Origin of the sequence: Erythrobacter oryzae (assembly GCF_030271515.1) — a bacterium.
GTDB lineage: Bacteria > Pseudomonadota > Alphaproteobacteria > Sphingomonadales > Sphingomonadaceae > Erythrobacter > Erythrobacter oryzae.
Genome location: NZ_JASCXI010000001.1, coordinates 332,258 through 443,770, shown reverse-complemented (window position 1 = coordinate 443,770; position 111,513 = coordinate 332,258). Strand labels below are relative to the sequence as shown.

111 protein-coding genes and 2 tRNA genes (1 of these 113 running past the window's edge) are annotated in these 111,513 nt (G+C 67.3%); 58 read left to right on the top strand and 55 right to left on the bottom strand.

Going from position 1 to position 111,513, the window contains the following annotated elements:
- Positions 1-438, bottom strand: partial view of a class I SAM-dependent methyltransferase gene (locus PFX90_RS02220; RefSeq protein WP_285710053.1) — the 5' portion only. The gene continues 330 nt to the left of window position 1, outside the view; 438 of the gene's 768 nt are visible here — the first part of the coding sequence; it begins with the start codon at positions 436-438; its stop codon lies beyond the left edge, outside the window.
- 57 nt (positions 439-495) lie between these two features.
- Between PFX90_RS02220 and PFX90_RS02215 the strand changes: the two genes are divergently transcribed.
- From PFX90_RS02215 to PFX90_RS02200, 4 genes are all read left to right on the top strand, one after another.
- Positions 496-1,191: a ComF family protein gene (locus tag PFX90_RS02215; RefSeq protein ID WP_285710051.1), complete on the top strand. Its 696-nt coding sequence runs from the start codon at positions 496-498 to the stop codon at positions 1,189-1,191.
- Between the two features lie 379 nt (positions 1,192-1,570).
- Entirely contained in the window at positions 1,571-1,966 is a 396-nt protein-coding gene (gene hisI, locus PFX90_RS02210) for a phosphoribosyl-AMP cyclohydrolase (RefSeq protein ID WP_285710049.1), read from the top strand.
- A gap of 31 nt (positions 1,967-1,997) precedes the next feature.
- Entirely contained in the window at positions 1,998-2,459 is a 462-nt protein-coding gene (locus PFX90_RS02205) for a MerR family transcriptional regulator (RefSeq protein WP_285710046.1), read from the top strand.
- 53 nt (positions 2,460-2,512) lie between these two features.
- On the top strand, positions 2,513-4,318 hold the full coding sequence (locus PFX90_RS02200; protein WP_285710044.1) for an acyl-CoA dehydrogenase C-terminal domain-containing protein: 1,806 nt from the start codon (positions 2,513-2,515) through the stop codon (positions 4,316-4,318).
- A 72-nt stretch (positions 4,319-4,390) separates the two neighbouring features.
- On the opposite strand, the gene PFX90_RS02195 is transcribed toward PFX90_RS02200, so the two are convergent.
- The 7 genes from PFX90_RS02195 to tyrS form a co-directional block, all read right to left on the bottom strand.
- Complete coding sequence (locus PFX90_RS02195; protein WP_285710041.1) at positions 4,391-5,896, bottom strand: M20/M25/M40 family metallo-hydrolase; 1,506 nt, start codon at positions 5,894-5,896, stop codon at positions 4,391-4,393.
- 90 nt (positions 5,897-5,986) lie between these two features.
- Positions 5,987-6,604, bottom strand: a complete 618-nt coding sequence (locus PFX90_RS02190) for a hypothetical protein (protein ID WP_285710038.1) — start codon at positions 6,602-6,604, stop codon at positions 5,987-5,989.
- A gap of 80 nt (positions 6,605-6,684) precedes the next feature.
- The gene (locus tag PFX90_RS02185) at positions 6,685-7,386 is read right to left on the bottom strand and encodes a dienelactone hydrolase family protein (protein ID WP_285710035.1); all 702 of its coding nucleotides are present in this window, start codon (positions 7,384-7,386) and stop codon (positions 6,685-6,687) included.
- A 2-nt stretch (positions 7,387-7,388) separates the two neighbouring features.
- Positions 7,389-8,309 (bottom strand): cysteine synthase A, encoded by a 921-nt coding sequence (cysK, locus tag PFX90_RS02180; RefSeq protein WP_285710033.1) that lies wholly within the window; start codon positions 8,307-8,309, stop codon positions 7,389-7,391.
- Positions 8,306-9,598, bottom strand: a complete 1,293-nt coding sequence (locus PFX90_RS02175) for an MFS transporter (protein WP_285710030.1) — start codon at positions 9,596-9,598, stop codon at positions 8,306-8,308. The genes cysK and PFX90_RS02175 overlap by 4 nt, the downstream gene beginning before the upstream one ends.
- Positions 9,599-9,659: 61 nt before the next feature.
- Positions 9,660-9,998, bottom strand: coding sequence for a PilZ domain-containing protein (locus PFX90_RS02170; protein ID WP_285710026.1), 339 nt, complete (start codon positions 9,996-9,998; stop codon positions 9,660-9,662).
- 83 nt (positions 9,999-10,081) lie between these two features.
- Positions 10,082-11,311, bottom strand: coding sequence for a tyrosine--tRNA ligase (tyrS, locus tag PFX90_RS02165; RefSeq protein ID WP_285710024.1), 1,230 nt, complete (start codon positions 11,309-11,311; stop codon positions 10,082-10,084).
- An 89-nt stretch (positions 11,312-11,400) separates the two neighbouring features.
- Here tyrS and PFX90_RS02160 point away from each other — a divergent pair, with 89 nt between their 5' ends.
- Entirely contained in the window at positions 11,401-11,904 is a 504-nt protein-coding gene (locus PFX90_RS02160) for a DOMON domain-containing protein (protein WP_285710022.1), read from the top strand.
- Here the strand turns inward: PFX90_RS02160 and PFX90_RS02155 are convergent.
- The gene (locus PFX90_RS02155) at positions 11,891-12,394 is read right to left on the bottom strand and encodes a TspO/MBR family protein (RefSeq protein WP_285710021.1); all 504 of its coding nucleotides are present in this window, start codon (positions 12,392-12,394) and stop codon (positions 11,891-11,893) included. The two genes, PFX90_RS02160 and PFX90_RS02155, sit on opposite strands and share 14 nt — an antisense overlap.
- Before the next feature lie 101 nt (positions 12,395-12,495).
- On the opposite strand from PFX90_RS02155, the gene PFX90_RS02150 reads away from it, so the two are divergent.
- On the top strand, positions 12,496-13,692 hold the full coding sequence (locus PFX90_RS02150; RefSeq protein WP_285710018.1) for an exo-beta-N-acetylmuramidase NamZ family protein: 1,197 nt from the start codon (positions 12,496-12,498) through the stop codon (positions 13,690-13,692).
- Between the two features lie 77 nt (positions 13,693-13,769).
- On the top strand, positions 13,770-15,062 hold the full coding sequence (locus PFX90_RS02145; protein WP_285710015.1) for a spinster family MFS transporter: 1,293 nt from the start codon (positions 13,770-13,772) through the stop codon (positions 15,060-15,062).
- Here PFX90_RS02145 and PFX90_RS02140 read toward each other — a convergent pair.
- From PFX90_RS02140 to PFX90_RS02130, 3 genes are read right to left on the bottom strand one after another with little or no spacing between them, the layout of a single operon-like run.
- On the bottom strand, positions 15,059-15,892 hold the full coding sequence (locus tag PFX90_RS02140) for a DUF817 domain-containing protein (RefSeq protein WP_285710012.1): 834 nt from the start codon (positions 15,890-15,892) through the stop codon (positions 15,059-15,061). The two genes, PFX90_RS02145 and PFX90_RS02140, sit on opposite strands and share 4 nt — an antisense overlap.
- Positions 15,889-16,266 carry a hypothetical protein gene (locus PFX90_RS02135; RefSeq protein ID WP_285710009.1) on the bottom strand — a complete coding sequence of 126 codons (378 nt, stop codon included), beginning with the start codon at positions 16,264-16,266 and terminating at the stop codon, positions 15,889-15,891. The genes PFX90_RS02140 and PFX90_RS02135 overlap by 4 nt, the downstream gene beginning before the upstream one ends.
- Positions 16,266-17,450: a vWA domain-containing protein gene (locus tag PFX90_RS02130; protein WP_285710006.1), complete on the bottom strand. Its 1,185-nt coding sequence runs from the start codon at positions 17,448-17,450 to the stop codon at positions 16,266-16,268. The genes PFX90_RS02135 and PFX90_RS02130 overlap by 1 nt, the downstream gene beginning before the upstream one ends.
- Positions 17,451-17,586: 136 nt before the next feature.
- Between PFX90_RS02130 and PFX90_RS02125 the strand changes: the two genes are divergently transcribed.
- On the top strand, positions 17,587-18,987 hold the full coding sequence (locus PFX90_RS02125; protein ID WP_285710003.1) for a methyl-accepting chemotaxis protein: 1,401 nt from the start codon (positions 17,587-17,589) through the stop codon (positions 18,985-18,987).
- 16 nt (positions 18,988-19,003) lie between these two features.
- Here the strand turns inward: PFX90_RS02125 and PFX90_RS02120 are convergent, their stop codons facing one another.
- Entirely contained in the window at positions 19,004-20,089 is a 1,086-nt protein-coding gene (locus tag PFX90_RS02120) for a hypothetical protein (protein WP_285710001.1), read from the bottom strand.
- Between the two features lie 183 nt (positions 20,090-20,272).
- Here PFX90_RS02120 and PFX90_RS02115 point away from each other — a divergent pair, with 183 nt between their 5' ends.
- Positions 20,273-21,187, top strand: a complete 915-nt coding sequence (locus PFX90_RS02115) for a L,D-transpeptidase family protein (RefSeq protein ID WP_285709999.1) — start codon at positions 20,273-20,275, stop codon at positions 21,185-21,187.
- A gap of 13 nt (positions 21,188-21,200) precedes the next feature.
- Here the strand turns inward: PFX90_RS02115 and PFX90_RS02110 are convergent, their stop codons facing one another.
- The 3 genes from PFX90_RS02110 to PFX90_RS02100 form a co-directional block, all read right to left on the bottom strand.
- Positions 21,201-21,623 (bottom strand): GFA family protein, encoded by a 423-nt coding sequence (locus tag PFX90_RS02110; RefSeq protein ID WP_285709996.1) that lies wholly within the window; start codon positions 21,621-21,623, stop codon positions 21,201-21,203.
- Between the two features lie 4 nt (positions 21,624-21,627).
- Positions 21,628-22,491 (bottom strand): AAA family ATPase, encoded by an 864-nt coding sequence (locus PFX90_RS02105; RefSeq protein ID WP_285709993.1) that lies wholly within the window; start codon positions 22,489-22,491, stop codon positions 21,628-21,630.
- A gap of 82 nt (positions 22,492-22,573) precedes the next feature.
- Positions 22,574-23,878 carry a serine hydrolase gene (locus tag PFX90_RS02100; RefSeq protein ID WP_285709991.1) on the bottom strand — a complete coding sequence of 435 codons (1,305 nt, stop codon included), beginning with the start codon at positions 23,876-23,878 and terminating at the stop codon, positions 22,574-22,576.
- A 95-nt stretch (positions 23,879-23,973) separates the two neighbouring features.
- Here PFX90_RS02100 and PFX90_RS02095 point away from each other — a divergent pair, with 95 nt between their 5' ends.
- Positions 23,974-25,188: a bifunctional alpha/beta hydrolase/OsmC family protein gene (locus PFX90_RS02095; RefSeq protein ID WP_285709988.1), complete on the top strand. Its 1,215-nt coding sequence runs from the start codon at positions 23,974-23,976 to the stop codon at positions 25,186-25,188.
- Between the two features lie 67 nt (positions 25,189-25,255).
- Positions 25,256-26,443 carry a glycosyltransferase family 87 protein gene (locus PFX90_RS02090; protein WP_285709986.1) on the top strand — a complete coding sequence of 396 codons (1,188 nt, stop codon included), beginning with the start codon at positions 25,256-25,258 and terminating at the stop codon, positions 26,441-26,443.
- Here the strand turns inward: PFX90_RS02090 and PFX90_RS02085 are convergent.
- From PFX90_RS02085 to PFX90_RS02075, 3 genes are read right to left on the bottom strand one after another with little or no spacing between them, the layout of a single operon-like run.
- The gene (locus PFX90_RS02085) at positions 26,440-26,793 is read right to left on the bottom strand and encodes a hypothetical protein (protein ID WP_285709984.1); all 354 of its coding nucleotides are present in this window, start codon (positions 26,791-26,793) and stop codon (positions 26,440-26,442) included. The two genes, PFX90_RS02090 and PFX90_RS02085, sit on opposite strands and share 4 nt — an antisense overlap.
- On the bottom strand, positions 26,786-28,786 hold the full coding sequence (gene parE, locus PFX90_RS02080) for a DNA topoisomerase IV subunit B (RefSeq protein ID WP_285709982.1): 2,001 nt from the start codon (positions 28,784-28,786) through the stop codon (positions 26,786-26,788). Before parE ends, PFX90_RS02085 begins: the two co-directional genes overlap by 8 nt.
- A gap of 59 nt (positions 28,787-28,845) precedes the next feature.
- Positions 28,846-30,051, bottom strand: coding sequence for a penicillin-binding protein activator (locus tag PFX90_RS02075; RefSeq protein WP_285709979.1), 1,206 nt, complete (start codon positions 30,049-30,051; stop codon positions 28,846-28,848).
- 39 nt (positions 30,052-30,090) lie between these two features.
- Here PFX90_RS02075 and rsmI point away from each other — a divergent pair, with 39 nt between their 5' ends.
- From rsmI to PFX90_RS02050, 5 genes are all read left to right on the top strand, one after another.
- Positions 30,091-30,951 (top strand): 16S rRNA (cytidine(1402)-2'-O)-methyltransferase, encoded by an 861-nt coding sequence (rsmI, locus tag PFX90_RS02070; RefSeq protein ID WP_285709978.1) that lies wholly within the window; start codon positions 30,091-30,093, stop codon positions 30,949-30,951.
- Positions 30,948-31,325 (top strand): YraN family protein, encoded by a 378-nt coding sequence (locus PFX90_RS02065; RefSeq protein WP_285709976.1) that lies wholly within the window; start codon positions 30,948-30,950, stop codon positions 31,323-31,325. Before rsmI ends, PFX90_RS02065 begins: the two co-directional genes overlap by 4 nt.
- Before the next feature lie 17 nt (positions 31,326-31,342).
- Entirely contained in the window at positions 31,343-32,308 is a 966-nt protein-coding gene (gene gshB / locus PFX90_RS02060; RefSeq protein ID WP_285709974.1) for a glutathione synthase, read from the top strand.
- 40 nt (positions 32,309-32,348) lie between these two features.
- The gene (locus tag PFX90_RS02055) at positions 32,349-32,738 is read left to right on the top strand and encodes a limonene-1,2-epoxide hydrolase family protein (RefSeq protein WP_285709972.1); all 390 of its coding nucleotides are present in this window, start codon (positions 32,349-32,351) and stop codon (positions 32,736-32,738) included.
- Between the two features lie 61 nt (positions 32,739-32,799).
- The gene (locus tag PFX90_RS02050) at positions 32,800-33,417 is read left to right on the top strand and encodes a DedA family protein (protein WP_285709969.1); all 618 of its coding nucleotides are present in this window, start codon (positions 32,800-32,802) and stop codon (positions 33,415-33,417) included.
- 1 nt (position 33,418) lies between these two features.
- Here the strand turns inward: PFX90_RS02050 and PFX90_RS02045 are convergent, their stop codons facing one another.
- Both PFX90_RS02045 and hemW read right to left on the bottom strand, forming a co-directional pair.
- Positions 33,419-34,309 (bottom strand): tyrosine recombinase XerC, encoded by an 891-nt coding sequence (locus PFX90_RS02045; protein ID WP_285709966.1) that lies wholly within the window; start codon positions 34,307-34,309, stop codon positions 33,419-33,421.
- Entirely contained in the window at positions 34,306-35,457 is a 1,152-nt protein-coding gene (hemW, locus tag PFX90_RS02040) for a radical SAM family heme chaperone HemW (RefSeq protein WP_285709963.1), read from the bottom strand. The genes PFX90_RS02045 and hemW overlap by 4 nt, the downstream gene beginning before the upstream one ends.
- A 49-nt stretch (positions 35,458-35,506) precedes the next feature.
- Here hemW and PFX90_RS02035 point away from each other — a divergent pair, with 49 nt between their 5' ends.
- A complete protein-coding gene (locus PFX90_RS02035; RefSeq protein ID WP_285709960.1) occupies positions 35,507-36,064 on the top strand; it encodes a CAP domain-containing protein in 558 nt (185 codons plus the stop codon).
- A 4-nt stretch (positions 36,065-36,068) separates the two neighbouring features.
- Here the strand turns inward: PFX90_RS02035 and rdgB are convergent, their stop codons facing one another.
- Positions 36,069-36,695 carry an RdgB/HAM1 family non-canonical purine NTP pyrophosphatase gene (gene rdgB / locus PFX90_RS02030; protein ID WP_285709958.1) on the bottom strand — a complete coding sequence of 209 codons (627 nt, stop codon included), beginning with the start codon at positions 36,693-36,695 and terminating at the stop codon, positions 36,069-36,071.
- On the bottom strand, positions 36,692-37,405 hold the full coding sequence (gene rph, locus PFX90_RS02025) for a ribonuclease PH (protein ID WP_285709955.1): 714 nt from the start codon (positions 37,403-37,405) through the stop codon (positions 36,692-36,694). Before rph ends, rdgB begins: the two co-directional genes overlap by 4 nt.
- A 77-nt stretch (positions 37,406-37,482) precedes the next feature.
- Here rph and hrcA point away from each other — a divergent pair, with 77 nt between their 5' ends.
- Together hrcA and PFX90_RS02015 are read left to right on the top strand one after the other, a co-directional pair.
- Positions 37,483-38,526 carry a heat-inducible transcriptional repressor HrcA gene (hrcA, locus tag PFX90_RS02020; RefSeq protein ID WP_285709953.1) on the top strand — a complete coding sequence of 348 codons (1,044 nt, stop codon included), beginning with the start codon at positions 37,483-37,485 and terminating at the stop codon, positions 38,524-38,526.
- A 17-nt stretch (positions 38,527-38,543) separates the two neighbouring features.
- Complete coding sequence (locus PFX90_RS02015; RefSeq protein ID WP_285709951.1) at positions 38,544-39,113, top strand: nucleotide exchange factor GrpE; 570 nt, start codon at positions 38,544-38,546, stop codon at positions 39,111-39,113.
- On the opposite strand, the gene PFX90_RS02010 is transcribed toward PFX90_RS02015, so the two are convergent.
- On the bottom strand, positions 39,110-39,511 hold the full coding sequence (locus PFX90_RS02010) for a hypothetical protein (RefSeq protein WP_285709949.1): 402 nt from the start codon (positions 39,509-39,511) through the stop codon (positions 39,110-39,112). The genes PFX90_RS02015 and PFX90_RS02010 overlap by 4 nt on opposite strands.
- A 171-nt stretch (positions 39,512-39,682) precedes the next feature.
- Between PFX90_RS02010 and PFX90_RS02005 the strand changes: the two genes are divergently transcribed.
- Positions 39,683-39,955: a glycine zipper family protein gene (locus PFX90_RS02005; RefSeq protein ID WP_285709947.1), complete on the top strand. Its 273-nt coding sequence runs from the start codon at positions 39,683-39,685 to the stop codon at positions 39,953-39,955.
- 12 nt (positions 39,956-39,967) lie between these two features.
- Here the strand turns inward: PFX90_RS02005 and PFX90_RS02000 are convergent, their stop codons facing one another.
- The 3 genes from PFX90_RS02000 to PFX90_RS01990 form a co-directional block, all read right to left on the bottom strand.
- The gene (locus PFX90_RS02000; protein ID WP_285709945.1) at positions 39,968-40,540 is read right to left on the bottom strand and encodes a hypothetical protein; all 573 of its coding nucleotides are present in this window, start codon (positions 40,538-40,540) and stop codon (positions 39,968-39,970) included.
- Entirely contained in the window at positions 40,537-40,992 is a 456-nt protein-coding gene (locus PFX90_RS01995) for a vgr related protein (protein WP_285711228.1), read from the bottom strand. The genes PFX90_RS02000 and PFX90_RS01995 overlap by 4 nt, the downstream gene beginning before the upstream one ends.
- 65 nt (positions 40,993-41,057) lie before the next feature.
- Positions 41,058-41,537 carry a copper chaperone PCu(A)C gene (locus PFX90_RS01990; RefSeq protein WP_285709942.1) on the bottom strand — a complete coding sequence of 160 codons (480 nt, stop codon included), beginning with the start codon at positions 41,535-41,537 and terminating at the stop codon, positions 41,058-41,060.
- 167 nt (positions 41,538-41,704) lie between these two features.
- Here PFX90_RS01990 and dnaK point away from each other — a divergent pair, with 167 nt between their 5' ends.
- The 3 genes from dnaK to PFX90_RS01975 all read left to right on the top strand — a co-directional run bounded on the left by dnaK (position 41,705) and on the right by PFX90_RS01975 (position 45,489).
- Complete coding sequence (gene dnaK / locus PFX90_RS01985) at positions 41,705-43,624, top strand: molecular chaperone DnaK (protein ID WP_285709939.1); 1,920 nt, start codon at positions 41,705-41,707, stop codon at positions 43,622-43,624.
- A 91-nt stretch (positions 43,625-43,715) separates the two neighbouring features.
- Entirely contained in the window at positions 43,716-44,858 is a 1,143-nt protein-coding gene (dnaJ, locus tag PFX90_RS01980) for a molecular chaperone DnaJ (protein WP_285709937.1), read from the top strand.
- A gap of 10 nt (positions 44,859-44,868) precedes the next feature.
- Positions 44,869-45,489 carry a DUF6445 family protein gene (locus PFX90_RS01975; RefSeq protein WP_285709934.1) on the top strand — a complete coding sequence of 207 codons (621 nt, stop codon included), beginning with the start codon at positions 44,869-44,871 and terminating at the stop codon, positions 45,487-45,489.
- On the opposite strand, the gene PFX90_RS01970 is transcribed toward PFX90_RS01975, so the two are convergent.
- Positions 45,486-47,801 (bottom strand): patatin-like protein, encoded by a 2,316-nt coding sequence (locus PFX90_RS01970; protein ID WP_285709933.1) that lies wholly within the window; start codon positions 47,799-47,801, stop codon positions 45,486-45,488. The genes PFX90_RS01975 and PFX90_RS01970 overlap by 4 nt on opposite strands.
- Positions 47,802-47,876: 75 nt before the next feature.
- Between PFX90_RS01970 and radA the strand changes: the two genes are divergently transcribed.
- From radA to rnr, 8 genes are all read left to right on the top strand, one after another.
- Positions 47,877-49,244 (top strand): DNA repair protein RadA, encoded by a 1,368-nt coding sequence (radA, locus tag PFX90_RS01965; RefSeq protein WP_285709932.1) that lies wholly within the window; start codon positions 47,877-47,879, stop codon positions 49,242-49,244.
- A gap of 13 nt (positions 49,245-49,257) precedes the next feature.
- Positions 49,258-49,812 carry a CvpA family protein gene (locus tag PFX90_RS01960; protein ID WP_285709929.1) on the top strand — a complete coding sequence of 185 codons (555 nt, stop codon included), beginning with the start codon at positions 49,258-49,260 and terminating at the stop codon, positions 49,810-49,812.
- Positions 49,809-50,249, top strand: a complete 441-nt coding sequence (locus tag PFX90_RS01955) for an iron-sulfur cluster assembly scaffold protein (RefSeq protein ID WP_285709927.1) — start codon at positions 49,809-49,811, stop codon at positions 50,247-50,249. The genes PFX90_RS01960 and PFX90_RS01955 overlap by 4 nt, the downstream gene beginning before the upstream one ends.
- Before the next feature lie 56 nt (positions 50,250-50,305).
- Positions 50,306-51,919 carry an MFS transporter gene (locus PFX90_RS01950; RefSeq protein WP_285711227.1) on the top strand — a complete coding sequence of 538 codons (1,614 nt, stop codon included), beginning with the start codon at positions 50,306-50,308 and terminating at the stop codon, positions 51,917-51,919.
- On the top strand, positions 51,912-52,964 hold the full coding sequence (gene alr, locus PFX90_RS01945) for an alanine racemase (RefSeq protein ID WP_285709925.1): 1,053 nt from the start codon (positions 51,912-51,914) through the stop codon (positions 52,962-52,964). The genes PFX90_RS01950 and alr overlap by 8 nt, the downstream gene beginning before the upstream one ends.
- 88 nt (positions 52,965-53,052) lie before the next feature.
- Positions 53,053-53,634, top strand: coding sequence for a polyhydroxyalkanoate synthesis repressor PhaR (gene phaR, locus PFX90_RS01940; RefSeq protein ID WP_285709923.1), 582 nt, complete (start codon positions 53,053-53,055; stop codon positions 53,632-53,634).
- Positions 53,635-53,694: 60 nt separating this feature from the next.
- Entirely contained in the window at positions 53,695-55,239 is a 1,545-nt protein-coding gene (gene proS / locus PFX90_RS01935) for a proline--tRNA ligase (protein WP_285709921.1), read from the top strand.
- A gap of 51 nt (positions 55,240-55,290) precedes the next feature.
- Complete coding sequence (rnr, locus tag PFX90_RS01930; RefSeq protein WP_285709919.1) at positions 55,291-57,585, top strand: ribonuclease R; 2,295 nt, start codon at positions 55,291-55,293, stop codon at positions 57,583-57,585.
- A 17-nt stretch (positions 57,586-57,602) separates the two neighbouring features.
- Here rnr and PFX90_RS01925 read toward each other — a convergent pair whose 3' ends face one another.
- On the bottom strand, positions 57,603-58,055 hold the full coding sequence (locus PFX90_RS01925) for a universal stress protein (protein ID WP_285709917.1): 453 nt from the start codon (positions 58,053-58,055) through the stop codon (positions 57,603-57,605).
- 151 nt (positions 58,056-58,206) lie between these two features.
- Here PFX90_RS01925 and PFX90_RS01920 point away from each other — a divergent pair, with 151 nt between their 5' ends.
- The 6 genes from PFX90_RS01920 (at position 58,207) to PFX90_RS01895 (ending at position 63,785) form a co-directional block, all read left to right on the top strand.
- A complete protein-coding gene (locus tag PFX90_RS01920; protein ID WP_285709915.1) occupies positions 58,207-59,652 on the top strand; it encodes a 2-oxo acid dehydrogenase subunit E2 in 1,446 nt (481 codons plus the stop codon).
- A 49-nt stretch (positions 59,653-59,701) separates the two neighbouring features.
- Entirely contained in the window at positions 59,702-60,121 is a 420-nt protein-coding gene (locus PFX90_RS01915) for a hypothetical protein (RefSeq protein WP_285709913.1), read from the top strand.
- Entirely contained in the window at positions 60,114-60,512 is a 399-nt protein-coding gene (locus PFX90_RS01910; RefSeq protein WP_285709911.1) for an acyl-CoA thioesterase, read from the top strand. The genes PFX90_RS01915 and PFX90_RS01910 overlap by 8 nt, the downstream gene beginning before the upstream one ends.
- Positions 60,513-60,864: 352 nt before the next feature.
- Entirely contained in the window at positions 60,865-62,277 is a 1,413-nt protein-coding gene (gene lpdA / locus PFX90_RS01905) for a dihydrolipoyl dehydrogenase (protein ID WP_285709909.1), read from the top strand.
- The gene (locus tag PFX90_RS01900; RefSeq protein ID WP_285709906.1) at positions 62,277-63,131 is read left to right on the top strand and encodes a class I SAM-dependent methyltransferase; all 855 of its coding nucleotides are present in this window, start codon (positions 62,277-62,279) and stop codon (positions 63,129-63,131) included. The genes lpdA and PFX90_RS01900 overlap by 1 nt, the downstream gene beginning before the upstream one ends.
- 27 nt (positions 63,132-63,158) lie before the next feature.
- On the top strand, positions 63,159-63,785 hold the full coding sequence (locus tag PFX90_RS01895) for a carboxypeptidase-like regulatory domain-containing protein (protein ID WP_285709902.1): 627 nt from the start codon (positions 63,159-63,161) through the stop codon (positions 63,783-63,785).
- Positions 63,786-63,794: 9 nt separating this feature from the next.
- Here the strand turns inward: PFX90_RS01895 and PFX90_RS01890 are convergent.
- Positions 63,795-63,884: transfer RNA gene (locus tag PFX90_RS01890), tRNA-Ser, on the bottom strand.
- A gap of 223 nt (positions 63,885-64,107) precedes the next feature.
- Between PFX90_RS01890 and PFX90_RS01885 the strand changes: the two genes are divergently transcribed.
- Genes PFX90_RS01885 through mazG form a run of 9 tightly spaced genes read left to right on the top strand, consistent with a single transcriptional unit; the run spans position 64,108 to position 72,093 of the window.
- The gene (locus tag PFX90_RS01885; RefSeq protein WP_285709900.1) at positions 64,108-65,148 is read left to right on the top strand and encodes a lytic murein transglycosylase; all 1,041 of its coding nucleotides are present in this window, start codon (positions 64,108-64,110) and stop codon (positions 65,146-65,148) included.
- Between the two features lie 53 nt (positions 65,149-65,201).
- Positions 65,202-66,389, top strand: coding sequence for a D-alanyl-D-alanine carboxypeptidase family protein (locus PFX90_RS01880; RefSeq protein WP_285709898.1), 1,188 nt, complete (start codon positions 65,202-65,204; stop codon positions 66,387-66,389).
- Positions 66,386-67,015 carry a dTMP kinase gene (gene tmk, locus PFX90_RS01875; protein ID WP_285709895.1) on the top strand — a complete coding sequence of 210 codons (630 nt, stop codon included), beginning with the start codon at positions 66,386-66,388 and terminating at the stop codon, positions 67,013-67,015. The genes PFX90_RS01880 and tmk overlap by 4 nt, the downstream gene beginning before the upstream one ends.
- Positions 67,012-67,968 (top strand): DNA polymerase III subunit delta', encoded by a 957-nt coding sequence (locus PFX90_RS01870; RefSeq protein WP_285709894.1) that lies wholly within the window; start codon positions 67,012-67,014, stop codon positions 67,966-67,968. The genes tmk and PFX90_RS01870 overlap by 4 nt, the downstream gene beginning before the upstream one ends.
- Positions 67,961-69,514 carry a methionine--tRNA ligase gene (gene metG, locus PFX90_RS01865; RefSeq protein ID WP_285709892.1) on the top strand — a complete coding sequence of 518 codons (1,554 nt, stop codon included), beginning with the start codon at positions 67,961-67,963 and terminating at the stop codon, positions 69,512-69,514. Before PFX90_RS01870 ends, metG begins: the two co-directional genes overlap by 8 nt.
- Positions 69,514-70,290 (top strand): TatD family hydrolase, encoded by a 777-nt coding sequence (locus PFX90_RS01860; protein WP_285709890.1) that lies wholly within the window; start codon positions 69,514-69,516, stop codon positions 70,288-70,290. The genes metG and PFX90_RS01860 overlap by 1 nt, the downstream gene beginning before the upstream one ends.
- On the top strand, positions 70,287-71,069 hold the full coding sequence (locus tag PFX90_RS01855) for an MBL fold metallo-hydrolase (RefSeq protein ID WP_285709888.1): 783 nt from the start codon (positions 70,287-70,289) through the stop codon (positions 71,067-71,069). The genes PFX90_RS01860 and PFX90_RS01855 overlap by 4 nt, the downstream gene beginning before the upstream one ends.
- Complete coding sequence (locus PFX90_RS01850) at positions 71,066-71,263, top strand: hypothetical protein (RefSeq protein ID WP_285709885.1); 198 nt, start codon at positions 71,066-71,068, stop codon at positions 71,261-71,263. The genes PFX90_RS01855 and PFX90_RS01850 overlap by 4 nt, the downstream gene beginning before the upstream one ends.
- 38 nt (positions 71,264-71,301) lie before the next feature.
- On the top strand, positions 71,302-72,093 hold the full coding sequence (mazG, locus tag PFX90_RS01845; protein WP_285709883.1) for a nucleoside triphosphate pyrophosphohydrolase: 792 nt from the start codon (positions 71,302-71,304) through the stop codon (positions 72,091-72,093).
- Here mazG and hflX read toward each other — a convergent pair.
- The 7 genes from hflX to dusB form a co-directional block, all read right to left on the bottom strand.
- On the bottom strand, positions 72,082-73,371 hold the full coding sequence (gene hflX / locus PFX90_RS01840; protein WP_285709881.1) for a GTPase HflX: 1,290 nt from the start codon (positions 73,369-73,371) through the stop codon (positions 72,082-72,084). The genes mazG and hflX overlap by 12 nt on opposite strands.
- A 26-nt stretch (positions 73,372-73,397) precedes the next feature.
- On the bottom strand, positions 73,398-73,982 hold the full coding sequence (gene hfq, locus PFX90_RS01835) for an RNA chaperone Hfq (RefSeq protein ID WP_285709877.1): 585 nt from the start codon (positions 73,980-73,982) through the stop codon (positions 73,398-73,400).
- A 163-nt stretch (positions 73,983-74,145) separates the two neighbouring features.
- On the bottom strand, positions 74,146-75,528 hold the full coding sequence (gene ntrX, locus PFX90_RS01830; RefSeq protein WP_285709875.1) for a nitrogen assimilation response regulator NtrX: 1,383 nt from the start codon (positions 75,526-75,528) through the stop codon (positions 74,146-74,148).
- 46 nt (positions 75,529-75,574) lie between these two features.
- Complete coding sequence (locus PFX90_RS01825) at positions 75,575-77,806, bottom strand: sensor histidine kinase (protein WP_285709872.1); 2,232 nt, start codon at positions 77,804-77,806, stop codon at positions 75,575-75,577.
- A gap of 94 nt (positions 77,807-77,900) precedes the next feature.
- Positions 77,901-79,340: a sigma 54-interacting transcriptional regulator gene (locus PFX90_RS01820; RefSeq protein WP_285709870.1), complete on the bottom strand. Its 1,440-nt coding sequence runs from the start codon at positions 79,338-79,340 to the stop codon at positions 77,901-77,903.
- Positions 79,340-80,440, bottom strand: a complete 1,101-nt coding sequence (locus PFX90_RS01815; RefSeq protein ID WP_285709867.1) for a two-component system sensor histidine kinase NtrB — start codon at positions 80,438-80,440, stop codon at positions 79,340-79,342. The genes PFX90_RS01820 and PFX90_RS01815 overlap by 1 nt, the downstream gene beginning before the upstream one ends.
- 2 nt (positions 80,441-80,442) lie before the next feature.
- Positions 80,443-81,459: a tRNA dihydrouridine synthase DusB gene (gene dusB, locus PFX90_RS01810; protein ID WP_285709865.1), complete on the bottom strand. Its 1,017-nt coding sequence runs from the start codon at positions 81,457-81,459 to the stop codon at positions 80,443-80,445.
- 79 nt (positions 81,460-81,538) lie between these two features.
- Here dusB and PFX90_RS01805 point away from each other — a divergent pair, with 79 nt between their 5' ends.
- The 3 genes from PFX90_RS01805 to PFX90_RS01795 are packed head-to-tail and all read left to right on the top strand — an operon-like array spanning position 81,539 to position 83,795.
- Positions 81,539-82,699: a bifunctional 2-C-methyl-D-erythritol 4-phosphate cytidylyltransferase/2-C-methyl-D-erythritol 2,4-cyclodiphosphate synthase gene (locus PFX90_RS01805; protein ID WP_285709863.1), complete on the top strand. Its 1,161-nt coding sequence runs from the start codon at positions 81,539-81,541 to the stop codon at positions 82,697-82,699.
- A gap of 11 nt (positions 82,700-82,710) precedes the next feature.
- The gene (locus PFX90_RS01800) at positions 82,711-83,274 is read left to right on the top strand and encodes a hypothetical protein (RefSeq protein ID WP_285709861.1); all 564 of its coding nucleotides are present in this window, start codon (positions 82,711-82,713) and stop codon (positions 83,272-83,274) included.
- Between the two features lie 8 nt (positions 83,275-83,282).
- Complete coding sequence (locus PFX90_RS01795) at positions 83,283-83,795, top strand: CinA family protein (protein WP_285709859.1); 513 nt, start codon at positions 83,283-83,285, stop codon at positions 83,793-83,795.
- Here the strand turns inward: PFX90_RS01795 and PFX90_RS01790 are convergent.
- The 3 genes from PFX90_RS01790 to PFX90_RS01780 form a co-directional block, all read right to left on the bottom strand.
- Positions 83,756-84,217 (bottom strand): type II toxin-antitoxin system RatA family toxin, encoded by a 462-nt coding sequence (locus PFX90_RS01790; RefSeq protein WP_285709856.1) that lies wholly within the window; start codon positions 84,215-84,217, stop codon positions 83,756-83,758. The two genes, PFX90_RS01795 and PFX90_RS01790, sit on opposite strands and share 40 nt — an antisense overlap.
- Positions 84,217-85,170: a lipoyl synthase gene (gene lipA, locus PFX90_RS01785; RefSeq protein ID WP_285709854.1), complete on the bottom strand. Its 954-nt coding sequence runs from the start codon at positions 85,168-85,170 to the stop codon at positions 84,217-84,219. The genes PFX90_RS01790 and lipA overlap by 1 nt, the downstream gene beginning before the upstream one ends.
- A 139-nt stretch (positions 85,171-85,309) precedes the next feature.
- On the bottom strand, positions 85,310-86,644 hold the full coding sequence (locus tag PFX90_RS01780; RefSeq protein ID WP_285709851.1) for a hypothetical protein: 1,335 nt from the start codon (positions 86,642-86,644) through the stop codon (positions 85,310-85,312).
- A gap of 323 nt (positions 86,645-86,967) precedes the next feature.
- On the opposite strand from PFX90_RS01780, the gene gyrA reads away from it, so the two are divergent.
- The gene (gene gyrA, locus PFX90_RS01775; protein ID WP_285709848.1) at positions 86,968-89,748 is read left to right on the top strand and encodes a DNA gyrase subunit A; all 2,781 of its coding nucleotides are present in this window, start codon (positions 86,968-86,970) and stop codon (positions 89,746-89,748) included.
- Here the strand turns inward: gyrA and PFX90_RS01770 are convergent.
- Both PFX90_RS01770 and PFX90_RS01765 read right to left on the bottom strand, forming a co-directional pair.
- On the bottom strand, positions 89,737-90,138 hold the full coding sequence (locus PFX90_RS01770; RefSeq protein ID WP_285709845.1) for a VOC family protein: 402 nt from the start codon (positions 90,136-90,138) through the stop codon (positions 89,737-89,739). The two genes, gyrA and PFX90_RS01770, sit on opposite strands and share 12 nt — an antisense overlap.
- A gap of 78 nt (positions 90,139-90,216) precedes the next feature.
- Entirely contained in the window at positions 90,217-90,882 is a 666-nt protein-coding gene (locus PFX90_RS01765; protein WP_285709841.1) for a lysoplasmalogenase family protein, read from the bottom strand.
- Between the two features lie 68 nt (positions 90,883-90,950).
- Here PFX90_RS01765 and trmFO point away from each other — a divergent pair, with 68 nt between their 5' ends.
- On the top strand, positions 90,951-92,336 hold the full coding sequence (gene trmFO / locus PFX90_RS01760; RefSeq protein ID WP_285709839.1) for a methylenetetrahydrofolate--tRNA-(uracil(54)-C(5))-methyltransferase (FADH(2)-oxidizing) TrmFO: 1,386 nt from the start codon (positions 90,951-90,953) through the stop codon (positions 92,334-92,336).
- Between the two features lie 4 nt (positions 92,337-92,340).
- Here the strand turns inward: trmFO and PFX90_RS01755 are convergent, their stop codons facing one another.
- Together PFX90_RS01755 and PFX90_RS01750 are read right to left on the bottom strand one after the other, a co-directional pair.
- Complete coding sequence (locus PFX90_RS01755) at positions 92,341-92,781, bottom strand: EF-hand domain-containing protein (RefSeq protein ID WP_285709838.1); 441 nt, start codon at positions 92,779-92,781, stop codon at positions 92,341-92,343.
- Between the two features lie 70 nt (positions 92,782-92,851).
- Positions 92,852-93,502, bottom strand: coding sequence for a hypothetical protein (locus PFX90_RS01750; RefSeq protein WP_285709836.1), 651 nt, complete (start codon positions 93,500-93,502; stop codon positions 92,852-92,854).
- Between the two features lie 223 nt (positions 93,503-93,725).
- Between PFX90_RS01750 and PFX90_RS01745 the strand changes: the two genes are divergently transcribed.
- Genes PFX90_RS01745 through PFX90_RS01735 form a run of 3 tightly spaced genes read left to right on the top strand, consistent with a single transcriptional unit; the run spans position 93,726 to position 96,966 of the window.
- Positions 93,726-95,675 (top strand): pilus assembly protein TadG-related protein, encoded by a 1,950-nt coding sequence (locus PFX90_RS01745; protein ID WP_285709833.1) that lies wholly within the window; start codon positions 93,726-93,728, stop codon positions 95,673-95,675.
- Positions 95,672-96,289, top strand: coding sequence for a TadE/TadG family type IV pilus assembly protein (locus PFX90_RS01740; RefSeq protein ID WP_285709829.1), 618 nt, complete (start codon positions 95,672-95,674; stop codon positions 96,287-96,289). Before PFX90_RS01745 ends, PFX90_RS01740 begins: the two co-directional genes overlap by 4 nt.
- Positions 96,289-96,966, top strand: a complete 678-nt coding sequence (locus tag PFX90_RS01735; protein WP_285709827.1) for a TadE/TadG family type IV pilus assembly protein — start codon at positions 96,289-96,291, stop codon at positions 96,964-96,966. The genes PFX90_RS01740 and PFX90_RS01735 overlap by 1 nt, the downstream gene beginning before the upstream one ends.
- 27 nt (positions 96,967-96,993) lie before the next feature.
- On the opposite strand, the gene PFX90_RS01730 is transcribed toward PFX90_RS01735, so the two are convergent.
- The 4 genes from PFX90_RS01730 to PFX90_RS01715 all read right to left on the bottom strand — a co-directional run bounded on the left by PFX90_RS01730 (position 96,994) and on the right by PFX90_RS01715 (position 101,190).
- Entirely contained in the window at positions 96,994-98,358 is a 1,365-nt protein-coding gene (locus tag PFX90_RS01730; RefSeq protein WP_285709825.1) for a pyruvate dehydrogenase complex E1 component subunit beta, read from the bottom strand.
- Positions 98,359-98,361: 3 nt separating this feature from the next.
- Complete coding sequence (gene pdhA / locus PFX90_RS01725) at positions 98,362-99,429, bottom strand: pyruvate dehydrogenase (acetyl-transferring) E1 component subunit alpha (RefSeq protein ID WP_285709824.1); 1,068 nt, start codon at positions 99,427-99,429, stop codon at positions 98,362-98,364.
- Positions 99,430-99,585: 156 nt separating this feature from the next.
- The gene (locus tag PFX90_RS01720; RefSeq protein ID WP_285709821.1) at positions 99,586-99,888 is read right to left on the bottom strand and encodes an FtsB family cell division protein; all 303 of its coding nucleotides are present in this window, start codon (positions 99,886-99,888) and stop codon (positions 99,586-99,588) included.
- A gap of 132 nt (positions 99,889-100,020) precedes the next feature.
- Positions 100,021-101,190 carry an acyl-CoA dehydrogenase family protein gene (locus PFX90_RS01715; RefSeq protein WP_285709819.1) on the bottom strand — a complete coding sequence of 390 codons (1,170 nt, stop codon included), beginning with the start codon at positions 101,188-101,190 and terminating at the stop codon, positions 100,021-100,023.
- 144 nt (positions 101,191-101,334) lie between these two features.
- Here PFX90_RS01715 and PFX90_RS01710 point away from each other — a divergent pair, with 144 nt between their 5' ends.
- Positions 101,335-102,252, top strand: a complete 918-nt coding sequence (locus PFX90_RS01710; RefSeq protein WP_285709817.1) for a haloalkane dehalogenase — start codon at positions 101,335-101,337, stop codon at positions 102,250-102,252.
- Positions 102,249-103,460 (top strand): MFS transporter, encoded by a 1,212-nt coding sequence (locus tag PFX90_RS01705; protein ID WP_285709813.1) that lies wholly within the window; start codon positions 102,249-102,251, stop codon positions 103,458-103,460. The genes PFX90_RS01710 and PFX90_RS01705 overlap by 4 nt, the downstream gene beginning before the upstream one ends.
- On the opposite strand, the gene PFX90_RS01700 is transcribed toward PFX90_RS01705, so the two are convergent.
- The 4 genes from PFX90_RS01700 to grxC form a co-directional block, all read right to left on the bottom strand.
- Positions 103,461-103,537 (bottom strand) — tRNA-Arg (locus PFX90_RS01700).
- 33 nt (positions 103,538-103,570) lie between these two features.
- Positions 103,571-104,038, bottom strand: a complete 468-nt coding sequence (locus PFX90_RS01695; RefSeq protein ID WP_285709811.1) for a DUF1178 family protein — start codon at positions 104,036-104,038, stop codon at positions 103,571-103,573.
- 6 nt (positions 104,039-104,044) lie between these two features.
- Positions 104,045-104,869 carry a nitrilase-related carbon-nitrogen hydrolase gene (locus PFX90_RS01690; protein WP_285709808.1) on the bottom strand — a complete coding sequence of 275 codons (825 nt, stop codon included), beginning with the start codon at positions 104,867-104,869 and terminating at the stop codon, positions 104,045-104,047.
- 14 nt (positions 104,870-104,883) lie between these two features.
- Positions 104,884-105,147 carry a glutaredoxin 3 gene (gene grxC / locus PFX90_RS01685; RefSeq protein WP_285711226.1) on the bottom strand — a complete coding sequence of 88 codons (264 nt, stop codon included), beginning with the start codon at positions 105,145-105,147 and terminating at the stop codon, positions 104,884-104,886.
- Between the two features lie 150 nt (positions 105,148-105,297).
- Between grxC and PFX90_RS01680 the strand changes: the two genes are divergently transcribed.
- Entirely contained in the window at positions 105,298-105,780 is a 483-nt protein-coding gene (locus PFX90_RS01680) for an Hsp20 family protein (RefSeq protein WP_285709805.1), read from the top strand.
- A gap of 509 nt (positions 105,781-106,289) precedes the next feature.
- Here the strand turns inward: PFX90_RS01680 and PFX90_RS01675 are convergent.
- From PFX90_RS01675 to tpiA, 3 genes are all read right to left on the bottom strand, one after another.
- Entirely contained in the window at positions 106,290-107,927 is a 1,638-nt protein-coding gene (locus PFX90_RS01675) for a CTP synthase (RefSeq protein ID WP_285709803.1), read from the bottom strand.
- A gap of 142 nt (positions 107,928-108,069) precedes the next feature.
- A complete protein-coding gene (secG, locus tag PFX90_RS01670; RefSeq protein ID WP_285709801.1) occupies positions 108,070-108,459 on the bottom strand; it encodes a preprotein translocase subunit SecG in 390 nt (129 codons plus the stop codon).
- Positions 108,460-108,571: 112 nt separating this feature from the next.
- The gene (gene tpiA, locus PFX90_RS01665; RefSeq protein WP_285709799.1) at positions 108,572-109,345 is read right to left on the bottom strand and encodes a triose-phosphate isomerase; all 774 of its coding nucleotides are present in this window, start codon (positions 109,343-109,345) and stop codon (positions 108,572-108,574) included.
- 218 nt (positions 109,346-109,563) lie between these two features.
- Here tpiA and PFX90_RS01660 point away from each other — a divergent pair, with 218 nt between their 5' ends.
- Positions 109,564-111,504 carry a peptidylprolyl isomerase gene (locus tag PFX90_RS01660; protein WP_285709797.1) on the top strand — a complete coding sequence of 647 codons (1,941 nt, stop codon included), beginning with the start codon at positions 109,564-109,566 and terminating at the stop codon, positions 111,502-111,504.
- Positions 111,505-111,513 lie beyond the last annotated feature (9 nt).

The following is a 111,513-nucleotide window of genomic DNA, read 5'->3' as shown; positions in this document are numbered from 1 at the left end:
CATCATTGCGGCACGCAGGGCGGGGAGGCTCTGGCCGCCGATGAAACTCGCGATCACGAGTCCGCCGGGGGTCAAGGCATTGCGCAGGTGGATCAGCGCACCGGGTAGGTCGTTGACGGCATCGAGCTGGCCGATCACGCCGATGAAGTCGAAGGGGCTGCCTGCGAGGGGCTCGGCCGGATTGGCGGTGATGTCGACGGCAAGCTCGGCGCCACCCTCTCGCAGATGGGCCTCAAGCATGGCCGGTGCCCCGCCGATCAGCAGAGCGTGGGCGGGGGCATGGCGCACGAAGCTCAGGCGCTCGATCATGTCCTCGGCCATCTCGTCGATGAGGAAGCGCGCCGCATCACCTCCGGACCGCAGCCTTGCGACCGATCGCAAGGCGCGCGCCACGCGGCGATGTTCGGCAAAGATGGTGGGGACGGCAGCGGCGTTCATGCCGCGACGCCCTGCCGCGCTTGCCTCGGAAGCGCAAGCCATGCGACACTCGCGCGCATGGCAGTGGCCCGACAGTTTGCCCGGCATCTCGCTCCGGTGGTGGATTTGATCTATCCGCCGCGCTGCCCCTCGTGCGGGGTGGCGGTGGCGGCGCAGGCGGGGCTTTGCACCGATTGCTGGAGCACGCTCGAGGTGCCCGAGCATCCCGAGGTCCCAGGCCAAGCGGTGCCGGTCTATGCGGCGACCTATTACAACGAGACCTCGCGCCAGCTGGTCCTCGCCTACAAGCACGGCGGCCGGATCGCGCTCGCCGCCCTGCTGGCGCGGCTGATCGCAGGCCGGATGCCCGAGCCCGAACCTGGGCGCCCTCCGCCGTTGCTGGTACCGGTGCCGCTCCACCGCTGGCGGTTGTGGAGCCGGGGGTTCAACCAGGCGGCGCTGCTCTCACAGCAGTTGCAGAAGCAGGGCAAGGGCGAGGCGGCGGTAGCGTCGCTGGTGCGGTTCAGGCGCACGCCCAACCTCGGCGGGCTGGGGCGCGAGGCGCGCGAGCGGGTGCTGACCGGGGCGATCCGCCTCGCACCAGGGGCGGCGGCGCGGATCAAGGGGCGCGATGTGGTGCTGGTCGACGACGTGCTCACCAGCGGGGCGACAAGCCGTGCCTGCCTTGCCGCGATTGCGGCAGCGGGACCATCCTCGATTGCGGTCGCGTGCTTCGCCCGGGTCGAAGAAGACCACAAGCTCGCGCATCCGTAATCCGGGTCGGCCCGTAGAAAACATAACGCCCGAGGTCTTTCGACCCCGGGCGCCACGTGACGAAACGGCGAGGATCCGCCCTCTCGGGCGAAGGCAGCGACCCCCTAACTTCGCTGCCGGGATCCAGTCCCTATCGTTCAACCGGTCGCGCTGGCACCCCGCTGCCAAGTCTGCGGTCCGGTCACCCCCTGAACCCGGCACCGGGCGGTGCCGCTTGTTCGGTGGAGAACCCCTTGCGAAGGCTCCGGAGGCTTTCTTCCACCGAGTTGCCTAACGCGGAAGATGAAACCTCGCGGGGTGCAATTTTTTGTGACGTGCTGTTGTCTGCTTGCAACAATCGCTGCATGAGCCGCCTACTCACTTTGCTGGAGTTGCCCCCGTGACCGATCCCGTCCTCACTTCGCAAAAGCGCGAGAAGGGCCTTGTCTTTGCTCCCAAATTCGATTCCGCAGGGCTCTTGACCGCGGTTGTGGTCGATGCGGCCGACGGCACGGTGCTGGTCGTGGCGCACATGAACGCCGAGGCGCTCGCGAGAACGCTCGAGACCGGCAAGGTGCACTTCTGGTCGCGTTCGCGCGGGGCCTTGTGGCTGAAGGGCGAGACTTCGGGGCATTTTCTCGCGGTGGAATCGGTGCTGACCGACTGCGATCAGGACGCGTTGCTGATTCGCGCCACGCCCGCCGGCCCCACCTGCCACACCGGTGCGCGCTCGTGCTTCTACCGCGAGGTCGTCGCGGGAGAGGGCGGGGCGGTGCTGCGGTGGATCGATACTTGACGCTCACGTAAACGTAAGGTAGAGCGCGGGCATGGCTACCGCTCCCGCTTCCACCACCGCCGCAGATCCCGCCGCCGAACCGCGCCGCAACGGTGCGCATCTCGATCGGCCGGATGTCCACGAGCGCGAACATTTCACCATTTCCGACCTCACCTCGGAATTCGGCTGCACCGCCCGCGCGCTGCGCTTCTACGAGGACGAGGGGCTGATCAGCCCGGCGCGCGTGGGGCTGACCCGCGTCTATTCGAAGCGCGACCGCGCGCGGCTCGCCTGGATCATGCGCGCCAAGAACGTCGGCTTCTCGCTCACCGAAATCCGCGAGATGATCGACCTCTACGATCTTGACGACGGCCGCGTCGAACAGCGCCGCGTCACGATCGAAAAGTGCCGCACGCATATCGCCAAATTGAAGGCGCAGCGCGACGACATCGACAGCTCGATCAAGGAACTGACCGACTTCGTGGCCGAAATCGAAAAGCTCGACCTGCGCTGATGCGCTAGGGCCAACCCCGCTTCAACACGTCTGCACACCAGAGGGATCAACCGATGCCGACCTACACCGCGCCCACCCGCGACACGCGTTTCATCATCAACGAGGTGCTCGACCTTGCCAGCTACGGCAACCTGCCGGGATTCGAGAACGCGACGCCCGACATGATCGAGACGGTCGTCAACGAGGCCGGCAAGTTCTGCGCCGAGGTGCTCGCGCCGATCAACCAGGCGGGGGACGAGCATGGCTGCACCCGTCACGAGGACGGCAGCGTCACCACCCCTCCGGGCTTCAAGGAGGCCTATCAGGCCTATGTCGAGAGCGGTTGGGGCACGCTGGCACAGCCCGAGGAGTTCGGCGGGCAGGGCCTGCCGCACGTGCTCGGCTTCGTGCTCGAGGAATATACCGGCACCGCCAACCAGGCCTTCGCCATGTATCCCGGCCTCACCCACGGCGCGGTCTCGGCGATCCTCGCCAAGGGTTCGGACGAGCAGAAGGCGACTTACGTGCCCAAGATGATCTCGGGCGAATGGTCGGGCACGATGAACCTGACCGAGCCGCACTGCGGCACCGATCTCGGCATGATCCGCACCAAGGCCGTGCCCAATGGCGACGGCACCTATGCGATCACCGGCACCAAGATCTTCATCTCGGCCGGCGAGCATGACCTGACCAGCAACATCATCCACCTGGTGCTGGCCAAGACCCCTGGTGCGCCGGACAGCACCAAGGGCATCTCGCTCTTCATCGTGCCCAAGTTCCTGCTCGACGAGAACGGCAATCCGGGGATGCGCAACGGCGTCACCTGCGGTTCGATCGAGAAGAAGATGGGCATTCACGGCAACGCCACGTGCCTCCTCAACTACGATGGGGCGACCGGCTACCTCGTTGGCGAGGAGAACAAGGGGCTCGCCGCGATGTTCATCATGATGAACGCCGCGCGCCTTGGCGTCGGGATTCAGGGCTATGCCCAGGCCGAGGTCGCCTATCAGAACGCCGTTGCCTATGCGCTCGACCGCCGTCAGGGCCGCGCGCTGACGGGTCCGGCCGAGCCGGAAGCCAAGGCCGATCCGATCTTCGTCCACCCCGACGTGCGCCGGATGTTGATGGACGCCAAGGTCTTCACCGAGGCCATGCGCGCCCTTTGCCTGTGGGGCGCGCTCCAGGTCGACCTCACCCACAAGGCGCAGACCCCGGAAGAGCGCGAGGCTGCCGACCTGCTGATCGGGCTTATGACCCCGGTGATCAAGGGCTACGGCACCGACAAGGGCTATGACATCGCCAACAACATGCAGCAGGTGTTCGGCGGCCACGGCTATGTGCGCGAGTGGGGCATGGAGCAGTTCGTGCGCGATAGCCGCATCGCGATGATCTACGAAGGCGCCAACGGCGTGCAGGCGATGGACCTGTGCGGCCGCAAGCTTGCCGCGGGCGGGGGCAAGGCGATCCAGGCCTTCTTCGCGATGATCGACGAGGAAATCGCCGCCGCCAAGCAGGACGAGGCGCTGAAGAGCATCGCCGAACGCCTCGAAAAGGCGCTGGGCGAGCAGAAGGCGGCGACGATGTGGTTCATGCAGAACGCGCTCGGAAACCCCAACCACCTCGGCGCGGGCGCGCACCACTACATGCACATCATGGGCATCGTGACGCTCGGGCACTTCTGGCTGAAGATGGCCAAGGTTGCACAGGCGAAGCTCGCCGAGGGCGCTGACGACAAGGCCTTCTATGAAGCTAAGCTGGTCTCGGCAAACTACTACGCCGAACGCTTCCTCCCCGATGCGGGCGCGCTGCGCCGCAAGCTGGAGGCGGGCAGCGAATACATGATGAAGCTGCCGGCCGAGGCCTTCGCGACCGCCGCGTAAGGCACCTTTGCCAAGGACACGGAAAAGGGCCGCCCCGCATCGCGCAGGGCGGCCCTTTTTGTTGTGTCCGGCCTACTTCTTCGCTTCTTCCGCAATGACGTAGAGGTAGTCGACATAGGCCATCGTGACCTCGTCGAGCCCGTAGACCTTGGGGTCGGTGCTTGTGATCAGGAACCACTCGTTGGGCGCATGCGCGCCGCCGCCGCGGCCGAGGCCGAATTGCGAGGCGGGGAGGTTCAGCGGCGGGCCGTTGAAGATCACCCCCGGCCAGCTCCCGGCATTGCGCGGGCGGATGGTGTAGGGGATGCCCTGCGCCTCGAAGAGCTTCTTCTGCGCGCGGATCAGCGCCGAATCCTCAGCGGTCTCGTTGGGGCCATAGCCGCCCGAGACCGTCACCCGCACATCGTCGAATCCGCGGCGGGCGAGGTGGGCCTGCAGCTTGCTCACCGCCTCGGCCTTGGTCATGTTCGGGACGAGCCGGAATTCGAGCTTCGCCTCGGCGCGGCCCGGCAGCACGGTCTTGCCGCCCTCGCCGGTGTAGCCCGAAACGAGGCCCTGGATGTTGACGGTCGGCTGCGAATAGAACCGCTCGAGGCTGGTGCGATAGTCCTCGTCATTGATCCAGCGCCCCACGCCGAGCAGCGCCTTCTCACCCGCTTCGGCGCCGGGCTTGATGCTTTGCGCGATCAGCTCGCGCTGGCGCGGGGTGAGGGGCTGGACATTCTCGAACCAGCCATCGATCGCGGGGGTGTGCCCGTCATCGGCCACGAGGGTATCGAGCGCCTTGACCAGACGCCACGCCGGGTTCTCGATCCGGGCGTAGTTCGAGGAGTGGATGTCGGTCTTGGGATATTTGTCCGAGGTCTCGCCGCCCACCACCAGCTGGAACTCGACCGCGCCCTTGGCCCCGAGGGTGATCCCCGCACTGCCGTCACGGTTCTGGTTGGCCGAGGGGATGAAAACGCCGATCGCCTTCGCCAGCGCGGCCTGCACTTCGGGCACGGCAACGACCTGATCGAAGTGGGTCGAGGCGACCTCTTCCTCGCCCTCGGCCACCAGCACGAGATTGACGGGGAGCTTCTGCCCGCTCGCCTGAATCGCCTTGATCGCGGCGAGGAAGGCCATTTCGGGGCCCTTCTGGTTGACCACCCCGCGCCCGACGATCGCGGTGCCTTCGCCCGGGCGGTCGACCAGCGTCGCCTCGAGCGGGGCGGTGCTCCACTCGGCCGGGTCGAACTGCTTGACGTCATACATGAAGTAGATGCCGACGGTGGTCTTGGCCCCCGCATCGAGCGTCGCGAAGACGGCGGGGACGCCGTCGGTGGGGATGATCTTCGCCTGCTGGAACCCGGCATCGAGCGCGAGCTTCAGCATGTATTCCGCCCCCTCGGGCGTGCCGCGCTTCTCGGCGGCAATGGTGGGGAGCGCGACCCAGTCCTTGAGCGCTTCGAGAGTGGCGTCATGCCGCGCGGCGACGGTGGCTGCGATCTTTTCCCGCTGCGGTGTCTCGGCGGCCAGCGGCGCGCTCGCCAGCGCGATTACCGCAGCCAAGGTCCATCCCGTCCAAGCTCGCTTCATGTGCTGATCTCCCCTGTAGATGAGGGAAGAGGTATCAGGCGGCGCTCCAATCGCAATGAAATTTGCGACAGGCAGTCGAGGGAGCGGATGCTAGTCCAGCATCCCCATCATGCGCTGCGAGCTGACTTTCATCTTGAGGCTTTTGGGCGCTGCCGAGGCGGGGCGCTCCCACTGGCTTGCCGAACGCGCGGAGGCAACGCGGGGACGCGCCGCGGCGGGGGCTGCGGCAGCGGGTGCCACCTGCGGTGCAGCGCGCGGAGCCGGTTCAGGCTCGGGTTCGGGCGCGGGGAGGATGTCTTCGGATTCGGGCTCGGGTTCCGGCTCAGGCTCGGGGGCGGGTGGCGGAGGCGGCGGCGGTGCGACGGCTTCGGGCTGCGGAGCGACGGCTTCGGGCTGCGGCGCGGGCGCAGGCACGGAAGGAACCGGGGCGGCAACCGGCGGCGCCACCGGAGCGGGGGCGGGGACGGGTGCGGGTGCTGCCACAGAAGCGGGGGCTGGCACTGCGGGCGCAGGCGCTTCGGCGGATGCCTGCGCGAGGCCTGCCTGAATTTTCTCGGCCACCTCCTCGATCGAGCCGACCACCAGCAGCGGCTGCCCGCCGACGATGCCGACGCTGGTCTGCCCGTTCTCGGCGGTGCGCAGCCACGCGACGTTCGACGCCACCACGAGGTAGTTCCCGCCGCGCGATTCGAGCTTGATGAACTTCATGGGCGCGTATTTCCCGAGCAGAGACTTGATTGCACCGGCAACCGGGCCAAAGGCTTACGCGCACAGGGTTAAGAAAAGGGTTATTCGGACCTGCCGGTGGCGGCGTCGATCAGGCCCATCAGGGCGCTCCACGATTGCCGGTCGGCCAGCGGGTCATAGGCCGGATTGGCTTCGCCCGTGGGTGTGAAGGGGTTGGTGAAGCCGTGCTCGACGCGCGCGAAAGACAGGAAGTGCCAGTCCGCACCCACGCGGTCCATCTCCTCCCAGAAGGCGATGACGTCGGACCTGGGGACAAGCGAATCCGCGTCGCCGTGACACACCAGCAGCCGGGGCTTGATCGGGGCGACGGCGGGCAGGGGGGTGGCGAGCAGGCCATGGAAGCTTGCCGCCAGCACGAGGTCGGCGCCGTCGCGTGCCAGTTCGAGCACCGCCATCCCGCCAAGGCAGAAACCGGTCGCGATCTGCGGGAGGCCGGGCGCCAGTCCGGTGAGACAGTCGAGCGTCGCCCGCAAGCGCCGCCGCATCACGTGAGGATCGGCGCGCAGCCGCTCCATCGCCGCAAAGGCGCTCTCGATATCATGCGGCGCATCGGGGCCGTAGAAATCTCCGACCAGCGCCACGCAACCCGCTTCGGCGAGCGCCTCGGCCTTGGCAGCGACGCCCGGGGTGATGTTCATGAAGGTCGGGAACACCGCCACGGCCGCGCGTGGAGGGCCCGAAGGCCGCGCCAGCCATCCGGTCAGCGCGGTTTCGCCATCGGCATAGTCGATGCGTTCGGGCATCCTTACTCCACCGGCAGAAAATCGGGCACCGAGAGGTACCGCTCGCCGGTATCGTAGTTGAAGCCGAGCACCCGCGAACCCGCCGGCAGATCGGCGAGCTTGCTGGCGATGGCGGCGAGCGTCGCGCCGCTCGAGATGCCGACCAGCATCCCTTCCTCGCGCGCCGCGCGGCGGGCCATTTCCTTGGCCTCCTCGGCATCGACCGCAATCGCGCCGTCAATGGCAGCGGTGTGGAGGTTGCCCGGTATGAAGCCTGCGCCGATTCCCTGAATCGGGTGCGGGCCGGGCTGGCCGCCGTTGATGACCGGCGAAAGCGCGGGTTCAACGCCGTAAGCCTTCATCGCGGGCCAGTGCTTCTTCAATTCCTCGGCGCAGCCGGTGAGGTGCCCGCCGGTGCCGACGCCGGTGATCATGACGTCGACCGGGCTATCGGCAAAGTCGGCGAGGATTTCCTGCGCGGTGGTGCGGGCGTGGACTGCGGGGTTGGCGGCGTTATCGAACTGGCTCGGCATCCATGCGCCCGGCGTCTGCGCGACCAGCTCCATCGCCCGCTCGATCGCGCCCTTCATGCCCTTCTCGCGCGGGGTGAGATCGAAGCTGGCGCCATAGGCGAGCATCAACCGGCGGCGCTCGACCGACATCGATTCGGGCATGACCAGCACCAGACGGTAGCCCTTCACGGCAGCGACCATCGCGAGGCCGATCCCGGTGTTGCCCGAGGTCGGCTCGACAATCGTCCCGCCCGGTTTCAGCGCGCCGCGCGCCTCGGCATCCTCGACCATGGCAAGCGCGATGCGGTCCTTGATCGAGCCGCCGGGATTGGCGCGTTCCGACTTCACCCACACCTCGTGATCGGGGAACAGCCGGGCGAGGCGGATATGCGGGGTGCCGCCGATGGTGGCGAGGATGTTGTCGGCCTTCATGATGCTACCTCTCTCTTCAATTCCTGCGGCTCGAAGCTGCGGGCGCGGCGCAGTTCGGGGAAGTACCACGCCCAGACCAATGTCACGACTATCGCACCCGCCCCGCCGAATACAACCGCGCCGACCGCGCCCAGCAAGGCTGCGGCAAGGCCGGACTGCATTTCGCCCAGCTCGTTCGACGCAGAGATGGCAAGCCCGGAGATGGATGAAACCCGCCCGCGCTTTTCATCGGGCGTGAAGAGCTGGACCAGCGACGAGCGGATGAAGACCGACACCATGTCGACCGCGCCCATCGCCGCGAGAATCGCCAGCGACAGGACGAAGTATCGCGAGAAGGCGAAGGCTATCGTCAGCGCCCCGAAGGCCGCGACCGCCCACAGCATCTTGACCCCGACCTCGCGCTGGAGCGGGCGGAAGGACAGCCACAGCGCCACGCTTGCCGCGCCGAATGCGGGGGCGGCGCGCATCAGCCCGAGCCCCTCGGGGCCGACGAACAGGATGTCGCGCGCGAACACCGGCAGCAGCGCGGTCGCCCCCGCCAGCAGCACCGCGAAAAGATCGAGCGTGATGCATCCCAGCAGGAAGCGCTCGCGCCAAACATAGATCATGCCCTCTGTGATCTGCTTCAGGGGTTTGAGGCGCGGCCCGTCTTGCTTGGCGCGCACCGGGCGCACGGTGAGGATCAGCAGCATCGAGCAGCCGAGCAACGCGGAGGAAAGCGCGTGCGGTAGCCACTCGGCCCGCGCGAAGATCAGCCCGCCCACCGCCGGGCCGGCGACGCTCGCGGTCTGCCAGGCGATCGAGGACAGCGCGATGGCGCGCGGCAGCAGGGCAGGGGGGACGATGTTGGGCGCAATGGCGCTCATCGAGGGGCCGAGGAACACCCGCGCTGCGCCGTGCGCGGCGGCGAGGGTGAAGAGGATCGGCAGGTTCAAGGCATCAGCCCAGGTCGCGAGCGCCAGCACCACGGCCACGAGCCCGTCGATCCCGTTCGCGAAGGCCGCGACATGGCGGCGGTCGAAACGGTCGGCGGCGAGGCCTGCGACCGGGGTCAGCAGAAACAGCGGCACGAATTGCGCGAGGCCCAGGAGGCCGAGCTGGAACGAGGCCTCGGCCACGCTCATCCCGTAATCGTCGCGCGCGACGGCATAGAGCTGGTAGCCCAGCAGCACCACCATCGACATGGTGGCAAACACGCCCATGAAGCGCGCCAGCCAATAGCGCCGGTAATCGGGTATCTGAAGCGGGGAGGCAGGTTCGGTCACAGCGTCGGTCACGCCGCGCGCCATGGCAGGCGTTCGCGACTCTGCCAAGCAGGCGAAACTTGTGCGCCCGCGACTTTAGCTTGGGCTAGCGCGGGCGGCGCAGGCGCGGGTTGGGCTGGAGCTGGTCGATGATCGCGACGAAATCGTCGAGCCGGATGATCCGCTCGAACTGGAAACCGGCGCGGCTGTCGCGGGTCCATATCACATAGGCCTCGATCCGGCCGACGACCGGCAAGCGGATGATGATGCGGTCGCCGCGCTGGAGCTGCCCGCCATTGTCGACCATGAAGCCGTGCGCGGAGAGGTTGCAGACGTGAAGATGCAGGTCGCCGTGCACGAAATGCTCGACGATCGCCGGAAAGTCGACCGGATGACGCGCCGCACGGCGCAAGTCGGTTACGCTGAGATTAGCTCCACCTGCCACGTAGCGCGATCCTTCCCTCCGTCTGGGTCACAGACAAAGGGAAATGCCGCAGAAAGCCTGACAATTGGTAAAGGGCGCGGCTTTCAGCGGGTGACGAGCGCGTGGCGCTTCTTGCCGAGGCTGAGGCGCAGGATCTGGCCTTCGCCGGGAAGCACCAACTGGGCTGGATCGGACACGGTTTCGCCTTCGAGCTTGACCGCTCCTTCGGCGAGCTTGCGCTTTGCCTCGCCATTGGAGGCGGTGAGGCCGAGTTCGGTGAGGAGCGCGGCAAGGCGCATGCCCTCGGGGCCGGTGGCGATGCTCGGCAAATCCTCGCCCGCCCCGCTGCCGGCGAAGGTCTCGCGCGCGGTGGCTTCGGCGCGGGTCGCGGCATCCTCGCCACGGACGAGCCTGGTGACCTCGTTGGCGAGCACCACCTTGGCGGCATTAATCTCTGCACCTTCAAGCGCTTCGAGCCGGTTGATCTCGTCGAGCGGCAAGTCGGTGAACAGGCGCAGGAAGCGGCCCACGTCGGCATCGTCGACATTGCGCCAATATTGCCAGAAGTCGTAGGCAGGCAGCTGATCGTCGTTGAGCCACACCGCGCCGGCCGCGGTCTTGCCCATCTTCGCGCCGCTGGCGGTGGTCAGCAGCGGGGTGGTGAGACCGAACAGTTCGGCACCGTCCATGCGCCGGCCAAGCTCGATCCCGTTGACGATATTGCCCCACTGGTCAGAGCCGCCCATTTGCAGACGCACGCCAAGTTCGTGCGACAAGTGCCTGAAATCGTAGCCCTGCAGGATCATGTAGTTGAATTCGAGGAAGGTCATCGGCTGCTCGCGCTCGAGCCGCAGCCGAACCGAATCGAAGGTCAGCATCCGGTTGACCGTGAAGTGCGTGCCGACTTCCTGCAGCAGCTGGATATAGCCCAGCTGCCCGAGCCAGTCGTGGTTGTTGACCATCACCGCATCGGTGGGGCCGTCGCCGAATTTCAAGAGCTTGTCGAACACCGTGAAGATCGATTGGACATTGGCCTCGATCGTCTCGTCGGTGAGCATCTTGCGGCTCTCGTCCCGGCCCGTGGGGTCGCCGATCCGGGTGGTGCCGCCGCCCATCAGCACGATCGGCTTGTGCCCGGTCTGCTGCAAGCGGCGCAGCATCATGATCTGGACGAGGCTGCCGATGTGCAAGCTCGGCGCGGTCGCGTCGAAGCCGATATAGCCCGGCACCACCTGCTTGGCGGCCAGGGCATCGAGGCCCGCCGCGTCGGTCAGCTGGTGGATATAGCCACGCTCGTCGAGCAGGCGCAGGAGATCGGATTCGTAGGTGCTCATGGCGCGCGGCCCTATCAGCGTGAGGCCGCGACGGGAAGTGGCTTGCCCGCGCGGCGAGGAGCGCGCAGACTGGCGCGATGCACCCGCTGATGCTCCATGTCGCCTGTGATCTCGGCCCGGTTCGCGCCGTGACCGCCTCGGTCGCCGCCACGGCGCACGGGTGCGAGGCGGAGTTCCGGCTCGACGGGGCGATGGCCGGCATTGTCCTGCCCCCCGCCGCTCCGTCCGAACGGCGCGACAATCTGTGGCAGACGACCTGCTTCGAGATCTTCTGGCAGCCACTCGGCGAGAAGGCCTATCGCGAGTTCAACCTCTCGCCCTCGGGCCAGTGGGCGGCCTATGACTTCGATTCCTTCCGCGAGGGGATGCGCGATGCGCCGGTTCAGGCCATCGCCATCAGCTGCTCGCATGACGCCGCCGGGCTTGTGCTGCACGCCAGCATCGCCGCCGACCTCCCCGCTCCGGCGCAGGTCGCGCTCAATGCGGTGGTCGAGCACGCCGATGGCGCCAAGCAATACTGGGCGCTCGCCTTTCCCCCCGGCAGGCCCGAGTTCCACTCGGAAGCCAACCGCGCGCTGATTATCGAGCGCTAGCCGCCGTCACGAAGGGACGATTGCGCTTCACGATTTCCCGGTTGAGCACGAAGGCGAAGCTCACCCATATGAAATAGGGCACGTTGAGCCAGCCCGCGAAGGGGTTGTCCACGAGGCGCGGCAGCACCACCATCAGCCCTGTAACCGAAAGCCACAGGAAGACGTTCTCGCCCAGCGCCCAGTCGGGGCGCTTCAGCTTGAAGAACAGCGGCGACCACAGGAAGTGGAGCACGAAATTGGCGATAAACAGCGCCCACACCCCCATCCGCGCTTCGGGCGATGGGGCCTCGGTGAGGCCGATGTAGAAGCTCCACCCAGCAAGGCCGAGGATGATGGTCCAGGCCGGGCCGAACAGCCAGTCGGGCGGCTGCCACGGGGGTTTGCGCAAATCGCGATACCACTGGCCGATCTCGGTCAGCGCGCCGCCCGCGCCGCCGAGGATGATCGCCCAACCGGCGGCGACGGCTACGGGTGTCCAGTCGGTGTCCATATCCCTCTAACTGGCACACTCCCCGCAATGTTCCCAGCACTTCCCGCCAAGCCCCAACCCGGGCATTGCCTTTGCGCGGCGGCTGTTCCATCGCTTGAGGCATGAAGAACGGCATCGACCGGCTGCTCGCCGACCCCGAACTCCTCAAGCAACTCAAGGGCCGCCGCGTGGCGCTGGTGGCGCATCCGGCCAGCGTGACGTCAGACCTCACCCACAGCCTCGACGCGCTGATCGCGGCGGGCGTCAACGTCAGCAGCGCCTTCGGGCCGCAGCACGGGCTCAAGGGCGACAAGCAGGACAACATGGTCGAGACCGCGGACGAGATGGATCCGCGCTACGGCATCCCGATCTTCTCGCTCTATGGCGAGGTGCGCCGTCCGACGGGGCAGATGATGTCGAGCGCGGATGTGTTCCTGTTCGACCTTCAGGACCTCGGCTGCCGGATCTACACCTTCGTCACCACGCTGCTCTATCTGCTCGAGGAAGCGGCCAAGGCGGGCAAGGAAGTCTGGGTGCTCGACCGGCCCAATCCCGCCGGGCGTCCGGTCGAGGGCACGCTGCTGCTGCCGGGGCAGGAGAGCTTCGTCGGCGCCGCCCCGATGCCGATGCGCCACGGCCTCACGATGGGGGAGATGGGCCACTGGTTCATCGAACATTTCGGCCTCGACGTCGCCTACAAGGTTGTGGCGATGGAGGGCTGGGAGCCGGACGGCGAGGGCCATGGCTGGCCGACGTCACGCATCTGGATCAACCCCTCGCCCAATGCCGCCAACCTCAACATGGCGCGCGCCTATGCCGGGACGGTGATGCTCGAGGGCACGACGCTGTCCGAAGGGCGCGGCACCACGCGCCCGCTGGAGGTGCTGTTCGGCGCCCCCGACGTGGACGCAGGGAGCGTGCTCAAGCTGATGCACAAGCTCGCGCCCGACTGGCTGGCGGGCTGCGCGATCCGCGAATGCTGGTTCGAGCCGACTTTCCACAAGCACAAAGGAACGCTCTGCAACGCATTGATGATTCATGCAGAAGGCAGTTTCTACAATCACGACAGCTTCAAGCCCTGGCGCTTGCAGGCGCTCGCCTTCAAGGCGATCCGGCTGCTCTATTCCGATTACCCGCTGTGGCGCGACTTCCCCTATGAATACGAGCTCACCCGCCTCGCGATCGACGTGATCAACGGCGGGCCGGGTTTGCGCGAATGGGTCGAGGACCCGGCCGCGAAGCCTGCCGATCTCGACGCGGTGACGTCACACGACGAAGCCGCATGGATTGCCGAGGTGCGGCATCACCTGCTTTACTGAATGTGACGTCATGACGCCTTAGCGCATGACACAGACGGATGGCGGAGCAACCGCCACCGATGGGAGAGAGACAGAGAATGGCAACCGCGGCAGCGAGCGGCACCGGCGTGCAATCGGCAAGGCTGACCTTGTGGGTCCTGTTGACGGTCTACATCTTCAACTTCATCGACCGCCAGATCGTCAACATCCTCGCCGAGCCGATCGCGCGCGATCTCGATCTTTCCGACACCCAGATCGGACTGATGACGGGGCTGGCCTTCGCGCTGTTCTACACCGTTCTCGGCATCCCCATCGCCCGCCTTGCCGACCGCCAGACGACGAGCCGCCCGAAGCTGATCGCGGTGGCGCTCGCCCTGTGGTCGGGGATGACGGCGCTGTGCGGGGTGGCGCAGAATTTCTGGCAATTGCTGCTCGCCCGGATCGGGGTGGGGGTGGGCGAGGCAGGCTGCACGCCGCCGGCGCATTCGCTGATCAGCGACATGGTGCCGCCCGAAAAACGCGCCTCGGCGCTGGCTTTCTATTCGCTCGGTATTCCGGTCGGCTCGCTGCTAGGCATGGTGATCGGCGGGCTGCTCGCCGACTATCTCGGGTGGCGCGAGGCCTTCGTGGTGGTGGGACTTCCCGGCGTCGTGCTGGCACTGGTGGTGTGGTTCATGCTGAGGGACCCGCGCCGTTCTGACGCCGCGGCGGTATTGCGCGCCAAGAGCCAGCCCGCCGCGCTGCCACTCGGGAAAGCGGTGGGTGAAGTCATGCGCTCGCGGGCCTTCGTGCTGCTGGTTCTGGCGGGGTCGGCCGCAGCGTTCCTGTCCTATGGCAAGACCACCTGGACGACGATCTTCTTCCAGCGCACCCATGACATGACGCCGGGGCAGGTGGGTCTGTGGTTCGGGATCATCGGCGGGGTGGGGGGCATCCTCGGCACATGGCTGGGCGGCTATCTCGCCGACCGCTTCGGCGCCAAGAACCGCCGCCACGTGCTGACCGCGCCCGCCATCGGCATGGCGCTCGCCGTGCCGCTCGCCATCGCCGCCTATCAGGCGCCGAGCTGGCCGCTGGCGCTGGTTCTGATCTTCGTGCCGCAGGTGTGCAACTCGCTTTACTACGGCCCGTGCTATTCGGCCGCGCAGGGCCTCGTACCGCTGCGGGCGAGGGCGATCGCGGCGGCGAGCCTGCTGTTCTTCCAGAACCTGATCGGGCTGGGGTTGGGGCCGCTGTTCTTCGGCGTGCTGTCGGACTGGCTGCAACCCGCTTACGGCGCGGACTCGGTGCGCTACGTGCTCTACGGCGCGGCGGTGCTGGGGCTGGTGCCGGCGTTCTTCTTCTGGCGGTGCAGCCTGCACCTCGATGCCGAGCTCGACCGGAAGGGCTAGTCGGGCGCGCGCACCGGCTGCACCAGCGTCACCAGCACGAAGCTGATCAGCATCAGCAGATACCAGCTGCCATATTTGGCGAGGCTGACCATGTGCCACTCCTTCTCCTGCCCGGGGTAGTTCCAGGCATTGGCGAAGGTGGCGATGTTCTCGGCGAACCAGATGAACAGCGCGACAAGGCCGAAGCCGACCAACAGCGGCATCCAGCGGTGCACCCGCCAGTTCCGGAAGTGAACGCGGGTGCGCCAGAAGATCGCTGCCGTGGCGGCAAACAGTCCCCAGCGGACGTCGATGATGAAGTGGTGGGTGAAGAAATTGGCGTAGATCGCCGCCGCCAAGGCCCATGTTGTCCACGCGGGCGGATAGCCTGAGAAGCGGAAGTCGAAGATCCGCCACACCCGCGCGATATAGCTGCCGACCGCCGCATACATGAACCCCGAGAACAGCGGCACCGCCCCGATGTGGAGCACGCTCGCCTCGGGGTAGGTCCATGACCCGGCCTGCGTCTTGAACAGCTCCATCACCGTGCCGACGACGTGGAAGATGAGGATCACCCGCGCCTCGCGCCAGGTCTCCAATCGGAAGGCGAGCATCCCGGCCTGAATGGAGATGGCGGCGAGCGTCAGGAAGTCATAGCGGTGGAGCGGCGCGGTGTCGGGGTAGAACAGGTGCGTGCCCAGCAGGAGCGCTAGCAGCAGCCCGCCGAACAGGCAGGCCCAGCCCTGCTTGAATCCGAACAGCAGGAATTCGTAGAGCCACAGCCGCCAGCCCGTGCCCGGATCGAAGGCCTCGAGCCGGAGGCGGATCGCCTCGAAGCGGGTGTGGCTCACGCCCTGCGCAGCCGAGCGCCGATGAGCACCGCCGGGACAATCGAGCCGATGAAGGCGATGTGATACCACAGCGGGAAGGATGACCAGATCGGCTCGCTCAGGTGGACGGTGCCGCCCAGCAGCAACAGCACTCCCGCAGCGATGATGGCGGCGAGAGGCTTCGCCTGTGCAATGGCGGCGACGAGATAACCCGACCCGAGCAGAGCCCCGGCGCCCATGCACAGTCGCAGGATCATCATGGCGGCGGTAAAACTGTTCGTGGGGAAGGCCTCGGCATAGGCCGGCCAGACCATCATCGCGCCGCGGTTGATGAGCGAGACAAACAGGGCGAAGAAGATCACCCCGGCGACTACCGCAGCAAGCTGGCGCGCCATCAAGCCCCGTGCTTTCTGCTCAGCTCCCGCATGGCGTCATCCAGCCCTTCGAGCGTCAGCGGATACATCCGGTCGCCGACCAGCTGCTTGATCATCTTGGTCGACTGGGAATAGCCCCACTGCTTCTCCGGCACCGGGTTAAGCCACACGGTGGCAGGGTAGGTGTTGGCGACGCGCTGAAGCCATACCGCGCCCGCTTCCTCGTTCATGTGCTCGACGCTGCCGCCTGGATGGGTGATCTCGTAGGGGCTCATCGCCGCATCGCCGACGAACACGATCTTGTAGTCGTGGCCGTATTTGTGGAGCACGTCCCAGGTCTTGGTCCGCTCCTGCCAGCGGCGCTTGTTGTCCTTCCATACGCCTTCGTAGAGGCAGTTGTGGAAGTAGAAGAATTCGAGGTTCTTGAACTCCGCCGTGGCGGCGCTGAACAGCTCTTCGACCAGCTTGATGAAGGGGTCCATCGAACCGCCGACGTCGAGGAACAGCAGCAGTTTGACGGCATTGCGCCGCTCGGGCCGCATGCGGATGTCGAGCCAGCCCTGCTTGGCGGTGCCCTCGATGGTGCCGGGAATGTCGAGCTCGTCCGCCGCGCCTTCGCGGGCGAAGCGGCGCAGACGGCGCAGCGCCATCTTGATGTTGCGGGTGCCGAGTTCCTTGGTGTTGTCGAGGTTCTTGAACTCGCGCTTTTCCCAGACTTTGATCGCGCGCCCGTGCTTGGCCTCGCCGCCGATGCGCACGCCTTCGGGGTTGTAGCCCGAATTGCCGAAGGGGCTGGTGCCCCCCGTGCCGATCCACTTGTTGCCGCCCTGGTGGCGCTTTTCCTGCTCCTCGAGCCGCTTCTTGAGCGTCTCCATGATCTCGTCCCAATCGCCGAGGGACTTGATCTTCTCCATCTCCTCGGGCGTGAGGAATTTCTCGGCGACCGCCTTCAGCCAGTCTTCCGGGATGTCGACCGGGTTCTGGCCGTAATCGGACATGATCCCCTTGAAGACCTTCTGGAACACCTGATCGAAGCGATCGAGCAGGCCCTCGTCCTTCACGAAGGTCGCGCGGGAGAGGTAGTAGAAGGCTTCCGGGGTCTGCTCGATCACGTCCTTGTCGAGCGCCTCCAGCAGCGTGAGGTGCTCCTTGAACGAGGCACCGATTCCGGCGGCCCGCAGCTCGTCGACGAAATTGAAGAACATGGGAGCCTGATTAACCCGCGCGCCTGCCCCTGACCAGTCCCCAATCTTGCGAGGGGGACAGCGCAAATCTTAACCGCTTGCTTACCATCCTCTGCCTAGTGTCCCGCAACGCACAACACAGGGCCGCGCAACGCACATGAACAGCCTCGCCATCGATACCGCCAACGCCCACGCGCTGGGGATGATCCCCGAGAGCTGCGGGGCAGTGACTGTCGGCTGCACCGACGTCGCCGGCGTGGTGGAGGCGGTGATCGCCTCGTCGAGGACGCTTCGCTCGGAACACGAGGCGCTGGCTGAGACGGTGCGCGCACTCGAAGCCGACCAGACCAAGGTTGCCGAGGCCTCCGACGAGGCCCGCCTGCTGTCCGAACGCGCGATCGAGCGCCTGTCCGAAGGCACGGCGCTGATCCAGTCCTCGCTGGGCCAGATCGCCTCGCTGATCGAGCTGGTCGACACCCTCGGCCAGCACGTCACCAGCTTCTCCGCCGCGATGGAGCAGGTGCGCCGCTCCGCACAGGACATCGGCGAGATTGCCGAGACGACCAACATTCTAGCTCTCAACGCCACGATCGAGGCGATGCGCGCGGGCGACGCAGGCCGCACCTTCGCGGTGGTCGCAAGCGAAGTGAAGAGCCTCGCCAACGACACCCGCAAGGCGACCGAGGAAATCGCTCACACCATCGATGCCCTCGGCGGCGAGGCCGAGGTGGTGATCGGGCGGATCGAAGCAGGCTCCAAGGCCAGCGGCGAAGCCCGTGCGAGCGTCGCACGGATCGAGAGCACCATCGCCAATGTCGGCGCGCTGGTCGAGGAGGTCGACAAGCAGAACGACGTCATCGCCCGCTCGACCGGCACCATCAGCGGCCATGTCGACAAGGTCCAGCGCGTTCTGACCAGCTACGACGTCGCCTCGCGCATGAACGAGGATAAGCTCCACGGCGCCCACCGCAAGATGGAGGAGCTGGAAATCACCGCGAGCGAGATGTTCGACCGGATCGTCAAGGCCGGGCTCTCTCCGCAGGACAGCGTGATGGTGGAACGCGCGATTGCGAAGGCGCGCCGGATCGAGCAGGTCACCGAGGAGGGGCTGAAGAACGGCGAACTCACCACCGCGCAACTGTTCGATCAGGACTACTTGCCGGTCGCCGGCACCAATCCTCAGCTTTACCGGACGGGATTGAGCGACTGGGCGGACCTGACCTGGCGTCCGATGCTCGATGCACTTGTCGCGCGCGAGGCGAATGTGCGGATGTGCTCGGCGTCCGACACCAAGGGCTTTCTCCCCACCCACCTCACCGAACGCTCGCGCAAGCCGACCGGCGATCTGGCGCACGACACGCAATATTGCCGCAATGGCCGCATCCTGCTCGAAGGCGTCGATCTCGTCGCCAAGGCGAGCAACGCGCCCTACACGATGGCGGTCTATCGTCAGGAAGGCGACGGCCGCGCCTATGTGGTGGTGCGCAACGTCTACGTGCCGCTCCATTTCGGCGGGCGGCGCTGGGGCGATTTCGAGCTGGCCTACAGCTTCGACTGATCCGCCCGGAGCGGGGTCACTTCGCGGGCACCCGGATCGTCGTGCCCTTGTTTTCGTCCAGCAGACCGGCGGTGAACACCGGGCCGACATTACCCGGCAGGCCCAGCGCCTGCTGCGGCGTCGGCAGCTTGTCGAAGGGCGGGTAGACCTGCTCGGTCACACCGTCGGACTGCTTGACCAGAAAGCCTTTGGAGGGCTTCATCAGCGGCCCCGCATCATAGCCTGCAACCGCCAGACTGGTCCCCGTATCGCCGAGGGCGATGAGATAACCCTCCGTGCCGTCCTCGCGGCGGTAGATCCCGTATTGCGGCTGCGAGCCGGCGTCGCGGCACCACACGGGCTCCGGCGTTCCCGCGGGTTTGGCAGCGGCGGCATCGCCGATCTTCTCGTCGTTGATGCCCGCCAGAAGCCCGCCGATCATGATCGAGCCCATCATGTCGAGCTTCACCAGCTTGGCCTTCTTCCCCGGCTTCATCGGCGCGGCGCAATCGCGGATCTCGGCGAAGGCGGGGGCAGGGCGGGTGGCGGCGGGCAGCGTCACCGCGGCGATGAACTGCGTCATCCGCGCCTCGAGGGTCGCCGCATCGAGCGTCTTTGAGCTCATCCGCAGCTTCACCAGCCAGCCATCGTGGAGCCACAGCGCCAGCCCGCTCGAGGCGAGCTCGCCCTTGGTCGGCGTCACGATCCTGAGCCCGCTGTTCGTGCCCGCACCGCCCGGCGGGGTGAAGCGCGCGATGCTGACCGCGTTTACGTCGACCTCGCCCAGCATCGGGTTGGCGAACATTCCCGCCGCCGCACGGTCGCCCCACACCGCGACCGAGGCGGGCGCGGCGCGGTAGATGAAGAGGTCGGCCCAGGTCCCGCTTGCGGGATCGCGGAAAGCGATGCCGATGTTGTAGCCTTCCTTGTCATACTGCTTGCTGTCGCCGCGGGCGAAGCCGGCGACCTCGGTCGGGAGGGTCAGCCCGCTGCGGTCATGGCTCCAGGTCGCGGCCGGCCGGGCTATCGGGGCCTGTTCTTGCGCGACGAGCGGCGCGAAGGCCCCTGTTCCCGCGGCCACAGCCAAGGCCGCCAACGCGGCGAAGCGGTTGATTGCAAACATGATGACCCTCTCCCCTCGACCCCGCATTGTAGGCCGGGGCGTGTGTCAGGCAAGGGGTCGCGGGCGGAGAGCGAACGCTTGCCAACAGGCCTTGCCCGCGCTTTCGCAAAGTCCTAACCGTTAACTATTCGTGTTAACGAAAGGTGCGCGGTGCGGCGCTTGCGGCTCCATGGTCTGTGGGTGATGCCGGTCCTGGCGGCCTTGGTCGGCCTGTCCGCCTTGTTCGCGCCGGGAGCGTCCTCGCCGGTCAGCGCACCGGCGCAGGCGGCCGAGCCGCCTGCTGATCAGCCAGCGCCGCCGCCACCCCCGCCGAGCAAGACGGTGGGGCAGGTGCTCGAGAGCGGCGTCGTCATCACTGTCAGCCTGTCCTCGCAAAGGATGCACGTCTTCCGCGACGGGGTGCTGTGGCGCTCGAGCCCGGTGTCGACCGGCAAGAAGGGCAAGCGGACGCCGACCGGGGTCTTCGCGATCCTCCAGAAGAAGCGCTATCACCGCTCGAACCTCTACAGCAACGCGCCGATGCCGTGGATGCAGCGCCTGACATGGAGCGGGATCGCGATCCATGCAGGTCGTCTGCCGGGCTATCCCGCCTCGCACGGCTGCATCCGCCTGCCCGCTGCCTTCGCCGCAGAGCTGTTCAAGATCACGGGGCCGACCACGACGGCGGTGATCGTGACCGACGAACCGCTTGCCGATGGCGGCGCGGCACTGGCGCTGGCGCAGCGCAGCGATGCGGTGGTGCCGATCGCGCCCGCGCTGTTGCAACGCGAGCGCCCGGCGCTGGCGGCGGCCACGCCCGCGGCCACGCCCGCTGCCACGCCGGCAGCGCGCCTGCCCGCGGCGCGGATCATCCCGGCCGCCCCTGCGGTCGGTCAGCAGACGATCCAGCTCGCCGCCACGCTATCACCCGGCGAGGCAGCGGCACATTGGCAAACGCTCGCCGGGCAGCGGCCCGAGCTTAAGGGCATGCAAATGGCGGTCATCCCGGCGGTGGTGAACGGGAAGCAGTACTACCGCCTGCGTGCCTCGGCCCCCGATGCCCACGCGACCTGCAAGGCGCTCAAACGCGCCGGGGTCGCCTGCTTTCCGGTGATCTAGCCTCGCCCGGCGATCACTGCGCGGGCGGAGGGGGTGGCGGCTGCCGGGACCATTGTTCGAGTTCGGGATCAAGCGCGGCCCATTCGGGCGCGGCCTCGGTCCAGATGATCGCCTGCGGAGCAAGCCCGTGCGGCACATCGAGAAAGCCGAGGCGCACGGTCCTGAATTGCGGGCGGGCCGAGGTCTGCGCATAGGCCTGCGTTCCGCAACACGGGCAGAACCAGTAGGTCAGGCTGTTGCCCGAATCCGCCGTCCATCCGGCCGACTGCAATTCGCCTTTGAAGTGCACGGCATCGGCCGGGAAGATCGCGTTGTTGGTCGCGTTCCCGGCAGCGATATGCTGGCAGTGGCGGCACCAGCACTGGCGCACGGCCACCGGCTCTGCCTCGATCCGGAGCGTGACTGCCCCGCACCCGCAGCGGCCGGTATAGCCCACCGCCTCAGCTCGGATTGCGGCGGGCCATGAAGGCGAGGCGTTCGAACAGCATGATGTCCTGCTCGTTCTTCAGAAGCGCGCCGTGCAGCGGCGGGATCGCGCTGGCCGGGTTGGCGCTCTGGAGCACGTCCAAGGGCATGTCCTCGTTGAGCAGCAGCTTGAGCCAGTCGAGCAGCTCGCTGGTCGAGGGCTTCTTCTTGAGGCCCGGCACTTCGCGCAGGTCGTAGAAGATATCCATCGCCTTCTTCACCAGCGTCTTCTGGATGCCGGGGAAGTGGACGTCGATGATGTCCTGCATCGTCTCGCGGTCGGGGAACTTGATGTAGTGGAAGAAGCAGCGGCGCAGGAAGGCGTCGGGAAGCTCCTTCTCGTTGTTCGAGGTGATGACGACGATCGGGCGTTCCTTGGCGGCGATCCGCTCCTGCGTCTCGTAGACGTCGAAGCTCATGCGATCGAGCTCCTGCAGGAGGTCGTTCGGGAACTCGATGTCGGCCTTGTCGATCTCGTCGATCAGGAGGACGGGAAGCTGGGGCGAGGTGAAGGCCTCCCACAGCTTGCCCTTCTTGATGTAGTTGCGGATGTCGTGCACCCGCTCCTCGCCCAACTGGCCATCGCGCAGGCGGGCGACAGCGTCATATTCGTAGAGACCCTGCTGCGCCTTAGTGGTCGACTTGATGTTCCACTCGATCAGCGGCGCGCCCAGAGCTTTCGAGATTTCATGCGCCAGCACGGTCTTGCCGGTGCCGGGCTCGCCCTTGACCAGCAGCGGGCGGCGCAGGGTGACGGCGGCGTTGACGGCGACCTTGAGGTCTTCGGTCGCGATATAGGACTTGGTGCCTTCAAAACGCTGCTGCTGCTGGTCGGCCATGGGTTTTCCTGTGAGACTGAATTTCGGCTCGCAGCGATAAGCGGGGCCGTCGCAGCGCGCAAGAGGGGTGGGGGCTGGCAAATCAGCGAGGCAGGAGGAGGATGCGCTGGGCGATGGCCTCGAGCTTGCCCTCGTCCACGACGGCTTGCGGGTTGTTCCATCCGAGGGTCAGCACCCAGTCGCGGCCCGCCTTGTCGGTGAGCAGCCAGGTGAGGTTGAGCACCCCCGGCTCGCTCCCGCCCTTGAAGCCGATGTAGCGCCAGTTCGCCTTGATCGCGTCGGTCGCGGAAGGGTTGATCGCCATGATGGCGAACGCCTCGGGCGCGGCGGTCTTGCGCATGTGGGCGAAGAGCCGCGCAAGCTCGGCGGGCGAGGCGAACCACTCGATCTCGAGCGCCTTGGGGCCATTGCCGAATGCGGCGTTGACCTGATCGAGCGAGGGTTCCTCGGCGGCCAGCACAACCTCGAGCACGGCCCGTTCGGCGGGCTGGCCGTGGCTCCATTGGTCGAGCGTCTCACGGCTCATGGTCTTCAGAACAAACAGCTCGCGCGTGGTCAGGAACGGATCGTTCGCCCCGGGATCGCTGTGCCCGCTGTCACGCATCAGCGTGAGGATCCGCTCCTTCCCCAGCACCCTGATCAGCTGGTCGGTCGCGGTGTTGTCGCTGATCGCAATCATCAGGCTGGCGAGCGAGTGGAGCGTCACCGGCGCGCCCTTGGGCCAGTCCTGCAACTGCCCGCTGGGGTAGCTCCTTTCCGTTAGCGGCACGACGTCGGTCCACTTGCGCCTGCCCGCCTTCACATCCTCGGCAAGCGCCGCGAGGACGTAGAGCTTGACCGCCGATCCCAGCGCGAGCGGTGTATCGGCATTGCGGCTGATGACCGGCGCGCCGCCAAGCGGGCCGAACCACGCGTTGACGCTGCCCGGCAAGGCGGCGAGGTCGGCGGCGATCTTCTCCGGCGTGTCGCCTGCCACCGCAAGCGAATCGACCGAGGTGAAGCGCAACTCGTTGATGCGGTTGTTCTCGGCCGGGTCGAGCGCGATGCCGCCCTTGGCGATCCCGCGCTCGAAGCGGATTTCGAGCGCGGCGCGGGTGCCATCGCGCGGGGCGAGCAGGCTGACTTCGAGCGCGCGGCCGAATTGCGCGGTGAGATTGGCTGAGAGCGTCCTGATCTGCGCATCGGCAATCGCCGCGCGGAAGCCTGCGGTGAAGATCTCCTCGGGCTGCACCTCGCCGTTGAGCAGCTCCACCACCTGAAGGCTCCGCGCTTCGAGCGCGGTCGGCTCGGCGGGCTGGGCTTGTGCTGCTGGCGTCTGGGCAACCGAAGGGCAGGCCGCCAGAGCGCCGACCGCCAAGGCGATTGCGTGAAAGACAGGGGACTTCATCGGCACTCTCCTCGCCCGCGCCGGGGGATGCGGGCGGGTGACACGTCGCACGCATTGCGCCACAATTCCATAGCTCTGGCCGCTGGAGACCGATCATGCCGACCGAAACGCTCGCCTTTCCGACCTCCGCGGGCCACAGCCTCGAGGGCGCGCTCGAACTGCCCACGGGCCTCGTGCGCGGGGCGGCGCTGTTTGCGCATTGCTTCACCTGCACCAAGCAGAGCCGCGCCGCAGTCGCCGTCAGCCGCGCGCTGGCGCGGCAGGGGATCGCGTGCCTGAGGTTCGATTTCACCGGCCTTGGCGGCAGCGAGGGAGAGTTCGGGCGCGCCGGCTTCGCCACCGACATGGCCGATCTGGTCGCCGCGGCCGAGGCGCTCGCCGCGCGCTTCGATGGCCCGCTGCTGCTGGTCGGCCACAGCCTCGGCGGCGCGGCGGTGCTGGCGGCGGCTGCGTTGCTGGGAGAGGAGAAGGTCGCGGCCATCGCCACCATCGGTGCGCCGTCCGACGTGCCGCATGTGCTCCACGTAATCGAGGGCGACCACGACGCGATCCGGCGCGACGGGGCGGGCCCGGTGCGGATCGGCGGGCAGGCCTTCACGCTAAGCCGCTCGTTCCTCGATGCGGCAGCCGAAGTCGATCTGCTGGAAGTGGTCAGGACGCTGCGGCTTCCCTACCTGTGCCTCCATTCGCCCACCGACGCTATCGTCGGAATCGAGCACGCCGCCGCGCTGTTCGAGGCCGCCTTCCACCCCAAGAGCTTCGTCAGCCTCGCGGGCGCCGATCACCTGCTGACCAAGGCCGAGGACGCCCAATTCGCCGCGACCATGATCGCGGGCTGGGCGGGGCGCTATCTGCCGATGCGCTCCGACTGGCCGATGCCCGAGGAGGGCGTGGTGGTGCAGACCGGCCACGGCAAGTTCGGCACCGAGGTCCACACCGCCCACCACCGCTTCATCGCCGACGAGCCGCGCTCATACGGCGGGGACGAGAGCGGCCCGACACCCTACGACCTGCTGCTCGCCGCGCTCGGCACCTGCACGGCGATGACGATGAAGCTGTATGCCGACCAGAAGGGCTGGCCGTTCGCGGGCGCGCGCATTCACCTGACCCACGAGCGGGGCCACGCCGAGGACATGATGCATGCGCTCGAACCGGGCGAGCAGGCGCAGGCGCTCCATCGCGTCATCACGCTGCTTGGCGATGCGCTGACCGCCGAGCAGCGCGAGAAGATCATCGCGATCGCCGACAAGTGCCCCGTGCACCGCACGCTCGAGGGGCATCTCCACATCCACACAAGCGTCGCCGACTAGCGAATTTCCCCGAGGCTCTGCGCTCTGCCGGTGGACTTGCGTGGCCTCGCGCGGCAGACGCTGGGCTATGGGGCTCGACAGTATCCGCAAGGCAGAATGGCTCGAGCCCGGGCGGGTGCGCGGCTATCTGCTGCTGCTCGCGCTGGTGAATGCCGGGGCGGTGGCCTACCTGCTTGCGACCCAGAAGAGCGGGGTGGATGCCAACGGCTTCCTGATCGGCACCGATTTCATCAGCTTCTGGACTTCGGGACGGATGCTGCTCTCGGCCGCGAATGTCTACGACACGGCCGCGCATGTCGCCGCACAGCGCGAATTCTACGCGATGCCGGGCGAGTATACCGCATTCTTCTACCCGCCCAATTTCCTGCCCTTTGTCTGGCCGCTGGGCCTGCTGCCCTATTTCCCCGCACTAGCAGGCTGGCTGGCGGTGACAGGGGCGGCGTTCCTCGCGGCGATCCGGGCGTGGTTCCGCGCGCTCGGGCTCAAGGGCCCCGCGCTGGTGCTGATTGCGGCCTTCCCGCCGGTGTTCGTGACGCTGACCCACGGACAGACCTCCTTTCTGGTGGCGGCGCTGCTCGGGGGCGGGCTGCTGCTGGTCGAGCGGCGGCCGTGGCTGGCGGGCGTGCTCATCGGGCTGGCCACGATCAAGCCGCAGTTCGGCCTCCTCGTCCCCCTCGCGTTGCTGGCGAGCGGGCAGTGGCGCACGATCGCCGGAGCCGCCGCCGCAGCCATGGCGCTCGCCGCGCTGGCGAGCCTCGCCTTCGGGGCGCAGGTCTGGGCCGATTGGCTCGCTATCACCCGCACCGCGAGCACGGCGACGGCTGACGGCAATATCGGCTTCGCCAAGATGGTGAGCGTGTTTGCAGGCCTCAGCCTTGTCGGCGTGCCCGCCGTGGCGGCGATGGCGGTGCAAGGCGCGGTGTCGCTGGCGCTGGGGGCGGCGGTGGTCCTGGCGAGCTGGCGGCGCGCTTTCACGCCGGGGCTCGCCGCGCTGGTCCTTGCCGGAGCCCCGCTCGCGACGCCTTTCGTGCTCGATTACGACATGGTGCTGACCGCTTTCCCACTCGCCTACCTCTTTTCGCGGGCGCGATCGGAGGGCTTCGCGGATTGGGAGCGCATCACAATCGCAGCAGTCTTTGCAGGGGCGGCTTTCGCGCGGCCGCTGGCGCTTAATTTCGGCGTGCCGATCATGCCGCTGCTGCTGGCGGCGCTGTTCGTGCTGGTCTTCCGCCGGGTGCGGCGCGAGGCGGTCTAGCTTCGCGCTGCCGCACCAAGGCAGACGAACCCGAGTTGCAGCGCGAGCATCGTCGCGGTTGCGAGGCGCCATCCGGTGCCCGCCGCCTTCATCCCGCGGTCCCACGTCCACGCGCCCAGCACGCCGGTCGCAGCTGTGGCGAGCACGATCGTGACCCACGCGGGCTTGGCCAGCAGCACGACGAACAGGAACGTCAGCATCACTGCCTGCAGCAGGAAGGCCGCGGTGAACCACGCGATCGGCACCGGGCGGTAGGCGGCGTCGGGCATGTGCCAGTCGGGCAGCGCGCTGTCGGGCCGGGCGATGCGGCGATCACCGGCCATGATGTCCTCCTGCTCGGGATCAGGCATCGATCAGGTCGCGGTCCACGTCGCTCGCGCGGTTCTGGATGAAGTTGAAGCGGTGCTCGGGATTGCGGCCCATAAGCTCGTCGACGAGCCGCGCCACGCCCGCGCGGTCCTCAAATTCCTGCGGCAGGGTGATGCGGATCAGCCCGCGCGTCTCGGGCGCCATCGTGGTCTCGCGCAGCTGCTGCGGGTTCATTTCGCCGAGGCCCTTGAAGCGCGCGACTTCGACCTTTTTGCCCTTGAACACCGTCGCCTCGAGCTCCGCGCGGTGCGCATCGTCGCGGGCGTAGCGACTCTCCTTGCCCGCCGTGAGCCGGTAGAGCGGGGGCTGGGCGAGGAACAGGTGGCCCCTGCGGACGATGTCGGGCATTTCCTGGAAGAAGAAGGTCATAAGTAGGGTCGCGATATGCGCGCCGTCGACGTCGGCGTCGGTCATGATAATGACGCGGTCATAGCGCAGATTGTCCGCGTTGCAGTCCTTGCGGGTGCCGCAGCCCAGCGCGAGCGCGAGGTCGGCGATCTCCGAATTGGCGCGGATCTTGTCGGCGGTGGCGCTGGCGACGTTGAGGATCTTGCCGCGGATCGGCAGGATCGCCTGGCTTTTGCGGTCGCGAGCCTGCTTGGCGCTGCCGCCCGCCGAATCGCCTTCGACGATGAACAATTCGGTCTCGCGCCCGCCTTCGCCCGAACAATCGGTAAGCTTGCCGGGCAGGCGCAGCTTCTTGGCATTGGTGGCGGTCTTGCGCTTGATCTCACGCTCGGCCTTGCGCTTGAGGCGCTCGTCCATGCGCTCCATCACTTCGCCCAGCAGTGCCTTTCCGCGCTCTATGTTGTCGGTGAGGAAGTGGTCGAAATGGTCGCGCACCGCGTTCTCGACCAAGCGCGCGGCCTCGGGCGAGGTGAGGCGGTCCTTGGTCTGGGACTGGAATTGCGGATCGCGGATGAAGACCGAGAGCATCACCTCGCAGCCGGTCATGACGTCGTCGGCGGTGATGTCCTTGGCCTTCTTCTGGCCGACCAACTCGCCAAAAGCGCGAAGCCCGCGGGTCAATGCGGTGCGCAGGCCCTGTTCATGCGTGCCGCCATCGGGCGTTGGCACGGTGTTGCAATACCAGCTCGTCGAGCCGTCCGAATAGAGCGGCCACGCCAGCGCCCATTCGACCCGGCCCTGTCCGATGCCGTCGACTGCGGGGAATTCCTGCGAGCCCGTGAATGGCTGCGCGGTGACGCATTCGCGCGTGCCGATCTGTTCGGCCAAGTGATCGGCGAGCCCGCCGGGGAACTTGAACACCGCCTCGGCCGGGACGTCCTCGGACGCGAGAGAGGGCGCGCATTTCCAGCGGATTTCGACGCCCGCGAAGAGATAGGCCTTGGAGCGGGCGAGCTTGAACAGGCGCTTGGGGTTGAAGCCGCGATCGCCGAAAATCTCAGTGTCGGGGACGAAGCTGACCGCGGTGCCGCGCCGGTTGGGTGCCGCGCCCAGCAACTGAAGCGGCCCTTGCGTGACCCCGCGCGAGAATTCCTGCGCGTAGAGCTGCTTGTCGCGCGCCACTTCGACCCGGGTATAGGACGAGAGCGCATTGACCACGCTCACGCCGACGCCGTGCAGGCCGCCGCTGGTGGCATAGGCCTTGCCGGAGAACTTGCCGCCCGAATGCAGGGTGGACAGGATCACCTCCAGCGTCGATTTGCCCGGAAACTTGGGGTGTTCGTCGACCGGCATCCCGCGCCCGTTGTCGGTGATTGTCAGCCGGTTGCCTTCGTCGAGCCTGACCTCGATCCGCGTCGCATGGCCTGCGACCGCCTCGTCCATCGAATTGTCAAGCACCTCGGCGGCGAGGTGATGGTAGGATCGGTCATCCGTGCCGCCGATATACATGCCGGGGCGGCGGCGGACGGGCTCGAGCCCTTCGAGCACCTCGATCGCTGAGGCGTTGTAATCGCCGCTCGAGGTCGGCGTGTTGGCGAAGAGGTCGTCGGGGGTGGGATCGGACATGCCCGCGGTTATAGGGCCGCGCGCGCCTGCCTCAAGCCACCCCTAGGCGTTATACGCACTCACTTGCCGAAGCCGGTCGGTGCCGGATCGACCGCGGCGACTTCGCCGCCCTTGACCTCGCGCACCTCGAGCGCCCGCTCGACCACGCCGTTGCGGGCGAAGCGGAACGCCCCGTCGACGCCGAGGAAGCCGCCCTTGTCGTAGAGCTGCTCGCGCGGGAAGGGCGTGCCCACCTTCCAGTCGCGCGCGACGCGCAAGGTCAGAAGCACCGCGTCATAGCCGAGGGTCGCGACGCGGAACGGCTGGCCGCCGAAGCGCTGCGCGTAGCTGTCGGCAAAGCGGCGGAAGCGCTGGTCGGAGACGGCCGAGAACAGCGCGCCTTCGAGCGACGGAGTGCGGGCGAGCACCGCCTCGCCGCTCCACAACTCGGTGCCGAGAATGCGGGTGCGATTGCGCGCGGACTTGTTGAGTTCCCCCGCCGCATCGACCCCGAGCCGTGCCGAATCCGCGATCAGCACGGTGTCATAGCCGCCTGCTGCACGCAGCCGGGCCGCGGCGCTGACGATCGAGGTATTGCCGCGGGCATAGCCCTCCTTGCGCACCAGCGAGCCGCCATAATCGCGCAGTGCGTTCTCGAGCGAGAAGACTGCGCGGGTGCCATAGTCGCCCTCGGGCGCGAGCACCGCGAAGCGCGCGGCGCCGCGGCTGCGCGCGAACTGGACCGAGCGGCGGATCGACTGTTCGGGCAGGTGGCCGATCACGAAGACGTCCGCCGCTGCCACGCTCGCGTCATTGGCGAAGGCGATCACCGGTACGCCAGCGGGACGCGCGGCGGCCTGCACCTGCGGGACGGCATCGGCGGTGAGCGGGCCGAGGATAAGCTTGTTGCCGTCGGCAATCGCCTTTCTCGCCGCAGTCGTGACGCCTTCCGAGGTGTCATAGGTGGTGATGCGCAGGTTATCCGCGCCGGTATCGAGCAGCGCCATGGTGGTCGCATTTGCGATTGCCTGGCCAACCGGAGCCGTATCGCCCGTGAGCGGCACGAGCAGCGCGATGCGGTGGCGGCCGGTATCGGTGGGGAGCGCGGTCGCCGAAGGCTCGGGCGTGGGCGCGGGGGGCGGGGCGGTGGCGACATCGGTCTTGGGCACCACCGCGCAGGCGCTCGCCAGCAGCGCGGCGCCTGCAACCGCGAGGTTGCGCGCGCGCCAGCCCCGCGCCGCCGAGGCAAACGATCCGGCCCAATTCGGACGTCTCCAGAGCTTCATTCTTGCCGACCCCTCAGTCGTGCGCCATGGACTGGATCCGTGAGACCCGAGGCGCTTCCATCCCTTCCCGCGTGGGAACCCGTAAGCGGGCTGTATATCCTTGCCACCCCGATTGGCAATCTCGGCGACATCACCTTGCGCGCGCTGGCCGTGTTGCAGGGGGCAAGTCTGATCGCCTGCGAGGACACGCGGGTTACAGGCAAGCTCCTGAAACACTACGGAATCAAGGCAAGGCTCCAGCGATTGGACGATCACGCCGGGCCCGAAACCCGCGCGCGGGTGATCGACGAGGCGAGGCAGGCGGCGGTTGTGCTGGTGTCGGATGCGGGCACGCCGCTGATCTCCGATCCCGGCTACCGTCTGGTGCGCGAGGCACGCGCGGCGGGTGTGATGGTCACCAGCATTCCGGGGCCCTGCGCGGCGGTCTCCGCGCTCGCGATGGCGGGATTGCCGAGCGACCGCTTTCTGTTTGCGGGCTTCCTGCCGGTAAAGGAGAAGGCGCGGGCACAGGCTCTCGAGGATCTGGCGGGGGTCGCAGCGACCTTGGTCTTCTACGAAACCGCCCCGCGGCTCGAGAAATCGCTGCTCGCCATCGCCGAACTGTGGCCGGAACGCGAGGTCGCCGTGGCGCGCGAACTCACCAAGCTGCACGAGGAATGCCGCACCGGTACCGCTGCGGCGCTCGCCGCTCACTACGCCGCGCACCCGCCCAAGGGCGAGATCGTCTTGCTGGTCGGCCCGCCCTCGCAGAGCGAGGCCCCGGTGCTCGATACCGACACACTGCTGCGCGCGGCGCTGGCGGAGGCAGGGCCGGGGAAGGCGGCGGGCGTCGTGGCCAAGGCGACCGGCATCGACCGCGCCACGCTCTACGCCCGCGCGCTGGAGCTGAAGGGCGAATGAGCACGCCCCGCACTCCCGAGCAGCGCCACGAGGCCGACCAACGCGGCCGCCACGGTGAAGCCGAGGCTGCCATGTGGCTCGCCCAACAAGGCTGGCGGATTGTCGCCGAACGGGTCAAGACCAAGGCGGGCGAGATCGACCTTATCGCCAAGCGCACGGGCCTCGTCGCATTCGTCGAGGTCAAGTGGCGCGCCCGCGCCGCCGCGCTCGCCGACGCGATTGACGAACGCCGCCTCTCGCGGGTCGCAGCGGCGGTGGAGATGGTATGGCAGGACTATGCCACCGACGGCGAGGACATCCGCATCGACGTCATCCTGCTTGCGCCCGGCCGCAAGCCCACCCACATCGAAAATGCCTGGATGCCTTTCGACTGACACCCCCGGAGTTCCCCATGAGTTTGCGCATTGCGGTCCAGATGGACCCCCTCGACAGCATAAAGATCGCCGGCGACAGCTCCTTTGCGCTGATGCTGGCGGCACAGGCGCGCGGCTACACGGTCTATGAATACCACGTCGAAAGCCTGACGCTCGACGAGGAGGATCGCCTCTTCGCTCACGCCTTCCCGGTGACGGTGCAGCGGGTCGAGGGTGACCATTTCACGCGCGGAGAGCAGGTGCGTCTCGATCTCGGCAAGGATGTCGATGTCGTGCTGATGCGGCAGGATCCACCGTTCCACATGGGCTACATCACCGCCACCCACCTGCTCGAGCGGATCGGACACGAGACGCTGGTGGTCAATGACCCGGCGAACGTCCGCAACTCCCCGGAAAAGGTGATGGTGCTGAACTACCGCCGCTTCATGCCCCCGACGCTTGTCACGCGGTCGGTGGACGAGGTGCGCCGCTTCATGGCGAAGCACGGCGCGATCGTAGTCAAGCCGATCCACGGCAACGGCGGCAAGGCGATCTTCCGCCTCGGCGAGAACGGCGAGAACCTCACCGCGCTGTTCGAGGTGTTCAACCAGACCTGGCCCGAGCCGCACATGGTCCAGCCCTTCCTCCCCGAGGTCACCAAGGGCGACAAGCGGATCGTGCTGGTCGACGGCGAGGTCGCAGGCGCGATCAACCGGGTGCCTGGGGAGGGCGAATTCCGGTCGAACCTCGCCATGGGCGGCTCCGCGCAGCCGACCGAGCTTACGCCGCGCGAGCAGGAAATCTGCGCCGCGCTCGGCCCTGACCTCAAGCGGCTCGGCCTCACCTTCGTCGGGATCGACGTCATCGGCGGACACTGGCTGACCGAGATCAATGTGACCTCGCCCACCGGCATCGTCGCCATCGACCGCTTCAACGGCACCGATACGGCAGGCATGATCTGGGACGCGATCGAGCGCCGGGTTGCGGGCATGAAGGCTGGGTGATAGCTCCTCCCGTAGCACATGCTACAGGAGTCGCGTCCCCATGCCTGACAAGCTCGCCACCGTCCACCGCGTCATCTCTGCGATTGCCGCCAAGGATTACGACAAGGCGCTGCCCTTCTTCACCGAGGACTGCGAATACACCAACCTGCCGATGGGTAGCGTCATTGGGCCTGAAGGCGTGCGCGCGGTGCTCGAGCCGTTTTTTGCACCCACCATCGAAAACGAGCTTGTCGTGCTGCGCTCGGCGGTCGAGGGCGATGCGGTGTTTACCGAACGCCTCGACCGGCACCGTCTGCCGCGCGGATGGGTCGAATTGCCGGTGACCGGCGTCTTCGTCTTCCGCGAGCGCAAGATTGCGGTATGGCGCGAATATTTCGACCTTGGCACCTTGCTGCGGCAGTGGCCGGAGCTGGCGCCCGCGCCCGGCTGACGGCGGCTCGCATCGCCCGATCGGGGTCAGCCAGCCGACCGAAAGGACTGATTCAAGCCCCATGACCGGCTTCCTGCTCGATCTGCTCAACCGGGGCGGCTACCTCGGCATCTTTCTGCTGATGGCGGCCGAGAACGTCTTCCCGCCGATCCCGTCCGAAGTGATCATGGGCGGTGCAGGCGTGCTGGTGGCGCGCGGAGAGATGGACTTCTGGCTGGTCTGGATCATCGCCACCGCCGGGACGCTTGCGGGAAACCTTTTCTGGTTCTGGATCGGGGTGCGCTGGAGCGAGGCGCGGCTCAAGCGCGCCATCGGCCGCTGGGGCCGATGGCTGACCTTCGAATGGGACGATTTCACCCGCGCGCGCAATTTCTTCCGCAAGTATGGCGACGGGATCGTCTTCGCGGTGCGCTTTTCGCCGGTGCTGCGCACCATCGTCTCGCTGCCTGCTGGACTTGCGCACATGAAGCTGTGGCGTTTCTGCCTGTTCACGTTCCTCGGTTCGGCGATCTGGAACGGTGTCCTGCTGTTCGGCGGCCGCGCGCTTGCGCCGCTGGTCGAGCGGTTCGAGGAAGTGGCGGGCTGGAGCGTGTTGGCGCTCGTGCTCGTGGGGGTGGTGTTCTACATCTACCGTGTGGCGACGTGGAAGCCGGCATCCGCGCACGAGGCCGAGGACTGACTTATCCGCGGGGGTGGGCTTTGCGGTAGTTATCCAGCAGCGCGGCGGCATCGACGCGGGTGTAGATCTGGGTCGAGCCGAGGGAGGCGTGGCCGAGCAATTCCTGAAGGCTGCGCAGATCCGCGCCTGCGCTCAAGAGGTGCGTGGCGAAGGAATGCCTGAGAGAGTGCGGGGTCGCCGTGTCGGGCAGGCCGAGCGCGCGGCGCGCGTTCGCCATTGCCCGCTGGACCATGCCGGCGGAGAGCGGCCCGCCCTTGGTGCCGCGGAACAGCGGCTCGGCCGGGGTGAGGGGCCAGGGGCAGGCCTTCGCATACTCCGCCACCGCCGCGCGGGTGATCGGCAGCACCGGCACAACCCGCTGCTTGCCCCCTTTGCCGGTCACCTGCAAAACCTCGCCCATCCTCGCATCGCGCCCGGTGAGCGAGAGCGCCTCGGCGATCCGCAGGCCCGATCCGTAGAGGAGGAGCAGCACCGCCCGGTCACGCGCGCCGATCCAGTCCTCGCCAGCAAGGCCGTCCACCAGATCGGCGAGGTTCTCGGCCTCGTCCGGGGTGACGGGGCGGGGGAGGCCCTTCTTCAGACGCGGGCCGCGCAGACGCGGGGCGGCGGGATCGGGGTCGCCGGCCTGCGCGCGGGAAAAGGCGATGAAGGCCTTGAGCGCCGACAATTCGCGCGCGGTGCTGGCATTGCCGAGGCCTTCGCCGCGCCGCTCGGCCAGAAAAGACCGCAAGTGATGCGCTTCGGTTGCGGCCACCGCCGCCCAGTCCTCGCCCCCCCGCGCCGCCAGCAACCGAGCCGCCGCGGCGACATAGGCGCGCACGGTATGGGGCGAGCGCCGGCGATTGTCGGCGAGATGCGCGCGCCACGCCTCGAGCAGGTCGCCAGCGCTCATGCCGCCACCAGCGTGTCGGCGATCACTTCGGCCAGCAGCGCGTCGAGCACGCCGCGACCCGCTGGTGCGACCCCGAACCGGTCGCCGTTTGCCCATAGCAGCCCGAGACCGCGCAAGCGGGCGAGGGCCCCCTCGTCCACCAAACCCTCGCGCGGCAGGCCGAAGCGCGCCGAGAGAGCGGCAAGGTCCACGCCCTCGGTCAGCCGCAGCCCCATCAGTAAAGCCTCAGCCGCCTGTTCGCTCACCACCAGAGCGCGGGCCTCGGCGATCCCGTCGCCCTGCCGCCTGACCGCCGCAAGAAAATTCTCCGGCTTCTTGTGCCGCACCGTCGCCACGGCCCCGCGCCGTCCATGCGCGCCAGGGCCGATGCCGGCGTAATCCTGGTAGCGCCAATAGGCGAGATTGTGGCGGCTCTCTTCGCCAGAGCGGGCATGGTTGCTGGTCTCGTAGGCGGGGAGTCCGGCCGCCCCCGTCAGCGCCTGTGTCAGGTCGAACAGTTCGGCCGCCGCGTCATCGTCGAGCGGCACCAGACGCCCGCGCCGCACGTCGCTCGCAAAGCGCGTGCCGGGCTCGATGGTCAGCTGGTAGAGCGACATATGCCCCGTCCCCAACCCAAGCGCGCGGGCGAGACGCGCTTCCCACAATTCGGGCGTATGACCAGGCAGGGCGTAGATCATGTCGAAGCTTACCCGCGCGAAATGCGTCTGCGCAGTCTCCAGCGCGCGCAAGGCCTCTTCAGCGCCGTGCAGCCGCCCGAGAAAGCGCAGTTCGGCATCGTCGAGCGACTGCACCCCGAGCGACACGCGATTGATCCCCGCGTCCGCCAGCGCTGCGAAATTCGCCGCCTCGACCGAGGAGGGATTGGCCTCGAGCGTGATCTCGATTCCCTCGGCAAAGCCCCACAGCACCTCTGCCTCGGCCAGCAGCGCGGCGACGAGGGCAGGGGGCATCAGCGAGGGCGTTCCGCCACCGAAGAAGACCGAGGTCAGGCTCTCTCCGCCCGCCACCGCCGCCTCGGCGCGCAGATCGGCGATCAGCGCGGCCTGCCACGCGGCGACATCCACCCCCTCGCGGACATGCGAGTTGAAGTCGCAATAGGGGCACTTCTTGGCGCAGAACGGCCAGTGGATGTAGAGCGCGCGGGCCACGGTCCTCGTCTTCAGTCGCAATTAACCAGTTGGCCATAGACCGGAAGCCATGCGCTTGTCCCGTCTCCTGTGTGCCATGCTGCTTGCTGCCGCCCCGGCGGCGCCCGCTTTGCCGCAGGACGCCCGCGACGCGCAGCGCCCGCTGTTCCCGGCCGAGCAGGAATGGCTCTCCGAGCACAACGAGGCGCGCGCCGCGGTTGGCCTGCCGCCGCTGCGCTGGAACCACGATCTGCGCCGCGACGCCCGCGAATGGGCCGAGAACCTCGCCGCCCGCCGCGCCTTCCACCACTCGCCCGACCTGATGCGGGAGGGGCAGGGCGAGAACCTTTGGATGGGCACCCGCGAGCGCTACGCCCCGTGGCAGATGATCGACGGCTTCCTCGCTGAACGCGCTGCCTTCCGTCCCGGCGTCTTCCCCGATGTCTCGCGCACCGGCCGGTGGAGCGATGTCGGCCACTACACCCAGATCATCTGGCCCGAGACGCAGGAAGTCGGCTGCGCCACCGCGCTCAATGCGAGCCACGAGGTGCTGGTGTGCCGTTACTGGCCGGCAGGCAACGTGATGGGCTACCGGCTCGATCCCGGCCGCCATCTGACGCGTCGCTAAGACGTCAGCCGAATTGCTCGGCGACGAGCTTCGCGAAGGCGTCGGCGCGGTGGCTGACGGCGTGCTTTTCCTCAGGCGGGATCTCGGCGAAGGTCAGCGCGCTTCCCGTCGGCACGAAGACCGGATCATAGCCGAAGCCCATTAGCCCGCGTGGCGGCCAGGTCAGCGCGCCGTTGCAGCGGCCCTCGTAGATCGCGTGTTCGCCGTCCGGCCAAGCGATCGCGAGGACGCAGTGGAAAGCCGCCGAGCGGTCGACCCCTTCGCCCTTCTCGGCGAGCATGCCTTCGACCTTGCCCATCGCCATGTACCAGTCGCGCCCGGGAGCGCCCTCGAACCACTGCCGCTCGGCCCAGTCGGCGGTGTAGACGCCGGGGCGGCCATCGAGCGCGGCGACGCTCAAACCACTGTCGTCAGCCAGTGCCGCCAGCCCCGAAGCCTCCGCCGCCGCGCGCGCCTTGATGAGTGCGTTCTGCGCGAAGGTGACGCCGGTTTCGGCAGGCTCGGGCAGGCCGAGCGATCCGGCTGAGATGCAGCGCACCCCATAGGGATCGAGCAGCGCCGAGATTTCCTTGAGCTTGCCCGCATTATGCGTGGCAATCACAAGGCTGCCGGAGCCAAGCCTTCTGGTCACTTCACCGCGTCCAGTTGCGCCGCAAAGATCCGGTCGCAGCCGATGCGGGCGAGGCGCAGGAGGCGCAGCAGCGCTTCCTCGTCATAGGTCGCGCCCTCGGCCGTCGCCTGCACCTCGGCGATCTTGCCGCCTGACAGCAGCACGAAATTGCCATCGGCTTCCGCGTTCGAATCCTCGTCATAATCGAGGTCGAGCACCGGCGTACCCTTATAGATGCCGCAGGAAATCCCCGCGACCTGCGCTTGAATCGGATCGTGCTTGATATCGCCCGATGCCATCAGCCCGTTGATCGCAAGCCTGAGTGCAATCCACGCGCCCGAGATCGACGCGGTGCGCGTGCCGCCGTCGGCCTGAATCACGTCGCAATCCAAGGTGATCTGCCGCTCGCCCAGCTTTTGCAGGTCGACCACAGCGCGCAAAGACCGCCCGATCAGGCGCTGGATTTCCTGCGTGCGGCCCGATTGCTTGCCCTTGGCCGCCTCGCGTGCGCCGCGGGTGTGAGTGGCGCGCGGGAGCATCGAGTATTCGCCGGTCACCCAGCCTTCGCCCTTGCCGCGCAGCCACGGCGGCACGCCCTTCTCGACGCTCGCGGTGCACAGCACCTTGGTATCGCCAAAGCCGATCAGGCAGGAGCCCTCGGCGTGCTTGGTGAAACCGGTCTCGATGGTGATGGCGCGCATTTCATCGGGCGCGCGTCCTGAAGGGCGCATGGAAAACTCCGTTTGAGGCTTGGCGCCCTTAGGCTCGCCCCACTTGTCGCGGCAAGCGCAAAGACTAAGATTGGCCCATGGCCTCGCTTCCCGTCACCGAACTGACCCAGCGCGCGCGCGACATTTTCCAGCGCGTGGTCGAGGAATACATCGCCAGCGGGCAGCCGGTGGGTTCGAAAACGCTGGCCGCGGACGGGACGCTGAACCTCTCGCCCGCTTCGATCCGCAGCGTGCTGGCGGACCTCGAGACTGCCGGGCTTCTGGCCGCGCCGCATACCAGCGCGGGGCGGATGCCGACCGATGCGGGCCTGCGTATATTCGTCGACGGGATGATGCGCGTGGCCGAGCCGACCGCGCAAGAGCAAGCCGCGATCGAAGCGCGTTTGGCAGAGGCGGGGCCGGTCGAGGCGGCGCTGAAGCAGGCCAGCGCGATTCTCTCCGACCTGTCGGGCGCGGCGGGGATGGTGCTGGTGGCCCCGCGCGAGCAGCGGTTGGCGCAATTCTCCCTCGTCGATCTCGGGCAGGGCAGGGCACTCGCGGTGCTTGTGGGCGAAGATGGCGGGGTCGAGAACCGCGTGCTCACCATCGGCGGTGCGCTGAGCCCGGGCGTGCTCGACCGTGCGTCCAACTACATCACCGCACGCCTTGCTGGCCGCACGCTGGCCGAGGCGGCGCTGGCGATGCGGACGGAGATTTCCGCGGGCGAGACCCAGCTCGACGATGCCTCGCGCGATCTGGTCGAGCGCGGCCTTGCAGTGTGGAGCGAGGATGCCGCCGCACGCCCTGTGCTGATCGTGCGCGGCGCGGCAAACCTGCTCGACGAGGCGGCATTGGGCGATATCGAGCGGGTGCGCAGCCTCTTGGAAGACCTCGAGAACAAGCAGTCGGTCGCCCAGCTGCTCGATTCGGCGCGCGAGGCCGACGCCACCCGCATTTTCATCGGCTCGGAGAACCGCCTCTTTGCGCTCTCGGGCTCCAGCGTCATCGCCTCGCCCTATCGTGATCGCGAGGGCCGCGTGGTCGGCGTGCTGGGCGTGATCGGCCCCACGCGGTTGAATTATGCGCGGGTTGTCCCCATGGTGGACCTCACCGCCCGATCGCTGGGCAAGCTGATCGCTTGAATGGGAAGCCATACGACATGACCGAGAACGACACGCCGCTGGACCAGGCGGCGGAAGACGAATTGAAGGGTGTGCCCGAACACCTGCGCGAGGGCGGCGATGACGCCGCGCCGCTCGCCGAAGCGCTCGAATCGCTCAAGCGCGATCTCGAGGCGGCAAAGCAGGAAGTGCTCTACGCCCAGGCCGAGACGCAGAACGTGCGCCGCCGCCTCGAGCGCGAGAAGGACGAAGCGCGCGCCTATGCCGCGACCGGCTTTGCTCGCGACATTCTCTCGGTCGCCGACAACCTGTCGCGCGCGATCGAGGCCATCCCGCAATCCTTGCGCGATGACGAGAGCATGAAGGGCCTCGTGTTCGGTCTCGAAGCCACCCAGCGCGAGCTCGAGAAGGTGTTCGCCGCCAACGGCATCACCCGTATCGCCGCGGTCGGTCTGCCGCTCGACCCCAACCAGCATCAGGCGATGATCGAAGTGCCGAGCGCCGATCACGAGCCGGGGACGATCGTCTCGGAAATGCAGGCCGGGTGGATGATCAAGGACCGCCTGCTGCGCGCCGCCATGGTGGCGGTGGCGAAGAAGCCGGACTAGGCCTCGCTCCACACCGGCGGGCTGCTCGAGGGCGCGGCTTGCAGGATGGCGAAGACGTCGTCCTGCAACCGCGCGAGCGGCTCTGAGATGTCGATCTTGCGGAAAAGCTTTCGCACGTAGGGCTTGTCCGGGATGAACTGGATCAGGAACGCGTCCTCATCGAATTCGGCTACCACACCGTAGGCCAGAGCAAATGTCTGGTGGCGGATCTCGCAATACCAGCCCCAGTCCTCGGCGATATAGGCACTGACCGTAGTGCCACGCTCGCCGAGCGCTTCACCTATATGAGCAGCAAGAGCGAAGCCATGCATGTACAGCGCATTGGCGAGCTCCGCGTCGCGCTGGTGGCGCGGGAAGTGCGAGCTGGCAAACTCGATGGTGCGGGCAAATCGGTCCATGGCGGCACTGTTCCTCTCGCGTCATGGTCTAGCACGACTCTCTGAAACTTCGGTTGCCGCACGCGCGGCACGCCTTGCGCCGCGTTCACCCGGACGCGCGGCAGGGTGCGGAACATGGACGTTGCTGTCGCGATAGGCCCCCGCATCAACCCGATGCTCCGGAGAGAACCCATGACCTATCGCATTTCCCCGATCCTACTTGGCGCGGCTGCCGCGCTTTCGCTCACTGCCTGCGCCGACAATTACGCCGTCGAAGGTGCAGGCCTCGGGGCGGCTGCCGGTGCGGCCGTCGGCGCCGTCACTGGCGGCGATATTGGCACCGGCGCCGCCGTGGGCGCTGCCGTTGGCGGGGCAGGCGGCACGCTCATCAAGAAGCGCGACAATGGCGATTGCTACCGCGTCGACAGGCGTGGCCGCGAATACACGGTGCGCTGCCCGAACTGAGCCGGCCGCGCGCTATATCAGGTAGATCACCAGATAGCGCGCGATCAGCAGCCCCAGCACCGCGATGCTCGCCCGCTTGCCGGTGACGAGCATCGCGGCCCCCATTAGGGCGATGAGGACGCCGGTCAGGCCCACGTTCGTCGGCGTGATCAGCCGCGTGGCCATCTCGGGGATCGACAGCAGGAAGGCCCATTGCACCGCCACCATCACCAGCAGCATCGCGAACACCACCCGGCGCACGCGGAAGTAATGGGTGTCGAGATCGGTGAAATTCTCGGGCTCGCTCGGGAACACCAGCCTGCTGGCGAGGAAATAGGCGCTCGCGAACACCAGCACGCCAAGCACGGTGAAGCGGTCGGCTACGACATGTTCCTGCACGGTCCACGCAAAGATCCAGAACGAGAGCAGATCGAGGATCACGAACAGCGCCAGCAGCGGGGTCAGCACGCCGATCGAGAATGTGCGGTCGCCCGCCTCGCGGCCCAGCATGAATTCGAGCGTGCGGCCGAGGCCGTTGAGCAGCTCGACCAGCGAGAGGCCGAGCACGAGGCTGTAGAGGACGAAGACGAATTCGAACTGGCTCACCGCGACGCTCCCGGAAAATCGACCAGCGCGGCATAGGCTGCCTTGTCTGCAACCCCCGCGACCGGCTCGCCCATGCGCAGCAAGAAGGCGTGGCGCACGATCTCGGCCTGCTGCTCGAGCCCGTATTGCGCGAGGCTCCAGCCCGGTTTCAGGGTATAGTCATAGCGGCACCACGGATGGCGGCGTAGCACGAGATACCACCGGCCGAGGGTCTGCGCCTGCCACACATGGGTCATCTCGTGGATGAAATGGCCCTGCTGCGCCAGCGAGGCGGAGGCGAAGTCGTCGCAATAATGCGGGGCGGCGGGGTGGAAATGGAGGCTGCCCATCGGCGCCATCGTCACGCCGCGCGGTTGCAGCGGGAAGAATTTGCGGCGGATCACCGTGACTGGGGCATAGTCGATCGCATCGCCGAAAACCGAACGGGCAAGTGCAATCTCCCCCGACGTCAGCGGGCGTGCGGCGCCGACCGGACAGGCGGGGAGCGGGCTGCTCTCGCTGACGGTCGGCGCGTTGGTCAGCGCTCGTCCCCCGCGGCGCGCACGGGGACATCGACTGTGACGCTGGTGCCATCGGAGAGGGTGAGTGTGACCTTGGCGGTGCTGCCCGCGGTGAGCGCCGCGCCCGGCTCCATCGCCATCACGTGAAGCCCGCCCGGCGCGAAGCTCACCGGCGTGCTGAGCGGCACCGAATCCGTCATCACCATCTGCATCTTGCCCGCGCTTTCGGCATAGTCGTGCATCATCGTCATCCCGGCGCCCTCCACCGTGACGCTCTCGAGCGATACGCCCGGCGCACCGCTGTAGGAAAGGTCGAAATAGACCGCTGCCGGATTGCCCGCGACCGGCGGCAGGACAAGGCGCGCATTGCTGACGGCGAGCCCCGCGCCCGCGGCGGCGGTCGCCGCATCGCTCGGCGGCGCATCGGCATCGGGCGCGCAGGCGGAGAGCATGACAAGCATCAGCACCGCCGCCGCGGCGTTAGGCAAGGATTTCACGCGAATGTCTCCTGTGTGGACGAGCCAAATCTAGAAGCGCGGCTCTCTTGTGCCAAGCGAAAGCACACCTATATCGCCGTCACAAACGAGCCGCCAAGGTGCTTTGCCGACAACCGGGAAGCCGACGGCAGCGGTGTCCAACAATTGTCCTTATGGATGGGGAAACAATGGGTAAAGTAATCGGTATCGACCTCGGCACCACCAACTCCTGCGTCGCAGTGATGGACGGCGGCAAGCCCAAGGTCATCGAAAATTCGGAAGGCGCGCGCACCACGCCTTCGATCGTCGCTTTCACCAAGGATGGCCAGCGCCTGATCGGCCAGCCTGCCAAGCGCCAGGCGGTCACCAACCCCGACAACACCCTCTTCGCGATCAAGCGCCTCATCGGCCGCCGGTTCGAGGACCCGCTGACCAAGAAGGACATGGGTCTCGTCCCCTACAAGATCGTCAAGGGCAAGAACGGCGACGCGTGGGTCAACGCGGGCGGCGAAGATTACAGCCCCTCGCAGGTTTCGGCCTTCATCCTCCAGAAGATGAAGGAAACCGCCGAGAGCTATCTCGGCGAGAGCGTGACGCAGGCCGTCATCACCGTGCCCGCCTATTTCAACGACGCCCAGCGTCAGGCCACCAAGGACGCCGGCCAGATCGCCGGCCTTGAAGTGCTGCGCATCATCAACGAGCCGACCGCCGCGGCGCTCGCCTATGGCATGGACAAGGAAGACGGCAAGACCATCGCCGTCTACGACCTTGGCGGCGGCACCTTCGACGTCTCGATCCTCGAGATCGGTGACGGCGTGTTCGAAGTGAAGTCGACCAACGGCGACACCTTCCTCGGCGGCGAAGACTTCGACAATGCGATCGTCGAGTTCCTTGCCGATTCCTTCAAGAAGAAGGAATCGATGGACCTCAAGACCGACAAGCTCGCGCTCCAGCGCCTCAAGGAGGCCGCCGAAAAGGCCAAGATCGAGCTGTCGAGCGCGGCGACCACCGAAATCAACCTGCCCTTCATCACCGCGCGCATGGAAGGCGGCACCACCACCCCGCTGCACCTCGTGGAAACGATCACCCGCGCCGACCTCGAAAAGATGGTCGACGCTCTGATCCAGCGCACGCTCGAGCCGTGCAAGAAGGCGCTGGCAGATGCGGGCATCAGCAAGGATCAGGTCGACGAGGTGATCCTCGTCGGCGGCATGACCCGCATGCCCAAGGTGCGCGAGGTCGTGGAGCAGTTCTTCGGCGCCAAGCCGCACACCGGCGTGAACCCGGATGAAGTCGTCGCCATGGGCGCGGCCATTCAGGCGGGCGTGCTGCAGGGCGACGTCAAGGACGTGCTGCTGCTCGACGTGACCCCGCTCAGCCTCGGCATCGAGACGCTCGGCGGCGTGTTCACCCGCATGATCGACCGCAACACCACCATCCCGACCAAGAAGACCCAGACCTACTCGACCGCCGAGGACAACCAGAACGCGGTGACGATTAAGGTCTATCAGGGCGAGCGCGAGATGGCGGCGGACAACAAGCTGCTCGGCAATTTCGACCTGATCGGCATTCCCCCCGCGCCGCGCGGCGTGCCGCAGATCGAAGTGACCTTCGATATTGACGCCAACGGCATCGTCTCGGTTGCGGCCAAGGACAAGGGCACCGGCAAGGAGCAGACGATCAAGATCCAGGCCTCGGGCGGTCTCAGCGACGCTGACATCGACCAGATGGTGAAGGACGCCGAGAAGTTCGCGGAAGAAGACAAGAAGCGCCGGGCGGCCGCAGAAGCGCGCAACCAGGCCGACAGCCTCGTCCACGCGACCGAAAAGCAGCTCGAAGAGCATGGTGCCAAGATCGATGCCGCGACCAAGACCGAGGTCGAGGAAGCCATCGCTGCCGTGAAGACTGCGCTCGAAGGCGGCGATGCCGATGACATCAATGCCAAGGCGCAGGCGCTCACGCAGAGCGCGATGAAGATGGGCCAGCAGATCTACGAAGCCCAGCAGTCCGCCGGCCCCGAGGGCGAGGCTGCTGCCGCCGAAGAAGCCCCGGCCGAAGATGTCGTCGACGCCGAGTTCTCCGAGGTCGACGAAGACAAGAAGGGCTAAGGCCCCGATGCAACCCATTGTCCTGCCGCAGCGACCGGATTTCGTGTCCGGCGCGGCGGCGGGAGGTGGTCACGGGGAATAGGTCAGCCACATGTCCAGCGCCCAGCTCGATTACTACGCCACGCTCGAAGTCTCTCGCGATTGCGACGGGGCGACCTTGAAGAGCGCCTACCGCAAGCTCGCGATGAAGTTCCACCCGGACCGCAATCCGGGGGACTCCAGCGCGGAAGCCAAGTTCAAGGCGATCAACGAGGCATACGACTGCCTCAAGGACCCGCAGAAGCGCGCGGCCTATGACCGCTACGGCCACGAAGCTTTCACCCAGGGCATGAACGGCGGCGGCGGTGGCGGCCCCTTCGGCGGGCGCGGCGCGGACGGCTTTGCCGATATCGGAGACATCTTCGAGACGATCTTCGGCAGCGCCTTCGGCGGCGGCCAGCAGCGCCAGCAGACCCGCCGCGGCGCGGACCTGCGCTACGACATGCAGGTCAGTCTCGAGGAAGCCTTCACCGGCAAATCGACCGAGATCGAGATCGAGGTCTCGCAGTCCTGCGATACCTGCGACGGCAGCGGGGCGACGCCCGGCACCTCCGAACGCCAGTGCAACCTGTGCCACGGAATGGGGAGCGTGCGCGCCAAGCAGGGCCTGTTCGTGATCGAGCGCCCGTGCCCCACCTGCAACGGGCGCGGCACGGTGATCGAGAACCCCTGCCGCGTGTGCCGGGGGGAGGGCCGGGTGGACAAGCCGCAGACCCTCAAGGTCGATATCCCCGCAGGCGTCGACACTGGCACCCGCATCCGCCTCTCGGGCAAGGGCGAAGCCGGCCAGCGCGGCGCGCCGCCGGGCGATCTCTACATCTTCCTCCACGTGAAGCCGCATTCCGTGTTCGAGCGCGAGGGCACGACGCTCGCGACCCGCGTGCCGGTCAGCTTCACCACCGCAGCGCTGGGCGGCTGTGTCGAAATCCCGGACCTCGACGGCTCGACCAACCGGCTCGACATCCCCGCCGGCATCCAGTCGGGCAAGCAACTGCGCATCCGCGGTGCAGGCATGCCGGTGCTGCAAGGCCGCGGGCGGGGCGACATGGTGGTCGAGATCGTGGTCGAGACGCCGACCAAGCTCTCGCGCCGCCAGAAGGAAATCCTCGAGGAATTCAAGGCGACCGAAACGGGTGACGAATGCCCCGAAAGCCGCAGCTTCTTCGCCAAACTGAAGGACGCCTTCGGCGGCTGAGGGGCGCAAAGTGCTTCCTTCGCTCCTCATCATCGACGATTTTCTGAAGGACCCGTGGTCGGCGCGCCGCGCGGCGCTGGGGCTGGAGTATGATCCGGCCAGACAATACGGCAATTTCCCGGGGCTCAATTCCTCTGCGCCGCTCGATACGGCGGCGATCGACGCGGCCGTCTCGCGCCTGCTGGGCGTAAAGCTCGGCCCCGCGCCCGGCACCCAGCACGGGCATTGCCGCCTCACCAGCAAGGGCGCCAAGGGCAAAAGCGGGGTGCATATCGACCCTGCGGCCTATAGCGGCATCCTCTACCTCTCGCGCCCCGAGGACTGCGCGAAGCCTGACGCGGGCGGCACCGATTTCTTCCGTCACCGCCGCACCGGGCTCGAAGCCGTGCCGCAGGACCCGGCGCGGATCGCTGCGAGCGGCTATGCCGACATCAATGCCCTCATAGAGGAGGTGGTCAACAAGGACACGACTCTCCCCGCCAAGTGGGAGCGAACCCTGCGCATTCCCGCCCGCTTCAACCGCCTGCTGCTGTTCTCGCCCTGGCAGTTCCACAACGCCGCCCCGGGCTTCGGCACCAGCGCCGAAGAATCGCGCCTCGTGATGTTGCTGTTCTTCGCAGCCGTAGCCTAACCCAGCTTCTCGCGCACCTCGGCCCTGATCTGCTCGACCAGTCCGCGCTGGCAGCGTCCGACGATCTCCTCCTCCTCCAGCACCGCCAGAAACGCCGCGCGCTTGCCCTCGCGCAAGGCCTCGGCCGAAACGCCGCCGGTGACGGTCGAGGCGAGCAGATCGATCATTCGCTCCGCCCCGTGGAGGCGTCCCCACAGGTAATCGTTCTCGCGATAGTCGCGGCTGAAGAAGGCGCCGAAATTGTAGAACTCGATTCCCCGCAGCGTCGCCGCCGTCCCGCCCTCGCGGATCGAGAGCGCATCGTCGGGGGAGATGCGGTCGATCTTGACCGGGTTGTATTCGTCCAGCCCCTCGCGCCGCGAGAGTGACAGGGTGGCGACATCGTAGAACGGAAAGCCGAGATAGGTCAGCAGCATCCGGCGCTTCAGTTCCTTGGGCATGTCCTCGAGCGCGTCGATCAGCAGTTCCTCGGCGGCAAGGTCGGTCGCGGGGAGCAGGCGCTGGGTCGCGAGGAAATCGAGCACCGCGCCGGGGTGCTGCACGGCGTTGCCCGCCAGTTCGCGGAAGCGGGCCACGTGCTGCACATCCTCGTCGGCGCGCAGGTAGATCGCGAGGATCTCGTAGATCCGGTCGCGCGCCCGGTCGAGCGCGTCCTCGGCGATCCCCGGATCGACTTGCCAGTCGCGCGCCAGCTTGCGGGCGAGGAGTTGCAGGCGGCGGATGCGGAAGCCGGTGTCATGCGCGCGGAAGAAGGCGATCGCGCCCTGCGTCGCCCCGCCACCCGCATCGGTCAGCAGCCCCAATCCGCGCGCCTCGAGCTCGCAGCGAAAGGCGTGGGCCAGCGGCATGGGATCGCCGAGCGGCTGCCCCGCCGCCTTCAGCGTCACCCGCGCGAGCTGCTCAAGGATCCCGTCGAATTTCACCAGCGCATAGGAACCGAAGGCATAGCCCGCGCGCTCCGCCGCGGCCTGCTGCGCCTTGGCGCGCCATCCGGCGAGACGCTTTGGGTTGGGGCGACCCAGCAGGAAGGTGTAGCCGAACAGCTTTTCTACCGCACGGTCGATATCGCCCTGCAATTCCATCACGATCCGCTTCAGCCGCGCCGCATCGCGCGACTGGTGCTCGATGCGTTCGAGATCGTCGCGGATCGGCTGTTCGCGCGGGATGGTCGAGAGCGAGCCGAAGATCGCGCCGAAGAAGCCGACCTTGCGTGACGCAGGCCCGGTCATCGCCGCCCCGCCATCGGGGCGGGGGTCGAGATAGACGAAGCGCCGGTCGACCTCGCGCTGGGCGGGACGGCCGTAGAGCGCCGAGAGCGCAGCGCCGAAGGGCGCGTTGACCAGCACTGCCCCGTCGATCAGCGCGACCTCGCTCACCGTGCCGCGCTCGACATGGGTGGGCATGACCCGCTGGAGGAAGGCCGCGCGCCCGCTCCAGTCGTGCTGTTCGGCCTCGGCCAGCGCGTCGATCTCGGCCAAGGTGAGCGGCGGGAAAGCCCCGGGGAAACTCGCGGTCGCACGCGCGGCGAGCACCAGTTCGAGCGGATCGGCGAGCGGGGCGCAGCCGTTCTCGCCCACGCGCGCGCGGAAATTGATCGGCAGGCGGTGCTCGGTCTCCTCGACCTGCGGGGGCGAGTTCAGGCGCAGCGTTTCGGGGTGGCCGCGGAAATCGGTGACGGTCACCGCAAGGTCGATCGGATAGCCCAGCGGCAGCAGCGGGATCCGGTCGCCTTCCTCGGCCATGCGCATGAAGGCCTCGTAGAGCATCGCCGAGAAACGCGCGCCCGAGAAAGGCGGGCTGAACCACCGCCCGCGCACCAGCTTGGAAACCTTAGCACGCACCTCGGCGCGGGTTTCGGGCGAGACCGTGGCGCTCACCGCATTGCCGGGGCGCGACAGGAACCACTCGGCGATCGGCTGCGCCCACAGCTTGGCATAGCGCCACATCGGCTCGGCCTCGGGGTCGGTCAGCTCGCTCACATCGGCATTGGCGAGCCACAGGTCGGTCAGCGGCTCGAGGCTGTGCCCGGCGTGGATCGCCTGCGCGAGGAACACCGCGTTGATCCCCCCGGCGCTCGCGCCGGTGAGAATGTCGGGCAGCACGCGGATCTGGAGGCCGTGATCACGCTCTATGGTCTTGAGGAAATCGCGATAGGCCGCCGCCACACCGTCCAGCGCCACCGCCTGCGGATGGTGGAACGCCCGGCTCGCGCGGGCGAGGTGCCAGACCTCCTTGGTGATGCCGTGCATGTAGACCGCCAGGCTGACCCCGCCGTAGCACACAAGAGCAAGGCGCAGTTCCTTCTGGCGCATCGGCAGCTGTCTAGCGCGGGCGACACGCGCAATGCAATTGCGTTCTTCATCTGTTCTCGGTATGGGACGCAAGATATGGCAAAAACCAAGCGTCGCTATGTGTGTCAGGAATGCGGGAGCGTGTCGCACCGCTGGCAGGGGCAATGCGCCGATTGCGGGCAGTGGAACACCCTCATCGAGGATGTCCCCGCGACGGTGTTCTCGCAGAAGCACGACCTGTCGAGCGGCGGGCGCGCGGTAGCGTTCGAGCCGCTGAATGCGCCGACGAAGCTGCCGGTGAGGAAGTCTACCGGCCTTGCCGAATTCGACCGCGCCTTGGGCGGCGGGCTGGTGCCGGGAAGCGCGGTGCTGCTGGGCGGCGATCCGGGGATCGGCAAATCGACCCTGCTGCTCCAGACCGCGGCCACGATCGCGCGCGGGGGCAATGACGTCGTATATGTCAGCGGCGAGGAAGCGGCGGGGCAGGTGCGGCTGCGCGCCTCGCGCATGGGGGTGGCCGACGCGCCGATCCGGCTCGCCTCTGAAACCTCGGTGCGCGATATCCTGACGACGCTGGGGCAGGGCGAGCCACCCGCGCTGCTGGTAATCGATTCGATCCAGACCATGCATTCCGACACCATCGAAGGCGCGCCCGGCACCGTCAGCCAGGTGCGCGGCTGCGCGCTTGAGCTGATCCGCTACGCCAAGGAATCAGGCTGCGCGCTGGTGCTCGTCGGCCACGTCACCAAGGACGGCACCATCGCGGGGCCGCGCGTGCTCGAACACATGGTCGATGTGGTGATGAGCTTCGAGGGCGAGCGTTCGCACCAGTACCGCATCCTGCGCGCTCTGAAAAATCGCTTCGGCGCGGTCGACGAGATCGGGGTTTTCGCGATGGCGAGCGAAGGTCTGGAGGAGGTCGCCAACCCCTCGCTGCTGTTCCTCTCGGGCCGCGAGACGCCGCTGGCGGGCTCTGCGGTGTTCCCCGCGCTGGAGGGCACGCGCCCGGTGCTGGTCGAGATCCAGGCGCTGATCGTGCGGCTGCAATCGGGTGCGACCCCGCGCCGGGCGGTGGTGGGGTGGGATAGCGGACGGCTCGCGATGCTGCTCGCGGTGCTGGAATCGCGCTGCGGGCTTAATTTCTCCTCGGCCGAAGTCTACCTCAACATCGCCGGGGGATATCGCCTGACCGATCCCGCGGCCGATCTGGCCGTGGCCGCAGCGCTGGTCTCGGCGCTCGCCGACCGCGCGCTGCCCGACAAGACCGCATGGTTCGGCGAGGTCAGCCTTGCGGGCGAGATCCGCCCTGTCGCCCACGCGCCGCTGCGGCTGCGCGAGGCGGCCAAGCTCGGCTTTGCGCGCTGCTATGGCCCCGCAGGCGGCGCCAACGCCGAGCGCGGCGCCGACTACCGCGGTCTGTCCGCCCTCGCGAACGTCGTTGACCAGGTGATGGGCAACGCATAATCGTGGGCCTCCCATGGCCGTGCTCGACATCATCATCGCCGTCATCGTCGTGATCGCCGCGATCGGCGGTTTCGTGCGCGGGCTGGTGCAGGAGGTGCTGAGCCTAGCCTCGTGGATCATGGCCGCCATGGCGCTGCATTTCATGCACCCGGCGCTGACCGAGGGGCTTAAGAATTTCTACCGCTCCGAACCCACGGTCTCGCTGTTCGCCTTCGCGCTGCTGCTGCTGATCCCCTACGCGGCGATGAAGGTCATCATCGGCACCGCGAGCGGGGCGTCGGACGGGGCGATCCTCGGCCCCGTCGACCGCGTGCTGGGCTTCGGCTTCGGCGCGATCAAGGGCGCGCTGATGGCGGTCTTCGCCTTTGCCATGCTGGTCACGGGTTTTGACGAGAGCTGGGGCTACAAGGGCCGCCCCGAATGGATCACCACCGCGCGCACCTATGCCGCGGCTGACGCCTTCTCGCGCCAGCTGCTCCCGGCCATCGCGGTGCGGCGCGAGCGGCTGCGCGGCGAGGAGGAAGCGCGGGAGGCTGTCGCGGCGCGCTACAAGAAGCGCCTGAAGTGACGGTGCGTGCTGCGGCGAGGCTCTATTCGCCGGCCCTGCTGGGTCTGGCGACCGGGCTGGCGAACTATCCGCTGAACGATGACCTGCCCCTGCGGGCCGAAGCGCGTTCGCGCAGCTGCGGCAGCGTGATCGCGCTTGGGCTGGCGCTGGACGAGGCGGGGGCTATCGCGCGGGTTGGCATGAAGGTGAGCGCCTGCGCGATCGGACAGGCCTCGGCGGCGTTGCTCGCCGAGGGCGCGGCGGGGCGCGATCGACACGCGGTCGAAGCCGCAGCGCAAGCACTCGAACTCTGGCTCGCGGGCGAGGGCGCGCTGCCCGACTGGCCGGGGATCGATGCACTTGCTCCCGCCCGCGATCATCCGGGCCGCCACGGCGCGCTGCTATTGCCGTGGACGGCGGCCCGCACGGCGCTTTCGCTCGGGACAGGCACTCGCTAGGGACGGGCGCCAAGAGAGATCGCAGCCGCATGGCGACAACAGGGGATCGGGACATCATGGGAGAGGCGCAGGCACTCAGCCAACGCGAGCCGAGCGAGAGCGAAATCCGCCTGGTGATCGGCGCATCATCCGCCGGCACCATCTTCGAGTGGTACGATTTCTTCATCTACGGCACCCTCGCCGGATTGATCGGCGCGGCCTTCTTTCCCTCGGACAATGCCACGCTCGAGGTGCTCTTGGTGTGGGCGGGCTTTGCCGTGGGATTCGGCTTCCGCCCGCTGGGCGCGATCCTGTTCGGCTTTCTGGGCGACCGGCTGGGGCGGAAGTACACCTTCCTCGTCACCGTCACCCTGATGGGCATTGCGACGGCGGGCGTGGGGCTGGTGCCGACCGCGGATTCGATCGGGCTGGCAGCTCCCCTGATCGTGCTGTTCCTGCGCATCCTGCAAGGCCTTGCGCTCGGCGGCGAGTATGGCGGAGCGGCGGTCTATGTCGCCGAGCACGCCCCGCCCGAAAAGCGCGGCTTCTACACCAGCTTCATTCAGGCGAGCGTCGTCGGCGGCTTCGTGCTTAGCATCATCGTGGTGCTGGGCTGCCAGCTGCTGATCCCGGCCGAGGCCTTCAAGGCGTGGGGCTGGCGCGTCCCCTTCCTGCTTTCGCTGGCGCTGCTCGGCATCTCGCTCTGGATGCGCCTCAAGCTGTCCGAGAGCCCGGTGTTTCAGGCGATGAAGGAGGCGGGCGAGATGGCCGGTAACCCCTTCATCGAGAGCTTCACCTATCCCGGCAACAAGAAGCGCATCTTCGTCGCGCTGTTCGGGATCACCGGCGTGCTGACCACGATCTGGTACACCGCCTTCTTCTCGGGGATGTCGTTCCTCAAGGGGCCGATGCGGATGGATGATCAGGTGGTGAACCTTGTCCTGCTGGTCTCGGGTCTGGTGGCGATGAGCTTCTATGTCATCGTGGGCAAGTGGTCGGACCGGGTGGGGCGCAAGAAGCCGATCATCGTCGGCGCGCTGGCGAGCCTTGCGTTGCTGTTCCCGATCTTCTGGGGGCTGGGCGCGCTGGCCAATCCCGGGCTGCGTCAGGCGGCGGCGAGTGCGCCCGTGGCGGTGGTTGGCACCCAGTGCAGCTTCGATGCCTTTGCCGAGGAACAGGCCACTCCTTGCGGCAGGCTGCTTCAGGATCTGACCGCACTCGGCGTGCCCTACACCGTCGCGGCAGGGCAGGGCGTAGCGATCACCGTCGGCACCGAGCGCTTCGATCTCGCTGTGACGCCCGCGCAAGGTCAGCGCGCCGCGGTGCAGGCCTATCTCGAAGCGCGCGGCTACAGCTTTGCCAAGCAGGTGCCGCCCTTCGTCAACATTGTCGGGATCGTGGCGCTGCTGCTGGCACTGGGCCTGCTCTCGGCGCTGACCTACGGGTCGGTCGCGGCGCTATTGTCGGAGATGTTCCCGCCGCAGATCCGCTATTCCTCGATGTCGATCCCCTACCACATCGGCGCGGGCTATCTCGGCGGCTTCCTCCCGCTGATCGCGACCTACATCGTGGCGACCACCGGCGATGTCTATGCGGGGCTGTGGTACACCTGGGCCGTGGTCGCCTTCGGGGTGGTGGTGGCGTGGTGGGGTCTGCCGGACGGACCGCCGAGAGATTTTGCCGATGACTGAGCCGCTCGCCCCGCCGCCGCCGACCTTGCGGCTGACGGTCGATACCGCAGCGCTCGCCGCCAACTGGCGCGCGCTCGATGCGCTGTCGGGTGCAGGCGCAGCAGGGGCAGCGGTCAAGGCCGACGCCTATGGTCTTGGCGTTGACACCTGCGTTCCCGCGCTGCGCGATGCGGGCTGCCGCAATTTCTTCGTCGCTCATTTGAGCGAGGTCGCGGGCGTCATTGCCCACGTGCCCGGCGGCGAAGTCGCGGTGCTCCACGGCGTGCTGACCGAGGCCGACTGCGCCTATGCGCGTGCCACGGGAGCGGTGCCAGTGATCAATTCGCTCGATCAGGCACGGCTGTGGACGGCGACCGGCGGGGGACGGTGCCACCTGATGGTCGACACCGGCATCAACCGCCTCGGCATAGCGCTTTCCGAGGCAGGCGATCCGGCCATCGCCGCGCTCGACATCGACATTCTGATGAGCCACCTCGCCAGCGCCGACGAGCGCACCGCGATGAACCGGATGCAGGCCGAATTGCTGTCCGAGGCGGCCGAGTCCATCGCGCACCGGCGCCTCAGCCTCGCCAACAGTGCCGGGATTGGCCTCGGCGAGTCCTTCGCCTTCGATCTCACCCGCCCGGGCCTCGCGCTTTATGGCGGGGTCCCGCGCGAGGAGCTGGCGGAGCACATCCGTCCTGTCGCGCAGGTTCAGGCGCAGCTGCTCCAGACCCGCAACCTCGCGCCGGGCGAGGGGGTGGGCTACAACGCGACCTTCATCGCCCCTACCCATATGCGGGTCGGCACGGTTTCGATCGGCTATGCCGACGGGTTTCTGCGCGCGAGGGGCCCGGGCAATGCGCTGTTCCACGCTGGCCGGGCGCTGCCGATCCTCGGCAAGGTCTCGATGGACATGGTGGTGGTCGATCTGGCCGCAGGCCCCGATCTTGCCGCCGGAGACTGGCTCGACGTGCCCTGGAACATCGCCGATGCTGCGCAGCAAAACGCGCTGTCGGCTTACGAACTGCTCACCACCATCGGCCCTCGCCTGCGGGCACGTTAACGGTTCACCGCGTTGTTGTTGCACCGCAGCTTGTGCAAGTGCTAAGATGCCCTATCGAAAGATAAGATAACGCGGGGTCAAGCAACTAATGGTAAGGACGAAAGCGGCCGCAACCGGTGAAGCCGGCGATGCCATCATCATCAAGAAATACGCCAACCGGCGGCTCTACAACACCGCGTCCTCGAGCTACATCACGCTGGAAGACCTCGCCCGGATGGTGCGCGAGAATGTCGAGTTCCAAGTGCTCGACGCCAAGACCGGCGATGACATCACCCACCAGATCCTGACCCAGATCATCATGGACGAGGAAGCGAGCGGCGGGCAGCAGATGCTCCCGGTGAGCTTCCTCAGGCAACTGATCGGCATGTACGGCAATTCGATGCAGGCGCTGATGCCGTCCTATCTCGAAGCCAGCATGGCCAATTTCCGCGAGAACCAGTCCAAGATCCGCGAGGCCTTCGAGAAAGGCATCAGCGCGACGCCCTTTGCCGCGATCCACGAGACCAACATGGCGATGATGCGCGCGGCCGCCGATGCCTTCATGCCGGGCCTCGGCAAGGCGAAGGACAAGGCCCCGGCAAAGCCCGCCGCCGACACCTCGGGCGAGATTGCGGCGCTGCGCGAACAGATGGCGGCGATGCAAAAGAAACTGGACGAACTCGGCAAATAGCCCGAAGGGCGGCGCGCCGGCGGTAATAGCCGCAAACGTTCAAGCAGGAAGCCAGCACCCGTGTCCCAGATCCGCCACGCGCTCACCGTCAAGCGCGAAGACGACTTTGCCAAGTGGTACCAGGAGGTCATCTCCGCCGCCGACCTCGCCGAGGAATCGGGGGTGCGCGGCTGCATGGTGATCAAGCCGTGGGGCTACGGCATCTGGGAGCGCATCCAGCGGTTGATGGACGACCGGATCAAGGCGGCGGGAGTGCAGAACTGCTACTTCCCGCTGTTCATCCCGCTCGCCAACTTCACCCGCGAGGCCGAGCATGTCGAAGGCTTTGCCAAGGAAATGGCGGTCGTCACCCACCACCGGCTGATCGCCGACGGCAAGGGCGGGCTGATCCCCGATCCCGAGGCGAAGCTCGAAGAGCCGCTGGTGGTGCGCCCGACCTCCGAGACGATCATCGGCGATGCGATGGCGCGCTGGGTGCAATCGTGGCGCGATCTGCCGCTGCTCACCAACCAGTGGGCCAATGTTGTGCGCTGGGAGATGCGCACGCGGATGTTCCTGCGCACCAGCGAATTCCTCTGGCAGGAAGGTCACACCGCGCACGAGACCCGCGAGGATGCCCTCGCCGAAACGCACCGCGCGCTCGAAATGTACCGCGCCTGCGCCGAGGATGAACTGGCGCTCCCCGTGATCGCGGGCGAGAAGCCCGAGAACGAGCGCTTCCCCGGCGCGGTCGAGACCTGGTCGATCGAGGCGATGATGCAGGACGGCAAGGCATTGCAGGCGGGCACCAGCCACTATCTGGGCACCAATTTCGCCCATGCGGCAGGCATCCAGTTCCAGGACCGCGAGGGCACGCAGCAGTTCTGCCACACGACCAGCTGGGGCGTCTCGACCCGCCTGATCGGCGGCGTCATCATGACCCACGGCGACGATGACGGGCTGCGCGTGCCGCCCGCGATCGCGCCGCAGCAGATCGTCATCATTCCGATGCTGCGCGAGGCGCCGGAAGACGCGGAGCTGATCGCCTACTGCGAAACCGTGCGCGCTGCACTCGCCGCGCAAACCGCGCTCGGCGAGCGGGTGCGCGTGCTGCTCGACACCAAGCCCGGCAAGTCCGCGGCCAAGCGCTGGGACTGGGTGAGGAAGGGCGCGCCCCTCATCGTCGAGGTCGGCCCGCGCGACATGGCCGAGGGCAAGATCGCGGTGCTGCGCCGCGACCAGCTTTGGAACGCGGCCAACGGCAAGCCCGCCTTCACCTATCCCCAGCACGCCGAATTCGTCGCCGAAGCGGGCGCGCTGCTCGAGGCGGTCCAGCAAGGCCTCTACGAAGAAGCCAAAGCCCGCCGCGATGCCAATATCACCCGCGGCGTCACCGACTGGCAGGCGGTGGTCGATCACTTCGAGAAGGGCGGCAAGTATCCGGGCTGGGTCGAAGTCGAGTGGTCGAAGCCGACCGGTGCAGCGCTCGAAGCGGTCGTCGAGAAGCTCAAGGCGGTGAAGCTCACCATCCGCAACGTCCCGCGCGGCGCCGAGCCGGCTAGCGGTGCCTGCATCTTCACCGGCGCACCTGCGACCGAGCGCATTCTGGTGGCGCGGGCTTACTAGGCGCGTGCCTGGCGCTCGCATTGTCGGGGTGTTTGGGCTAGGGGCTTGACCATGCCCAAACTTCCCAAGCTCCCCCAGGGGATGCCGACGCCCAAGCAGGTGCTCGACTTCATCCAGTCCTCCGACATTCCCGCCGGCAAACGCGAGATTGCCAAGGCCTTCGGGCTCAAGGGGCAGGAGAAGATCAAGCTGAAGGCCCTGCTCAAGGACATGGCGGAAGAGGGCCTGATCGACGGGAGCAAGAGCGCCTTCCACCGGATGGGCGGGGTGCCCAAGGTGACGACGCTCCGGATCGTCGATGTTGATGACGGCGAGCTGATCGCCGAACCCGACAACTGGGACCCCGAGGCACCGAGCAAGCCGCCGCGCCTGATCGTGCGCGAGCCCAAGATGCGCGGCGCGAAGCGGCCGCCTGCGCTCAAGCGCGGTGACCGCATCCTCGCCCGGACCGAGGAAACCGAGCGGGGCTGGATCGCGCATCCGATGAAAAAGCTCCCCGCGCGCACGGAAGGCCTGATGGGGATCGTCGAGATCGACCGCACCGGCAAGGCGTGGCTCGCCCCCGTCGACAAGCGCGTGCGCCAGTCCGCGCCCATCGCCGATCGCGGCGAGGCCGAGGAAGGCCAGCTGGTGATCGCCGAGCGCGTCGGCCGATCCGAACGCGCCGGGGTGAAAGTGATCGAGGTGGTTGGCGATCCGCTCGCCCCGCGCAGCTTCAGCCTCATCGCCATCGCCAAGCACGGCATCCCGCACATCTTCCCCGAGGAGGTGCTGGAAGAGGCCCCGCGTGCGGCGAAGCTGAAGCTGTCGGACAAGGCGCGCGAGGATCTGCGGCACCTTCCCATCGTCGCGATCGACCCCGCCGACGCGCGCGACCATGACGACGCGATCTGGGCCGAGCCGGACGGGCAGGGCGGGTTCAACGCCCTCGTGGCAATCGCCGACGTCTCGTTCTACGTCCGCCCCGGCTCGGCGCTCGACCGCGAGGCGAGGAAGCGCGGCAATTCGGTCTATTTCCCCGACCGCGTGGTGCCGATGCTGCCCGAGGTGCTGAGCGCCGATGTGTGTTCGCTCATGGAGGGCGAGGACCGCGCTGCGATGGCCTGCCACATGCACATCAATGCCGATGGCAAGGTCAGCTCGTTCCGCTTCACCCGCGCGCTGGTGCGGATCGCGCACAACATCGCCTATGAGGACGCGCAAGGCTTGGTGGACGCGGGCAATCCGCCCGAATACCTCGCCAACCTCTGGGCCGCATGGAAGGCACTCGCCGCCGCGCGCGATGCCCGTGATCCGCTGGAGCTCGAACTCCCCGAACGCCGCGTGGTGCTCGACGCCAAGGGCCAGATTGCCGAAATCGCCATCCGCGAGCGCCTCGATGCGCACCGCGTGGTCGAGGATTTCATGATCGCCGCCAATGTCGCGGCGGCCAAGGCGCTCGAGGCCAAGACCGCACCCGTCGTCTACCGCATCCACGAACCGCCGAGCCGCGAAAAGCTGATCGCGCTGCGCGATTACCTTGCCACGATGGGCAAGAAGCTCAGCTTAGGTCAGGTGGTGACGCCGGGCCTGTTCAACCGGATGCTCAAGGACATCTCCGACGAGGCCGAGCGCGCGCTGGTGATGGAGGCCGTGCTCAGAAGCCAGACGCAGGCCTATTACGGCCCCGCCAATGCCGGGCACTTCGGGCTTTCGCTGGGCTCCTACGCCCATTTCACCTCCCCGATCCGCCGCTATTCCGACCTTCTCGTTCACCGCGCGCTGGTCGATGCCTACAAGCTCGAACAGCCCGCGCCGCCGGGGTCGATCCCGGCCACCTCCGGCCTCTCGGACCGCGACCGCGCCAGCCTGCAACAGGTGTCCGACGCGATCAGCCAGACCGAGCGCCGCGCGATGGAGGCCGAGCGCGACACCATCGACCGCTATGTCGCCGCGTGGCTCTCAGGGAGGGTGGGCGAGGTGTTCGACACGCGCATCACCGGGGTGCAGAGCTTCGGCTTCTTCGCCACCATCGTCGGGCTGGGCGGCGATGGCCTTGTCCCGATCTCCACCCTCGGGGGCGAATATTTCCGCCATGACGAGGCCGCCAAGGCGCTCGTCGGCAGCGATAGCGGCACGACCTATGCGACCGGCGACCGGCTGAAGCTGAAACTCGCCGAGGCCAACCCGCTCACCGGATCGCTGAAATTCGTCCTCCCCGATGCCGACACCGGCCGGATCGAGCCGCGCGGCAACCGTCCGCAGGAACGGCGCGGCGCGGGCGGGCCTCCGAAGAATGCGGGCAAGTTCATGGTCGGCAAGCGCGGGCGGCCCGGCAATATCCGTCATCAGGGCCGCAAGAAGTAGGGAGGGAGCCCGTCGCGCTAGACCGTGTGGTCGCTCTTGGTCTCGTCGTAATCGGCGGGGACGATGTAGAGCGGGCAGGGCAGGCTTCCCGCCGCGCCCGAGAAATGCGTCACCAGCGGGCCCGGGGCGGCACCCTTGGCGGCGCCCAGCACCAGCGCGCCGACCTCGGGGTGCTCGGCGAGAAATTCGCTGACGATTTTCTGGCCCGAACCGGTCTTGACCGAGATCGTCGGCATGATCCCGCTTTCGGCCAGCAGATTGCCCGCCACGCCATGCGCGAGCATCTCGGCCCGGTCACGCGCCTCGGCCTCGATGGTCGCCTGCACCGCGCCGAAAGCGGAGAAGTTCTGCTGCGGCACCAGCGCCAGCAGATGCACCGCGCCCCCCACCGCCACGGCCCGCCGCGCGGCATAGCGCAGCGCGGAGGTCGCTTCCTCGCTCTCGTCGATGATGACCAGGAATGTGCGCATCGTCTCGGGCCCCGTTGGGCTCAGGGGTATCAATGCATTCGTATGGATTGGCAAGCCCTGCGCGCTTCCTGACGATTCGGGGCCTTGCCCGACGCTAGGGAATTGGCCAGAGACAGGCCCAAGGATCGTTCTACGGGAGTTTCATCGGATCATGGCCCTCGACATCAAGATGCCGGCGCTGTCGCCCACCATGGAAGAGGGGACGCTCGCCAAGTGGCTGGTGAAGGTCGGGGACACGGTCGCCTCGGGCGACGTGATGGCCGAGATCGAGACCGACAAGGCCACGATGGAGTTCGAGGCGGTCGATGAAGGCGTGATCGCCGAGATCCTGATCGAAGCGGGCACCGAGGGCGTGAAGGTTGGCGCGGTGATCGCGCGGCTTGCGGTCGAGGGCGAGGAAGCGGCGCCTGCGGCTGCACCCGCCGCGCCTGCTGCCGAGGCGGCGTCAGCCACAGAGGCCTCCGATGCCCCCGCCGCCACACCGACCGCGAAGAAGATGGCCGAGCAGGCGGGGATCGACCTCGCCAGCGTCACCGGCACCGGACCCAAGGGCAAGATCACCAAGGAGGATGTCGAGGCGGCGATCCTCAAAGGCGGCGGGACGCCTCCGCCCGCTGCACCCGCACCTGCACCCGTCGCAGCGCCCGCCGCTGCCGCTCCGGCCGCCTCGGGCGAGCGCATCATCGCCTCGCCGCTCGCCAAGCGGATCGCGGCCGACAAGGGCATCGACTTGGCACTGGTCAAGGGCACCGGCCCCAATGGCCGGATCGTCAAGGAGGACGTCGAGAACTTCACGCCGAGCGCTGCCGCTGCTCCCGCTGCTGCTCCGGCACCCGCTCCCGCCGCGAGCGCGCCCGCTCCTGCCGCCGCGCCTGCGCCGGTCGCCAGCCTGGGCGGCGATCTCGATGCGCCTTACGAGGTCCAGAGGCTCAACAACGTCCGCAAGGTCATCGCCCGCCGCCTGACCGAGGCCAAGCAGACCATCCCGCACATCTACCTCACGGTCGACATCCGCCTCGATGCGCTGCTCAAGCTGCGCGGCGAATTGAACAAGTCGCTGGAAGCCGACGGCGTGAAGCTCTCGGTCAACGACCTCCTGATCAAGGCGCTCGCCCGGGCGCTCCAGCGCGTGCCCAAGTGCAATGTGAGCTATCAGGGCGACACGCTGCTGCAATTCACCCGGCAGGATATTTCGGTCGCGGTCGCTGCGCCCTCGGGCCTGATTACCCCGATCATCCGCGACGCGGGCCGTAAAGGCCTCGCCGAGATCAGCACCGAGATGAAGGCGCTCGCGAACAAGGCCAAGGACGGCAAGCTGCAGCCGCACGAATTCCAGGGCGGGACAGCGAGCCTGTCGAACCTCGGCATGTTCGGCACCAAGCAGTTCGACGCGGTGATCAACCCGCCCCAGGCGATGATCCTCGCAGTCGGCGCGGGCGAGCAGCGCCCGTGGGTCGAGGACGGCCAGATCGTCGCGGCCACCGTCATGAGCGCCACCGGCAGCTTCGACCACCGCGCCATTGACGGCGCGGACGGGGCGCAGCTGATGGAAGCGCTGAAGAACCTCGTCGAGAACCCGATGGGGCTGGTGGTGTGATGATCGAGTGGTCAGTCGGCAGGCTGGCACCCGGGGCGAAAGCCGGCTGATGTTCGATCGCCTGAACCTCGGAGGGCGCGCGGCGCTGGCGGTGCCGGTCATCGCGCCGGCGATCGGTGCACTGGTGGCGCTCGTCTCCCTTGCGCTGGCAACGGAGGATGCGCTGATCAAGGGTTGGAGCCTCGCCTATATCACCTTCGTCTATGCGACGATCATTGCCCTGCCGGTCGGCATCGCGCTGGCGTTCCCGGCGGTGCTGCTGGGCCATCTCCTGCCCGAGCCCCGCTTCGGCTGGCTGATCGCCATCGGCGCTGTCACGAGCGGCGGGCCCGCGGCGCTGCTTTCGCTGCCGGACGCCGAGACGGCGCTGGGCGCCGCGCTCATCTTCGGCATGATCGGTGCCGTCGCCGCGTGGCTGTGGTGGCACTTCGTCGAGCGTCACCGCGAGATGGAACCCGCGCATGACTGACCGCTCCCCCCTCATCCGCGTCACCGCCATGCCGGCCGACACCAACCCCTATGGCGGGGTGTTTGGCGGGTGGCTGATGGCGCAGATGGCGCTCGGTGCGGGCAGCCTCGCGAGCCGCGTCGGGCAGGGCAAGGCCGTGGTCGTCGCGGCGACCGACTTCGCGTTTCCAGGTGCGATGGCGGTGGGGGACGAGCTGTCGGTCTATTGCGACGTGCTCGCCACCGGCAACACCTCGCTCACCATCGCCGCAGAGGCCGTCGCGCGCGAGCGCAATGGCGAGGCGACCCAGACCGTCGCGCGCGGCACCTTCAAATTCGTCCTGATCGGCGAGGACGGGCGCCCGCGCGCCCTGCTCGCCAATCCCCAACTCCTCCTCCCCAAGGATGACTGACGATGGCCAGTAAGTATGACGCCGCTGGAGCGGTTGCGAGCGCGAATGGCCTCACCCTATGACAGAGATGGTCTTTCCTTACCTTCGAAGCGCAGTACGCGGCATCGGGTATTTCATGCTTTTCCTCATACCCCTGTTTTACATGCTCAAAGGGATGGAAAATAGCGGAGACCGTGGGGGTAGAGCATGGCTCTTTCTATTGGCCTACGCGTTGGCATGCTTCATGTCGGTAAGACTTCTTCCCGAATACACAGTTGGCGGAGCGATTGTCTTTGCAGTGTTGCTCTTGCCCGTCTTGCTGGTTGCACGTGCAATCATTTTTCGCTCACGCTGATTTTTGCCGAGGGATTTTATGGCTACTGAATATGACGTGATCGTGCTCGGCTCGGGCCCCGGCGGCTATGTCGCGGCGATCCGCTGCGCGCAGCTCGGATTGAAGACCGCGATTGTCGAGCGCGAGAATCTGGGCGGCATCTGTTTGAACTGGGGCTGCATCCCGACCAAGGCGATGCTGCGCTCGGCCGAGATCTTTCATTACATGCAGCACGCGGGCGATTACGGTCTGAAGGTCGCTGGCCAGATCGAGGCGGACTTGGCCGCGATCGTCAAGCGCAGCCGGGGGGTGGCCAAGCAGCTCAATCAGGGCGTCACGCATCTGATGAAGAAGAACAAGATCACCGTGCACATGGGGCAGGGCACGCTGACCGGCCCGACCAGCCTGACGGTGAAATCGGACAAGGGCGAGGAAGCCCTGTCGGCCAAGCACATCATCGTCGCCACCGGCGCGCGCGCCCGCGACCTGCCCTTCGCCCCCGCCGACGGCAAGCGCGTGTGGACCTATCGCCACGCCATGACCCCGACCGAGCTTCCCGCCAAGCTGCTGGTGATCGGTTCCGGCGCTATCGGGATCGAGTTCGCCAGCTTCTACAATGATCTCGGCAGCGAAGTGACCGTGGTCGAGATGCTTGACCGGATCGTGCCGGTGGAGGATGCGGACCTGTCCAGCTTCCTTGAGAAGTCGCTGAAGAAGCAGGGCATCACGATCATGACGGGCGCCGGGGTCGAGGCAATCAAGGTCTCGGACAAGGGCATCACCGCCACCATCAAGGACAAGTCGGGCGCGTCGGCCACCAGCGAGTTCACCCACGTGATCGTCGCCATCGGGATCGTGCCAAATACCGAGAACATCGGTCTTGAAGGCCTCGCCGACATGGACCGCGGCTTCATCCAGATCGACCCCTATGGCCGCACCAAGTCCAAGGGCCTGTGGGCGATCGGCGACTGCACCCCGGGGCCGTGGCTGGCGCATAAGGCGAGCCACGAGGGCGTCACCGCCGCCGAAGCCATCGCGCAGGAACTGGGCAACACCGAAGTCCACCCGCACCCCTTGAACCGCAGCAACATCCCGGGGTGCACCTATTGCCACCCGCAGGTCGCCTCGGTCGGCCTCACCGAGGCCAAGGCGAAGGAGGCCGGCTACGAGGTCCGCGTCGGCAACTTCCCCTTCATCGGCAACGGCAAGGCCATCGCGCTGGGCGAGGCCGAGGGCTTCATCAAGACCGTGTTCGACGCCAAGACCGGCGAGCTTCTCGGCGCGCACATGGTCGGCGCGGAAGTGACCGAGCTGATTCAGGGCTACACCGTCGGCAAGACGCTCGAGACCACCGAAGCGGAACTCATGCAGACCGTCTTCCCGCACCCGACGCTCAGCGAGATGATGTACGAAAGCGTGCTCGACGCCTACGGGCGGGCGCTGCACTTCTGATGGGCGAAGCGTCCCCCGAGGCCCTCAAGGGCGAGGACTGGGCGGGCGAGATGGGCGCGCGCTGGCTCGCCAGCCTCGATCGCTTCGAGGGCATGATCGCCCCCATCGGCAAGGCGCTGCTGGCACGGGCGGGCTATGTGCCGGGCGAGCGGGTGCTCGATCTCGGCTGCGGCGGCGGGGCGACGACGCTGGCGATTGCGCAAGCCGTTGGCCCCGAGGGAGCGGCGCTCGGGCTCGACATCGCGCCGATGCTGATCGAACAGGCCGAGGCGCGGGCGGCGGCGGCGGGCAGCAGCGCGCGCTTCGTCTGCGCCGATGCGGCCAACGCGACGCTGGATGAGGCGCCCTTCGGCCGCCTGTTCTCGCGCTTCGGTTCGATGTTCTTCCCCGAGCCTGTCCCGGCCTTCGCCAATCTGCGCGCAATGCTCGCACCCGGCGCAAGGATCGACTTCGCCGTCTGGGCCCATCCGCGCGACAATGCGTGGATGATGGAGGTGATGGGCGTGGTCCGCGCCCATGTCGAAGTGCCGCCCGCCGTACCGCGCGCGCCGGGGCCCTTCGCGTTCGAGGACCTCAGATATCTCGAAGAGGTGCTCACGGCTGCGGGCTTCACCGGCTTTGCAGCGGAGGCCTATCAGGGCGAGCAGCCCGTCGGCGGCCCCGTCGCGACACCCGGGGAGGCAACCGACTTCGTCCTCGCCTCGATGGCCGCAGGCCGCATCCTTGCCGAACAGGGCGAGAACGTGCTGGCCGCCGCCCGCACCGATCTCGCCGCGATGTTCGCTCGCCACCACCGCGCGGGCGAGGGCGTGATGCTGGATTGCAAGGCGTGGCTCGTGAGCGCCAAGGCCTAGGGGCAGCAACGGTAAAGGAGCAGGGCTATGTCGGATCTGAAGGTCGAGTTTCCCGAACCGTGCAGCGAGCGATGGGAAGACATGTCCTCACGCGGTTGCCACCGTCACTGCGCGACTTGCGACAAGGTGATCCACGATCTGGCCGCGTTGACCATCGAGGAGGCCGAGGCGCTGCTGGCGCGCGAGGAAGAGGCCTGCGTGCGCGCAGAGATTGGGCGGGGCGGCGTGGTCAGGCTGAAGCCGTCAGGTCGCAGCACGGGACGCCGGATGGTCGCCGCCGCGGGTGCTTCGCTCGCGCTGGCGAGCGCGGCGTGCCAGACAGTGCCGGATGAAGCTGCGCCGCGATATGCAATTTCAGGGCAGCTCAATGATCGCTATGCGAGCAAGATCACCCTCTACTCCGACAACGGCAAGTCCAAGCGCCGCAGAATCAAGACGATGCCGGGAGAATTCGCGTTCACGAACCTCGCGCCCGGAACCTACACGCTCTATGTCGAAGGCGATTGCGGCTACTCTGCGCAAGGCCCGAAGCTGACCATCGTGGACCGCTCGCTCAACCTGGGCGAGGTTCAATTCACGGAAGAGAGCAGCGAATGGGGCTGTCCGATCATTGTCGGCCGGATCAGGCCGGTGGACCGACCGGAGATGGGCTGACGCGGGGGCTGGCGGACAGGGTGGGATTCGAACCCACGGTAGGCTTGCACCTACGGCGGTTTTCAAGACCGCTGCCTTAAACCACTCGGCCACCTGTCCTATGCCGCAATCGGCTAGCGCCGAACGGCGGTATTGTCACCTGCGGCGACGTCTCCGGCGCTTGTCGCGCCTCCGACTCCAAGACCGCTGCCTTAAACCACTCGGCCACCTGTCCTATGTCGCAATCGGCTAGCGCCGAACGGCGGCAATGTCACCACCCTAAGGGGTGACAAACGCGAACCCGTTGTTGGGAATTCAGCCAAGGTGTGACATCCCTATGCGCATGATTCCCCGCCTCCTCGCCGCCGCCGCGCTTGCTCTGGTCGCGCTCACCGCGCCGCCCGCCTCTGCGCCCGCGACCGCGCAGGCGAGTGCCGACGGGATTCCCTTCGACGCCTATCTCGAGCTCCTGAAGGCCCGCGCCCGCGCAGAGGGCGTGCGCGAGGATACGCTGGATCGCATGACCGCCGGGCTCACCCCCAATCCGCGGGTGATCGCGCTCGACAACAACCAGCCCGGCAGCGCCACCACGCGGGGCTATCCGCCGATGTCCGACTATATCCGCACCCATGTCGATGCCGCGCGGATCGACGGGGGGAGAGCGGTCTACAGCCAGCACCAGAGCACCCTCGCCGCCATCGAGGCGAGCTACGGCGTGCCCGCGCCGATCATCCTCGCGATCTTCGGGCACGAGACCAGCTATGGCCGGGTCAAGGGCGACTTCGACCTTGCCCGCTCGCTGGCCACGCTGGCGTGGGAAGGCCGCCGCCGCGAACTGTTCGCGGGCGAGTTCGTCGCGCTGATGAAGATCGCCGAGAAGGGCTACGGGCGCGAGCAGCTGGTCGGCTCCTACGCGGGCGCCTTCGGCAATCCGCAGTTTCTCCCCAGCGTCTACCTGCGCCTCGCGACCGACGGCGACGGGGACGGGCGGGCGGACATCTTCACCAACCGGCCCGACACCTTCGCCTCGATCGCCAACTATTTCCGCGACGCCGGATGGCGTCCGGGCGAGCCATGGGGCGTGGCCGCCGCGGTGCCGCCGGACTTCGATGCCTCGGCCTATCGCACCCGCCTCGTCTCGCCGGTCTGCCCGCGCGTCCACGAACGTCTCAGCCGCTGGATGACCGTCAAGGAATGGCGCGCAGCCGGGATCGAGCCCCTGCGACCGCTCGGCGACAACGTCATGACCGCCTTCTTCCAGCCCGACGGCCCGGGCACCCGCGCCTGGCTGCTCACCGGCAACTACCGCGCGATCCTCGAATACAACTGCTCGAGCTATTATGCCCTGAGCGTCGGATTGCTGGCTGACGAAATCGTGAACTGATGCGCCAGCCCGCCTCGCCAAGGGGGATGGGGGCCGATATAGCGACGCGCGTGATGCTCTCCCGATTGCTGCCGCTTGCCCTGACGCTTCTTGCCCTTTTGCTGAGCGTGCCTGCCCGCGCGATGATGCCCGATGCGGGGCTTATGCTCCCCCCTGCGCTCCCCGCCGTCCCCACCGCGTCCGAGGCGCCGGTGGCGCTGCTGGTGGACCTCGGCAGCGGGCAGGTGCTCCACGCCCGCCATCCCGATGCGCGCTTCATGCCCGCCTCGGTCACCAAGGTGATGACGCTCTACCTCGCCTTCGAGCTGATATCGCAGGGCAAGCTCGATCCCGCGCAGGTCTTCACCATGAGCCCGGGGATCGCGCGGGACTGGCGCCGGGTGGGCTCGACCATGTTCCTCGACGCGGGCGAGCAGGTGCGGGTCGATGACCTGCTGCTCGGCATCGCCAATGTCTCTGCCAATGACGGGGCAGCGGTGCTGGCGGAAGGACAGGCGGGATCGGTGGCAGCGTGGACGAAGCTGATGAACCAGACCGCGCTCGGCATCGGCATGACCGGGAGCCACTTCGCCAGCCCCAACGGCTGGCCCGACGAGGGCCGCACATTCACCACCGCGAGCGACCTCGTCGCGCTCGCGCGGGCGATGATCACGCGGCATCCGGACAAGTTCGGCTATTACATCGGGCGCGCAGGGCTCGACTACAAAGGCATCGCGCAGGTCAATCACGATCCGATGATCGGGCGCGTGCCGGGCGCGGACGGGATCAAGACCGGCTTCACCAACGAGGCGGGCTTCTCCTACCTCGGCACCGCGCGCAGGAACGGCCAGCGGCTGGTGCTGGTGCTGGCGGGCGTGCCCAACGGGCGGCTGCGGGCGAAGATCGCGCGGGCCTATGTCGAGTGGGGCTTCTCGGCGTTCGAACGCCGCCAGCTCTTCGCGCCGGGCGCGGTGGTGGGCGAGGCGCGGGTGCAGGGCGGCGACGCACGTTCGCTCGCGCTGAAGGCCGCCGGATCGGTCGCGATCAACCTGCCCAAGGGGAGCAACAGCCCGCTGTCCGCGACGATCCGCTACGAGGGGCCATTGAAAGCGCCGATCGCCGCCGGGCAGGAAGTCGCGGTTCTGGAAGTCACCGCCGAGGGCGTCGCCCCGGCGCGTATTCCGCTCTACGCGGCGGAGAGCGTCGGCACCGCCGGACCGCTCGACCGGATTGTCAACGCCGCCTTCGGACTGTTCTCGTGAGCGTGCCGGGCCGCTTCATCGCCTTCGAGGGCGGGGAGGGGGCGGGCAAGTCCACCCAGGCGCGCCTGCTCGCCGAGGCTCTACGCGCGCGCGGCCTCACCGTCGTCGTCACCCGCGAGCCGGGCGGCACGCCGGGGGCCGAGGCAATCCGCGCGCTGCTGCTGTCTCCCCCCGGCGAGGGCTGGCCGCCTGAGGCCGAGGCCCTGCTCTTCGCTGCCGCGCGCGCCGATCATGTCGCGCACCTGATCCGCCCGGCGCTCGCGCGGGGCGAGTGGGTGATCTGCGACCGCTTCGTCGATTCGAGCCGCGCCTATCAGGGCGGGGCAGGGGGCCTCGGCGACGAGGCGATCACCGCGCTCCACGCCTTCGGTAGCGACGGCTTGCGGCCCGACCGGGTGATCCTGCTCGAGGGTGACGAGGCGGCGCTCGCGGGCAGGCTCGCCGCGCGCGGGGAAGCGGCCGACGCCATCGAGGGGCGCCCGGCGGAATACCACCGCGCCGTTGCCGCCGCCTTCCGCGCGCTCGCCGAAGCCGATCCGCAGGGCTTTGCCCGGATCGACGCGCTCGGCGCACCCGAGGACGTCCACGCCCGCATCCTCGCCGCACTCGGGGATTTGCTCCCGTGACCGACTGGCCCAACCACGCCGAAGCCTGGCGCGCATGGCGCGATGCGCTGGGCGGCGAGCGGATGCATCATGGCTGGCTGCTCGCGGGCAAGGCGGGGCTGGGCAAGCGCGACTTCGCGATGGCCGCCGCGCGCGAGCTGGTCGCTGAACCCGGCGTGCCGCAGCCTGCGGGCGAGCACCCCGACATCATCACCCTCACCTACGGCCCCAAGGACGACAAGGGCGAGAAGGCGCAGGCCGAGGGCAAGCCCTTCGAACTCGCCCGCTCGATCCGCATCAAGCAGATCCGCGCGATGCAGCGCCGCCTGACGACCCGGCCGACGCTGGGGAGCAGGCGGGCGATCATCATCGATCCGGCGGACGATCTCGAACGCAACGCCGCCAACGCCATGCTCAAAGGCCTCGAGGAGCCGCCCGCAGGCACCTTCTTCCTGCTCGTCACCCACCGCCCTGCGCGCCTGCTGCCGACGATCCGCTCGCGCTGCCGCACCCTGCGCTTCCCGGTGCTGACGGACAGCCAGCTCGGCGCGATGCTGCACGCAGCAGGGCTGCCCTCGGACCCGCAGGCGATTGCTGCGGCGGAGGGCTCGTTCGGCGCCGCCGTGCGCTTTGCCGAGGAGGACTTGGCCCCCATCGCCCGCGCCATCTCGGCGCTGCTGGCGAGCGGCGACAACTGGATGACCGGGCGCGGCGAGCTTGCCCGGCTGATCGGCCCGCGCGCCGGACGCGAGCGGGTGCAGGCGGTGCTCGATCTTGCCCAGTCGCTCGCCGCCCGTGCTGCGCGCGCAGCGGAAGACCCGGCCCGACGCGCGAAGTTGATCGAGACCCACGCCGCCCTGGTCCATCTCGCCGCCGAGGCGCCGACGGCCAATTTCGATCCTTCCCTGCTCCCCTTCGAGATCGGCAGCTTGCTTGTCGCCGCCGCCCCCGCTAGCGAACCGGCCCATGGCTGAGACGACCCCCTTCTACATCACCACCGCGATCAGCTACCCCAACGGGAAGCCCCATATCGGTCACGCCTACGAAGCGATCGCGGCCGACGTGATCGCGCGCTTCCAGCGCCTTTCGGGCCGCCGCGTGCGGTTCCAGACCGGCACCGACGAGCACGGTCTGAAGATGGCGCGCAAAGCCGAGGAACAGGGCCGCACCCCCGCCGATCTCGCCGACGAAATGTCGGGCTATTTCCGCGCGATGTGTGATGCTCTGAACGTGTCCTATGACCGCTTCATCCGCACCTCCGAGCCCGATCACCACCGCGCCAGCCAGGCGATCTGGCAGGCGATGGAGGCCAATGGCGATCTCTACCTCGATCGCTACGAAGGTTGGTACTCGGTCCGCGACGAGGCCTATTACGACGAGAGCGAACTGGTCGAGGGCGAGGGGGGCGAGAAGCTCTCCCCGCAAGGCACCCCGGTCGAATGGACGGTCGAGGAAAGCTGGTTCTTCCGGCTTTCGAAGTATGAAGGCCAACTGCTTGAATTGCTGAAGACCCCCGGCTTCCTCGAACCGGCAAGCCGGCGCAACGAGATGATCGCCTTTGTCGAGCAGGGCCTGCGCGATCTCTCGGTCAGCCGCACCTCTTTCGACTGGGGCGTGAAGGTGCCGGGCAGCGACGGCCACGTCATGTATGTGTGGGTCGACGCGCTCACCAACTATCTGACGGGGCTCGGCTATCCTGACGATATGGGCGATTTCTGGCCCGCCAGCCTGCACCTCATCGGCAAGGACATCGTGCGCTTCCACACGATCTACTGGCCGGCCTTCCTGATGAGCGCGAAGCTGCCGGTGCCCCAGAAGGTGTTCGGCCACGGGTTCCTGCTCAATCGCGGGCAGAAGGAATCGAAGTCGCTCGGCAATGTCACCGATCCGGTGGCGCTGGCCGAACGCTTCGGGGTAGACGCCTTGCGCTACTTCCTGATCCGCGAAGTCGCCTTCGGACAGGATGGCAGCTATTCGCCCGAAGCCATTGTTCAAAGGGCAAATGGCGAGCTTGGCAATGCCTTCGGGAACCTTGCGCAGAGGACGCTCGGGTTCATCGCCAAGAACCTTGAGGGCTACCTTCCCGCGATCCGCGGCCACGATGCGGCGGACACCGCGTTGTTCGAAACCGTCGACCGGGCGATTACCACCGAAATCCCTGAGGCTTTCGAAAACCTTGCGCTCCAGCAGGCGGTCGAGGCGTGGCTTCAGGCGGTGTTCGCCTGCAACGCCTATATCGACGCGCAGGCCCCCTGGACGCTGCGCAAGACCGATCCTGAGCGGATGGAGACCGTGCTCGCCACGCTCTACATCTGCATCGCGCAGCTAGCGGTCGCGATCAGCCCGGTGATCCCGGCCAGCAGCGCCAGGCTGCTCGATATGCTGGGTGTTCCCGACGATCTGCGCACCCTCGAAGGGATCCGCAGCCACTGGTATTCGCCGCTCGCAGAGAGCGACTACCAGCTATCCGCGCCAACCCCGCTGTTCCCGCGGCTTGAGCTTCCCGCCGAGGACGCGTGATGCTGGTCGACAGCCATTGTCACCTTGAATACAAGGGCTTGGTCGAGGATCGTGAGGGCGTGCTCGAACGCGCGCGGGCGGCGGGTGTCGGCGCCTTCCTCAACATCTCGACCCGCCAGTCCGAGTGGGATCAGGTCGTCGGCACCGCCGCGCGCAATCCCGATGTCTTCGCCAGCGTCGGCATCCACCCGCACGAGGCTGACGCGCACCAGGACCTCGGCCGCGCCGCCTTGCTCGAGGCGACGCGCCATCCCAAGGTCATCGCGATCGGCGAGACGGGCCTCGACTACTATTACGACAAGTCGGACAGAGACGCGCAGAAGTCACTGTTCCGCATGCATATCGACGTCGCGCGCGAGACTCAGCTGCCGCTTATAATCCACACCCGCGACGCCGAGGAGGACACCCACGCGATCCTCGCCGAGGAGATGGGGAAGGGGGCCTTCCCGGCGCTGATCCACTGCTTCACCGCCTCGGCCGATTTTGCGGACAAGGTGCTGGCGCTCGGGCTGACCATTTCGCTCTCGGGCATCGTGACCTTCAAGAATGCCAAGGAGTTGCAGGAGGTCGCCAAGACCATTCCTGAAGACAGGCTGCTGGTCGAGACCGACAGCCCCTTCCTCGCCCCGGTTCCGCATCGGGGGAGGGTGTGCGAGCCAGCCTATGTGGCGGACACTGCGGCCTTCGTCGCAGCCTTGCGCGGAACGGATGTGGAACACCTCAAAGTGGTGACCACGGCCAATTTCTTCAACCTTTTCAGCAAGGCGCAGGCATGAAGCTGGTGATGCTCGGCTCGGGCACCTCGACCGGGGTGCCGCGGCTGGGCGGGCCGGACGGCACCGGCGACTGGGGCGACTGCGATCCGGGCGAGCCGCGCAATCGCCGCACGCGGGTCTCGATCCTGGTCGAGAGCGATGAAGGCAAGCGGCTGCTGGTCGACACCTCAAGCGATTGCCGCGCGCAGCTGTTGGCGAACCGCATCGGCCATATCGACGCGGTGTTCTGGACGCATGACCATGCCGATCACTGCCACGGCATCGATGATCTCAGGGTGCTGCGCTATGGGCGCGGCGGGCCGATCCCGGGTTTCGCCGCGACTGAAACCGTGCGGCGGCTGCGCAACCGCTTCGGATATGTCTTTGCCGGACAGGAGGGCTATCCCACGATCTGCACGATCGACACGCTCGATCGCCTGAGGATGATCGCCGGTATCGGCGTCGACTGGTGCCAGATGGCGCATGGCCCCGGCGAGACCACCGCATACCGCTTCGAAGCCGATGGCAAAAGCATCGCCTATGCTACCGATTTCAGCGCGATTTCCGACGAGATGATCGACCTGTTCTACAAGGTCGACATCCTCGTGAGCGATTGCCTGCGCCGCGAGCCGCATCCGACCCATGCGCATCTCGGCATGGCGATCGAACTGGGCGAAAGGTGCAAGGCCGGGCGCGTGGTGCTGAGCCATCTCGACAAGAGCATGGATTACGCTGCGTTGTGCACCGAGGTGCCGGACTTCGTGACGGTGGGTTATGACGGGTTGGAGATGACGGCATGAACAGCGAATTGCTTCTGCCGCTCGTGACCAGCGTCGGCTGGCTGATCCTGGCGATGAGCGCGCTGGCATCTCACCGGCTCGGCTGGGGGCAACTCGCCAAGATGGCGCTCGGCTGGGTGGTGATATTCGGCGGCATCTACGTGATCGTCGAGTGGTTCCTGTACGTGCAGGGCTCCGCCTCCGCTGTGATATAAATTTTACATAATATATATTATCCATCTTGAGGATCGGGATGAGCGACACCCCTAAGCAGCCCCCTATCGACCGCCTCCTCGCCATCATGGCGCGGCTGCGCGATCCGGAGCGTGGCTGCGAATGGGATCTGGCGCAGAACTTCGCCACCATCGCGCCCTATACCATCGAGGAAGCCTACGAAGTCGCCGACGCGATCGAGCGCGGCGATATGGCCGAGCTCAAGTCCGAACTCGGCGATCTGCTGCTCCAGGTCGTGTTCCACGCCCGCATGGCCGAGGAAGCCGGCCTGTTCAGCTTTGACGACGTCGCCGCAGCGATCTCGGACAAGATGGAGGCGCGCCACCCGCATATCTTCGGCGACGAAGGCGGCACGATGGACAGTGACCGATGGGAAGACCTCAAGGCCGGCGAACGCGCCACGGCCGGGGCGACCAGCGCGATGGACGGCGTCGCCCGCGCGCTTCCGGCGCTGCTGCGCTCGGAAAAGCTGCAAAAGCGTGCCGCGCGCGTCGGCTTCGAGTGGCACGACCTGAAAGGTCCGCGGGACAAGTTGCTGGAAGAATTGCAGGAACTCGAAGAGGCCGATGATACGGAACGCCTGATGGAGGCCGGTGACGTGCTGTTCGTCGCGGTCAATATCGTGCGCCGCTACGGGGTCGATGCCGAAGAAGCCCTGCGCGCCTCCAACGCCAAGTTCGAGCGACGTTTCCGCGCAATGGAACAGCTGGCGGCAGCAGCCGGTCAGGACTTTGCAAAACTCTCGCTCGATCAGCAGGAAGACCTGTGGCAGGCTGTCAAGCGATCTGAGAAAGCGGCCTCAAAGGCTTGAGAACTGGCCCAGTTCCTTCGGGTTCAAGCGCACCGTCAGGCGCCGTAGCGGCCCTTCCTCGCTCTCGCCCCCTTCGTCATCGCTGAGCACATCGCCATGCGCATGGAGCCACGCAATCCGGCGGCCATCGCTCACCGGCAGGAGGAAGCTTACCTCCCGCGCGCTTCCGGTCAGCAGCCGGGAAAGCTCCGCTTCGAGGGCAGCCACCCCCTCCCCCGTCGCCGCCGAGAGGATCACCGCACCCTGCCCCTCGGCCGCCTCGCGCAATTCGCCAAGCGAATCAGCATCGAGGAGGTCGCACTTGTTCCACACTTCGAAGATGGGAATAGCGCTCGTCCCGGTTTCGGCATCGACCACATCGAGGTCGGCGAGCACGTCCAGCACCTGCTTCTTCTGCGCGGCGTGGGAAGGGTTGGCCATGTCGCGCACGTGGCAGATCACGTCGGCCGCCGTGACCTCCTCCAGCGTCGCGCGGAAGGCGGCGACGAGCTGCGTCGGCAGGTCCGAGATGAAGCCCACCGTGTCCGAGAGGATCGCCTTCTCGACCCCAGGCAGGCCGATCGCCCGCATCGTGGGATCGAGCGTCGCGAAGAGCAGGTCCTCGGCCATCACCTCGGCGCCGGTCAACCGGTTGAACAGCGTGGACTTGCCCGCGTTGGTATAGCCAACCAGCGCCACCACCGGCCAGGGCGCCCTTCCCCGCCGGTCGCGGTGCAGGGCGCGGGTCTTCTTCACCTGCTCGAGCTCGCGGCGCAGACGACCCATCCGCTGGCGGATCATCCGGCGGTCAGCCTCGATCTGCGTTTCGCCCGGGCCGCCGAGGAAGCCGAAGCCGCCGCGCTGGCGCTCGAGGTGGGTCCAGCTCCGCACAAGGCGGCTCTGCTGGTAATCGAGATGCGCGAGTTCCACCTGCAAGCGGCCTTCCGCGGTCGCCGCGCGCTCGCCGAAAATCTCGAGGATCAGACCCGTCCGGTCGATCACCTTGCGCTTCAGCCGATCCTCGAGATTGCGCTGCTGGATCGGGGTCAGCGCGCCGTCGACGATCACCAGCTCGGCCTCGTGCTGCTCGCACCAGATACCGATGTTCTCGACCTGGCCCGAGCCGAACAGCGTGTTGGGCTGCATCTGCCGCACCGGCAGCACCGCCGAATGGGCGATCACCACCCCGATCGCGAGCGCCAACCCCTCGGCCTCGGCCAAGCGCTCGGCTGGGTCGAGATCGTAGCGCAGCGCGCGGATGTCCGGACACAGGACCAAGGCCCGCGCCCCGCGGGTCACCTCGTCCTGAAACTCGCTGTCGAAGCTCAGTCGTCTATCCCGTCGTCTTCGCCGTCATCCTCGTCATCGACACTGAGGTCGACCGGCGAGGCGGGCTGGATGGTGGAGACCGCGTGCTTGTAAGCCAGCTGCACAGCGCCGTCGCGCTCGAGCAGCATGCAGAACAGGTCATAGGCCGCGATCCGCCCTTGCAGCATCACGCCGTTGACGAGGAACATGGTGACCTGCACCTCGGCCTCGGCGACGCGGCTGAGGAAGATGTCCTGCAGCATCTTCTGCTTGCGGCCGCCGCCCTGGCTGCCGAACTGCGCCGGATCGAGCGAGGTGCCCGGCATGATCGTGCTGATCGCGTGCTTGTAGACCAGCTGCGACTGGCCGTCGCGGCGCAGCAGGATCGAGAAATTGTCGAACCAGGTGACGATGCCCTGCAGCTTGACGCCCTTCACCAGGAACATGGTGACGGGAATCTTGTTCTTGCGCAGCAGGTTAAGGAAGGCGTCCTGAAGATTACCGCCGTGGCGGACCGGTGCGCCGCCACCCTTGCTTTCGCCTTCGGCAGGCGCGGGAGGGCGCGAAATCGGACGGGGGGAGAGCGTTCGCCCGCTGGACATGGTCGTGGCTCCTGTTCTTGGCGGCCGGCTTATATGCCGGTTCGCAGATAGCAGGCCGCCACAAATGGCTGGGAGGACGGCCTCGGTGCCATAATGGCGCTTGCGGCCGTGCGGGACAAGGCTTGATTTTGCCGCGAATTGCCCCGCCGGTCGCGTTTCCGGATCAATCGTCCTCGTCGCGCCGGTCGGCCATGCCGAGCAGCTTCAGTTTGCGGTGCAGCGCCGAGCGTTCCATTCCGATGAAGCTCGCGGTCTTGGAGATATTGCCCGAGAAGCGGCGGATCTGGATCGAGAGATACTCGCGCTCGAAGCTGATCCGGGCCTCGCGCAGGGGCACGCCCATGATCGCGGTCAGGCTGTCGCTGGCAAGGCCGATCTGCCCGCCGATGATCTCGGGCGGCAGCATGTCGGGCTCGACCGTGCCGAGCCGCTCGCGCGGGGTCATGATGATCGTGCGCTCGACCACGTTGCGCAGCTGGCGGACATTGCCCGGCCAGTCATAGGCCTGAAGCGCGGCCATCGCCTCGGAGGAAATCTCGGGCGGGGCGAGGCCCTGATCGTTCGAATAGCGGGTGAAGAAATGCTCGGCGAGCGCGGGGATGTCCTCGCGCCGCTGGGCGAGCGATGGGATCGTCACCGGCACCACGTTGAGGCGGTAGAACAGGTCCTCGCGGAACCGCTTCTCGGCCATTTCCACCGTGAGGTCGCGGGTGGTCGAGGAGACCACGCGCACATCCACGCCGATCTGGCGGGTGCCGCCGACACGGACAAAACTCTGGTCCGTCAGCACGCGCAGGATGCGGGCCTGGGTGGAGAGCGGCATGTCGGCGATCTCGTCGAGATAGAGCGTGCCGCCGTCGGCCAGTTCGAGCAGGCCCGGGCGCACCTGCTTGCCGTTCGCTTCCTCGCCGAACAGTTCCTGTTCGAAGCGTTCCGGCGTGATGCGGGCCGAGTTGACGAGCACGAAGGCCCCGTTCGCGCGCGTGCTCCATGCGTGGAGCAGGCGCGCTGCGACCTCCTTGCCCGCGCCCGCTGGGCCCGAGATCAGCACCCGGCTCCCCGTGCTGGCGACACGCTTCAGGGTCGCGCGCACGGCGTTGATCGCGGGCGAATTGCCGGTGAATTCGGCGCTGCCCCAGCTGCCTTCGCGCAGGCGCGAATTCTCGCGGCGCAGACGCTCGGTCTCGGTCGCGCGCTCGACGAGCAGCAGAAGGCGCTCGGCCTCGAAGGGCTTTTCGATGAAGTCCATCGCCCCGCGCCCGACCGCGGCGACCGCGGTGTCGATATTGCCGTGGCCCGAGAAGATGATGACCGGCAGGTTCGGCTCGCGCGCCTTGATCGCGTCGAGCAGTTCGAGCCCGTCCATCTGGCTGCCGTGCAGCCACACGTCGAGCAGCACGAGGCTGGGGCGGCGTTCGTCGATCGCGGCAAGCGCCTCGGTGCTGTCGGCGGCGGTGCGGCAGGCATAGCCCTCGTCGCCGAGGACGCCCGCCACCAGCTCGCGGATATCGCGTTCATCGTCGACGATCAGGATCTCGAGCGCCATCGGGCGGCTCCTTCTTCGGGGTGGACCTTGGAGGACGAAAGCGGGTTCATGCGCCGTCGCCCTCAATTGGGTTGGGATTGCGCGCGAAGCTGAGGGAGACGCGGGTGCCGCCGCTCGCCGCGCTGGCGAAGCTCATGTCGCCGCCATGCTCGTCGACGATCTTGTTGACGATGGCGAGGCCGAGGCCGGTGCCCTTCTCGCGGGTGGTGACATAGGGCTGGGTGAGGCGCTCGGGATTGGCCGGAAGGCCGACGCCGTTGTCCTCGATGGTGACGATGATCGCCTCGCCGGCGTCCTTCATCGTGACGGCGATCTCGCCCGCGTAGGCGCCCTTGGCCTCGGCCGCGCGCGCCTCGACGGCTTCGACCGCGTTCTTTAGGACGTTGGTCATCGCCTGACCGAACTGATGACGGTCGCAGCGGATCTCGCGGTCGATGAGCTCAGAGGAGGCGACCGAGAAGGCGATGCCCGAATGCGCGACTTCCTGAAGGAACACCGCCTGCCGGACCAGATCCAATGCGTCCTCGTCGCGGAACACCGGTTTGGGCAGGCGCGCGAAGCTGGAGAATTCGTCGACCATTGTCCTGAGGTCGCCGACCTGCCGGACGATGGTGTTGGTGAGGTCGTCGAACAGCTCGCGATCCTCGTCGGTCACCTGCTTGCGGTAGCGGCGCTTCAACCGCTCGGTGGCGAGCTGGATCGGAGTAAGCGGGTTCTTGATCTCGTGCGCGATGCGGCGGGCGACATCGGACCAGGCGGCCTGGCGCTGGTCGAGCAGCTGGCGGGTGATGTCCTCGAAGGTGATCACGTGACCTTCATCCGTGCCGGGCGCCACCTTGACCGCGAGCGTCAACAGGTCGGTGCCCTTGGCGTGGGTGACGATGGCGCGCTCCTTGCCCTCGGCGAGGATGCGGGCGAGTTCGGGGGCGAGCGCCTCCAGCGACTGGCCGATGAGGTCGGCGGGCAACCCGTCATGCGCCAGTAGCGCCTGTGCCGAGGAGTTCATCAGCGTCACCCGGGCCTCGGCATCGACCGAGACCACCCCGGCGGTGACCGATTCGAGCACCGCCTCGGTGAAGGCGCGGCGGTCGTCGATCTGGCGGTTGGCGCTGACGAGGGCCTGGGTCTGCTTTTCGAGCTGCGCGGTCATGCGGTTGAAGGCGCGGTTCAAAAGCCCGATCTCGTCCGCCCCGGTGCGGCCTTCGAGGCGAAGCGCGAAGTTGCCCTGCCCCACCTTGCGCGCCGCGCCGACGAGGTCGGTGAGCGGCTCAACCTGCCGGTCGGCAAAGCGCAGCGCGAACCAGATCGCGAGGCCCACCAGCAGCAGGCTCACCCCCACCAGCGCGATATTGAAGCGAAGCTGGAGCGTGCGCGCGCTCCCCGTCAGCCGGTCATAGGCGGTGACGATCGACTGCGCCTTGGACCACGATTTGAACATCGTCTCTTCGGTGGTGCGGGCATTGTAGAGGTAAACGCCGGTCTGCGCGTCGATCGGGACCAGCGCCTCGATCCGCTCGGGGCTGCCGACCACCACGGCAAGCGCGCCCTTGTCGAGCTGGGGGAGCGCCGCGCGGCTGAAGGCAAGCGGGTTGTTGTCCTTGGTGAGGTTGAGTGCGGCTGCGGTGCGGAATGATCCGTCGGGCATGCGCTGGAGCACGGCGCTTTCCGAGATCTCGCGGCCCTGCGCCTGATAGGCGTAGAAATCGGGGAAGTCGGGATCGGTGATCGGCACCCGCGCCAGCGTGTCGCGCAGGTCGGTCGCCATGGTGACCGAGTTCTGTTCGACGTCGCGCTGGTTGGCGTCGTAATAGTTCTGCGCCAGCGCGTTGGCGTTCTCCATCAGCCCGCGCGATTCGTCGGAGAACCAGAAGTCGACCCCCGTCTGGAACAGGAAGGCGGCAAACCCCGCGACCAGCAGCGTCGGCAGCGCGGCAACCATCGAGAAGAAGAACACCAGACGCACATGCAGCCGCGCCGTCGAGCCCGCCGCGCGGCGCAGCGCGAGGCGGCGGCCGATCAGCACCAGCAGCGCCATCGCCGGCACCAGCGTCGCCATCAGCAGGACCGAGACCTGCATGGTCGGCAGCAGATCGTCGGAAGCGGCAGTGCGGCCATAGGTCGTCCAAGCCGCGATAATCGCCGCCACCAGCGCGGTCACCGCCAGCCCTTCGAGCCATGCAAAGAGGTTCACGCGGCGCCCGGCGAGCAACAGCTTGCGCCACCAGCGCGGGGGCTGGCGCAGGGCGGGACGCGGGGGCCGGGGTGGGGATTGCGCCATCGTTGCCGCTTTACAACAATGGTGTGGCCAATTTGCAAGACCGCCCGCACAAAAACCTGCACTTGTGCGACGTCTCGTGCCGCGCGCACGCCGATCAGGAGGGCGAGAAGCGCTCCGGCTCGAGCCCGAGCTCGCCGATCCGCTTGCGCAGGGTATTGCGGTTGATCCCGAGCAGCTGCGCCGCGCGCAGCTGGTTGCCTCCGGTGCGCCCGAGGGCATATTCGATCAGCGGCTTCTCGAACGCCGCGAGCGCGCGGTGGTAGAGCGCACCCGGCGGCGGGTTCTCGGCGGTGAGCCAGCCTGCGAGCGCCGCGCCGAAACCGCCCTGCCCGCCATCTTGCGGCACGCTCGCAGGCGCGATTTCGGGGCCGATGATGTCGGAGACCGCATCGGCGTCGATCCGCTCCTCGCGCGCCATCAGCGCGAGGCGGTAGACCACGTTGCGCAGCTCGCGGACATTGCCGCGCCACGCCCGCGCCTCGAGCCGCTCGATCGCCTCCTGTGTCAGCACGCGGCGCGGCAAGCCGTCTTCGGCCGCCAGCACAAGGAAATGCTGGGCGAGCGCGGCGATGTCCTCGCGCCGCTCGCGCAAGGGGGGCAGCACGATGGGGACGACATTGAGGCGGTAGAACAGATCCTCGCGGAAGGTGCCCGCGGCGATCATCGGGGTGAGGTCGCGGTTGGTGGCGGCGATGATGCGGACATTGACCGCGATCTCCTGCCGCCCGCCCACGCGCCGGATGCGCCCCGATTGCAGCGCGCGCAGCAGCCGGGTCTGGGCCTCGGCCGGCATGTCGCCGATCTCGTCGAGGAACAGCGTGCCGCCATTGGCCTGTTCGAACTTGCCGATCGCCTGCGCGATAGCGCCGGTGAAGGCGCCCTTCTCGTGGCCGAACAGCTCGCTTTCGACGAGGTCGGCGGGGATGGCAGCGGTGTTGACCGCAACGAAGGGCCCGGTGCGGCGGTTGCCGAGCTCGTGGATCGCCTCGGCCACCAGCTCCTTGCCGGTGCCGCTCTCGCCGGTCACCAGCACCGTGAGATCATTGCGCAGCACGCGCGTGATCATGCGATAGACGCCCTGCATCGCCGGGCTGCGCCCGACCAGCGGCATCCGCTCGCCCTCGCCCGGGATCGCGGCGCCGGGTTCCTCGGCCGAGGGCGAGCGCGCGCCTGCGGCCTGCCGCACCGCATGGACCAGCTCGTCGAGGTCAAAAGGCTTGGGGAAATATTCGAAGGCCTCGCTCTCGGAAGCGCGCACCGCGGTATCGAGCGTGTTCTGCGCCGAGAGCACGATGACCGGCATATCGGGCGCACGCTCGCGCACCGCAGAGAGGCTGGCGAGGCCGTCACCGTCCTCGAGGATCACGTCGGTCAGCATCACCGCAAAGCGGCGCGAGGCCAGCAGCTTGTCGCGCGCGGCGATGGCGGTGCAGTGGGCGATCGCGAAGCCCTCGTCCTCGAGCGCGGCGATGATCACCGTCGCGATGGCGATGTCGTCCTCGACCAGCAGGATCGGATCATGCGCGTTCGGCATCAGACAGCGTCCGGCGCCTGCGGCAGGTGGAGGCGGAAATTGGTCAGCCCGGCGCGCGCGTCGCGATCATGGCTGACATTGCCGTTCATGTCGCGCACCAGCTTGCGCACCAGCGACAGGCCCAGCCCCTGTCCCGAGGGCTTGGAGGAGACGAAGGGCTCGAACACGTGGTCGCGCAAGGCTGGGTCGATGCCGGGGCCGTTGTCGGAAATGGTGATCTCGATCGGCAAGGGCACCGCGCGCCCGTTGCGGATCGCGCTGAAGGCAAGGCCGCTGACGAAGCGGGTCTGGACGATGATGAAGGCCCCCTTCCCGCCCCCCGCCAGCGCCGCATCGCGCGCGTTGGAGACGAGGTTGATCAGCACCTGTTCGAGCGCGTCGCGATTGGCGAGCACGGGGGGGAGCGAGGGGTCGAACTCCTCACGGATCTCGATCTCCCCCAGCGCGCTGCCCGCCGCGCGCATGGTGGCGACTGCGGCGCGGATCGCCTCATGCGGGTTGCATGGGTCGACCGAGGCGGTGCGGGTGCTGCCCAGCTGCTGCATCCGGTCGATCAGCCGCGCGATGCGATCGACCTCGTCGGTGATCATCTTGGCGAGCTTCTTGTCGGCATGGGGCAGCTTGCGCGCCGCGAGCTGCCCCGCCCCGCGGATCGCGGCGAGCGGGTTCTTGATCTCGTGCGCCAGCACCGCAGGCGCGCCCAGCATCGCCTCGCCATTGCCGGGGTTCGCCGCATCGTCATGGCCGATCTGCGAGAGCGTCACCACCCGCCAGCCCGGAAAGCCGCCCAATGGCGAGGCGGTGAGGTTGACGCGGGTCTCCTGCGCGCCGACGCGGATCGCCAGATCGCGCGCTACGAGCGCCTCCTCGCTGGCGAGCAGCCGCGCCTCGACCCGCGGGTCCATCGGCCCGATGCGGTCGATCAGCCGCTTTCCGAGAAGCCGCACCGCGCTGGTGCCGAGCAGGTCTTCGGCGGCGTGATTGACCTCGGCGATGCGCCCCTCGCCGTCGATCAGCACCACCGCGAAGATCAGGCCGGAAAGCTGCGCGCGCGCATCGGGGCGCGGGGCTCCTTCGGGTTCGGCCGGAATGCTCGCCACGCTCAGGCGGCCTGCTGCAGCAGGAAGGGGGTGTAGAAGCGCTCGATCTCGCCGAGCACCTGGTCGGCATCGTCGATGAAATTGACCTGGTTGCGGAACTCGGCCGAGCCGTGGAGGCCCTTGGTGTACCACCCGAGGTGCTTCCTCGCCATCTTCACGCCCGTCTCGCGCCCGTAGTGATCGAGCATGCGGTGATAATGTTCGACGACGACGGCGTATTGCTCGTTCATGCCGGGGGTCGCGCGGGCCTCGCCGGTGCGCCACCAGTGCATCACCTGCCCCAGCAGCCACGGCTTGCCGTAGGCGCCGCGCCCGATCATCAGCCCGTCGGCGCCTGATTGCTCCATCGCCTTGGCGGCGTCCTCGATGGTGCAGATGTCGCCGTTGACGATGACGGGGATGTTCACCGCGTCCTTGACCTTGCGGACAAAGGCCCAGTCGGCCGAGCCCTTGTACATCTGGTTGCGGGTGCGACCGTGGACCGTCACCATCTGCACTCCGAGGTCTTCGGCGATGCGCGCCATTTCGGGGGCGTTGAGACTGTCGTGGCACCAGCCCATGCGCATCTTGACCGTCACCGGCACCTTCACTGCCTTGACGGTCGCCTCCATCAGCCGGACCGCGAGCGGCACTTCGCGCATCAGCGCGGAGCCGGCGAACTGGCCGACGACCTTCCTCACCGGGCAGCCGAAATTGATGTCGATGATCGCCGCGCCGTTGCCTTCCTGGATCTTGGCGGCTTCGGCCATGGAGGCGGGGTCGCAGCCGACGAGCTGCATGGAGACAGGCTCCTCGATCCGGTCCCACGCGGTTTTCTGGGTGCTGACGCGGGTCTCGCGGATCGCCGCCTCGCTCGCGACCATCTCGGTGACGTTGAGGCCCGAGCCGTAGCGGCGCACCAGCGTGCGGAACGGCATGTCGGTGACGCCGGTCATGGGCGCGAGGATCACCGGCTCGGCAACCGTGACGGGGCCGATGGCGATCGGCTTCAGGGCCGGCGGAGTGGGGAGCGGGGTCATGTCGGGGTTTGTGCCTAAAATATGGGCAGGCGCATAGTGGATTGCCGAAAGCGCGTCCAGTGCCTAAGCGATGCCACCGATGAGCGTCGCTGCCCCCCTCCCCCCGTTTGCCGCGATTGTGGTAGCCGCGGGCAAAGGCCTTCGGGTCGGCGGTGATATTCCCAAGCAGTTCAGGATGTTGAAGGGGAAACCCATCATCCGCTGGTCGGTCGAGGCACTCGCACAAGCGGGTGCGGATGTGATCGTATCCGTGGTAAGCCCCGATGCCGAAGGTGACGCCCGAGCAGCGCTGGAAGGGATCGATGGGCTGCGCTTCGTCCACGGCGGCGCGACCCGGCAGGAGTCGGTGCGCGCAGGGCTCGAGGCACTTGCCGATGCCGCGCCCGCGCGCGTGCTGATCCACGACGCCGCCCGCCCTGACCTGCCCCGCGCAGTGATCGCCCGGCTACTGGCGGCGCTCGACGAGCACCCCGGCGCGATCCCTGTCCTGCCGGTGGTCGACAGCCTTGCGGTGGCGGGGACAGGCGGGGTGATGACCGGCAAGGCCGAGCGTGAAGCCTTGCGCCGCGTCCAGACCCCGCAGGCCTTCCGCTACCCTGCAATCCTCGCCGCCCACCGCGACTGGCCGGGCGCGCCGGATGCGGGCGACGATGCCCAGGTGCTGTCAGCCAGCGGAGGTTCAGTCGCGCTGGTCGATGGGGACGAACGCCTGAAGAAGATCACCTTCCCCGAGGACCTGATGGACCAAGCAACCACTCCCGCCTTCCGCATCGGCCAGGGCTTCGACGTCCACCGGCTCGAGGCGGGCGAGGAGCTGTGGCTCGGCGGGGTGCTCATCCCGCATGACAAGGGGCTGGCGGGCCATTCCGACGCCGACGTCGCGCTCCACGCCATCACCGACGCGGTGCTCGGCGCGGTTGGCGAGGGGGACATCGGCACGCACTTCCCGCCCAGCGACCCGCAGTGGCGCGGCGCACGCTCGGGGCGGTTCCTTGAACATGCCGTGGGCCTCGCCCGCGGGGCCGGATACGCCATCGCCAATGTCGACCTGACCGTCATCTGCGAGGCCCCGAAGATCGGCCCCCACCGCCCCGCCATGCGCGCCGAAGTCGCCCGGCTGATGGGGCTTGCCGAGAGCGCGGTCAGCATCAAGGCCACCACCACCGAGAAACTCGGCTTCACCGGCCGCGGCGAGGGTATCGCCGCGCAGGCCATCGTTCTTGTCACCCGCACCGCTTGAGGAGACCTGCCATGACCCGCTCCCTGATCGCCCCCGCCCTCGCCCTCACCGCGCTCGCCTCGGCCACCGCCGCGCAGGCGCAAGCGCAGGCCTGCATCCCGCAAGCCGACATGACCGATGCCATCATTTATGCGATGCCCATCGCCTATGAGGCTGCCCAGACCGCCTGCGCCAACCGCTTCGCCGCGGATGGTTTCATGGCCCGCGAGGGCGACGCCTGGGTCGCCACCTACCGCAACGGGCAGGACAAGGCCTGGCCGGGCGCGCTGCGCGTCATCAAGACCTTCATGGCCGATGATGCCGCAGCCAAGGGAACCGGCGGCGAAGACATGTCCGCCATGATCACCGCCCTGCCCGAGAACGCGCTGCGCCCCTTCGTCGATGCGATGGTCGGGCAGATGATCGCCAAGGAGATCAAGCCCGACAGCTGCGGCACGATCGAGCGGGCGGTGGAACTGCTGAGCCCACTGCCGGGCGAGAACATCGGCGGGCTGGTCGCCTTCATGCTGGAGCTCGACGACAAGGGCAAAAGCCCGCTCTGCGGCGCACCGTCGGCGAGGGCAAAGGCGAAGTAACCCGCATCATGCCCCTCTCGCTCCTCCCCGAAGACATTGCTGCCCTTGCTGCCCGCGTGGTGTCCGAGAACGCGGCGGCCGGGCGAAAGATCGCCACCGCCGAAAGCTGCACCGGCGGGCTGGTGGCGGGCGCGATCACCGAGATCGCGGGCTCGTCGGCGGTGCTCGACCGCGGCTTCGTGACCTATTCGAACGAGGCCAAGATGGAGATGCTCGGCGTGCCGTCCGACATTATCGAGACCTTCGGGGCCGTCTCGATCGCCTGCGCCTGGGCGATGGCCAAGGGCGCGCTCGACCGGTCGAAGGCCGATGTGGCGGTGGCGATCAGCGGGGTGGCGGGTCCCGGCGGGGGCACGCCGCAGAAGCCGGTCGGCACCGTGGTCTTCGCCCGCGTGGTGCGCGGCGCGACCGGCGAGCCAGAAGGCGAACTCAGGTTCTTCGAGGGCGGCGAGGGCCCGGGCGGGCGTGCCGAAATCCGGCGTCAGGCGACGATCTGCGCGCTCGAGCTGCTGTTGCCGTAAAGCGCTGCCGCGCGCGCCTCGAAGGCCTCGACCATCTTGCGGAAGGCCTTGTCGAAATACTGGCCCGCGATCCGCTCGAACAGGCGGTTCTTGAAGGTGAAGTCGACGAGAAAGTCGATCTCGCAGGTGGAGGCGTCGACCTCGCGAAAAGTCCAGACATTGTCGAGGTCGGAAAGCGGCCCGTCGATATAGTGGACGTCGATCTCCCGCGGCCGGGTCTTGGAGACGCGGCTGGTGAAGCTCTCGCGGATCGCCTTGAAGCCCACCACCATATCCGCGACCATCTCGGTCTCCGAGTTGGAGCGCACGCGGGTCGCGATCACCCAGGGCAGGAACTCGGGGTAACGCGCGACGTCCGCCACCAGATCGAACATCTGCGCGGCACTGTAAGGCAGGCGGCGGGTTTCGCGGATGCCCGGCATCAGGCGCGCGCCTTCTCCCGCGCGAGCTTCTCCTCACGCGCGGCGCGCATTTTCGCGAAATCATCGCCCGCGTGATAGCTCGAGCGGGTCAGCGGCGAGGAGGCGACCTGGAGGAAGCCCTTGGCCCGCGCGATCGCGCCATAGGCGGCGAAAGCCTTCGGGGTGACGAATTCCTCGACCTTGGCGTGCTTGGGCGTCGGCTGGAGATACTGCCCCATGGTGATGAAATCGACCTCGGCGCTGCGCATGTCGTCCATCACCTGATGGACCTCCAGACGCTGCTCGCCCAGCCCCAGCATGATGCCGGACTTGGTGAAGATCAGCGGATTGTGCGCCTTCACCTCCTCCAGCAGCCGCAGCGAGGCGTAGTAGCGCGCGCCGGGGCGGATGGTGGGATAGAGCCGAGGCACGGTCTCGAGGTTGTGGTTGTAGACGTCCGGCCCCGCCTCGCAGATCATCTCCACCGCGCGGCGCATCTTGCCGCGGAAATCGGGGGTGAGGATTTCGATGGTGGTGTTGGGCGTCGTCCGGCGCAGCGCCTCGATCACCTTCACGAATTGCGAAGCGCCGCCATCGGGCAGATCGTCGCGGTCGACGCTGGTGATGACGATATGCTCGAGCCCCATCTTGGCCGCCGCGATGGCGGTGTTCTCGGGCTCGAACGGGTCAACCGCGCGCGGCATGCCGGTCTTGACGTTGCAGAAGGCGCAGGCCCGGGTGCAGACATCGCCGAGGATCATCACCGTCGCGTGTTTCTTGGTCCAGCACTCGCCGATATTGGGGCAGGCCGCTTCCTCGCACACCGTGTGGAGATTGAGCTCGCGCATCAGCTTGCGCGTCTCGTTGTAGCCCTCGCTCACCGGCGCGCGCACGCGGATCCAGTCGGGCTTGCGCTGGCGGGCTGGCCGGTCTTCGGGAGCGCTCGGCTGCGGCGGGCTGGAGAGGTCGTTCATGGGTGCCATTTAGGCGCGTGCAGCCGCTGCCGCAAGCGCAGGGGCGCTTGCAATTGTGGCACCGCGTCCTGACAAAAAAGAGCGCCGGAGCGGTGGCCCGCCCGGCGCTCTAGCGATGTTCAGCCGTGATGGCGTCCGGTCAGCCGCCGGTGGCCGGGGCAGCCTTCTGCTCGGCATAGGCCGTCCACAGCCGCGCGATCGGAACGCGCGCGCCCGAGACCTGCTTGAAGGTCGCAACCGCCGCTTCGGCATTGCCGGCACCCAGCTGCGCGATGCCGAGGCGCGTGAGCGACGCGTCGCGGTCCGCATCGGCGAGCGTCAGGCTCTTCTCGTAGAAGCCTGCAGCCTTGGCATATTCGCCATAGCTGAGGAAGGTGTCGCCCGCCGCCATCACAGTGCGCAGCTTGGCGGTGGGGGCGTTGGCATCGCGCTCGAGCGTCGGCAGCGCAGCCCGGTCGGCGGCGACGAGGCCGCTGGCGGACTTGTACTGCTCCTCGACCCAGCTGTCGCTGCCCTTGGGGATCGCGCCCTTGGCATAGGCGTCTTCGATCACTTCCTTCACTTCCGAAGGCAGACGGCGCGGGTCTGCGGATTCGATGTAGATGATGTAGTCGTTCTTTTCCTTGAGCGTACCGATCTTCTTGCCGAGGCGCAGCAGATCGAGCAGCACCGGCCCGTCGAAATCGTTGAGATTGCGCGTCAGGTTGACAGCATCGCGCCAGTTCTCGGGCGACGGGTAATCGGCGACCCAGCTCTCGACGAAGTCATAGACCTGCGGCACGATCTCGTTGGTATAGGCCACCGAGACCCCGCGGCGGTAGAGCTTGGCATCGACCGTCTGGCCCGCCGCCTTCTTGGCCGCGATCACATCGAGGAGGTACTTGAGGCCTTCCTCGTTGCGATCCTCGGTGAAGAAGAGCTCGGCCATGTTCATCTGCAGGTCCGAAACCGAAAGGTTCGGAGCGGTGTAGCCGAGGTCGATCGCCTTCTGGAGATAGGTGCGTGCCTTTTCGTAGTCCTTCAGCTCGTTGGCGAGCTGGAAGGCCACGACATTGTAGCGGCCCGTGTCTTCCGGCTTGGTCTTGCCGCTGGCCAGCATCATTTCCGCGCCCTGGAGCTGGAGCGCATAGTCCTTGCCGGTGATCCCGGCGTTGAACAGCAGGCCGCCGAGCGCGAGCTTGTCGTCCGCGGTCGCCGCGAGCGGGACCAGCGCCATGATCTCGGGCTTGAGGGACGCGACATTGGCGCCGGGGGCCTTGAGCTTGGCGTCGAGCGGCTGGTAGGCCTTGACGAAGGCCGGGGTGTAGACGGGCTTGCCAGCTTCGGCTTCCTCGCCCTTCTTCTTCTTTTGCGCATAGGCCGCGTCGGCAAAACCGGGAACGGCGAGCATGGCGGTGCCGGCGGCCAGCGCCACGGCAAGCGCGAACTGGCGCGCGAGCGCGGCCGGACGACGGGGCGAAGAGATATTGGTCAATGCATCCTCCACAAGAAGCGCAAGTCCGGCCAGTCGATCGGCGTCGGGCCTTGCGGCGAACTTCCGCGCTCGCCTTTGAACGGCTCGCACGGAATTTGCAATTCCCGCTAGGCGCGCCGTGCTGAACGGGCTTTGAATGCCCCCGCCGCCTCTCCTTCAGGTGGCGGTCTGCAAGTGTGGAAAAAAGAGCGTGGTTCGTGCTTTGTTCCGCTGCTGCTGTGGCGAAACTGCGGGCATGTGCCTAAATGGAGGGAACCTTCCGGCCCTGCTATGGCCGGCCCGCCTGATACGGCACGCCAACACTCACAGAAACGGCCCCGACCTTGAGCGACGACAGCGACATTCTCGATTCCCCCGCAAGCCCGGTTCCCGGCTTCGACCGCGTCGACATCGTCGACGAGATGAAGACGAGTTATCTCGACTATGCGATGAGCGTCATCGTCTCCCGCGCGCTGCCCGATGTGCGCGACGGGTTGAAGCCGGTGCACCGCCGCATCCTCTTCGCCAGCCAGGAAGGCGGCTTCGTCGCCGGCCGCCCCTATCGCAAGAGCGCCAAGATCGTCGGCGACGTGATGGGTAACTACCACCCCCACGGCGACAGCGCGATCTACGACGCCCTTGCGCGCATGACGCAGGACTGGTCGATGCGCGTGCCGCTGATCGACGGTCAGGGCAATTTCGGCTCGATGGACCCCGATCCCCCGGCCTCGATGCGTTACACCGAAGCGCGGCTGGCGCGGGTGGCAAACAGCCTGCTCGACGATCTCGACAAGGACACGGTCGACTTCACCGACAACTATGACGGCAGCCGCAAGGAGCCGACGGTGCTGCCCGCGCGCTTCCCCAACCTGCTGGTCAATGGCGCGGGCGGGATTGCGGTCGGCATGGCGACCAACGTGCCGCCGCACAACCTCGGCGAAGTGATCGACGGCTGCATAGCCTTCATCGAGAACCCGCACATCACCTCGGAAGAGCTCATCAAGTTCATCCCCGGCCCCGATTTCCCCACTGCCCCCCTGATCCTCGGCACCCACGGCGCGCGGATGGCCTACACCACCGGGCGCGGCTCGATCCTGATGCGCTGCCGCCACGAGATCGAAAGCACCCGCGGCGCCAAGAGCGAAGGGCGCGAGAGCATCGTCTTCACCTCGATCCCCTATCAGGTGGGCAAGTCGGGCCTCGTCGAGAAGATCGCCGAGGCCGCCAAGGACAAGCGCATCGAGGGCATCAGCGACATCCGCGACGAGAGCTCGCGTGAGGGCGTGCGCGTGGTGATCGACCTGAAGCGCGATGCGACCCCCGAGGTCGTGCTCAACCAGATCTGGCGCCACACCCCCGCCCAGTCGAGCTTCCCGGCCAACATGCTGGCGATCCGCGGCGGGCGCCCCGAAACGCTCACCCTGCGCGATATCGTGCAGAGCTTCATCACGTTCCGCGAGGAGGTCATCACCCGCCGCACCAAGTTCGAGCTGAACAAGGCGCGTGAACGGGCGCACCTGTTGCTGGGTCTGGTGGTCGCGGTCTCGAACCTCGACGAGGTCGTGGCAATGATCCGTTCGGCCCGCAATCCGGCCGAGGCGCGTGCCAAGCTGCTCGCCAAGGAGTGGCCGATCGGCGACATCGCGCAATATATCCGTCTGGTCGAGGCGATCGAGCCCGATGCCGAGCAGGACGGCGGTACCTATCGCCTGTCCGAGCGGCAGGTGAAGGCGATCCTCGAACTGCGCCTCCACCGCCTGACCGCGCTGGGCCGTGACGAGATCGGCGACGAGCTGAAGGAACTGGCGCTCTCGATCGAGGAATTCCTGTCGATCCTCGCCGACCGCGTGAAGCTCTATGGCGTGATGCGCACCGAGCTTGAGGAAATCCGCGCCACCTACGCCACCCCGCGCCTGTCCGAAATCGCCCCTGCATGGGATGGTCTGGAAGACGAAGACCTGATCGAGCGCGAGGACATGGTCGTCACCGTCACCCACGGCGGCTACATCAAGCGCACGCCCCTGGACGCCTTCCGTGCCCAGGCGCGCGGCGGCAAGGGCCGCTCGGGCATGGCGACCAAGGACGAGGACGCGGTGGTCGAGCTTTTCGTCACCTCGACCCACAACCCCGTGCTGTTCTTCACCAACACCGGCCGCGTCTACCGCATGAAGGTGTGGAAGCTGCCCGAAGGCGGGCCCCAGACCAAGGGCCGCCCGATGGTCAACCTTCTGCCCTTGGGCGACGAGGAGCGCGTCACCAACGTCCTCCCGCTGCCTGAGGACGAGGCGACCTGGGCCAACCTCAACATCGTCTTCGCCACCGAACAGGGCATGGTCCGTCGCAACTCGATGGACGCCTTCGCCAATATTCCCACCGCAGGGAAATATGCGATGGGCTTCGTCGAAGGTTCGGGCGACCGGTTAATCGGGGTGCAGTTGCTGACCGAGGACCAGCAGATCTTCCTTGCGAGCGACGCCGGCAAGGCGATCCGCTTTTCCGCCACCGACGCGCGCGAGACCAAGAGCCGCACCGGTATCGGCGTGCGCGGAATGAGCCTCAAGAAGGGCGGCAAGGTCGTGAGCATGGCGGTGGTCGATCCGCTCACCGCCGACATGGAAACGCGCGAGGCCTACCTTCGCGCTGCCGCGTGGAAGAACAACGATGCCGTCCCCACCCTCCCCGCCGACAAGCAAGCGGCGATGGCCGAGGCGGAGGAGTTCATCCTCACCATCACCGCCAACGGCTATGGCAAGATCTCCTCGGCCTACGAATACCGCACCACCGCGCGCGGGGGGCAAGGGATCACCAATATCGGGACGCCGGAAAGCAATCCTGAAAGGAACGGGCCGGTTGTGGCGAGCTTCCCCGTGAAGCACGGCTCGCAGCTGATGCTGGTGACCGATCAGGCCAAGCTGATCCGCCTCGGGATCGATTTCCGCCACCTCATCGAGGGCGGGTTCGAGGAGCACAAGGGCTTCAGCATTTCGGGCCGCGGCTCCTCGGGCGTGCGCATCTTCAACGTCGCCGAGAACGAGCACATCGTCGGCGCCGCGCTGATCGATGATGCGGGCGAGGACGAGGACGAGGCGCCCGCTGCGGAAGGCGCCCCCGATCTAGCCGGGTGATGGCGGACCCGGGCGGCACACGGCTTCGATGTTGTGCCCGTCCGGATCAAGCACGAAGGCCGCGTAATAATCCGGCCCGTATTGCGGCCGCAGCCCCGGGCCGCCGTGATCGCGCCCGCCTGCGGCGAGGGCGGCGGCATGAAAGGCGTCGACCACCGCATGGCTGGGCGCGCGAAAGGCAATGTGGTTGCCCTCCCCCACCCGCTCCTGGTCGCCGATCCAGAACAGCGGATCGCCCTCGGGGCCGTAGCCGAGCGCGCTCCCGCCGCTGGCGGTCTGGGCGGGGTCGATGGTGACGAGCAGGCGCATCCCGAGCGGCGCTAGCGCGGCATCATAGAAGTCGCGGCTGCGGGCGATGTCGCCGACTGCAAGGCCGATATGGTCGATCATGGCAGGACCCTCTCGCAAGGCTGCCGACCATAGCAGAGCGGGGCCGAGGCCGCGATCCGGCCCGCCGCGCGTGCGGGTCTACCGGACCGGTTGCTCGCCCCGCAGGCACTGGATGATCCCGGTCGCGATCATCAGCTGGCCTGCGTAGTAGAGCGGCCAAATCAGGATCGTGTTGGCGGGCTCGAGATCGAGCGGACCCATTCTGGCGAAGATCAGCCAGTCGCTGATGACAAACAGCACCGCCCCCGTGCCGACACGGTAGCGCGGGTAGTGGCTCATCCAAGCGGCGCTCGCCATGCTGCCCAGGAAGGCGGCATAGATCGCGATCTGCGCATTGCCGCTCAGCAGCCAGCTCACCAGCGGGGTGCCGACGAGCAGCACCGCCCCGATCAGCTTCTGCACCGGCGAGGGGCGCTTGTGCAGGTTCCTGAGGTAGAGACCCACGGCGACCACATGGGCGGCGGCGAAGAACGCGCCACCGGTCAGGAAATCGAGCTCGATCGCAACATCGCCGCAGGCCGCCAGCGCCAGCGCGCCGACCAGCAGGAAGCCGTCGCCGCGATGCTTGCCCTCCGGCACGCGCAGCGCGACATAGAGCGCCAGCAGGCCGACGCTCGCCCCCTTCAAGGCCAGGCCCCATGTGCCCTCTCCCACCGGATTGTCGCGCAGGAAATAGTAGGCGAGCGAGGCGGCCACGCTCGCCAGCAGCCACGGCCTCTGTTCGATCAAAGCAGCTTTCGCCATTCCCGCCATTCCCATCCAAAGGCCCTTGGGGCTTGCCGGGGGGCTATCACGCAATTACGCGGCTCACCATGACCCGACACGCGACTTCCCACGATGTGCACATAATCGGCGGCGGCCTCGCCGGGAGCGAGGCTGCGTGGCAGCTTGCGCAGGCGGGCGCGAAGGTGCGTCTGTCGGAGATGCGCGGGAGCGGCGAGATGACCCCGGCGCACCAGACCGATGGCCTCGCCGAGCTGGTGTGCTCCAACTCCTTCCGCTCGGACGACGACACCAAGAACGCCGTGGGGCTGCTGCACCACGAGATGCGTCAGCTGGATTCGCTGGTGATGCGCGCCGGGCACGTGGCGCGGGTGCCGGCGGGCAGCGCGATGGCGGTTGACCGGGATGTGTTCTCGGCCGAGGTCGAGAAAGCCCTCACCCAGCACCCCAAAGTCACCATCGTGCGCGAGCGGGTGGACGAATTGCCGCAAGCGGGTCTCACTATCGTCGCCACGGGGCCGCTGACCGCCGAGGCGCTCGCGGGCAGCATCGTGCGCGCGACCGGCTCCGAACGGCTCGCCTTCTTCGATGCCATCGCGCCGATCGTGCACTACGATTCGATCGACATGAGCAAGGTCTGGATCCAGTCGCGCTGGAACAAGCGGACCGAGGCCTCGAACGAAGGCGGCGATTACATCAACTGCCCGCTGACGCAGGAGCAATACCTCGCCTTCCACAAGGGGCTGATCGAGGGCGAGAAGACCGAGTTCAAGCAGTGGGAGAAGGACACGCCCTATTTCGACGGCTGCATGCCGATCGAGGTGATGGCCGAGCGCGGGGTCGAGACCCTGCGTTTCGGGCCGATGAAGGGCGTGGGGCTCGACAATCCCTTCGATGTGACGCCCGAATTCCCGCAGGGCCGCTGGCCCTATGCCGTGGTGCAGCTGCGGCAGGACAACAAGCTCGGCACGCTGTGGAACATGGTCGGCTTCCAGACCAAGCTGAAGTATGCGGCCCAGATCGAGCTGTTCCGCACCATCCCCGGGCTGGAGAACGCCGAATTCGCGCGGCTTGGCGGGCTGCACCGCAACACCTTCCTCAACTCGCCGGAAGTGCTTGACCGCCAGCTCAGACTGAAGGCCGCGCCGCATATCCGCTTTGCGGGCCAGGTGACGGGCTGCGAGGGCTATGTCGAGAGCGCGGCCATCGGGCTTGTCGCGGGGCTGATGACGGCGGCCGAACTGGCGGGCCGCGCATGGCAGCCGCTCCCAGCTACCACCGCACTTGGCGCGCTGCTCAGCCACATTACCGGCGATGCCGAGGCCGAGACCTTCCAGCCCATGAACGTCAATTTCGGCCTCTTCCCGCCGCTTCACGAGGTCGGCAAGAAGGTGCGCAAGGAGGCCTACACCTCGCGCGCGAAGGACGACCTCGCGCGCTGGATTGCCGCCAACCGCGAGGCTGTGGCGGCCTAGCCGATCAGCACTTGCACGCCGGTTTCTTCACCGCCGGCTTGGGCGCGGTCGCGGCGAATTCGCGCGGGGTCAGCTTGCCATCGCCGTCCTTGTCGGCCTTGCCGAAGCGATCGACCGTGGTCACGGCCCATTCCTCGAAGGTCAAAAGGTTGTTCCCGTCCTTGTCGAGGCTGCGGAAGCCATCAGTGCGGGTGGAGAGCATCTCGTCGCGGGTGATGACGCGGTCGCGGTTGCGGTCATAGCGGAAGAAGCGCTGCTCCTCCTTGCCGAGCTCGCTCATTTCCGGGGGCGCGGGGCCCTTCAGGCTTCCCGGATCGGCGATGGGAAGCTGCATCGGATCGGGCTTGGCCGGTGCCACTGCGGGCGGCGGGGCGCCGCGTTCGATTTCGGCGCGGCCCTGCCACCAGAACACGCCCACTCCGGCAAGGGCCAAGCCCCCCAGCACTCCCAGCACCGCCTGTCGCAAGGGTCTGCCCCCCTTTCGAAGCTATCAGCGCTGCCGTAAATACACGTAATCAGGCGCGAAAGATAGCGGCCCGCAGCGCGGCGAGCGAAGCGCCCCGCCCTTCCATCAGCGGCCGCCCCCCTCGAGAGAGGCCGCGCAAGGCCAGCGCCTCGAGCACCGCCAGCCCTCTGAGCGCGCGCGGGATGCGGCCCGCCGGGCTCGCCACCGCCAGCCCGGCCGCGACCAGCGTGGCGCATTCCTCGGGGTCGGAAACCCCCGCGGCCGCATCGGCGAGCGCCCAGCGCCGGCCTGCTGCGGAAAGCCGGCCTGCGGTTGCTTCATCGGCCAGCCCCGCAAAGAAGGCGCCGCGCCCCGCGCCGAAGCTTTCGGCCTCGGCGGGACCGAGGTTTTCGGCGGTAACCAGAACCTCCCAGCCATCAACCATTTGCGCCAGAAACGCCTCGCGGCCCTGCCAGTGCTGGCCGATCCCGTCGAGCACCGCATCGCCGCGCGGGCGCTCCGCCACCGGCTTGCCGAGCGCCTCGCGCCACCAGGCAAGGCGCATCTGGCCGAGCATAGGCTCCTGCGTGCGCCCGACGATCCGCGCCAGCCTGCGGTCAAGCTGAAGAGCTATGCTTAACGCACCGCGAACCTTTGGCGCGCTCCAGGCGAGGGCCAGTTCGGCTTCCGGCGGCAGGGGATCGGGGGCCTCGCTCGTCACGCGGCCGCGCCTAGCCGCGCGCCTGCCCGTTTGGCAAGCAAACTGTCCCGGCGCGGCACGCCTTGGCCCGTGGCAGACCCCCGTGAGCGCGGCAAGATTTTGTTAACCATGATCTTTGGCAATCCGCTTACCCAACCGGGTTAAGGGCTGAGGCTGCATCTGGAATGCCCGCGCGATTTTTGTGCGGGCGACGGGGAAGGGCACCGAAGCGATGGGGCGAGAAATGCAGGCCAGAACGTCGTTCTTGCACAAGCTGCTGCACGACAAAACCGCCAACACGCTCGCGATCGCTGCCGCATCGCTGATCCCGATGATGGCGATGGTCGGCGGCGGTATCGACGCGAGCCGTTACTACATGGCAGCCGCGCGCATGCAGGCCGCGTGCGACGCCGGGGCGCTGGCCGCGCGCCGGGCGATGCCGACGACGGTAATGAGCGCCGAGGCGCGCACCCAGGGCCTCAACTTCTTCGACCAGAACTTCAACGACGGCATTTTCGGCGTCACCAACCGCACGCGCAACTACACCGCCGACTCGGCGGGCAAGGTGACCGGCACCGCGAGCGGAACCCTGCCCTCGACCATCATGGCGGCCTTCGGCTACACCCAGTTTCCGATCTCGGTCACCTGCCAGGCCGAAGTGAACATCGCCAACACCGACATCATGTTCGTGCTCGACGTGACCGGCTCGATGGCCGATTGCCCCGCAAGCGGCGGCTGCAACTCGGGTCCCGGCTCGAAGATCGTCGGCATGCGCGCGGCGGTGATGAGCTTCTACGATACCGTGGAAAGCGCCTCCTCTCCGACAGCACAGGTGCGCTACGGCATCGTGCCCTATTCGCAGCAGGTCAATGTCGGCTTCTCGATCCCGACCGCCCACATGGCGAGCAGCAACCGCTACCAGACGCGGGTTGCGCGCTACAATCCGGCGGTCCTGCCGGGCGGAAACGTCGGCGACACGATCCTGGTGTCGGACGGGGACGAATTCCTGCCGCGTTCGACCTCGAACTTCAATTCCAGCAACACCAACGACTACCGCTTCCGCACCGACGGAACGAACGCGACCACGGCTGCGACCTTCTGCACCGCCACCCTGCCCGGGACCTACACTGTCAACGTCAATGGCGATAACCAGACCTGGCAGGTGTTTGCTACGCCGGTGATCGTGGCGAACCAGTGGGGCGGTGGAGACTGGTGGAACCGCGCGGGCTGTCGCGGGCGCGTGCGCAAGACGCGTCGGGCCACCGAGGCCGACCTCACCCCGCAGTTCCGCGACTGGGTCTATTGCCAGGTGACCACTGGTGCCGCAGACCCCTGCACCATCGTCAACCCCGCCGGTAGCCCCCCCGGCTGGCAGTCGGTCAACCTCGCGAGTCTTTACAGCAACAACTCGATCGACCTGCCGATCGGCGCCAATGGGACGATGACCCGCGTCAACTGGTCCGGCTGCATCGAGGAACCCAACACCGTCCAGACCGACAATTACAGCCCGATCCCGGCCAACGCCTTCGATCTCAACATCAATCTCGTGCCCGCCAACGAAACGCAGCGCTGGAAGCCGGCGCTGTTCGACGCGGTGTGGAAGCGCGAGAATTCGGGCACCAACACCAACAGCTATATCTTCACGACGGGCAATCTGGCGCGCCCCGGCTGGGTGTGCCCGCGGGCCGCGCGCCGAATGGCCGAAATGACCCGTGGCGACCTGCAGTCCTATGTCGACTCGCTGCAGGCCAGCGGCAACACCTACCATGACATCGGCATGCTGTGGGGCGCCCGCTTCATCTCGCCGCGCGGAATGTTCGCGGCCGACAACAACTCGGCGCCCAATGGCGAAACGATCTCGCGCCACATCGTGTTCATGACCGATGGCGCGCAGGTCAACAACGTCGAGAACTACTCGACCCACGGGGTCGAATGGTGGGATCGCCGCATCACCGGCGACGGCAACAGCACCACCGAGTTCAACCGCCGTGCCGCGCGTCTGCAGGCGATCTGCAATGCCGCCGAGCAGGAAAACATCACGGTCTGGGTCGTGGCCTTCGGGACCACACTGACTCAGAACCTGATCGACTGCGCCTCGCCCGGCCGTGCGTTCCAGGCGGCTGACAATGCCACGCTCACCGAGCAGTTCCGGCAGATCGCGCAGAAGATCGCCGCGCTGAGGCTCACGCAATGATGCGGCGGCGGTTCTTCATTGCCCGCGCGGTGCTGCGCAATCTGCGGCGGAACCGCGAAGGCGTCACGCTGGTCGAGTTCGCGATCGTCGGACCGGTCCTCATCCTGATGCTGATGGGCCTGTTCGACATCGCGCATACGCAATACACCAGCGCAGTGCTCTACGGCGCGGTGCAGAAGGCGGCGCGCGACTACACGCTGGAATCGGCTGCGGTCAACGAGACGGCGCTCGACAACCGCGTGCAGGACCAGATCCGTGCGGTGATGCCCAACGGCGCGACGATCACCTTCACCAAGACCGCCTTCGACGACTTCAAGAACGTCAACGAGCGCGAAGAGTGGACCGATACCGACAACAACGGCACCTGCAATAACGGCGAGCCGTACCAGGACGAGAACAACAACTCGAGCTGGGACGTCTACCGTGGTCAGGGCGGTCTCGGCGCCGCCCGTGACGTCATGCTCTATACCACCAACGTCACCTACCCGCGGCTGTTTCCGATGTTCGGGATGATCGGCCTGCCCGCCAACGTGACCTTGTCGGCCACGACGGTGCTGCGGCGTCAGCCCTTCGACGCGGGAAGCAATCTCAGCCCGACTGTGAGGAATTGTTGATGACCCGCCCGCTCCGTCATACGATCCGCCAGACGATGCGCAGCCTGAAGCAGGATTGCTCGGGCCTCGCGATGGTCGAATTCGCCTTCGCGGCACCGCTGGTGCTGGGCATGGGGATGCTCGGAACCGACACCGCCTCGCTCGTGATCGCACACCTCCAGGTCAGCCAGATCGCGATGCAGGTCGCGGACAACGCCTCGCGCGTGGGTGAGGAGGATACCCTAGCCGCCCGCCGCGTCTACGAGCGCGACGTGGTCGACACCCTGATGGGTGCCGAAAAGCTGGGCGAGAACATCGCGATCTACCAGCAGGGCCGGATCATCGTCTCCAGCCTCCAGCAGAACGCGCAGGGCGGGCAGTGGATCGCATGGCAGCGCTGCCGCGGCGCCAAGAACTACAACTCGAGCTTCGGCGTGCAAGGCGCCGGCGCGACCGGGACCTCGTTCCCGGGCATGGGCGTGCCGGGGCGCTACATCACGGCATCGGTCGGCACCGCGGTGATGTTCGTCGAGGTCGCTTACAACTTCCGCTCGGTGACCCCAATGAACCTCTTCGACAACCAGCAGATCGTCTACACCGCCGCGTTCAACGTGCGCGACAACCGCGATCTGTCGCAGCTCTACACCGGCGGCCCGGTCGCGCGCTGCAACGTCTATTCGGCGAACCGCCCGACCTGATCCGGTCGGGCGGCGCCGGACGCCGCCCTACTTCTTGTAGCACACCTTGCGCGCGCCCTCGGCGATGCGCGCGGCATCGATCAGCGCGAGCCTTTCGAGATTGGCGGCATAGGGCAGCGGCACGTCCTCGTTGCACACCCGCAGCACCGGCGCATCGAGGTGGTCGAAGCCCTCCTCCATGCAGATCGCGACGATCTCGGACGCGATCGAGCAGACCGGCCAGCCCTCTTCGGCCACGATCAGCCGGTTGGTCTTGGCGAGGCTCTTCAGGACGGTGTCCTTGTCGAGCGGGCGCAGGGTGCGAAGGTCGATCACCTCGGCATCGATCCCCTCGCCCGCCAGCGTGTTCGCCGCTTCGAGCGCGAGGCCGACGCCGATCGAGTAGGTGACGATGGTGACGTCCTTGCCCTCGCGCACAACCCGCGCCTTGCCGATCGGCAGGACATAATCCTCGACATCGGGCACGTCGAAGCTGCGGCCATAGACAAGCTCGTTCTCGAGGAACACGACCGGATCCTCGCAGCGGATCGCGGCCTTCATCAGGCCCTTGGCATCGGCCGCATCATAGGGCGCGATGACGATCAGGCCGGGCACGCTGGCATACCACGGCCCGTAGTTCTGCGAGTGCTGCGCACCGACGCGGCTCGCCGCGCCGTTGGGCCCGCGGAAGACGATCGGGCAGCGCATCTGGCCGCCCGACATGTAATTGGTCTTGGCGGCCGAGTTGATGATGTGGTCGATCGCCTGCATCGCGAAGTTGAAGGTCATGAACTCGACGATCGGACGCAGGCCCCCCATCGCCGCGCCGGTGCCGATGCCGGCAAAGCCGTATTCGGTGATCGGCGTGTCGATGACGCGCTTCGGCCCGAACTCGTCGAGCAGGCCCTGCGTGACCTTGTAGGCGCCCTGATACTCGGCGACTTCCTCACCCATCACGAAGACGCGGCGGTCGCGGCGCATTTCCTCGGCCATCGCATCGCGCAGCGCCTCGCGCACGGTGATGCTGACGAGCTGGGTGCCGGCGGGAATGGCCGGATCGGCGGCAGGGGCAGCCGCAGCGGGCTTCTCGGCCTTGGGTGCCGGGGCCGGAGCGGGCGTCGCCGCAGGAGCAGGCTCGGCAGCAGGAGCGGGCGAAGGCGCAGCCGCCTCCCCTTCCCCCGCGATCAGCGCGATCACCGCGCCGACGGCCACGTCCTCGGTCCCGGCAGGCACAAGGATCTTCTCGAGCACGCCTTCATCGATCGCCTCGAACTCCATCGTCGCCTTGTCGGTCTCGATCTCGGCGATGATGTCGCCCGGTTCGATCCGGTCGCCTTCCTGCTTCAGCCACTTGGCGAGCGTGCCCTGCTCCATCGTCGGCGAGAGGGCCGGCATCTTCAGTTCGATCCCCATGGCTCAATACTCCTCCACGAGAACATCGGTGTAGAGTTCGCCCGGCGCCGGTTCGGGCGAGGTTTCGGCGAAATCGGCTGCGGCAGCGACATCGGCGCGGATCGCCTTGTCGATCGCCTTCAGATCCTCCTCGGTCTTGCCGCCTGCGATCAGGGTCTTCTTCAGACCTTCGATCGGGTCATGGTGATCGCGCTGTTCCTGCACTTCCTCGCGGGTGCGGTACTTGGCGGGGTCGGACATGGAATGGCCGCGGTAGCGGTAGGTGTTGCACTCCATCAGCACCGGTCCCTTGCCGGCGCGGACATGGGCGAAAGCGACTTCGGCGGCGGCGCGCACTTCGAGCACGTCCATGCCGTTGACCTTCATGCCGGGGATGCGGAAGGCGGTGCCGCGGCGGTAGAACTCGGTCTCGGCCGAGCCGCGCCGCACGGCCGTGCCCATCGCATAGCCGTTGTTCTCGATCACGAAGACGATCGGCAGCTTCCACAGGGCGGCCATGTTGAAGGTCTCGTAGACCTGGCCCTGGTTGGCCGCGCCGTCGCCGAAATAGGCAAGGCACAGCCCGCCGTCCTCGTTGTACTGGTGCGCGAGCGCAAGGCCACCGCCCAGCGCCACCTGCGCGCCGACGATGCCGTGCCCGCCGTAGAATTTGTGCTCGGTCGAGAACATGTGCATCGACCCGCCCTTGCCCTTCGAGATCCCGGCCTCGCGGCCGGTCAGCTCGGCCATGATCACCTTGGGATCGATCCCGTAGGCGAGCATGTGGCCGTGGTCGCGGTAGCCGGTGATGACGCTGTCGCGGTCATTGTCGAGCGCCGACTGCAAGCCGATCGCGACCGCTTCCTGCCCGATATAGAGGTGGCAGAACCCGCCGATCAGGCCGAGACCATAAAGCTGCCCCGCCTTTTCCTCGAAACGGCGGATGAGCAGCATCTGGCGGTAGAATTCGAGCATCTCGGCTTCGGAAGCGGCGTAGCGCTTGTTCGCCTCGAAGGCCTCCTGCAGCGAATGCAGAATGAAATCGGCATCGTCCGCAGCAGTTGCGGACCCTTTTGCGGGCTTTTTCGCCAAGACCAGTATCCCTCACTGTGGCGCGCTCATGGGGAGGAGAAACGCCGTCCAATGCCTTGCTCTATAGGCAGGCTAGCGGGGGTGACGCAACGGCAAGGCGTTGCAGAAAATCGCACGCGCATACGAAATCAGGGCAATCGGCAAATTGCGGCGCGCTTACTCGTCGTCGAGCGTGATCACGACCTCGTCCTCGCGCATCACGCCGAGCTGGTCGCGCACCAGTTCGCTGGCGAGATCGGGATCGGCCGCGTCGGGATCGAGCAGCATCACGCGGTTGCGCAGGCCATCGCGCTTTTCGGTAAGCTTGGCGATCTCGGCCTTGCGGGCTTCGAGTGCGGAGGCGTTCTCGCTCCATGCCAGCAGCCCAGTCGGGCCGGCGACGGCAAAGCCTCCGATCAGCAGCAGCGCGACCAGCGCCACGACCCGCTTCAGCCTGCTTTCCTTCACCGGTTTGCGCATGTCGGAAAAACCCGAGTCCCCCTCGCTGCGCAATCCCGCGCGCAACGTCAGGTTCACAGAATCACACTTGGCCCCGCGCCGCAAGGGGAATGCGCTGCAATGCGCAATAAACCGGTGAGCATCGTCGCGATTTCAGTAAGACCGGGGCAGGCCCAGCACGTGCTCGGCGAGGTAGGAGAGGATGAGGTTGGTCGAGATCGGCGCGACCGTGTAGAGCCGCGCCTCGCGGAACTTGCGCTCGACGTCGTATTCCTCGGCAAAGCCGAAACCGCCGAAGGTCTGGACGCACATGTCGGCCGCCGCCCAGCTGGCTTCGGAGGCAAGGAGCTTGGCCATGTTGGCCTCCTCCCCCGGATTGCCGCCCTCGTCATAGACCCGCGCGGCGTGGTGGACCATGAGCTCGGCGGCGCGCATCTGGGCATAGCAGCGCGCGATCGGGAACTGGACGCCCTGATTCTGGCCGATGGGCCGGGCGAAGACACTCCGGTCCTTCGCGTAGCCGGTCGCCTTTTCGATGAACCACTTTGCATCGCCGATGCATTCGGCGGCGATCAGGATGCGCTCGGCGTTCATCCCTGAGAGAATGTAGCGGAAGCCCTTCCCCTCCTCGCCCACCAGCGCGGATGCCGGGATGCGCAGATCGTCGAAGAACACCTCGCAGGACGAGTGGTTCATCATCGTGCGGATCGGCTTGACCGTCATGCCGCTCTGGAGTGCCGCCTGCATGTCGACGAGGAAGATCGAGAGCCCCTCGGTCTTGCTCGCCGCTTCCTCGCGCGGGGTGGTGCGGGCAAGGAGCAGCATGAGGTCGGAATGTTCGGCGCGGCTGGTCCAGATCTTCTGGCCGTTGATGACATAGTGGTCGCCGTCGCGCACGGCGCGGGTCTTGAGACTCAAGGTGTCGGTGCCGCTGGTGGGCTCGCTCACCCCGAAGGCCTGCAAGCGCAACTCGCCGCTGGCGATGCGCGGCAGATAGGCCGCCTTCTGCTCGGGCGAACCGTAACGCAGCAGGGTATTCATGATGTACATCTGCGCGTGGGCGGACGAACCGTTGCACCCGCTTGCCTGGATTTCCTCCATGATCACACAGGCCGCCTCGAGGCTGAGGCCGCTGCCGCCGTGCTCGGTCGGGATCAGCGCGGCGAGAAAGCCCGCCTTGGTCAGCGCGTCGACGAACTCTGCCGGGTATTCGCGTACAGCATCCTTCGCGCGCCAGTATTCCCCCGGAAAACCCTCGCACAGCGCACGCACCGCGCGGCGGATTTCGGCGAGTTCCTCGGGTTCATGGGCGGATTGCGGCACGGGTCAGTCTCCTTGTGGCGCCGGGGATTGCCCGCTCGCACCCCTCAAGTCCACCTCACGAATTTGGGTGCTTTCGCGAAAGACGCTTGCTCTGGCAATCCGGTTTCGATCTGCTACCGACTAACCGCAAGAGGGAGAGCGCCCATGCAGATCATCGCCCACAACCCCGCCCGTTTCGAGAGCCTGCCCGACTATCCCTTCGCGGAGAACTGGCTGACCATAGACCTCGGCGAGAGGCTGACCGCGCGGATGCATTATCTCGACGAGGGGCCGAAGGACGCGCCCCCGCTGCTGCTGTTCCACGGCGAGCCTTCGTGGTCCTACCTCTACCGCAAGATGATCCCACTGCTGGTGGCGGCAGGCTTCCGCTGCCTTGCGCCCGACCTCATCGGCTTCGGCAAGAGCGACAAGCCGGACGCGCAGGGCTTCTACACCTATGCGCGCCACGTCGACTGGCTCAAGCAGTGGCGCAACGCTGTGGTGCCAGAAGTGGCCGGGCTGTTCTGCCAGGACTGGGGCGGATTGCTCGGCCTCAGGATCGTCGGGCAGGAGCCCAAGCGCTTCGCCTTCGTGGTCGCCAGCAACACCTTCCTCCCCACCGGCGGCGGCAAGGCGTCGGAAGGCTTCCTCGCGTGGCGTGAGTTCGCCCGCTCCTCGCCCGAATTCCGCATCGGGGGCATCATGCATCGCGGCTGCCAGAGCGGGCTCTCCCCCGAAGAGATCGTCGCCTATGACGCCCCCTTCCCCGACGAGGCCAGCAAGGCGGGCGCGCGCGCCTTTCCGCAGCTGGTGCCGATCGAGGACGACAAGGACGGCGTCGCCGACAACATCGCCGCGTGGGAGGGGCTCGCCGGTTTCGACAAGCCCTTCCTCACCCTGTTCGGCGAGGATGATCCGGTCCTCGGCCGCGCCGCGCCGCTGCTCACCGGGCGGATCAGGGGCGCCGAGGGCCAGCCTCATGCGATGCTCGCGAAGTGCGGGCATTTCAGCCAGGAAGACCACCCCGAGGCGCTCTCGCAGGGCGTGATCGACATGGCGCGGAAGGCCGGTTTCCTGCCTTGACCCAAACCCCGCCCGCCCCCGCCTACCTCACCCGCACGCAGGAGCGGGCGCTGGCGCTCACCATCGCGGTGGTGACGGCGAACGCCTATTACATCCACCCGATCATCGGCGAGGTCGCCCGCGGGTTCGGGGTCGGCGAGGCGGAGATCGGGCTGGTGCCGGCGCTGAACCAGCTGGCGCTGGCGCTCGGCATCCTGCTGCTGCTGCCGCTGGGGGATTTCTACCCCAACCGGACGCTGTGCCTCGTCTTCGTGGCGGGGCAGACGCTGTGCCTTGCGGGCATGGTGCTTGCGCCCGGCTTCGTCGCCTTCACTGCCGCATCGACCCTGCTCGGCTTCTTCACCATCGCGCCCTATCTGATCCCCGCCTTCGCCTCCAAACGCGTCGCTCCCGAGCGGCTGGGAGCGGTGACGGCGCAGCTGACCGCGGCGGTGATCTTCGGCATCCTCGTCGCGCGCGTGAGCGCCGGGATCATCGCCGCGCGGGCCGACTGGCACACGGTCTACGTCTGCGCGCTCGCGCTGATGGTCGCGGTGACCGCCTTCCTGCCGGTCGCGATGAAGAGCGAAGCCGGTGCCCCCAAGCAACCACCTGCGAGTTACGGCGCGCTGATAGCCTCGGTCTTCACCCTCGCCGCGCGGCATCCCGACATGCGGATCTCGGCCGCGATCCAGGGGCTGAACTTCGCGATCTTCACGGCGAGCTGGCTCGCGCTGGCACTGCACCTCACCGGCCCGGCGATGGGCTACGGCACCGATGATGTCGGCTACCTCGCAGGGATCGCGGCGGTGAGCGTCTTCACCACCCCGCGGCTCGGGCGCTGGGCGGACCGGGTCGGCCCCCGGCGTGCGCGGATCGCGGCGGCGCTGGTGCAGCTGGCGGGAATCGCGCTGTTTTATCCCCTCGGCTTCAGCATCTGGAGCATCGCGGTGCCGCTGTTCATCACCAATCTGGTCGGCCCGACAGTGGACGTGACCGGGCGCATGACGCTCTTCACCCTCGCCCCCGAAATCCGCACGCGGCTCACCACCAGCTACATCGTGACGATGTTCGTCGGCGGCGCGGTCGGCAGCGCGGCGGGGACGGCGGTGTTCGACATTGGCGGCTGGGGTGCAACCTGCGCGCTGCTGCTGGCGACGAGCTGTATTGTGGTGGCTCTCTCGCTCCATGCCGAGCGGCGCTGGCAGAGGCTCGCACAAGCGGAGTGATGGTGACCCCGGCGCGATTCGAACGCGCGGCCCCCAGATTAGGAATCTGGTGCTCTATCCGGCTGAGCTACGGGGTCCCGCCGCTTCCAATAGCAGCCGGACGTGACCAATCAATTGAGTTTCTCGGGCGGCGCGACGGGGAACGGTAGTGGCGCGACGGGCACGCCCTCCTCGATCAGCGCCTTGGCTTCGGCGAGGCTGGCCTGCCCGTGGATCGGGGCCTCGTCGCGCTCGCCATAGTGCATCTTGCGCGTTTCCTCGGCGAACTTGTCGCCGACCCATGTGGAGTGCTTGAGCGCCTCGGCCTGCGCCTTGGCGAGCGCGGCGAGCGCCTTCTGCACCTCGGCCGGCATCGGGGTATTGGCCATCGGCCGGGACGCCTCGGGCGGGAGCACCTCCTGCCGCTGGTTGCCCTTGGCGGGCACGGCCGGGGCCATCGGGGCCTTGGTCACCTCGGACGTCCCGCAGGACGGGCAGCACAGGAGCCCACGCGCGCGCTGGTCCTCGAAGTCACCCGAGGAGCCGAACCACCCTTCGAAACGGTGGCCTTCCGTGCAAGCAAGGTCAAAGACGATCATGTCAGATCAGGATGTGGCGATTTCCCGGCGGTTGGCAAGAGCCGGAACCTGCGCGCGCACGGCGGCGATGCGGGCAAGGTCGATGTCGCAGAAGGCAAGGCCCGCCTCCTCCCCGCCCATGTCGAGCAGCACCTCGCCCCACGGATCGACCACGAGGCTGTGGCCATAGGTCTCGCGCCCGTCCTCGTGCACGCCAACTTGCGCAGCGGCGACGACGAAAGCCTGCGCCTCGATCGCGCGGGCGCGCAGCATCACGTGCCAGTGCGCCGCGCCGGTGGGCCGGGTGAAGGCGGCGGGCACGGCGAGGCAATCGCAGGCGCGGTCGCCCAGCGCGCGCCACAGCGCGGGGAAGCGCATGTCGTAGCACACCGCCAGCCCCAGACGGCCGACCGGCGTGCCCTCAACTGTCACCACCGCGCGCCCCGCCTCATAGGCATTGCTCTCGCGCCAGCTTTCGCCGGTGGCGAGATCGACGTCGAACATGTGGATCTTGTCGTAGGTGATCGGCGCGGGTGCGCCGGGCCCAAAGACCATCGAGCGGTTGGCGCTCTTCTCTCCCGCCTCGTGCGCCACCGCCATCGAGCCGAGCGCTATGGTGACGCCGGTCTCGGCCGCCAGCGCGGCGAAGCGCGGCACGAAGGGCGATTCGCCCTGCGCCACGATATGCGGGGCCGCGCGCGCCCGGTTGCGATCGAGCAGCAGCGACATTTCGGGGGTGAAGAGCATCGCTGCCCCCTCCCCTGCCGCCGCGCGCGCGGCTTCGGCAATCGCCGTGAAATTCGCCTCAGGATCGATCCCCGAGGTCATCTGGAGGATGGCGATCTTCGGCATCGGCCCGGCAGCCCCTATCCTGCCAACAGCGCGTCGAGCTTGCCCGCCGCCTCGAGCGCGGCGAGATCGTCGCTCCCGCCCACGTGGGTCTCGCCGATGAAGATCTGCGGCACCGTCATCGCGTTCGGCGCACGGGCGAGCATTTCCTCGCGCTTGGGGCCGCCCAGCGTGATGTCATGCTCGGTGAAGACCGCGCCCTTCTCGGACAGCAGGCGCTTGGCGCGCACGCAGAAGGGGCAGGCGAATTTTGTATAAATGTCGATTTGCGGGGCGGCCATCATGTCCCTCTTGAAAGCGTCTGCGTCAAAACCAGATAAGCACAGTCGCCGCGTTTCGCCAGTCTCGGGAAACGCCCTGCGGCAAGGCGGGTGCTGCATCCGGCAGGCCCGCGTCAGACGTTGAATCGCTCATCACGAGGATTTGCCAATATGTCGCGTTTCGATTTCACTCCCTACCGCCGCTCCACCGTGGGCTTCGACCGGTTGTTCGACCTGCTCGAGAACCAGGCGCGCCTCAATGCCGGCGACAACTACCCCCCCTTCAACATCTCGCGCCGGGGCGAGGACAATTATCGCATCACGCTCGCCGTGGCGGGCTTCCGCGCCGGTGATATCGACATCACCGCGCAGCAGAACTTGCTGGTCGTGCAGGGCAAGAAGCGCGAGGAGGTCGAGGACGCGGGCGAGCTTATTCACGTTGGCATCGCCAACCGCGGCTTCGAGCGCCGGTTCGAGCTCGCCGATTTCGTGCGTGTCGAGCGAGCCGACCTGGCTGACGGCCTGCTGATCATCGATCTGGTGCGCGAGGTTCCCGATGCGATGAAGCCGCGCAAGATCGCGATCGGTGGCACCACGCCGACGCTCACCGCCGTGCCGACGGGCGAAGGCGAAGACACCGCCAGCGCCGCCTGAGGCGCTTCCGAATACAGACCGTAGAATCAAAGGGGGCGGATCTTGCGATCCGCCCCCGCGACTTGCGTCGCCTCGGCTGATCCTATCCGTCCGGGTCGCAGAAGACGGACAAAATCAGCCAAGCTGTTATCGCAGAACTTGCGCGGCATCGCCACCGTTCAAATGACCTGCCCGGGGCTTTCGCCCATGCGATGCGGCCATCGGCGTCAACTAACGCGCGAGTTCCTAGAAAACCGTGAAAACCAGCCCCGCGTCTAATGCGGAATGGCAATGTTGCGCAAGGCCTATCTGCAAAACTTGTATGGAAACGACACGTCAAGTCCGTGTTGGGAAACAAAGGATTGCAAAGGAGATTTGAACCTCCCTCGCACCCCGTGAGGCGACGCTCGGGACGCGGCCGGATGACCTGTGAAAAGTGACAGGGGGTCGCAGGCAGGGAGCAAAAAAGCGCAAGCGCCTGCGCGCCCGCGGCACCGCCACGGGCGTGCAGCGCGCGAGTCGCCGGTGTGTCAGACGAGGCGCGACTGCTCGAGCGCGGCGGCGATGAAGCCGGCGAACAGCGGGTGCGGATCGAAGGGCCGCGACTTCAGCTCGGGGTGGAACTGAACGCCCACGAACCACGGATGGTCCGGCCGCTCGACGATCTCGGGCAGCAGCCCGTCGGGGCTCATGCCGGAGAAGATCAGGCCCTGCTTCTCGAGCGGCTCGATATAGGCGCTGTTGACCTCGTAGCGGTGGCGGTGGCGCTCGGAGATCAGCTCGGCGCCGCCATAGATCTGCGAGGTGTGGCTGTTGGGGCTGAGCTTGGCCGGATAGGCACCCAGACGCATCGTCCCGCCGAGGTCCCCGCCCTCCTCGCGCTGCTGGATGCCTTCCTTGCTCATCCATTCGGTGATGATGCCGACCACGGGCTCTGACGTGGGGCCGAACTCGGTCGAGGAGGCTTCGGCTATCCCCGCCGCGCGCGCGCCCTCGATGCAGGCCATCTGCATGCCGAGGCAGATGCCGAAGAAGGGGACGTTGCGGGTGCGGGCGAAGCGAACGCTGGCGATCTTGCCCTCGCTCCCGCGCTCGCCAAAGCCGCCGGGGACGAGGATGCCGTGCATCGGCTCCAATTGGGCGATGATCTGGCTGTCGTCGTCGCCTTCGAAGATTTCGGCGTCGATCCAGCGGATGTTGACCTTGACGCGGTTGGCGAGCCCGCCGTGGACCAGCGCTTCGTTGAGGCTCTTGTAGGCATCGGGGAGGCCGACATATTTGCCGACCACCGCGATGGTGACTTCGCCTTCGGGGTTGAAGTGCCGCTCGGTCACGTCCTTCCATGCCGAGAGGTCGGGCGCCGGCGCGTCGGTGATGCCGAAGGCGCGCAGCACTTCGCGGTCGAGCCCTTCGGCATGATACTGCTCGGGCACCGAGTAGATCGAAGGCGCATCCAGCGCCGGAATCACCGCCTCGGCGCGCACGTTGCAGAACTGCGCGATCTTGCGGCGATCGCTCTCCGGGATCGGGTGTTCGGCGCGGCACAGCAGGATGTCGGGCTTGATCCCTAGCGCGGCGAGCTCGCGCACCGAGTGCTGGGTGGGCTTGGTCTTCAGCTCGCCCGCGGCCTTGATGTAAGGCACCAGCGTGACGTGGACGCTGACGGTCTGGAACGGCTCGAGCTCGTTCCTGAGCTGGCGGATCGCTTCCATGAAGGGCAGCGATTCGATGTCACCGACCGTCCCGCCGATCTCGCACAGGATGAAGTCGTTATCGCCCTGGTCGGCGAGCGCGAATTCCTTGATCGCGTCGGTGACGTGCGGGATCACCTGCACCGTCGCGCCGAGATAGTCGCCGCGGCGTTCGCGGGCGATGATGTCGCGATAGATCCGGCCCGAGGTGATGTTGTCGGCCTGGCTCGCCGAAACGCCGGTGAAGCGTTCGTAGTGCCCGAGGTCGAGATCGGTCTCGGCCCCGTCGTCGGTCACATAGACCTCGCCGTGCTGATAGGGGCTCATCGTGCCCGGATCGACGTTCAGATAGGGGTCGAACTTGCGGATGCGGACCTTGTAGCCGCGTGCCTGCAGGAGGGCCGCCAGAGAGGCTGCCATGAGACCTTTGCCGAGCGAGGAGACCACGCCGCCGGTGATGAAAATGAACCGCGCCATGGGAGTTGGGCCTTAAGCGTCAGGAGGGATTCGGGGCAAGCGAATTGCGCCCCGCTTGAGGGCGCCATCCACAGGCTGGGCGATTGGCAACACGAAAGCGCGCGCCGCAAGGGGCGCGAGGCCTGGGGTTGCCGGGGCGGGATTACTGCTTGGCGGGTGCGGCAGGCGCGGGCTCGGCGGGCGCCTGCGAGGCAGGAGCGGCCGGTGCGGGCACGACCGGATCGGCGAGCAGATCGGGCTTGGCCGGAGCCGCGGCGCCCGGCGCGTTGCGATCGAGGGTCGAGGTGACCGTCCCGGCACTGTTCTCGCGCGCGGCGAGCGCGGCGAGCAGGATCGAGAGCGTCACGAAGGCGACCGCAAGCCACTTGGTGGTGCGGGTCAGGAAGTCCGCTGCCCCGCGCGCGCCGAAAGCGCCGCCCGGGCTCGAACCGATGCCGAGCCCGCCCCCTTCGGAGCGCTGCATCAGCACCACGCCGACCAGCGCGGCGGCCACCAGGGCCTGGATCACGGTGAGGAAGATGAACAGGGACATGAAAAGCGTCTCGAAGCGGGGGCGAGCGGGTCACCCGGTTGCAAATGTTGGCCGCCATGTAGGCGTGAGGAGGCCGCGCGGCAAGCCCGCCCCGCGGGGCGAGCTGCGCGGACTAGTTATCGAACGGCTCGCTGGCGGCGAGCGCGATGCCCATGAAGCTGTCGGCGGTGAGGCTCGCGCCCCCGACCAGCGCCCCGCCCACGTGCGGCACGGCGAAGATCGCCGCCGCGTTGTCGGGCTTGACCGAGCCGCCGTAGAGAATGCGCACCTCCGCGCCCTGCTCGGCCCCGAACAGCTCGATCAGCAGCGCGCGGATCACCCCGTGCATCTCGGCGATGTCGTCGGTGGTGGCGGCCGTGCCGGTGCCGATCGCCCAGATCGGTTCATAGGCGATGGTCAGCCGCTCGGCGATGTCGGCGGGAAGCTGGTCGGCAGGGGGGAGCGAGGCCTTGAGCTGCTTCTTGACGAAGGCCACCGCCTTGCCCGATTCGCGGGTCTCGGCGCTCTCGCCGCAGCACAGGATCACCTTGAGCCCCGCCGCGAAGGCCGCGGAGGTCTTGGCGCGCACCACGGCATCGCTTTCCGCGTGGCCGGTGCGGCGCTCGGAATGGCCGAGGATCACGAAGCTCGCCCCCGCATCGGCGACCATCGCCGCCGAGATGTCGCCGGTATGCGCGCCGCCATCCTCGTGGTGGCAATCCTGCGCGCCGACCGCGATCTGCTCGGCCTCGCGGTGGATCGGATGGATCAGCGTGTAAGGCGGCGCGATCGCCACCTCGACCTTCATGTGACGCTGTGCGGCACGGTCGATCGCGCGCGCTTCGGAGAGCATTGCGCGGGTGCCGTGCATCTTCCAGTTTCCGACGATATAGGGTCGGCGGGTCATGACAAGTCCTGCACTTCCTGCAAATTGAGAGGGTTGGGCCCGCCGGGCTCTATGATTCTGGTTCTGCTGTACTGCCGCGGGCCCGCGTCCGCTAGCCGTGGAAGGCACGGCTGTCAAAACCATCGCGAACCTGTTGCCGCGCGGTCGCAGGGCCTATAAAGCGCTGGCCCGAACATTGCCGGGCGCACCCGGCCACCCCCGATGGGATCGACACGCACATGATTTCGTTCTTCCGCCGCTTCTTCGCCTCGAAGGTCGGCCTGCCGCTGGTTCTGGCCTTTCTCGCGCTGATCGCGGTCGCCTTTGCTGCCGGAGACCTGTCCTCGACCAATTTCACCGGCGTCTCGGGCGGGGACAAGCTGGCGGTGGTCGGCAGGCGCGACATTCCGCTGAGCGAGGTGCAGGTCTCGGCCAACACCGAACTCAGGAACATCCGCCAGCAGAATCCGACGCTGACGATGCCTGAATTCGTCGCCCAGGGCGGGCTCGATGCGGTTATCAAGCAGCTGATCGACCGCTACACCGTCGGCGAATACGGGCAGAAATACGGCCTGCGCGCGGGCGAGAACCTGGTGAACAGCGAAATCCTCAAGATCCCCGCCTTCCAGGGCGCGACCGGTGCGTTCGACCAGAAGGTCTACGAAGCCGCGCTCCAGAACGCGGGCCTCTCCCCCCAGACCTTCCGCCGCGATCTCGAGGACGGGTTGATCGAGCAGCAATTGCTGCGCTCGGCGGTTGTCGCTCCGCAGCTGCCCGAGAAGATCGCGCGCCAATATGCCGCGCTGGTGCTCGAGAAGCGCAAAGGTGCCATCGCACTGATTCCGAGCAGCGCCTTCGCGCCGACCGCCAACCCTTCCGAGGCGCAGCTCGCCGCGTGGTACAAGGACAACCGCACCCAGTTCATCCGCCCAGAGCGCCGCACGCTGCGCTTTGCGGTGTTCGGCGGTGACAGCCTCAAGATCAATGCGACCCCGACCCCGGCCGAAATCGCCGCGCGCTACAAGCGCGATGCCGCGCTCTATGCCGCGAGCGAGAAGCGCAGCGTCACCACCTTCGTCGTCCCGACGCAGGACGCGGCCAAGTCGCTCGCCGCGCGCATCGCCTCCGGCACCCCGATTGAGACCGCCGCGCGCGAGGCCGGGTTCACCGCCACCAAGCTCGAGGCGCAGGACCGCGAGACGATGGCGGGCGCCACCAGCTTTGCCTTCGCACAGAACGCCTTCAAGGCGGCCAAGGGCGGCATGATCGAACCGGCTCAGGGCACGCTCGGCTGGTATGTCGCGCGGCTCGACAGCATCGAGGCCACTCCGGCGCGCAGCCTCGCCCAGGCGACGCCCGAGATCACCGAGGCCCTCACTGCCGAGAAGAAAGCCGCCGCCACCGCCGACCGCGTCGCCGAGATCGAGAACGAGATCGACGGCGGCACCGCGCTCGCCGAAGTCGCCAAGGCCAACGGGCTGACGGTCGAGACCACGCCGAGCCTGCTCGCCAACGGACAGGTGTTCGGCGAGGCGGGCAAGCAGATCGTGCCGCAGCTCGCGCAGGTGCTCCAGACCGCCTTCCAGATGGACGAGAGCAAGCCCCAGCTCGCGCCGGTCGAGGGCGGGCAGTTCGTGATCTTCGAGGTCGCCAAGATCGAGGAGGCCGCCGCCCCCGCGCTGGCGCAGGTGCGCGACGATGCAATCGCGGGCTGGAAGCGCGCGCAGGGTGCGATCCTCGCCAAGCAGGCGACCGACCGGATCATCGCCAAGGTCCGCGCCGGCACCAGCCTCGAGGCGGCGCTGGCCGCGGAGAACAAGCCCGGTTTCGAGCGCGAGGTGATCGATCTCGAGCGCCGCCAGCTGCTCGCCCAGCAGCGCGGCCGCATCGCCCCGCCGCTGGTGCTGCTGTTCAGCATGGCGGAGGGCACCACCAAGTCGCTCGAGGGCCCGCGCGATCTGGGCTGGTATATCGTCAACCTCGAGGACATCAGCACCCTGCCGCTCGACAAGGAGCCGCAGCTGATCGCGCAGACCCGCCAGCAGCTCGCCGCCAGCCTCGCAAGCGAATATCGCCAGCAGGCGGTCGCGGCGATGCGCAAAGAGCTGGGCGTCACCCGCAACGAGGCGGGGATCGCGACGGTGCGCAAGCAGCTCGCCGGCGACGCGGCGCAGCAGTAAGCCCGGCAG

Bases quoted from the DNA above. Each gene is read 5' to 3' on its own strand.
- PFX90_RS02200 (WP_285710044.1), top strand. From the start codon at position 2,513: ATGCCGACCTACACCGCGCCCACCCGCGACACGCGTTTCATCATCAAC.
- PFX90_RS01860 (WP_285709890.1), top strand. From the start codon at position 69,514: ATGCTGGTCGACAGCCATTGTCACCTTGAATACAAGGGCTTGGTCGAG.
- PFX90_RS01950 (WP_285711227.1), top strand. From the start codon at position 50,306: ATGGGAGAGGCGCAGGCACTCAGCCAACGCGAGCCGAGCGAGAGCGAA.
- secG (WP_285709801.1), bottom strand. From the start codon at position 108,459: ATGTCCCTGTTCATCTTCCTCACCGTGATCCAGGCCCTGGTGGCCGCC.
- PFX90_RS02195 (WP_285710041.1), bottom strand. From the start codon at position 5,896: ATGAAGCGAGCTTGGACGGGATGGACCTTGGCTGCGGTAATCGCGCTG.
- alr (WP_285709925.1), top strand. From the start codon at position 51,912: ATGACTGAGCCGCTCGCCCCGCCGCCGCCGACCTTGCGGCTGACGGTC.
- PFX90_RS02205 (WP_285710046.1), top strand. From the start codon at position 1,998: ATGGCTACCGCTCCCGCTTCCACCACCGCCGCAGATCCCGCCGCCGAA.
- PFX90_RS01915 (WP_285709913.1), top strand. From the start codon at position 59,702: ATGTTCGATCGCCTGAACCTCGGAGGGCGCGCGGCGCTGGCGGTGCCG.
- mazG (WP_285709883.1), top strand. From the start codon at position 71,302: ATGAGCGACACCCCTAAGCAGCCCCCTATCGACCGCCTCCTCGCCATC.
- PFX90_RS02175 (WP_285710030.1), bottom strand. From the start codon at position 9,598: ATGGCGCGCGGCGTGACCGACGCTGTGACCGAACCTGCCTCCCCGCTT.
- cysK (WP_285710033.1), bottom strand. From the start codon at position 8,309: ATGAAGGCCGACAACATCCTCGCCACCATCGGCGGCACCCCGCATATC.
- PFX90_RS01790 (WP_285709856.1), bottom strand. From the start codon at position 84,217: ATGCCGGGCATCCGCGAAACCCGCCGCCTGCCTTACAGTGCCGCGCAG.
- PFX90_RS01680 (WP_285709805.1), top strand. From the start codon at position 105,298: ATGTCGCGTTTCGATTTCACTCCCTACCGCCGCTCCACCGTGGGCTTC.
- PFX90_RS01720 (WP_285709821.1), bottom strand. From the start codon at position 99,888: ATGCGCAAACCGGTGAAGGAAAGCAGGCTGAAGCGGGTCGTGGCGCTG.
- PFX90_RS01675 (WP_285709803.1), bottom strand. From the start codon at position 107,927: ATGGCGCGGTTCATTTTCATCACCGGCGGCGTGGTCTCCTCGCTCGGC.
- trmFO (WP_285709839.1), top strand. From the start codon at position 90,951: ATGACCCGACACGCGACTTCCCACGATGTGCACATAATCGGCGGCGGC.
- PFX90_RS01695 (WP_285709811.1), bottom strand. From the start codon at position 104,038: ATGATCGTCTTTGACCTTGCTTGCACGGAAGGCCACCGTTTCGAAGGG.
- PFX90_RS01740 (WP_285709829.1), top strand. From the start codon at position 95,672: ATGATGCGGCGGCGGTTCTTCATTGCCCGCGCGGTGCTGCGCAATCTG.
- PFX90_RS02075 (WP_285709979.1), bottom strand. From the start codon at position 30,051: ATGAAGCTCTGGAGACGTCCGAATTGGGCCGGATCGTTTGCCTCGGCG.
- PFX90_RS01900 (WP_285709906.1), top strand. From the start codon at position 62,277: ATGGGCGAAGCGTCCCCCGAGGCCCTCAAGGGCGAGGACTGGGCGGGC.
- PFX90_RS01820 (WP_285709870.1), bottom strand. From the start codon at position 79,340: ATGCCGAACGCGCATGATCCGATCCTGCTGGTCGAGGACGACATCGCC.
- PFX90_RS02015 (WP_285709951.1), top strand. From the start codon at position 38,544: ATGACCGAGAACGACACGCCGCTGGACCAGGCGGCGGAAGACGAATTG.
- lipA (WP_285709854.1), bottom strand. From the start codon at position 85,170: ATGAACGACCTCTCCAGCCCGCCGCAGCCGAGCGCTCCCGAAGACCGG.
- PFX90_RS02035 (WP_285709960.1), top strand. From the start codon at position 35,507: ATGCGCTTGTCCCGTCTCCTGTGTGCCATGCTGCTTGCTGCCGCCCCG.
- PFX90_RS01850 (WP_285709885.1), top strand. From the start codon at position 71,066: ATGAACAGCGAATTGCTTCTGCCGCTCGTGACCAGCGTCGGCTGGCTG.
- grxC (WP_285711226.1), bottom strand. From the start codon at position 105,147: ATGGCCGCCCCGCAAATCGACATTTATACAAAATTCGCCTGCCCCTTC.
- PFX90_RS02160 (WP_285710022.1), top strand. From the start codon at position 11,401: ATGCTCCATGTCGCCTGTGATCTCGGCCCGGTTCGCGCCGTGACCGCC.
- PFX90_RS01970 (WP_285709933.1), bottom strand. From the start codon at position 47,801: ATGCGCCAGAAGGAACTGCGCCTTGCTCTTGTGTGCTACGGCGGGGTC.
- PFX90_RS01765 (WP_285709841.1), bottom strand. From the start codon at position 90,882: ATGGCGAAAGCTGCTTTGATCGAACAGAGGCCGTGGCTGCTGGCGAGC.
- PFX90_RS02050 (WP_285709969.1), top strand. From the start codon at position 32,800: ATGACCGGCTTCCTGCTCGATCTGCTCAACCGGGGCGGCTACCTCGGC.
- PFX90_RS02095 (WP_285709988.1), top strand. From the start codon at position 23,974: ATGCCGACCGAAACGCTCGCCTTTCCGACCTCCGCGGGCCACAGCCTC.
- metG (WP_285709892.1), top strand. From the start codon at position 67,961: ATGGCTGAGACGACCCCCTTCTACATCACCACCGCGATCAGCTACCCC.
- dnaK (WP_285709939.1), top strand. From the start codon at position 41,705: ATGGGTAAAGTAATCGGTATCGACCTCGGCACCACCAACTCCTGCGTC.
- hfq (WP_285709877.1), bottom strand. From the start codon at position 73,982: ATGTCCAGCGGGCGAACGCTCTCCCCCCGTCCGATTTCGCGCCCTCCC.
- PFX90_RS02115 (WP_285709999.1), top strand. From the start codon at position 20,273: ATGCCGGTCCTGGCGGCCTTGGTCGGCCTGTCCGCCTTGTTCGCGCCG.
- PFX90_RS02055 (WP_285709972.1), top strand. From the start codon at position 32,349: ATGCCTGACAAGCTCGCCACCGTCCACCGCGTCATCTCTGCGATTGCC.
- PFX90_RS01795 (WP_285709859.1), top strand. From the start codon at position 83,283: ATGCCCCTCTCGCTCCTCCCCGAAGACATTGCTGCCCTTGCTGCCCGC.
- PFX90_RS02145 (WP_285710015.1), top strand. From the start codon at position 13,770: ATGGCAACCGCGGCAGCGAGCGGCACCGGCGTGCAATCGGCAAGGCTG.
- PFX90_RS01800 (WP_285709861.1), top strand. From the start codon at position 82,711: ATGACCCGCTCCCTGATCGCCCCCGCCCTCGCCCTCACCGCGCTCGCC.
- PFX90_RS02005 (WP_285709947.1), top strand. From the start codon at position 39,683: ATGACCTATCGCATTTCCCCGATCCTACTTGGCGCGGCTGCCGCGCTT.
- PFX90_RS02045 (WP_285709966.1), bottom strand. From the start codon at position 34,309: ATGAGCGCTGGCGACCTGCTCGAGGCGTGGCGCGCGCATCTCGCCGAC.
- PFX90_RS01745 (WP_285709833.1), top strand. From the start codon at position 93,726: ATGCAGGCCAGAACGTCGTTCTTGCACAAGCTGCTGCACGACAAAACC.
- phaR (WP_285709923.1), top strand. From the start codon at position 53,053: ATGGTAAGGACGAAAGCGGCCGCAACCGGTGAAGCCGGCGATGCCATC.
- PFX90_RS01690 (WP_285709808.1), bottom strand. From the start codon at position 104,869: ATGCCGAAGATCGCCATCCTCCAGATGACCTCGGGGATCGATCCTGAG.
- PFX90_RS02215 (WP_285710051.1), top strand. From the start codon at position 496: ATGGCAGTGGCCCGACAGTTTGCCCGGCATCTCGCTCCGGTGGTGGAT.
- PFX90_RS02190 (WP_285710038.1), bottom strand. From the start codon at position 6,604: ATGAAGTTCATCAAGCTCGAATCGCGCGGCGGGAACTACCTCGTGGTG.
- ntrX (WP_285709875.1), bottom strand. From the start codon at position 75,528: ATGGCGCTCGAGATCCTGATCGTCGACGATGAACGCGATATCCGCGAG.
- PFX90_RS01880 (WP_285709898.1), top strand. From the start codon at position 65,202: ATGCTCTCCCGATTGCTGCCGCTTGCCCTGACGCTTCTTGCCCTTTTG.
- PFX90_RS02150 (WP_285710018.1), top strand. From the start codon at position 12,496: ATGAAGAACGGCATCGACCGGCTGCTCGCCGACCCCGAACTCCTCAAG.
- PFX90_RS01825 (WP_285709872.1), bottom strand. From the start codon at position 77,806: ATGGCGCAATCCCCACCCCGGCCCCCGCGTCCCGCCCTGCGCCAGCCC.
- PFX90_RS01910 (WP_285709911.1), top strand. From the start codon at position 60,114: ATGACTGACCGCTCCCCCCTCATCCGCGTCACCGCCATGCCGGCCGAC.
- parE (WP_285709982.1), bottom strand. From the start codon at position 28,786: ATGTCCGATCCCACCCCCGACGACCTCTTCGCCAACACGCCGACCTCG.
- PFX90_RS02085 (WP_285709984.1), bottom strand. From the start codon at position 26,793: ATGCCTGATCCCGAGCAGGAGGACATCATGGCCGGTGATCGCCGCATC.
- PFX90_RS01895 (WP_285709902.1), top strand. From the start codon at position 63,159: ATGTCGGATCTGAAGGTCGAGTTTCCCGAACCGTGCAGCGAGCGATGG.
- radA (WP_285709932.1), top strand. From the start codon at position 47,877: ATGGCAAAAACCAAGCGTCGCTATGTGTGTCAGGAATGCGGGAGCGTG.
- PFX90_RS01925 (WP_285709917.1), bottom strand. From the start codon at position 58,055: ATGCGCACATTCCTGGTCATCATCGACGAGAGCGAGGAAGCGACCTCC.
- tyrS (WP_285710024.1), bottom strand. From the start codon at position 11,311: ATGAGCACCTACGAATCCGATCTCCTGCGCCTGCTCGACGAGCGTGGC.
- PFX90_RS01770 (WP_285709845.1), bottom strand. From the start codon at position 90,138: ATGATCGACCATATCGGCCTTGCAGTCGGCGACATCGCCCGCAGCCGC.
- PFX90_RS01885 (WP_285709900.1), top strand. From the start codon at position 64,108: ATGATTCCCCGCCTCCTCGCCGCCGCCGCGCTTGCTCTGGTCGCGCTC.
- PFX90_RS02010 (WP_285709949.1), bottom strand. From the start codon at position 39,511: ATGGACCGATTTGCCCGCACCATCGAGTTTGCCAGCTCGCACTTCCCG.
- PFX90_RS01660 (WP_285709797.1), top strand. From the start codon at position 109,564: ATGATTTCGTTCTTCCGCCGCTTCTTCGCCTCGAAGGTCGGCCTGCCG.
- PFX90_RS01855 (WP_285709888.1), top strand. From the start codon at position 70,287: ATGAAGCTGGTGATGCTCGGCTCGGGCACCTCGACCGGGGTGCCGCGG.
- PFX90_RS02130 (WP_285710006.1), bottom strand. From the start codon at position 17,450: ATGTTCTTCAATTTCGTCGACGAGCTGCGGGCCGCCGGAATCGGTGCC.
- PFX90_RS02120 (WP_285710001.1), bottom strand. From the start codon at position 20,089: ATGTTTGCAATCAACCGCTTCGCCGCGTTGGCGGCCTTGGCTGTGGCC.
- gshB (WP_285709974.1), top strand. From the start codon at position 31,343: ATGAGTTTGCGCATTGCGGTCCAGATGGACCCCCTCGACAGCATAAAG.
- PFX90_RS01735 (WP_285709827.1), top strand. From the start codon at position 96,289: ATGACCCGCCCGCTCCGTCATACGATCCGCCAGACGATGCGCAGCCTG.
- PFX90_RS02100 (WP_285709991.1), bottom strand. From the start codon at position 23,878: ATGAAGTCCCCTGTCTTTCACGCAATCGCCTTGGCGGTCGGCGCTCTG.
- PFX90_RS02185 (WP_285710035.1), bottom strand. From the start codon at position 7,386: ATGCCCGAACGCATCGACTATGCCGATGGCGAAACCGCGCTGACCGGA.
- PFX90_RS02105 (WP_285709993.1), bottom strand. From the start codon at position 22,491: ATGGCCGACCAGCAGCAGCAGCGTTTTGAAGGCACCAAGTCCTATATC.
- rnr (WP_285709919.1), top strand. From the start codon at position 55,291: ATGCCCAAACTTCCCAAGCTCCCCCAGGGGATGCCGACGCCCAAGCAG.
- PFX90_RS02125 (WP_285710003.1), top strand. From the start codon at position 17,587: ATGAACAGCCTCGCCATCGATACCGCCAACGCCCACGCGCTGGGGATG.
- PFX90_RS02155 (WP_285710021.1), bottom strand. From the start codon at position 12,394: ATGGACACCGACTGGACACCCGTAGCCGTCGCCGCCGGTTGGGCGATC.
- PFX90_RS01960 (WP_285709929.1), top strand. From the start codon at position 49,258: ATGGCCGTGCTCGACATCATCATCGCCGTCATCGTCGTGATCGCCGCG.
- lpdA (WP_285709909.1), top strand. From the start codon at position 60,865: ATGGCTACTGAATATGACGTGATCGTGCTCGGCTCGGGCCCCGGCGGC.
- dnaJ (WP_285709937.1), top strand. From the start codon at position 43,716: ATGTCCAGCGCCCAGCTCGATTACTACGCCACGCTCGAAGTCTCTCGC.
- PFX90_RS02065 (WP_285709976.1), top strand. From the start codon at position 30,948: ATGAGCACGCCCCGCACTCCCGAGCAGCGCCACGAGGCCGACCAACGC.
- PFX90_RS01730 (WP_285709825.1), bottom strand. From the start codon at position 98,358: ATGGGGATCGAACTGAAGATGCCGGCCCTCTCGCCGACGATGGAGCAG.
- tpiA (WP_285709799.1), bottom strand. From the start codon at position 109,345: ATGACCCGCCGACCCTATATCGTCGGAAACTGGAAGATGCACGGCACC.
- dusB (WP_285709865.1), bottom strand. From the start codon at position 81,459: ATGACCCCGCTCCCCACTCCGCCGGCCCTGAAGCCGATCGCCATCGGC.
- PFX90_RS01805 (WP_285709863.1), top strand. From the start codon at position 81,539: ATGAGCGTCGCTGCCCCCCTCCCCCCGTTTGCCGCGATTGTGGTAGCC.
- PFX90_RS01920 (WP_285709915.1), top strand. From the start codon at position 58,207: ATGGCCCTCGACATCAAGATGCCGGCGCTGTCGCCCACCATGGAAGAG.
- rph (WP_285709955.1), bottom strand. From the start codon at position 37,405: ATGCGCCCTTCAGGACGCGCGCCCGATGAAATGCGCGCCATCACCATC.
- PFX90_RS01710 (WP_285709817.1), top strand. From the start codon at position 101,335: ATGCAGATCATCGCCCACAACCCCGCCCGTTTCGAGAGCCTGCCCGAC.
- PFX90_RS02135 (WP_285710009.1), bottom strand. From the start codon at position 16,266: ATGGCGCGCCAGCTTGCTGCGGTAGTCGCCGGGGTGATCTTCTTCGCC.
- PFX90_RS02090 (WP_285709986.1), top strand. From the start codon at position 25,256: ATGGGGCTCGACAGTATCCGCAAGGCAGAATGGCTCGAGCCCGGGCGG.
- hrcA (WP_285709953.1), top strand. From the start codon at position 37,483: ATGGCCTCGCTTCCCGTCACCGAACTGACCCAGCGCGCGCGCGACATT.